The sequence below is a fragment of the Azospirillum himalayense genome (genome assembly GCF_042657465.1).
In the GTDB taxonomy this organism is placed as follows: Bacteria; Pseudomonadota; Alphaproteobacteria; order Azospirillales; family Azospirillaceae; genus Azospirillum; species Azospirillum himalayense.
The window spans coordinates 67104-179565 of record NZ_JBHSLC010000010.1 but is presented as its reverse complement, the minus strand read 5'-3'; the positions used below and the strand labels follow the sequence as shown (position 1 = coordinate 179565).

Below are 112462 nucleotides of genomic sequence, written 5' to 3'. Positions count from 1 at the left end.
GATTCCGTCCCACGAGTGGAAGGCCGTCGAATCGGGTCTGATCCAGCGCGCCACGCTGTTGAACGCGGTGCTGGCCGACATCTACGGGCCGCAGACCCTGACGCGCAGCGGGCGGCTGTCCCCGGCGGTGATCCACGCCGACCCCGGATTCCGCCGCGCCGTCCACGGCATCCCGGTGCCCAACGACATCCACCTGCATTTCTACGCGGCGGACCTCGCCCGCGCGCCGGACGGGCGCTGGTGGGTGCTGTCCGACCGCACCCAGGCGCCGAGCGGCAGCGGCTACGCGCTGGAGAACCGGGCGGTTCTGGCGAAGGTGCTGCCGGACAGCTTCCGCCACTGCCAGGTGGAACATCTCACGCCCTTCTTCGAGGCGTACAAGGAAACGCTGCTGTCGTTGAGCCCGCGCCGCGACCAGCCGCGGATTGTCCTGCTGACTCCCGGCCCCTACAACGAAACCTATTTCGAGCACGTCTATCTGGCCCGCTACCTCGGCATCACGCTGGTGGAGGGCGGCGACCTGACCGTGCGCGACCGACAGGTCTATCTGAAGACGCTGTCGGGGCTGGAGCCGGTGGACGTCATCCTGCGCCGCCTGGACGCCGATTTCGCCGACCCGCTGGAGCTGCGCGCCGACAGTTCGCTGGGCGTGGCCGGGCTGATCGAGGCGGTGCGCGCCGGCAACGTCGTCGTGGCCAATTCCCTCGGCTCCGGTTTCCTGGAGTCCATGGCGGTCAAGCCGTCGCTGCCCATGCTCTGCCGCCATCTGCTGGGCGAGGAGCTGAAGATGCCGGGCGTCGCCGTCTGGTGGTGCGGCAACGACGACGAGCGCGCCTACGTCATCGAGCATCTGGACGGGCTGGTGGTGAAGCCGGCCTTCCCGTCCCTGTCCTTCGAGCCGATCTTCGGCGCCGACCTGTCGTCGGCGGAGCGCGCCGCGCTGGTCGAGCGCATCAAGGCCCGCCCCTGGTGCTACGTCGCGCAGGAGCGGCTGGCCCTGTCCACGGCGCCGGTCTGGCAGGGCGGACGGCTCCAGCCGCGCCCGCTGGTGCTGCGCGTCTTCCTCTGCGCCCGCCCGGACGGCAGCTACACCGTCATGCCCGGCGGCCTGACCCGCGTGTCCACCGAATCCGGGAAGCTGGTCGTGTCCATGCAGCGGGGCGGCGGCAGCAAGGACACCTGGATCCTGTCCGGTCGCCGGGCCGAGGCCACACCGGCGACGCCGCGCCCGCAGCCGGCCCAGGAACCGCAGCCGGCTCCCAAGGCGGCCTCCGCCGACCTGCCCAGCCGGGTGGCCGACAGCCTCTACTGGCTGGGCCGCTACGCGGAACGGTCGGAGGGCACGGTGCGCCTGCTGCGTTCCACCCATTCCCGCCTCACCGACGGCAACGTGCCGGGTGCGTCGCTCCAGCTCCGCCCGCTGCTCCACCTGATGGCCTGGGAGGGCATGATCCCCTGGGACCTGACGCGCGTCACGGCACTCGGCGGCGGACGGGCGCTGCGGGCGGCGCTCTACTCGTCCGTCGTCGATCCCGACCATCCCAACAGCCTGCGCGCTCAGGTGCAGCGGGTGCACCGCACCGCCTATTCGGTGCGCGACCGCCTGTCGCTCGACATGTGGCGGGTGGTCACGATGCTGGAGCGGCAGAGCCAGCCGCCGACGCACAAGCTCGATGCCGCCGCCATGCTGCTGCGGCTGGACGACCTGATGACCAGCCTCGCCGCCATCGCCGGGTTGGAGCAGGAGAGCATGACGCGCGGCCAGGGCTGGCGCTTCCTCGACATCGGCCGGCGCATGGAGCGGGCGCTCCACATCATCTCGGTGATGCGCGGCATCCAGGTCCACGCGCTCGACCGCCAGGACGAGCCGGTGCAGGTGGCGATGCTGAGCGTGCTGCTGGAGTTGGGGGAGAGCGTGATGACCTACCGGTCCCGCTACCTGACCAGCGTGCGCCGCCGCCCGGTTCTTGAGTTGCTGCTGGCCGACGAGTCCAACCCGCGCGCCCTGGATTTCCAGCTGGCGGCGCTGGAACGGCATGTGGCGGCGCTGCCCAGCGGCTCGCAGGCGGTCCCCGGTGACACCGCGGCCTCGGCCCGGTCCATCCTCAAGGCCGCCCGCGCCTCGCTGCGCGCGCCGGACGCGCTGGATTCGGGCGCCGCGCTGCACACGCTGCTCGACTCGCTCGCGCTGTCGTTGCCCGAGATTTCCAACCTTCTGACCCACGCCTATTTCAGCCATGCCTTTGCCCGACCGGCCTGACCCTTCCCCGACGATGGCCGGCGCGGCCCCCGCTGACAATCCCTCCGGCGACGGATTCGGCGTGCGCTTCCGCGTGCGCCACACGACCCGCTACGACTATGCGGAGGACGTGTCGGTGTCGCACCATCTGCTGCACCTGACCGCCCGCCCACATCCGCGCCAGAGTGTCCACCACAGCGCGCTGACCATCCATCCGGCGCCGGCGGTGCAGTCGTCGCACACCGACTATTTCGGCAACACCGTCACCTACGTCGCGATGCAGGAGCCGCACCGGCAACTGGTCCTCACCGCGGAGAGCGAAGTGGAGGTCGGCCCGCCGCCGCCACTGGACGCCGCCTCGACTCCGTCCTGGGAAAGCGTCCGGGATTCACTGGGTGGCCTGAGCGGGCCCGAGGACGGGGCGGAGGTGGTCCAGTACCGCTTCGACAGCACGCTGGCAGCGGCCAGCCCGACGCTCCACGACTACGCCGCGCACTCCTTCACGCCCAGCCGCCCGGCGGCGGAGGCGGCGTTGGACCTGATGCGGCGCATCCACGACGACTTCACCTTCGATCCCGCCGCGACGACGATCGCCACCCCGCTGGCCGAGGTGATGCGGCACCGCCGAGGCGTCTGCCAGGACTTCGCCCACATCGTGGTGGGCTGCGTGCGTGCGATGGGGCTGCCGGCCCGCTACGTCTCCGGCTATCTGCGCACCCTCCCCCCGCCGGGCCGGCCGCGCCTGGTCGGCGCGGACGTCAGCCACGCCTGGGCCTCCGTCTGGTGCGGCGCCGAGGCCGGCTGGATCGACGTCTGCCCGACCAACGCGCGCCGCGCCGACCAGGACTTCATCACCATCGCCTGGGGCCGCGACTACGACGACGTCAGCCCCGCCCGCGGCGTCCTGATGGGGGCCGCCGGACACACGCTGTCCGTCAGCGTCGATGTCGAGCCGCTGGAGGAGAACGGGGCGCCCTGATGTCCTTTCAACCCTCTCCCCTCCGGGGAGAGGGTGGCCCGGAGGGCCGGTGAGGGGGATGCGCTTTTGCCGGACGCACCGCCACGCACATCCCCCTCACCCTAACCCTCTCCCCAGAGGGGAGAGGGGATTTGCAATGGACCCCAATGCCGACGATCACTCCGCCGGCTGCGGGTGCGCGCCCGTCGGCGGATGGCCGGTCGGGTGGCCGGCGGAGCCGTCCACCGCCGGAAAAGGCTTCTTCTTGGCGATGTAGCTGTAGACCGTCGGCACCACGAACAGCGTCAGGAAGGTGCCCAGCAGCATCCCGCCGACGATCACCGCGCCGATGGCCTGCCGGCTCTCCGCACCGGCCCCATGGGCGTTGGCGAGCGGCACGGCGCCCAGCACCATGGCGCCCGTGGTCATCAGGATCGGGCGCAGGCGCAGCACGGCGGCCTCCTCCACCGCCTTGCGGATGTCCACCCCCTCGCGCTGGAGCTGGTTGGCGAACTCCACGATCAGGATGCCGTGCTTGGTGATGAGGCCGACGAGCGTCACCAACCCGATCTGGCTGTAGACGTTCATCGTCGCACCCGTGAAATGCAGGGCGGCCAGCGCGCCGGTCATCGACAGCGGCACCGTCAGCATGATCACGAAGGGGTCGATGAAGCTTTCGAACTGCGCCGCCAGCACCAGATAGATGAAGGCCAGCGCCAGGATGAAGACGAAGTACAAGCCCGTCGCCGACTCCCGGAACTCGCGGCTCTGCCCCGCATAGTCGGTCTGGGCGGTGGCCGGCAGCACCCGATTCGCCGCATCCTGGAGATAGCCCAGCGCCTCGCCCAGCGAGGTGCCCGGCGCCAGCGTGGCGGTGATGGTGACGGAGCGCAGCTTGTTGAAGTGGTTCAGCTCCTTGGGCGCCACCCGCTCCTCGATGCGGACGAGGTTGGCGAGCGAGATCATCGCCCCGGTGCTGGTGGCGACGCCCGCCTCCGCCGCCATGGTCGGCGTGCCGCGGACGTAGATGGAGGCGATGTCGTCCGGGTTGCGGCGGTCGACGTCGCCGACCTGGACCACCACGTCGTACTGCTTGCCCTCCTTCTTGAAGCGGGTGACCTGCCGCCCGCCCAGCAGGGTTTCCAGCGTGCGGCCCACCGTTTCCACATCCACGCCGAGGTCGGCGGCCTTGTCGCGGTCGATGGTGATGCGCAGCTCCGGCTTGTTCAGCTTCAGGTCGGTGTCAAGGTTGGTCAGGCCGGGAAATTTCCGCGCCTCCGCCATCAGCCCGTCGACCATCTTCTGAAGCTCGTCGTAGGGCAGCGAGCTTTGGATGACAAAGTTGACCGGCTTGTCCACCGGGCTCTGACCCAGCGACGGCGGGTTGGTGACGAAGGCCAGGATGCCGGGGATGCCGAACATCTTGGGGAAGAGCTGGGCGGTGATCGCCTGCTGCTTCACGTCGCGCTCGTCCCAGTCGATCAGGCGGACGAAGGAGATGCCCTGGTTGACCACCGGGAAGCCGACCACGACGAAGAACTTCTCGACGATGGGGATCTGGCGGAACAGGTCCTCCATCCGCTTGGCGTAGCTTTCCGTGTAGTCGAGCGTCGAGCCCTCCGGCGCGATGGCGATGCCGACGATGGTGCCGCGGTCCTCGACCGGCGCCAGCTCCGACTTCAGCCCGGTGAACAGCGTGTAGCTGAGCCCCGCCACCACCGCGCCGACCAGCAGCACCAGCGGACGCGCCTTCAGCGACAGGCGGAGGATGGACCGGTAGCCGTTGGTCAGCCCGTTCAGCAGCCGCTCGATGGCGTTGTAGAGCGCGTTGTGCTTGGTCTGGTGCTTCAGCAGCTTGGAGCACATCATCGGCGACAGGGTCAGGGCGACGAAGCCCGACACGATCACCGCTCCCGCCAGCGTCAGCGCGAACTCGGAGAAGAGGCGGCCGGTGCGCCCGGTCATGAAGCCGATGGGCGCGTAGACCGCGGCCAGCGTGATGGTCATCGCGATGACCGCGAAGCCGATCTCCCGCGACCCCTGCAACGCCGCCTGGAAGGGCGGCACGCCTTCCTCGATGTGACGGTAGATGTTCTCCAGCATCACGATGGCGTCGTCCACGACGAGGCCGATGGCCAGCACCATGGACAGCAGCGTCAGCGTGTTGACCGAGAATCCGAAGGCGTACATCAGCGCGAAGCCGCCGATCAGCGACACCGGAATGGTCACCAGTGGCACCAGCGTGGCGCGGAAGCTGCGCAGGAACACGAAGATGACCAGCACGACCAGGACGATGGCCTCGAAGATCGTGCTGAACACCGCGTCGATCGACTTCGCGATGAAGACGGAGCTGTCGTAGCCGACATCCACCCCCATGCCGTCGGGCAGGGCGGCGCGGATCTTCGGCAGCGCCTCGTTCACCGCCTTGGACACGTCCAGCGGGTTGGCGGTGGACTGCTTCACCACGCCGATGGCGACGGCGCCGCGCCCGTTGAAGCGGGCGCTGACCCGTTCGTCCCGCGCGCCCAGCTCGGCCCGGCCAACGTCCTTCAGCCGGACCAGATAGCCGCCGTCGTCGCGCAGGATGATGCGGTCGAACTCCTCCGGCGTGCGCAGGTCGGTCTCGGAGACGACGGTGAACTCCCGCGCCTTGCTCTCGACGCGGCCCGCCGGGATCTCAACGTTCTGCTTGCGCAGCGCGTTCTCGACGTCTTGCGGGGTGACGCGGTAGGCGGCCATGCGCTGCGGGTCGAGCCACAGGCGCATGGCGAAGCGCCGCTCGCCGAAGATGCGCACCTGGGCGACGCCTGGAAGGTTCTGCAGCCGGTCCTTGACGTAGCGGTCGGCGAAGTCCGTTACGTCCAGTGGCGAATGGCGGTCGGAGGAGAAGGCCAGATAGATGATCGGCTGCGCGTCGGCCTCCACCTTCGCGATGACCGGCTCGTCGATCTCGTTGGGAAGCTGGGCGCGCACGCGGCCGACGCGGTCGCGCACGTCACTGGCCGCCGTGTCGACGTTGCGGTCCAGGCGGAAGCGCAGGGTGATCTGGCTCTTCTCCGCGCGGCTGATCGAGGACATCACGTCGATGCCCTCGATGCCCGACAGCGAATCCTCCAGGATCTGGGTGACCTGGCTTTCGATGATTTCCGCCGACGCGCCCTTGTAGGTGGTTTCCACCGTGACGACGGGCTCGTCGATCTTCGGGTATTCGCGCACCGACAGGCGCTGGTACGACACGATGCCGATCAACATGAGCGCGAGGCTCATGACCGTCGCCAGGACGGGCCGGCGGATGGAGATGTCGGAGAGGACCATCGGCTCAGCTCCCCGCCGGCTTGTTGTTGATGACGACCACCGGCGCGCCGTCGCGGATCTTCAACTGGCCGGCGGTGACCACCACGTCGCCGGGCTGCAGGCCCGCGGTGATCTCCACCTCGGCGTTGCGGCGCTCGCCCAGCGTGACCGTGGTCTGCACCGCCTTGCCCTCCACCACCTTGAAGACGAACTGCTTGTTGCCGAAGGCGCTGACCGCCTGCTCGGGCACCAGCACGGCGTTCGGGGTCTGGTCCAACGTCAGGGCCACCCGCGCGAACAGGCCGGGGCGCAGCGCGCCGTCGCTGTTGGGAACGCGGGCGCGGATCACCACGGCGCGGCCGTTCACGTCGACCAGCGGGTCGATGGCGTAGACCGTGCCGTCGAAGGTCCGCCCGCCGAAAGAATCCACGGCGACCTTCAGGGTCTGGCCGGTGCGGACGGTCGGCAGATACAGCTCCGGCACCCGGAAATCGAGCTTCAGGATCTCGATGGCCTCCAGGTTCACGATGTCCTTGCCCGCCGCCACCACGTCGCCCACCGAGACCTTGCGCAGGCCCAGCACGCCGTCGAAGGGCGCGGTCAGGGTCAGCTTCTCCAGCTGCGCCTTGGCGAGTTGCACCGCCGCCTCGTCGGACTGGAGCTTGGCGAGCGCCTGCTCGCGGTTGCGGGCGGGGCCGGTGCGCTGGCGGTACAGTTCCTCGGCGCGGGACAGCTCGGCGCGGGAGAAGGCGATGCTCGCCTGCGCCTGGGCCAGCGTGGCGCGGGCGATGGAATCGTCCAGCCGGATCAGCACCGCCCCTTTCTTCACCGCCTGCCCCTCCAGGAAGGCGATCTCGGAGACCTTGCCCGCCACCTCGGGCCGGATGACCACCGATTCGCTGGACAGCAGGGAGCCGACCGCGGTGACCTGACGCGACACGGTGCCGATCTTGACCGGCAGGGCCTCCACCGGCATCGGCGGCGCACCACCCGGCGGTCCGCCCGCCGCCGGGCCGGCGGATGAGGCACCGCCGGGGGACGGAACCTTCCCGGCGAGCAGCGTGTTGATGGTCCCGCCCTGCTTGACGAAGTACCAGTAGGCGCCGCCGCCGAGCGCGACCAGAACCAGAAGGGCGACGATGCGAAGCGTGTGGCGCATGGATACGGAACCCGCACAGGCCCGCCGGCCCGCCGGACGGGCGCGCGGGGCGTTTCGTGTCAACCGGGCCGCTGTGAGGGGCGGGCGGTAAACTGAACTATATCGTTCAGTTCAGTTCCGAAGTCGAGACGGTTGCAAGGGTTCAGGCGCGCGATGACGGCGGATCGGGTTGCACAACCCGGCCCTGCTCCATCTCCAACCGCTCTCCATCGGAAAGAATCACCGTCAAATCAGCGGGTTGGCCGGGACCAACCGCGGTGCAGCCACCGCGCGGACGGACCGGCCCGCCATCGAGGCAGAGGCCGGGCGCGCAGCAGGGCGCTTCGCCTGCCGGTAGAACCGCACGAATCCGATCGCCTTCGATGCGAAGATCGGCCAACAGGGCGCCGTCCGCACCGGGTGGCGGTGTGCCTTCGCCGAGGTCCGGGGAGTCGATGCGGGCGCGCTTCAGCCAGAACTTCCCGGACGCCAGCAACCGTGCGAGCAGGCAGGAGGAGGTGGACGCGCTCATTCCCCGATCCGATGCTGTGGCGGCAAGACGGTCGTTCAGCCGACGGCTCAGCCTGTCATGAAAGCGTAAAGGAAGTTTTGCTCCGGTTGGACTCTTGAAGACATTTGGGAAATCGGCGATGTGACAATCCTTGGTCCTCCGACCGTCGCCTCCCTAGGGGTGCCCGATGCTGATCGCCCAGTTGTCCGACCTTCATGTGACGGCTCCCGGCAGCGCCCCGACGACCGCATACGACACGAACGCCCGCCTCGCCGCCGCGGTGGCCCATCTCAACGCGCTGGTGCCGCGCCCCGACCTCGTCCTGATCACCGGCGACCTCGTCAACGGACCGAAGCCCGGCGAGTACGAGGCGCTGTCCGCCTTGCTGGAGCCGCTCGCCATTCCCGTCCGCGCTCTGCCGGGCAACCACGACGACCGCGACGGGCTGCGCCGGACCTTCGCCGCAACCGGCTGGATGCCCATGGAGGAGCCGTTCCTCCATTATGCCGTCGATGAGTTTCCGGTCCGCATTCTGATGCTCGACTCGGTCATCCCCGGTTCGGCGGTGGGCGGCCTGTGCGCCGACCGGCTGTCCTGGCTGGCGCAGCGTCTGGCCGAGCAGCCGGAACGGCCGACGGTGCTGGCGCTGCACCACCCACCCTTCGACACCGGGCTGGCCTTCCTCGACACGCTGCGCTGCCTGGAGGGGGCGGAGGAATTGGGATGGCTGGTGCGCAGCCGTACGAACGTCCGGGCCGTGCTGTGCGGCCATACCCACCGCCAGACCGCCGTCGCCTGGAACGGGGCGCACGGCTACGTCGCCCCATCGGTGGCCTATCAGATCGCGCTGGATCTGGCACCGGAACCGCCTTACCGCTGGACGGAGGAGCCGTCCGCGCTCGCTCTTCATCAATTCCGACCGGATGGCACGGTGGTGACGCATCTGAGCGTGATCGGCGATTATCCCGGCAGGGAGTTTTCCCGCAAGGCCAGGAATTCCTGAAAATTGGCGCAGCGCCCGGCGACCTGCGCAGTCATGTAGGCGGCGTTCAGCGCGCGCTTGGCCTCCAGGGCGGCGGCGAAGCGGCGGCGAAGCGCGGCGTCGGCGATCCGCAGCCCGTCGCCGGTCAGCCGGTCAAGGACATGGCGGTAGCAGAGGTCGGCCCGCGTGCCGCTGTCGGCGGAGCAGGTGATCGACCCCTCCCGTTGCCGGTATTCGTAGAGCGGCTCCAGCACCAGCGGCAGACGGCCCACCCGGTCGAGGACCTGGACGTTGAAGACCACGTCGTCGCAGAAGTCGACACCCTCCTCCCAGCCGGGGACAAGCTCGCGGCGGACCACGAAGAACATCGGGACGGAGGTTTCCAGGAAGCCCGCCGCGTCCAACGTGGCGGTCCCGGTACCGGGCGGGAACAGGGTGGAGAGCGGCGAGCCGTCGCCGTCGCGCACCACCGCCACATTGTCCGCCGCCACACCCTGCTGCGCTGCCAGCGGGGCCAGCCGCGCCAGCCGGTCCGGCTCGAACCGGTCGTCGGCGTCCAGCGGGGCGATCAGCGGCAGGCGCGCGCACCGCAGCCCGGCGTTGCGCGCCGCCGGGGCGCCGGACCCGACGCGGCCGGTCCCGGTGAAGGTCAGCCGCGAGTCGGCGATGCCGGCGGCCGCCAGAAGGGCGCGGTAGTCGGCGCCATCGTCGCTGACCACCACCGCTTCCCACTGGGAAAAGCTCTGCGCCAGAAGGCTGGACACGGCGCGGGCGATGGTCCCCTGCGCCCGGAAGGCCGGAATGATGACCGAGACGCCGCCCTCGCTGCCCCCTTCCACGCACCGCCCTCCGATTGTGCAGAGAGCAGTGTGCCTCTCCTTCCCGATGGTCGGCAAGCGGCGATCCGCACCGATGCGGCTAGCCTGAGCGCGACTATGACGGCGCCGGGGTGGGATTTGGCGTCGCGGCCCGTTGAACAAGGAACCGATACGGGCTATGTGGAGACACGAGTGGCGTGGTTCGGTCCCCATCCGACATCCCAGGCCCCCGCAAGCCAAAGCCCCCCGGTAGACACGCCGACCTCAGGGAGTTCAAAAACGATGGCGCAAGACGGATACACCCGCTTCGACGACGAACCCGAGCAGGAGCCGGACGAGAAGTCGAAGGAAAGCGCCCCGCCGCCGTTCGCTGCCGTGCAGTCGAACCTGTTCAAGGCGCGCACGGTGCTGATCTTCGGGCAGATCGACATGAAGCTGGCGCAGGCCGTCTCGGCCCAGCTGCTGGCTCTGGCCCACGAGAGCAACGACGACATCACGGTCGTGGTGAACTCCCCCGGCGGCCACGTCGAGGCGGGCGACACCATTCACGACATGATCCGCTTCGTGAAGCCGCGCGTGAAGATGCTGGGCACCGGCTGGGTCGCCAGCGCCGGCTGCCACATCTTCCTGGCCGCGAAGAAGGAAGACCGCTTCTGCCTGCCGAACACCCGCTTCCTGATCCACCAGCCGCTGGGCGGCACCGGTGGCCGGGCGACGGACATCGCCATCGAGGCGAAGGAAATCATCCGCATGCGTGAGCGCCTGAACCGCATCATCGCGCGCGAGACCGGCCAGCCGGTGGAGAAGGTGTCCAAGGACACCGACCGGAACTACTGGATGATGGCGGACGAGGCCCGCGAGTACGGCATCGTCAGCCACATCATCGACACCTTCGACGAGCTGAAGTAAGCGCTCCTCCGGAACGCACGAAGCCCCTCTCCAGCGAGAGGGGCTTTTTTTATGGCCGCGGCTTGGCTTGATCGCTCAAGCCCGTCAAATCAGCCGTTTACACGGTGATGTTCAGATTCTGCCCGCGCGTGGCCGTGACGTTGCCGCCGGACGAGGAGCCGTCCGAACCTCCCTGAAGCAGGGTGGCGATCGCCTGATCCTGCTGTTGTGCGGTCTGGTTCAGCGTCTTCACGCCGAAGTCCATCTGTCCCTGCGCCTGCCGCAAGCCGACCGCGGCACCCAGGGTGGAGGAGGAAATGTCGAGAGCCATCGGAGGATGCCTTCAAAGGAAACAGGCGGCCAAAGGAAACAGATGGCCGACGTCGTGGTCCGCGTCGTTCCGGTCAGATGACCACGTTGACGGAACCGGCCCCCGCCGAGGGAGCGGCCACCGCATGGGTCGTCATCGGTGTCGAGGCTATCACCGGCGAGGTGTGCGCGGAAGTCCCCTGTGACGGGCCGGAGCGGCCCCCGCCGGCCCCGGACTGGCCCGAGGCCCAGCGGTGCACGGGGGAACCATTGGCGGAGGTCCCGCTCTGGCCGGCGCCGTTCGGCTGGTCCTGCCCGTCCGAGCCGCCAACCAGAAGCTCAAGCGACGCCTTGCCGCTCTTCCGGTCCTTCTGCGCCTCACGGTACTGCCGCAGAGCCGCCTCGGTCGGTATCTGGTCGAGGGTCACCCCGTCTTCCGGGCTGCGGAACAGCAGCACCAGCCGCGACGCGTCGGCATCGTAGCGGTATGCGGTCTTCGTGTAGCGTCCCGAGAGGGGTTCGGACTGCCCGGTCACGGGGTCCTTTGCGGACGGAGTCCCGGTGTCGGCCCCGGTTTCAACAGCCTCGCTGTTGCGGGCCGTCATGAAGGCCAACGGCCTTGCAGCCGTTGCGGTGGCGAGGGCCACGTTCATGACATTACACCGATGTGTGGACAATCCAGATGATATATTGCAGCCGCACTCGTGCATTGTAAAGGGTTCGTTCACCTTTTTTCCGGCTAGTCCAAAGGACGAATTCCCACAGGCTGTTTGCGGCACCAAGGTTTCGCATTCCAGGACCATCAGGACCACCTCCCACCCTTTCTCACAGCCGTGACACTTGCGGAGGGGCGCCAGGGTGCTTAAGCCTGTATGTATGGCTACGATCGCGGAAGCGCTGGCGCTCGCCCTGGAGCACCATCTGGCCGGCCGGCTGGCCGAGGCCCAGCAGCTCTACCACCGCATCCTGGATGTGGACCCGGAGCAGCCGGACGCCCTGCATTTCCTTGGCGTCCTGGCCGGTCAGGTGGGGGAGCAGGCGCTTGGCCTGCAACTCATCGCCCGCGCCATCGCCCAGCGGCCCGAAGCGGCGGACATGCACGCCAACAGCGGCAACATCCGCCGCTCCTCGGGACAACCAAAGGCGGCGGTGGAGGATTACCGGCGTGCCGTCGCCCTCCAGCCCGATTTCGCGGAAGCCTGGACCGACATGGCGAACGCCCTGCGCAGCCAGGGCCGCTCTGCCGGAGCCATCACCGCCCTCGAACGCGCCGTCGCCTCCGCCCCCGCCCTTGCCATCGCGGTGGAACGCCTGGGCGCGCTGCGCCACGAGGAGGGGCGTCTCCTGGTCGAGCAGGGGCGCGGCACCGAATCCCTTCGTCCGCTGGCCCGGGCCGCGGAACTGCTCCCGCTGGACGCCGACGTCGCCTTTCTCTACGGCAACGCCCTGTTCGCCATGGGACTGCGGGAGGATTCCACCCTCGCCTACCGCAACGCCCTGGCCATCACGCCGGATTTTCCGTCCGCCGCCTTCAATCTGGGGGTCGCGCTGGGGGTTGTGGACCGGCTGACGGATTCCGCCCGCGCGCTGGAGCGGGCCGCTGGTCTGGACCCCCGCCACCTCGACGCCATCGACCGGCTGGTCGTCGCCCTCGCCCTTCTTGGCCGGGAAGGCGAGGCCGCCGTGTGGGGCGAACGCGCGCTGGACCTGAAGGACCGGACAGCCGTGGACACGGCGCCCGCCCTGCCCCCGCTCCCCGCCCGGCCACGTGGGGCCGCGGTGCGGCGGCACAACGTCATCGCCTTCAGCTTGTGGAGCGGCCAACCCGCCAGCACTCACGACCCGGCGGGGATTTTGCGGCAGACCGTGGCGCTCTATCCGGGTTGGACCTGCCGGGTTCATCACGACGGCACCCTCCCCGCCGACCGGTTAAGCGAACTGGCCGCGGCGGGGGCGGACCTCGTGGCGGTGGCCGCCGACGCGCCGACCGGCGGTCCCTATTGGCGCTTGGCCGCCGCCGACGATCCCACCGTGGCGCGCTTCCTCTGCCGGGATTGGGACGCGCTGCCGTCCGCCGACGGAAAGGCCGCCGTCGATGCCTGGGTCGCCTCCGGCCGGCCCTTCCACGTCCTGCGCGACGGGGTTCTGCACACGGAGGTGATGACGGGCGGTCACTGGGGCGGCGTCGCCGGGCTGCTGCCCGACCTGCTGCCGCTGGCCGAGCGCCACGCCGCCGCCGAGGCGGACCGGACGCAGGACCACCGTTTCCTGCGCCGCATCGTCTGGCCGATGATCCGCGACCGCGCCCTGATCCACGATCGCGCCCACCCTCGGCACGGCCTGCCCTTCCCCACGGTTTGATCGGCTACAGCACCTGCTTCGGCAGGGACAGCAGCTCCTTGCGGATCTGGCCCATGCTGGGGCGGTTGTCCGGCCCGAAGGCGATGGGCCGGCACAGATGCATGGCGGTCAACCCGACCCGTGCGGTCAGCAGCCCGTTGATCACCCCCTGCCCCATGCGGGTGGAGATGGCCGCGGCAATGGAGCCGCCCAGCGCCTCGACGGCGACGTGGTGGGCGCTTTCCGCCACCCCGGCGACGGCGAGGTTGGCAAGCATCCGCCGCAGCAGCCGCAGCGATCCGACATAGCCGGGCCGCGCGCCGTAGAGCGCCGCAATTTCCCGCACCAGCTTCAGGTTGCGCCACAGCACCACCGCGAGGTCGACGACCGCCGCCGGGCTGAGCGCCGTCGCCACCGCCGTGTCGCGGGACGCCCGCAGAACGGTCTGGTAGGCGCGTCGGTCCAGCGGCCCCATCACCTCGCGGTCGAGCAGGCGCAAAATCTCCGCGTCGTCGTGGGCGTCCGTCACATGGTCGCGCACCCGCTCCAGCGCGGGCGCAAGGTCGGCGCGCCCCTCGTAGAGGCGGGTCAGCGACCCGGCGAAGCGCTCCGCGTGGCCCGGCTCTCCGGCTTGCGTCACGATCTCCGTGGACAGGCGCCCGGCCTCGCCCCGCAGTTCCTCAATCTTGCGCAGGCGGCGCAGCGCGCGCAGTTCGCGCAGCAGCATCGCCAGCGCCGCCCCACCGGCCACCGTCACAGCGGTGGCCACCAGCACGCCCAGAGCGGCACTGGTGGCGAAGGCACGGTTGAACAGGTCCCAGGTGTCGAAGCCCAGCGCGATCAGCACCAGCGCCGCGACCGACCCGGCAAGCCAGCGGCCCAGCCGGCTTTTCGGGCGGTTCTCCACCAGCAGCGCGGGAAGGCGCTCCGCGGCCGAACCCGCCAGAGGGCCGGCGATGATCGCCTCCTCCTCCGCCGCGGGGACGGCGGCGGCGCGGGTGGGGTCCAGTTCCATCGGCGGGACCCAGTGGCGGTCGCGCGTGCGCTCGCTCATTCCAGATAATCCCCCAGCAGGAACTGCATGGCCTGATCCAGGCGGATGTGCGGCAGGCCGCGCGCCTCGCGGGCGAGGTCGGCGGGCGGCTGGAAGGCCATGAAGTTGTAGGGCCGCTCCTGCCCCGGCGGGAAGTCGGCGTCCTCGGGGATCTCGCCGGGGAACAGCACGGTCGGGCGGTCGCGGCCGAGCGGCACGCCGCGCACGCAGCGCAACTGCCGCCCCTCATGCTCGGTCACCACCGTCTCGGTCGATTTCAGGGCGGCGATGGCCATGGTCTCCACCTGCGCCCCTTCGAAGCGGATGCCGGCGCGGGCGTCGGACACCAGACGATCGAGCAGGTGGCGCAGGCTGTTGTGCTGGTGCGAGGCGACATGGTCGGCCTTGGTCGCGGCGAACAGCACGCGGTCGATCTTCCGGCCCAGCAGCCAGTCCAGCCAACTGCTGGACCCGTGGCGGAAGGGCTCCAGGCTCAGTTCGAGGGCGCGCTTCATGTCCGCCATGCCGGCGGGGCCGGAGTTCAGCGCGCCCAGCACGTCGATCAGGACGATCTGGCGGTCGAGCCGGGCGAAATGCTCGGCGAAGAAGCGGCGGACGACCTTGGACTTGTACGCCTCGTAGCGGTCCTCCATCAGCGCCCACAGGCTCCCGCGGGTGCGCGGCCGGTCACCCGGCAGCGGGCAGAAGGTCAGCAGCGGCGCGTTCGCCATGTCGCCCGGCTCGACGAAGCGCCCCGGCTGGATCAGGCTGAGCAGGTTGTCGGAACGGCGGCAGGCGTGCAGGTAATCGGTGAACAGCGCCGCACCGCGCCGCGCCTGCTCCTCCTCCGCCGGGGCCGCCGTGTCGATGGTGGCGAGCCAGCCGCGCCAGGACACCGACAGCTCGTCGCGCGGCGCCCGACCGGCCAGCTCCAGGGTCAGCGCGCTCCATTCCGCGAAGGACTGGTGGAGCAGCGGCAGGTCGAGCAGCCACTCGCCGGGATAGTCGACGATGTCAAGATTCAGCGTGGCGACCGGCTGCACCGTGCGCTTCAACACCGCATTCGGGCGGTAGCGCATCGACAGGCGGAGTTGGCTGATGCCCTGCGTTTCCTTGGGCCAACGGGGAATGGGCCCGGTCAGCTCGGCCAACCGCTGCTCCACCTCGAAACGGGGAACCTGGGCGTCGGGCTGGGGGCGCAGGCGCGACGCCTGGAAGCGCCCGGAGGACACCACGTCGAGGAAGGGAAGCCGCCCGGCCTTCAGCAGATTGTCGACCAGAGAGGTGACGAACACGGTCTTGCCGGCCCGCCGCAGCCCGGTGACGCCGAGACGGACATCCTGTTCGAGGATGCCGCCGGAAACGAGATCGCCGGCCCGCCCCAACAGGCGCGAGCCGGCGTCGTACAGGTCGTTGAAAATGGGCACGCGCACGGTCAGCCGGTCAGTGGATGGACGATCGACCCTCTATATGGGTGACCGCCCGCCCACGCCTATACCCTGACCGGTGCTTTAGGACGCCCCGAAGTCGAGGTTCCAGGCCTCGTAGCGCTCCGGATCGTTCTCCCAGTCCTCGCGCACCTTGACGAACAGCATCAGGTGGACGCGCTGCTCCAGCATCTCCTCCAGCTCGGTGCGGGCGGCCTGCCCCAGCGCCTTGATGCGGGAGCCCTGCTTGCCGAGCACGATGGCCTTCTGGCTGTCGCGCTGGACATAGACGACCTGGGAGATCTTGACCGACCCGTTCTCGAACTCCTCCCACTGCTCGGTCTCGACCGTCGCCGCGTAGGGGAGTTCCTGGTGAAGCTGCTGGAACAGCTTCTCGCGCGTGATCTCCGCCGCCAGGAGGCGCATCGGCATGTCGGAGATCTGGTCCTCCGGGTAGTGCCACGGGCCTTCCGGCATGCGGGCGGCCAGGAAGCCGCGCAGATGCTCGACCCCGTCGCCGGTCGAGGCGGACAGCATAAAGATGTCGGTGAAGATGCCTTCCTGGTTGAAGCTGTCGGCGAGGCCCAGCAGCTTCTCGCGCGGCACGAGGTCGATCTTGTTCAGGATCAGGATGGCCTTGCGCCCCTGCTCCTTCAGCCGGGCGATGATGCCCTGGGTGTCCTGGTCGATGCTGCGGCGCGAAACGTCGAACAGCAGGCCGACCAGATCGGCGTCCTCCGCCCCCTGCCAGGCCGCCGCCACCATGGCGCGGTCCAGACGGCGCTTCGGCTTGAAGATGCCGGGCGTGTCCACGAAGATGATCTGGCTGTCGCCGGCGATGGTGATGCCGAGCACGCGCGTGCGGGTCGTCTGCACCTTGGAGCTGACGATCGACACCTTGGAGCCGACCATCGCGTTCAGCAGGGTCGACTTGCCGGCGTTCGGCGCGCCGACCAGGGCGACGAATCCGCAGCGCGGGTTTTCGGGCACATAGGCAGCCACTTCGGCGCCCTCTTCGGCACCAGTGTCGGCACCCTCGTCCACGCTCTCGCTCACGCCCTCGTCCTTATCGTCGAAATCGTCGTCTTCAAACTTGTCGCGGCCGTCAGTCATCGACCTGCACTCCCAATTGGCGCAGCAAGGCGCTGGCCGCTTTCCGTTCGGCGACCCGCTTGGATGGGCCGGTGGCCGTCACCGGCTCCATGCCCTTCAGCCGGACCGCGATGCGGAACACCGGCTCGTGCGCCGGGCCGCTCTGCTCGATCATTTCATAGGTGGGAAGGGGCCGCCCGTTGCCCTGCGCCCATTCCTGCAACGCCGTCTTGGAATCCAGCGGCGGCGGCTCCGCGCGGTCGATCTGCCCGGCCCATGCGGTGCGGATGAAGTCCCGCGCCTTGTCCATGCCGCCGTCCAGATAGAGCGCCCCGATCACCGCCTCGCAGGCGTCCGCCAGAATGGTGTTGTTGCTGCGCCCGCCGCCCTGCGCCTCCGACGGCGACAGGCGCAGATAGCGTCCCAGCCGCAGCGCGTCGGCGACACGGCTCAGCGCCTCCCGCCGGACCAGCGAGACGTGCCGCTTGGCGAGCGCGCCCTCGCGTTCGTTGGGGAAGCGCTCCAGCAGCCATTCCGCAATGACGAGGCCGAGCACCCGGTCGCCCAGGAACTCCAGCCGCTCATAGGCCAGGCCCGGCCCCTGCTCGGGCCGTCCGCCGCGAACGTTGCGCTCCAGCCCCATCAGGCTGGGATGGGTGACCGCGTCGGCCAGCCGCTGCGGGTCGGCGAAGCGATGGCCGATGGCCGCGGCCAGCTCCGCAAGGTCGGCGGAATCGGCGCTCACGTCCGCGTCGGACGCCATGGGGGTCTCCCGTTCTTCAGGGCTCACAACAATAAATCTCCGCGCCCCGGTGCTGTGCGGGGCTCACTTCACGGCGTTGAACAGGCGGCTGAACCGCAGGTCCGCCGGCCAGCGCCACACCTCGAAGAAGCGCGTCCCGTCCTCCAGCGAGAAGAACAGGAATTCGGCGCGCCCGACCAGATTCTCCATCGGGACATACCCCACCTGCGACGGGACGCGGCTGTCCAGCGAGTTGTCGCGGTTGTCGCCCATCATGAACAGGTGGTTCGCCGGCACCTTGAAGGCCGGGGTGTTGTCGAGCGGACCGTTGTCCGACTCCTCGATGATGCGGTGGCTGCGCCCGCCCGGCAGGGTCTCCACATACTGGGCGATGCGGACCTCGCGGCCCAGCGCGTCGCGGGACACATAATCCTCGATCCGCTCGCGCTTCACCGACTGGCCGTTGATGTGCAGGATGCCGCCGGTCACCTGGACGGTGTCGCCCGGCAGTCCGATGACGCGCTTGATGTAGTCGGTCTTGTTGTCGCGTGGCAGCTTGAACACGGCCACGTCGCCACGCTCCGGCGCGTGGCCCATGATGCGGCCCTCGAACAGCGGCAGACCGAAGCCGACCGTGTACTTGCTGTATCCGTAGGAGAATTTGGACACGAACAGGTAGTCGCCGATCAGCAGCGTCGGGATCATCGACCCGGACGGGATGTTGAAGGGCTCGAAGGCGAAGGTCCGCACGCCGAAGGCGATGATGACCGCGTAGAAGACCGTCTTCACCGTCTCGGCAAAGCCGCCTGTCTCTTTGGTTTTGCCGGTCAAGGCGGTCTCTCTGTTCATGGTCATGCGGGGGGTGCCGTGGAGGTGGTGATGGAGGTATCGGCGGACGTGTCGGCCGGTTCGGCGCTGATGATGACGAAGGCCTCCGCCATCGGGTACTCGTCGGTCAGCGTCACGTGGATGCGCGCCCGCATGCCCGGCGGGGTGATCGCCTGCAGCCGCTCCAGCGCCCCGCCGGTCAGGCGCATGGTCGGCTGGCCGGAGGGCAGGTTCACCACCCCCATGTCACGCCAGAACACGCCGTCGCGGAATCCGGTGCCCAGCGCCTTGGAGCAGGCCTCCTTGGCCGCGAAGCGCTTGGCGTAGGTCGCGGCCCGCGCGCTGTGCTTGCCGGCGGCCCCGGCGCGGCGCTCGGACTTGGCGCGCTCCACGTCGGTGAAGATGCGGGCGATGAAACGGTCCCCGAAGCGGTCCAGCGACTGTTCGATCCGGCGGATGTCGATCAGGTCGTTCCCGATGCCGAGGATCATGAGGCGCTCCCCGCCGCCGCCCGGGCATCCTTCATCACGGCGCGCATGCGCTGGATCGTGTTGCCCAGCCCGACGAAGATCGCCTCGCCGATCAGGAAATGGCCGATGTTCAGCTCCACGATGGTCGGGATGGCGGCGACCGCCCCGACCGTCTCGTAAGTCAGCCCGTGGCCGGCGTGGCATTCCAGGCCGATGGACTCGGCGTGGGCCGCCGCCCGGACGATCCGCTCCAGCTCCGCCGCGCGTTCCGCCCCGGCGGGCGCGTCACAATAGGCGCCGGTGTGCAGTTCCACCACGGGCGCGCCCAAAGCCTTCGCCGCGTCGAGTTGCGCCGGCTCCGGGTCGATGAACAGCGAGACACGGATGCCCGCGGCGCCGAGCTCGCCGACGGTGCGCTTGAGGTTGTCCATCTGCCCGGCGACGTCCAGCCCACCTTCGGTGGTGACTTCGGTGCGCTTCTCCGGGACGAGGCAGCAGGCGTGCGGCTTGTGGCGCAGCGCGATGGCGAGCATCTCGTCCGTTGCCGCCATTTCCAGATTCAGCGGCAGCCGGATCTCCGCCATCAGCCGCTCGATGTCGGAATCGATGATGTGGCGGCGGTCTTCGCGCAGATGGGCGGTGATGCCGTCAGCCCCGGCCTCGGCGGCGAGCTTCGCCGCGCGCACGGGATCGGGATGACGCCCGCCCCGCGCGTTGCGGACGGTCGCCACATGGTCGATGTTCACGCCGAGGCGCAGAGGGCGGGGCATAGGCTCGAAACTCCGGTGTCGCGCCGGCCCCGCATCCTGCATCCGGCGGGCACCGGTTCTCCCTGCTATATAGCGGCGGCGTGGCGTCGCGTCACGCCGTCATTCGACGACGTGATGCGCGGCGATCCGCGCGGCGAGCGCCTTCAGCTCCTCGATGGGCGGGTCATGGCGCGGCCAGACCAGATCGGCGCCGTCGTTCTGATAGCGCGGGACCACATGCACGTGGATGTGCGGCACCGTCTGCCAACCCGCCGGCTTGTTCGTCTGGAGAAGCGTGATCCCCTCCGGCGAAAAGGCCGCCTGGACGGCGCGGGCGATCTTGTGGACGGTGCGGAACAGGGCAGCCGCCTCGTCCTCCGTCACGTCCAGGATGGTCGGGGCCGGGCGCTTCAGCGCCACCAGCACATGGCCGGGGTTGACCTGCCCGGCGTCCATGAAGGCGAAGGTTTCCTCATCCTCGTACACCACGGCGCAGGGCAGTTCCCCGGCGATCAGGCGGCTGAAGATGGTCGGGCTGGACATGCTTCCCTCGCTTCCGATGGGCGCTTCCGATAGGCACAACCGCGCGGGCGCCCTCACCGCCCGCGGGCGCGCTCCACCGCGTTGATGGCGGGGGTGGCGCGCAGGGCCGCCATGATGTTGGTCAGGTGCTTGGCGTCCTTCACGTCGATGTCGATCAGCAGCTCGAAGAAGTCGGTGTTGCGGCTGGTGATCTTCAGGTTCGTGATGTTGCCGCCGTTCTTGCCGATGACCGTGGACAGCGTGCCGAGCGAGCCCGGCTCGTTGTTGACCACCAGCGAGATCCGCCCGACATGCTCCTCCGGGCTGTCCGGACCGATGTCCCAGGCGACGTCGATCCAGCGCTCCGGCGACTCGTGGAAGCTCTCCAGCGTCTCGCAGTCGATGGTGTGGATCGTCACGCCCTTGCCGGTGGTCACGATGCCGACGATGCGGTCGCCCGGCAGCGGGTGGCAGCAGCGGGCGTAGTGGACCGCCATGCCGGGGATCAGGCCCCGGATCGGCAGCGGCGCGTTGTTGCCCTTCGCCTTCGGCTTGGGCTTGGGCACCGTGATGGCGTTCTTGTCGTCGCCTTCCTTCGGCGTCGCCACGTGCGGCTTGTGGCCGGGGAAGACGGCGTGGAAGACCTCGCGGCCCGAATGCAGACCCGACCCGACGCTGGCCAGCAGATCGTCGGCGCTCGGCTGCTGGAAGATCTTGATGACGCCTTCCAGCGCCTTTTCCGAGAACTCGTAGCCTTCCGACTTGAACTGGCGCTGCAGGATGGCGCGGCCCAGCTCGATGTACTGGGTGCGCTGCTGGGTGCGCAGGAACTTGCGGATGCGCGCCCGCGCCTTGCCGGTGACGACGAAGCGCTCCCAGCCCGGAACCGGGGTCTGGGCCTTGGACGTGATGATGTCGACCTGATCGCCGTTCTGCAGCTGCGTGCGCAGCGGCAGCATCCGCCCGTTGATCTTCGCGCCGACGCAATGGTCGCCGACCTCCGAATGGACGGCGTAGGCGAAGTCCACCGGAGTCGCCCCGCGCGGCAGCGCAATCAGGTCGCCCTTCGGCGTGAAGCAGAACACCTGGTCCTGGAACAGCTCCAGCTTGGTGTGCTCCAGGAACTCCTCGGGCTTCTGGGCATGCTCCAGGATGTCCAGAAGCTCGCGCAGCCAGCGGTATTCCCGCCCCTGCTGGGTGCGCGCATCACCCTGCTTGTAGGCCCAGTGGGCGGCGACGCCGAGTTCGCAGATCTCGTGCATGTCGCTGGTGCGGATCTGCACCTCGATGCGGTTGCGCTCCGGACCGATCACCCCGGTGTGGAGCGAGCGGTAGCCGTTGGGCTTGGGCGTCGAGATGTAGTCCTTGAAGCGCCCCGGAACGACCGGATAGTGGGCGTGGATGACGCCCAGCGCCTGATAGCATTCCGGCACCGTGTCCACCATGATCCGGAAGGCCATGATGTCCGACAGCTGCTCGAAGCTGACATTCTTGCGCTGCAGCTTGCGCCAGATCGAATAGGCGGTTTTCTCGCGCCCGGTGACGCCGGCGTTGGGCAGACCCTCCTCCGCCAGCGTGCCGCGGAGTTCCTGGATGATCCGCTGGACGCGGTTCTCACCCTCGGTGCGCAGGCGGGAGAGCTGGGCCAGGATGCTGTCGCGGGCGTCCGGGTTCAGCTCCGCGAAGGAGAGATCCTCCAGCTCGTCCTTGACCTGGTGCATGCCGATGCGCTCGGCGAGCGGCGCGTAGATCTCGATCGTTTCGCGGGCGATGCGCTTGCGCTTGTCCGGGTTCTTCAGATGGAACAGCGTGCGCATGTTGTGCAGCCGGTCGGCCAGCTTCACGAGAAGGACGCGGATGTCCTCCGACATGGCCAGCACCAGCTTGCGGAAATTCTCGGCCTGCTTGGCCTGTTCGCTGTGCAGTTCCAGGCGCGACAGCTTGGTCACGCCGTCGACCAGACGGGCGATCTCCTTGCCGAAGTGCTTCTCGATGTCCTCCAGCGTGGCGACCGTGTCTTCGACCGTGTCGTGCAGCAGCGCCGTCGCGATGGTCCCGGCGTCCAGCTTGAGCTGGGTGAGGATGCCGGCGACCTCCAGCGGGTGGAGGAAGTAGGGGTCGCCCGAGGCGCGGGTCTGGGAGCCGTGCGCCTTCATGGAGAAGACGTAGGCGCGGTTGAGCAACTCCTCGTCCGCCGAGGGGTCGTACGCCTTGACGCGTTCGACAAGCTCATATTGCCGGATCATGCCACCCGACCCGGCGCAGCGTGCGCCATGAAGTTTCGCAAATGTCTTGGTTCTTGGACGGAAAGGGGGGCCACCGCCCCCCAAGGCCGGTCGCTATCGGTCAGCGTCAGAGATCCCCGTCCGCATCGCGACCGACAACGTCGTCCTCGGTCTCGCCGAAGGCCGCCGCCGGGTCGCTCTCCATGTCGGACAGCAGGTCGTCGCCTTCGCCGACCTCCTCCGCCTCGCTCATCCCGTCCTCGTCCTCCAGCGACGTGTCGCCGCGGGCGGCCCAGTCGTGCTCCCCGGCCATCAGCTCGACGATCTCCTCTTCGGGCTCGTCCGGCTCGACATGCTTCTGGTGACCCTTGATCAGGGCGTTCTTCAGATGCTCCAGCATCACCGTCTCATCGGCGATCTCGCGCAGGGCAACGACGGGGTTCTTGTCGTTGTCGCGGTCGATCGACAGCGGGGCGCCGGACGCGATCTCGCGCGCGCGCTGGGCCGCCATCATGACCAGTTCAAACCGGTTCGGAACCTTGAGGACGCAATCTTCGACGGTAACGCGGGCCATACCAAACCAACTCCGGGATCTGCGAAGGCAACCGAATATATTGATGCGTTCGCGCCTGCGCAAGCGCTTCGAGCCTCGTCGGGTCCGCCCGCCGTACCCCGCTCGCAGCGCGCGCCTGCCCGCGCTCCCCCTTGCTCGCGCGAAGACGAACCCCTACGTTACTTATCTGGTGAATCGCAATTTCGCGTATGCCTGAGATATAATTCAATCCATCGTGGAAGGATTACGGAATTGGATCGAAATACGACTTTGCCGAAGGATGTTACCAAGCTCTTTTATAAGGAAGAGCGCCTGGCGATGTTCATCGACGGCGCCAATTTGTACGCAGCTGCCCGGTCCCTGGGCTTTGATATCGACTACAAGCGCCTGCGCGACGGCTTCGCCTCGGAAGGACGACTGGTGCGCGCCTTCTATTACACGGCGCTGGTGGAGGATCAGGAATATTCGCCGATCCGTCCGCTGGTCGATTGGCTGGATTACAACGGCTACACCATGGTGACCAAGCCGACCAAGGAGTTCACCGACGCCTCCGGCCGGCGCAAGATCAAGGGCAACATGGACATCGAGCTGGCCATCGACGTGATGGAAATGGCCGAGCGTGTGGACCACATCCTGCTGTTTTCCGGCGACGGCGATTTCCGCCGCCTGGTCGAAGCGGTGCAGCGCAAGGGCGTGCGGGTCAGCGTCATCAGCACCGTACGGTCACAGCCGCCGATGGTCGCCGACGAGCTGCGCCGTCAGGCCGACAACTTCATCGAGCTCCAGGACCTCGCCCCGAGCATCGCCCGCGTCCATCATCACCGCGAGCCGATGGGCAATCCGGGGGCGCCGGGAACTTCCGACATGCCCAGCCAGGGCGGCCCCTACGCCAACTTCTGATCCACGCCGCGTTCCGCGGGGCGCGTCTCGTCCGGTCAGCGCCCCGCGACGGTGGGCTTGAGGGCGTTGGCCGGCAGCTGGAACATCATCAGATAGGTCCGCTGGAGCGGGCTGCGGTTGTCGTCGGAAACGATGTAGACCAGCAGGTCGCCGTCCGGGCCGGGGCGCACCGCCAACCCTTCGAAATTGTCGGTCAGCAGCGGTGGTTCCAGCCGCGCCAACTCCACTCCATCCATCGTCGCGCCGCCGCGCAGCGAGTCCGCCGGCACATGGACGATGCGCGCCGCCCAGCCGCCCAGCAGGGACACCCGCCGTTCCAGCACCAGCATTCCGCCGTCCGGCAGGGGTGCCGCCGCCGTGGGGCGGAAGCGCGGAGCCGCGCGGTAGGTCAGCGGTTGCCAGTCGCCGCGCGTTTTCAGATCAGCGGGAGCGATCCAGGCGTGGCGTTCCCGGACGCCGTTGTCGTCCCCCTCCTCGATGGCCAGGATGCGGCCGTCGGCCAGAGCCGCCAGTGCCTCGACCCCGCCGTTCGCGGGGGCGTTTTCCAGACCGGGCGGCACCGGAAGCTTCCGCGGGGTTCCCTCGGGCCGGTCGACGCCGTCGTAGCGGAGGATGCGGTGGTTGCGCTCGAACGGCACCAGCCAGCCGCCGTCCGGCAGGCGGACGAGGTCTTCCGAGTCGTTGCGCCGGCCGCGGTAGTCCGGGCTCTTATCGAGGATCAGGGGACGGACATCGTAGTTTCCGGCACCCGCCAGACGCCCCTGGGCGTCGTAGGACAGCCGCCCCGCGACACTCCTGCCGTTGTCCGAAACGGCAACGAAACGGTCGCCCGAGTCGCTGACCCACAGGCCGGACAAGCCTGCCACGCCCGCCCCATCGGGCAAACGAAGGGCACCACGGAATCGCAGGGCGCCGACCTCCGGATGAGCCGGGCGGTCCGGGTCCAGCGCAACCGGAACGGAAGGCTCGACCGGCCCGCCATTGCCGGCCACCGCAGCGCAACCGCCGGCCACCGCCAGCAGGGCGCAGAGAGGAATCACCAGGGTTCTCAAACGCATGGCGGCACTCATGCCACGACGGGGCGACCAGGGAAACGCATTTTCCGGCTTGCCCCGCCTGCCCATGATTCCGACCTATTGTCCGCCGGGCTCATAAGCCCTGCCCCTCCGTCCGAACGTGAACGAACGAATTGGATATGCGCAGAGGGTTACTTCCTCAGAACCAATTCGGGAGTGGGTTTAAGCGCATAAATTGTTCTGTACCTAAGTAAAACAGTGCCCAGCCTCAGCCGAGAATTGCGTGATGCCCAATCCCCTCCGGTTCCAGCCGGTCGCCCTGCCTGCTGATCGCCCCGCAACCGGTTCGGGAGCGCCGGAGGACCCAATCGCGGAACGCATCCGCGAGCTTGAGGCCGAACTGCGCGAGCTTCAGCACCGGGCCAAGAACAGCCTTCAGCTCGTCATCAGCCTGCTGAAGCTGCAGACGGGCCGCATCCGCGACCCGGACGCCCGCGCCGCCTACGAGCAGACCCTCGTGCGCATCGAAGCGCTGGCCATCCTCTATCGCCAGCTCCACGAATCGGGCACCGGCACCCATGTGAATCTGGGACGCTACATCGAATCGCTCGCCGACGCGGTGAAGCACGGGACGCCCGGTGGCCTCGCCAACGTGCCCATCGAGGTGAAGAGCGATCCCATCCAGATCGGCCTGTACGAGGCCATGCCGCTGGGTCTGATCACCGCGGAGCTGATCACCAACAGCCTGCACCACGCTTTTCCGGAACAGGGCTGGATCCGCGTGTCGGTGACGCAGGAGAACAACGGGCGCGCCCGCCTGATCGTCGAGGACAACGGGCGCGCTCTGCCCGCCGGTTTCGACACGACGGCGGAGGACGGGCTGATGCTGGCCGAAGCCCTGGCCGCCCAGCTCGGCGACACGCTGAACACGGAAAGCGACGCCGCCGGCACCACCGCCAGCGTGTCCTTTCCCGTGTAACGACTCGGCCGGCATGAGAACTGAGCCGGCTTGATGACTCAGGCCGGCGCCCCGTGGCACTCATGCGGGGCGTCACCAAGGTCGTGGTCGTGATGGCCGTGGTCGTGATGCTCGTGGGGATGCTCGGGCGGCGGCGCCGTCTTGACGGTGCCCGCGAACCAGTCGCGGATCGCCTTCACCGGGTCGGTTTCCAACGTGGTCACCGGCTCGATGCCGCGGCGCTTCATGTGATTGATGAAGCCCTCGCCGGAGGAACCGGTGATGACCACCCGCACCTCATCGATGGGATGGGGGCGCCCGTCGCCGGCGAGGTGGAGCACCTCGTCTTCAGCCAGTTCAATCCGCTGGACTTCGACAGGGTCGCCGCCCGCCTCGGCCTCGAAGACCAGGAAACGGCGGGTGCGGCCGCCATGGGTGGCGATGCTGCGGTAATCCTGCGTGCCGACGGCGAACTTCATCCCACATCCCCCTCAAAGCTCAGCGGGAGCACCGTGGCACGGCGTGCCGCCGCGCACACTGAGGGAGGTCAATGCGCGTTAGAGGATTTCCGTTTCGTCGGAGCGGATGACGTCCGTCCATTTGCGCTCCAGGCGGCGCAGCGTGCGGTAGGTGACCTCGAAGTCCTGGCTGTCGCCGTCGGTGCGGATCAGACCGTCGGAATGGACGGACGCCATGTGGCGCAGCCTCTCGCACAGCTCCAGCCCCCGGGGCGACAGCTTCAGCCGGGCGGCGCGCTTGTCGCGCGGCGAGGCGGAGCGGTCCACATAGCCGCTGTCCACAAGCTGCTTCAGGTTGTAGGAGGCGTTGGAACCGAGGTAGTAGCCGCGCTCGATCAGGTCGCGCACGCTGATCTCTCCGTTGGAGATGTTCAGCAGCATCATGACCTGCACCGGGCTGATGTCGTCGATGCCGATGCGGGACAGCTCGATCCGCAGAACGTCGAGGAACCGGCGGTGCATCCGTTCGATGATCCGCGCCACCTCATGGTACATCTGGGTGGCGGAGACCTTGCGCTCAGCGTCGTTGCGCTCGGCGTCTTCGGTCGGCTGGGGCTGAACGAGCGTCGTCATGGGCCTCGGTTCTGCGTGGGGATCGGGGGAGCACGGCCTTCCTTGCCCGACGCACCGTAGGGACCTAACTGTTTAATTTATATTAACTGTGATGGCGGCACGAAGGCGCACCGCACCTTTCCCAAAGGTTGGCACGCCTTCCGCTAAGGACTGAATAAGGTCAGATCCAGCTGTCGTCGCCGCCGGAGTCACCGCCGCCGTCATCGAACGAGGAATCGTCGGTCTGATAGTCGACGTTCTGGAGGTTGTTGTCCTCCGGCGGGAGGCCCTGATCCGCGCCCTGGTCGGCGGAGTCGCCGTAATAACTGTTGATGACCGTCTCGCCCTGGCTGGCCGTCTGCCCCGCGGCGGCGGCGGCCTCGCCGAACGGCCCCGGCGAATGGCTGAGCATCGACGAGATGGCGCTGGCCGCCAGCATGCCGCCGGCGACGCCCGCCGCGGTCTGGGCAGCGCCGCTCAGGAACCCTCCGCCGCGCGGCGCGTAGCCCTGCGGGCCGAAGCCGGGCTGCGGGGCGTAGCCGGGCTGGGGCGGATAGGCGGGCTGGCCGTAGCCGGGCTGCCCGCCGGCTTGCGGAGCGGCGCCCCACGGGCTGCGCGGCGGGGGCATCGGCGCCGGCCGCTGTTCCGCCGGGCGGTTGCCCCCGCCGGCCCACGAGCTGCGCCCCAGCCCGAGTGCGTTGGACAGGAAGCTGCCGCCGGACGGCTGGGTCTGGGTCTGCTGGGCGCGGGACTGCGCCTCCCTCACCTGCCGCTCCAGATCCTCGATGCGCTGCTGGGCGGCGGTCAGCGCCTGCTGCTGGACCAGGACCGACTGCGCCATGTAGTAGGCGGCGGCGGGCTGGCCCTGAATCATCTGCTGGATGAAGCGTTCCGCCTCCGGATCGCGGGGCTGGTTCTCCACCTCGCGCAGGTGCGTGAACAGATCGGATAGGAGGGTGCGTTCCTCGGGCGTCATGATCGTCTCCTGTGCGCGCTCCGTGCGGGCGCGCCTTTCATGTGGCGCACCGCACCCCCGGTGCGCAAGGGTTCCGGACCCGGCGGAGACGCTACCCGGCCTTGCGCTCCGCCGCCTCCGCGGAGGACTCCGACACCAGGGCGGCGCGAACGGCGTCGTCCACCCGCTCCAGCCAGACGAAGCTCAGCCGCTCGCGCGCCGCCGCCGGAATGTCGTCAAAATCCTTGCGGTTGCGGGCGGGCAGCATCACCGTCTTCAGCCCGGCGCGCTGGGCGGCCACCACCTTCTCGCGGATGCCGCCGACCGGCAGCACCAGACCGCGCAGGCTGATCTCCCCGGTCATCGCCGTGTCGGAGCGGATGCAGCGCCCGGACAGAAGCGACACCAGCGCCGTGAAGATCGCCACCCCGGCGGACGGCCCGTCCTTCGGAATGGCCCCCGCCGGGACATGTATGTGGATGTCGAAGCGGTCCAGCCCCTCCGGGTCGAGGCCGAGGTCCTTCACCCGCGACTTGACGAGGCTGAGGGCGGCCTGGGCGCTCTCCTTCATCACCTCGCCCAGCTGGCCGGTCAGGATCAGCCGGCCCGAGCCGGAAAAGCGGCTGGCCTCGATGAACAGGATGTCGCCGCCGACCGGGGTCCAGGCGAGGCCGGTCGCCACGCCGGGCACGCTGGTGCGCATCGCCACGTCGTTCTCGAAGCGCGGCGGCCCGAGGATCGCCGTCAGGTCCGCCGGCTCGACCCGCATCCGCTCGACCTCACCCTCGGCGATGCGCACGGCGGCGTAGCGCCCGACCGCGCCGATCAGCCGTTCCAGTTGGCGGTTCCCGGCCTCCCGCGTGTGGTCGCGGATGATCGCCCGCAGCGTGTCGTCGGGGATCTCCAGCTGCTCCGCCGTCAGCCCGTTGGCGGCGAGCTGGCGGGCCAGCAGGTAGCGCTTGGCGATCTCCAGCTTCTCGTCCTCGGTGTAGCCGGACAGCTCGATCACCTCCATGCGGTCGCGCAGCGGGCCGGGGATGGTGTCCAGCATGTTGGCGGTGGCGATGAACATCACCTTCGACAGGTCGAAGGGCACGCCCAGGTAATGGTCGCGGAAGGTCGCGTTCTGCTCCGGGTCCAGCACCTCCAGCAGGGCGGCCGACGGATCGCCGTGGAACCCCTGCCCCAGCTTGTCCATCTCGTCCAGCATCAGCACGCAGTCGCGCGTCCCCGCCTTGCGGATCGCCTGGACGATGGTGCCGGGAAGCGCCCCGACATAGGTGCGGCGGTGGCCGCGGATCTCGCTCTCGTCATGGACGCCGCCCAGCGAGACGCGGGCAAAGGCCCGCCCGGTCGCCCGCGCGATGCTCTGGCCGAGCGAGGTCTTGCCCACCCCCGGAGGACCGACGAAGCACAGGATGGGGCTGCGCCCCTCCGGGTTCAGCTTGCGCACCGCCAGGAATTCCAGGATGCGGCGCTTGACCTTCTCCAGCCCGTAATGGTCCTCATCCAGGATGCGGCGCGCCTCGGCGATGTCGATGCGCGACTCCGACCGGCGATCCCACGGCATCTCGATCAGCCAGTCCAGGTAGCTGCGCACCATCGAATATTCCGCCGCGGCCTCCGGCATGCGCTCCAGCCGGCGCAGCTCCTTCTCGGCGTGCTCGCGGACGTCGGGCGGCATGCCGGCCTTGGCGATGGCGTCCTGAAGCTCTCCGATCTCGGCCTGACGCCCCTCGTCGGCCTCGCCCAACTCCTTCTGGATGGCGCGCAATTGCTCGCGCAGCAGATACTCGCGCTGGCGTTCGTCCATCGCCTCGCGGGTGCGCTCGCGAAGGTCACGCGACAGCCGCAGCACCTCGATCCGCCGGGCGAGCAGGCCGCCGACCTTGTCGAGTCGCTCCGGCAGGTCGAACGTTTCCAGCACCTCCTGCTTCTCGGCGGGCTTCAGGTCCATGTAGCTGGCGGTCATGTCGGCCAGCTCGCCGGGGCTTTCGATGGCCTGCACGGCGGCCAGAAGCTCCTGCGGGGCCTGGGGCAACAGTTGCAGCGCCTCCACCGCCTCGTTGCGCAGGTTCAGGAAGCGGGCCATGACCTCCGGCGTGGCGGTGTCGCTTTCCTCCACCATCTCCACGCGGGCGGCCATGAAGGGATGGCCGGGCACCCACTCGACGATGCGGAAGCGCTGCTGCCCCTGGCACACCAGATGGTGCGAGCCGTCGGGCGTGGTGACGTAGCGCAGGATGCTGGCGGTCGTGCCGACGCGGTGCATGTCGGCTCCGGTCGGGTCCTCCACCGCCTCGTCGCGCTGGAGCAGGATGCCGACCGGCCGTTCGGTGCGGGCCGCCTCCTGCGCCGCGGCGACCGAGCGCGCCCGCCCGACCGTCACCGGCAGCACCACCCCCGGAAACTGCACGAGGTTCCGGACGGGGATGACCGGGATCACATCCTCCGGCAGCTCGGAAGCGGGCGGCGAGGCTGGCGGCGTCTGGGGAGTCGGCGTCGCTTCGGCAGCGTGCTCATCAGTCATTGGACGTCCTTCATCCCATCTTGTCGAGCGTCAGCACGAGGCAGCCCGCCGACAGCTCGTGCCGTCCCATGCGGAAGGCCCCGGCGGGCAGCTCGATCCGCCGCTCGAAGCGGCCGTGGGGAATCTCAAGCCGGTGGATGATCCCGTCGCAACCCAGCGGCAGGGTCCGCTCCCCGGCAACCACCAGAACGCCGTCCTCGACGGCGACGTGAAGCTGCTCTGCGCCGACGCCGGGAAGGGCGACGACGATGGTCACCGCGTCCTCCGTCTCGTAGACGTCGATGGGCGGGGTCCAGCAGGCGCGGCGCGGGCCGGGCGGGGCCGGGCGGAAGAACTGGCGGTGCAGCCGCTCGGCACGGTCCAGCAGTTCGACGGCCTCCGACCACATGAAGGAAGCGGGATCACGGCGGGGCGGCATGGCGTCTCCTTGGAGGAATGGCTGTGATGGACGTCAGATGCCGGCGCCGGTATCCGCGGAAGCTTGGGCGCGGTCGCGCGGTTCGGAACCCTGCTCCTTCGCCCGCTCGTCCTCCTCCTGGAGTTCGCGGCAGGCCCGCTCCCAATGCTCGGCGCGGCGGCCTTCGGGGCGGCCCTCCTGCTCCCAGATCTCGTAAGCACGGTGGCGGATGCGGTGTTCATCCATCGCGGCGTTCCCCTCCTTCCCGCCCCGGCCACAGGCATGGCCCGTCCGGCCGCAAGAACCGGGGCTTTTTCGTCCCTTCAGCAACGGTGGGGAGTCGCAGGCGTTCCGCCGACCATGCGGACATCAGACGGAAGAAAGGGCCGATGGCCCCTTTCGGGGTCAGGGCTTCAGAGCCGGTCCGGCCCGTCCGTGGGATCGGGGCGGCCCGCCGCCTCGTCGTGGCCGCTGCGGTTGCTGAGGAAAACCAGGGCCATCAGCCCGATGGCGACGGCGCTGGTCAGCACGGCGCCGCCGACCAGGGCGAGCAGGCCCGGCAGGCTGAGGCCGAACAGGTCGAAGCCCGTCGCCGCCCAGGCGACGAACAGCGCCGCCAGGACGATGACGGGACAGGCGATCAGGAAGACTCGGAGCCAGGACATGCACGCTCTCCAGCCGGTGCCGGGACAGCCTCTACATGGCCGCCCGGCACGGCGGAGGAAAGCCCGCCGCCTGTTTCCGTCAACCGAACGGCGTCAGTGGGACAGCAGCAGCGGCACCGGGCAGGTGCGCAGGACATGGCGCGTCCCGCCGCCGCGGTGCAGGAAGGGGAAGCCGTAATGGCCGTGCGCGCCCATCACCAGCAGATCGGCCCCGGAATCGATGCTGCGGGCAAGAAGCGCGTCCATGGCGCCGATGTCGGTCACCGTGAAATGCGTCTGGTCGGCCGTCACGCCGTGCAGCGCCAGATGGTCGAGCAGGCCGATGCGCTGCGGCTCCGTCCCGGCCGGCGGGGCGGCCTGGGTCAGCACGGTGATGACGGTGACCTCGTCGGCGGCCTGGAGGAAGGGCATGGCGTCGGACAGGGCGCGGGCGGCCTCGCGCTCGGCGTTCCAGGCGACGGCGACGCGCTTGCCGATCACCGGGAAGGTGCCCGCGAAGGGCAGCACCAGCACAGGGCGGCCCGAATTCAGCACCACCTGCTCGTTCAACTCCTCCGGCGCCACGCCGTCGGCGGGGGCGCTGCGGTCGAACTGGCCGAGCACCGTCAGGTCGGCGAAGCGCGACCAGATGATGACCTCGCGGATGACGTGGTTGTGCTCGCCGTGGGTCAGGCCGTGCCACTGGCCCTGCAGGCCCGACGCCTGGAGCTTGTCGCGGAACATCGCCTCGCTGCGGGCGGCGGCCTGTTCCAGATGGTCGCTGGAGCGGCGGGCGATGACGCTGGTGGCGCTGCGGTCCGGCTGGGCGAACAGGCCGCGCAGGAAGGCGCCGCTGGTCTTGGCCAGCGCGATGGCCGCGTCGAGGCGGGTTTCCACCTGCGGTCCGGAATCGAGATGCACGAGGATGTGCTTGTAGGCCATGAAACTCCTCCCTTTGTCGTTGTCCGGGCCGTTGTTCTTGTTCGGGCGGGCGTGCCCGGGGGCGACGCACCGGCACCGATTGTTCCTCTTGCGGCGCCGCAACGCCAGCAGGAAAAAGCCTTCCGGAAGGATGGAACAGGCGTTTCCTCAGAAGCTCATGCGCAAGCGGGCGGTGAAGGCGTGGTTGTGGCCGTCCGCCCCCGACAGTTCACCGCGGTAGCCGACCGTGGCGCCGACCGCCTGCCAGAGCTGGGCCGACAGGCCGGCGCCGATCACCAGGGAGTTGCGGCCGTCGCCGCTCGGGCTCACGCTGTTGGCGGCCCCGCCGGGCAGGCGGACGGTGACGGTGCGCGCGTCCTCGGCGAACTGGTGCTCCCAGGCGATGCCCAGGCTGGGCTGAAGCACCGTCCGCCCGATCTCCACGACGGTGGAGGCTTCGGCCCCGACGCTGCTCTCCAGCGATTCGGCGCTCTGCCGCTCGACGCCGAGCGACAGCAGGCCGGCGCCGCTCTCCTGATAGCCGTCGATGCGCGTGTGGATGTAGCGCAGGCCGAGCCGCGGCCCCAGCGCCATCGGCCCGAGCTGCGCGGTGTAGCCCCCGGCGACCGACAGGGCGTAGGTCCGCCCGTCCGTGTCCGCCGAGGCGTTGGGGAACGGCGCGAAGCCGGTGGTGCGGTCGATGTCGCCGTAGCGGTCGAAGGAGACGCTGCCCGCCACCGCCAGTTGGAATCCCCGCGCCTCGGTCACCGCGTGCAGGCCGATGATGGTGCTGGTCATGTCCAGCGTGCCAGCCCCCTCGTCGAGCTTGGCGTGGCCGCGCGACCCGCCGACCGACAGCCCGACGCGCGACGCCGGCCCGACCGGCAGTTCGGCGCCGACGCCGCCCGACTGGGTGTTGAAGCGGAAGCCCTGCCGCTCCGCCGTGCCGCCGAGACGCCCCCAGGCGGCGTCGCCGATCAGGAACGCCTTCAGCTCCCCGTTGCCGAGCGGCGCCTCCACCCGCGTCGCGGAGGGGCCGGCGATGGAACCGAGCAGCGCGCGATGCCAGCTCCGCGTCGCCTCGAAGGCCAGCTCCGGCTGCATCGCCACCGTCTCCGCCGCGTCGTTCAGGGCGAGCAGAGCGCCCTGCATGTATTGCGCGATCAGCAAATGGGCGGCGCGGGTCGGGTGGATCTCGTCCCAATAGACGGTCTGGTCGGCCTGCGCCTCGGTCCCGCAGGCGCCGGTCGGCGCGTTGTCCGACAGGCAGGGCGTCATGGTGTTGGTGAAGCCGTAGGCCGTGGGGTTGGCCGCCACCGCGCGGTACAGCGCGTTGACGTCGGCCACCACGACGGTGACTCCCAGCCGCTTCTCCACGTCGGCCATCGCCTGGGAGAGCAGCGTGTTGTGGGAGGTGGTGACGGCGTTCAGCAGGGCGGCGCGGTCGGAATTGCGGGTGTCCGGCACCGTGCCGAGGTCCGGCAGGTTCGGCACCAGGAAGGTCTTTCCGCCGAGCGCCGCCAGACGCTCCACCGTGGTGACGATGTTGCCGACCGTCTGGGTGACGAGGCCCGCAGGGTCCGACCCGGCGGAGACTCGGTTGAAATAGTCGTTGCCGCCCGCCCAGACCGCGAACAGCCCGCCACCGGTCCCGCTGGGGCGGCTGAACAGGAACTGCCCGACCTGCCCCTGGATGCCGGGAACGCCGGTCTGCGACAGGGTGCCGGTCTCCGCACCGCCATAGGCGAAATTGGTCTTCTGGTCGGGCTGACTGCCGATCAGCGGTGCCAGCCGCTCGACCCAGACGGGGCCGTTGGAGAAACGCCCGTCGTAATAGGGCGGGCTCTGCGGAATGCCGCCGCGCGTCAGCTCATAGACCCGGCCGGTGTCGGACAGACTGTCGCCGAAGACGAACACCCGGTCGAACGGCACCGCCCCGGCGGGCGCCGACGCCAGCAACGCAGCTCCCGCTGCCATACGAATCGCCTTACCCGTCAACGCATCACCTCCCCCGCTGGACAGCCGGAAAACAGGGGCGGTGCGTCAAAGCGGGGGGCGGTACCGCCATTGCGTCGGGAAGAGAAGCCGCTTGGGCGGGTTCATCAGACCATGGGGGACCCGAGCATGGGTCCATCCATGGAGGAGGCAGGACCTCACCACTCGGCGGGTGGCGCCCACCGGCATTCCGGTGCCGGCGCCGCCCGCCCTTTTCTCATCTCAGCGGTTTCCCCAGGGAAGCATGCGGCTCAGTGTCCCGTCCTTCAGGACATATTGGTGGACCAGGGCCGCCGCCGCGTGCAGTCCGGCCAGCACGATGATGGCGGTGCCGAAAAGTTCGTGCAGCTTCTCCAGCGTGTCGCCAAAGGCATGGTTTTCCCCCACCAGCGTCGGCAGGGTGAACAGGCCGAAAAAGGCGACGGGATGGCCATGGGCCTGGGTCATCGTCACGCCGGCCAGCGGCACCGCGATCATCAGGGCGTAGAGCGCCAGATGCCCGGCCTTGGCGGCGAACAGGAGCAGCGGAGCGGTGTCAGCGGACATCGGCGGCGGCGGGCTGACGGCGCGCCAGACCATGCGCAGCGCCACCAGCGCCAGCACGAGCACGCCGAGCGAGCGGTGGAGGTCCATCAGGGCGGTCCGCTCCGGCCCGCGGGGCACCAGCCCGCGCCCCTGGGCGATGACGAAGGCCACCAGGATCAGCAGGGCGACGCTCCAGTGCAGGAACAGCATCACCCCGTCGTAGCGGGTCTTGACGGGGCGGGTCTTGACGGGCGGCCGGGCGGCGGCCTCGGAGTAAGCGTTGGACATCGGAAGTCCCCTCATCGGCAGAAACAGGCAAGTCCTGCCGATCCTGTCCGGGGGCGACTGAACCGAAGCTGAACGGCGGAACCCAGGACTGAGATGGGGGTGCCGCGTGGCTCCGCGCCGTGGTCGCACGGATGACCCGGCGGGACAGCCGGGTCACTCCGATCAGAGGAAACTCACTCGCAGCCGGACGTCGCCGAAGGGCATCACACCGCCGCTTCGGACTCCGGCGCCAGTTCGGACGCGGGCAACAGGCGACGCACGGTGAGGCACACGATGTCGCCGGTCTGCCCGCCCGGACCGACATGGGCCTCCACCGCGCGCAGCAGCAGTTCGGAGCGGTCGCGCGCCGACAGGCCGCGCCCCTGGTGCAGGACGGCGGCCAGACGCTCCTCGCCGAACGGCTCGCGCTGGGCGTTCACCGCGCGCAGCACGCCCTCGGTGCACAGGAACAGCGTGTCCTCCTGCTCCAGCCGGGTCACCGCCTCGCCGTAGGGGATGCCCTTGCGCACGCCCAGCGCCGGGCCGCCGGCGTCGGCCAGGGTCAGGACGCTGCCGTCCGCCCGGATGCGGCAGGGCGCGCGGTTGCCGGCGCTGGAATGGCTGAGCATCCCGGTCTCGCGGTCGTAGAGGGCGACGAAAGCGGTGGCGAAGCCGTCGAACGGACTCTGCCCGCACAGCCGGTCGTTGGCCGCCGCCAGGATGGCCGCGGGAGTCATGCCGGGCCGGGCCGCCGCCTCGCGGATCGCGCCGCGCACCAGCAGCATCAGGAAGGCCGCCGGCACGCCCCAGCCGGACACGCCGGCCACCACCAGCAGGCAATGACGCTCGTCCAGCTCGATCACGTCGTAGAAGTCGCCGCTGACCGCCGGGCCGGGGACCAGCAGGCCGAAGAACTGGCTGTCCCGCCCGGCGGGAAGCTGCTGCGGCAGCAGGTTCGCCTGCACGTCGCGGGCGGCGCGCTGCTCCTCCTCGATCAGATGTTCGGCGGCGGCCAGCTTCTCCGTGCGGGTCTCCAGCTCGGCCGTGCGCATCAGAAGCTGGGCGTCCAACGTCTCCTCGCGGTAGGACGCCTCCAGCGCCATGCTGCGGAAGACGCGGGCGAGGCGGCCCATCTCGTCGTTGCGCTCCATCGCCTCGTTCAGGGTAAAGGGGTTGAAGCGCCCGGCCTCCACCGCGGCGACGGCCTCGCCCAGCCGCTCGATCGGGGCCATCTGGCTGCGCGCGAAGCGGACGGCGCCGTAGACGCCCGCCGCCAGGACGAGCAGACCGACCAGCACGCCGATCTTCACATGGCGGCCGACCACCGAGGACAGGTCCTCCACCGGCAGGCGAACCACCGCGATCCCCGCTCCCTGCCCGGCCGCCCCCTGCCCGACCGCTGCCGGCACCGGGGCGAAGGCGGTCAGCCGGTCGCCCTCACGCAGAAGGCCGGTCTCGCCGGCCGCCGCCGCGGCCTTCGCCGCCTCGACCGCCCGCTCCGACAGCGGTCCGGCGCTGGGGCCGGTGGCATGCACGGCGAGACGGCCGTCGCGCTCCAGCAGCCACGCGCCCTCCACCGTGCCGCCGGCCAGCAGGGAGGCCATCACGCCGTCCACTCCGGCCTTCCGGGCGATGTCGCCCAGCCGGCGCACGTCGGCACCGACCTGGACGATGCGCGGCTTGTCGACGCCGGCCACACCGGCGAACTTCATCAGCTTGCCGCCTTCGGTGGCGGCGTCGGTCACCACCTTTTCCGGCGCGCGGTTCAGCAGGCCGTAATAGGGCGCCTGGCGCGGCTGCGCCCGGGAGTCGGGGCCGAAGGTGATGTCGGGACCCGGAATGTTGTGCAGATAGGCGCGGCCCCGGTTGTCGGTGACCCAGATCTCGTCCGGCCCGCCGCCGTCCGCGACGGCCTTCAGCCGGTCGGTCACCGCCTTGACCGGCGCCTTGCCCGCCTCCATCACCGCCACGAGGTGGGCGGCGAGCGTCGCCTCCGACAGCAGCCGGTCGCCCAGCAGCGCCTCCACGTCGCGCGGAACCTCGCGCGCCAGCGTGGCGCTGCGGGCCAGCAGGGTCGCCGCGCCGCGGCCGTCCGCTTCCACCCGCGTCTGGATCGCCGAATGGGTCGTCCAGGCCAGCAGAATCGTAACCAGCGCCACCGCCAGCGTCACCAGCCCGGAGATCAGGAGGACCAAACGCCCTTGAAAGGTCATGGAGGGGACCCGCCTTCTGTAGCCAACCGACCGCCGCGGGCGCTCCGCCGTCCCCGGACAAGCCTGGGATTTGGGAAAATTGCCCGACCGCGCCCGTCGGTTCTACCCAGCCGGGCAGCGTGAGTCCAGGAGAGGCGGACGCCGGCCTTGTAACCTTCAGTACCAGTAGCCGCCGATCCGGTAGCGCGGGCGCCGCACCGCCGCCGGCATGGCGAGGTGCGGCCGGGTGTGCAGAGGGTGGGCATCGAGCCCCGGCAGGACCGGCGGCGGGGTACGCAGCGCCATCAGGCGGCGCACCCGCTCCTCGGTGTCCGGGTGGGTGCGCAGCAGGGACGGGATGTTCTGCGCCCGGCGGCGGCCGGGAAAGCGCAGCCCCTCCCACGGGTCGTGCTGAAGCCGCTCGATCCGGGCGAGCGCAGAGGCGACGCCCTCCGGGTCACCGGTCAGGTGGGCGGCATCGAGATCGGCGTCGAACTCCCGAGTGCGCGACAGGGCGAGTTGCAGAAGGACGCCGATCCAGGGTGCGGCGATAAGCAGCAGCACCAGCAGCCAGGGAACCGCCTCCTGCCGCATCATCAGCAGAGGCAGGTTGAGAATCAGCAGGGCCATGCCGAAGACCGACATCAGCCGGGTCAGGCTGGTCACCGTGTCGGCGAGCCCCATCACGGTCAGGTCGTTGTTGCGCACGTGGCTGACCTCGTGGGCCAGCACGCCGGCCAGCTCGCGCAGGCTGAGCGCGCGCAGCAGCCCGTCGGTGACCGCGATGGCCGAGCGGCGGCGGCTGCCCACGGCGAAGGCGTTCAACGCCGGGCTGGCGACGTACCACAGCTCCGGCACCGCGGGCAGCTCCGCCCGCCGGGCGATGGCGGCCAGCGCGTCGAACAGGACCGGGGCCTCCGCGTAAGTCAGGCGGCGGGCACCGAACATGCCGAGCACCATGCGCGGCGACAGGCGCGGGCTGAACAGCAGGCTGATCGCTCCGCCGAGCAGCGCCCACAGCACCCCCTCCACCCCCGCCAGGATCATCCCGCACAGCGCCAACAACATCACCATGCCGCCGAGCAGAAGGAGGGACTGCAACACGTTCGCGATCTTGTGGCGCCGCCGCAGGTCGGCGGCCGCCTGATCCGTGGGCATGAAGGACCGGTGCGTGTGCGGCATGACGGGGGCTTCCTCCCTGACCATCTCCCTTTGGAACCGTTCGACCGGACCCAAGTCCGGCCCGCCTCATATTGGCGCGCGCCGCCCCGTCGTCATCCCGGCCGCAAGCACAGGCGCCGTGCGCCGAACGAAAGGCCAACCCTCTTGATTTGCGGGGGAGCGTCGAACACATACACGTCGAACGTGCTCACCCATCAGCCGCTGACCCCCGCTTTCCAATCACGGTCATCGCCATGAGCAATCCTTACGAGATTCTGGGCGTATCCCCCACCGCTTCGGACGACGAAATCCGCAAGGCCTACCGTAAGCTGGCCAAGAAGCATCATCCCGACCTAAACCCCGGCAAGGCGGAGGCCGAGCAGCGCTTCAAGGACATCAGCGCCGCCTACAGCCTGCTGTCGGATGCCGACAAGCGTGCCCGCTTCGACCGCGGGGAGATCGACGACTCCGGTCAGGAACGGCCGCAGCGCCAATATTACCGCGACTTCGCCGAAGGCCCGGCGGGCGCCCGTTACGCCCACGCCGAAGGATTCGCGTCGGACGATCTGGAACACATCTTCTCCGACCTGTTCGGCGGTCGCGGCTTCGCCCGCGGCGGCGCCATGCCGATGAAGGGCGGCAACCTCAGCATGGCGCTGACAGTCGATTTCCTGGCGGCGGCCAAGGGCGGCAAGCGTCGCGTCACCATGCCGGACGGGAAGACGCTGGACATCGACCTGCCCGCCGGGCTGGAGGATGGCGGCACCATCCGCCTGAAGGGCCAGGGCCTGCCCGGCAGCAACGGCGGTCCGCCCGGCGACGCGCTGGTGACCGTCAAGGTCACCCCCCACCCCTGGTTCCGGCGCGACGGCGACGACATCCAGCTCGACCTGCCGGTGACTCTGGCCGAGGCGGTGCTGGGCGGCAAGGTCCGCGTCCCGACCATCGACGGGCCGGTGATGCTGACCGTTCCGAAGGGGGCGAACAACGGCACGCGCCTGCGGTTGAAAGGCAAGGGACTGCCCGGAGCGAACGGCGCGCGCGGCGACCAGTATGTGACCCTGCGCATCGCCCTGCCCGACGCGCCCGACCCGGCGCTGGAGGCGTTCGTCCGGGATTGGAGGACCGACCACAACCCGAGACGGGACATGGAGGCCGCGTGAGATGGACCGGAACGGCATGGACCAGGGCGGCGGGGCATGGCGGACCGAGGAGGTGCTGGCCACCTGCCGGCGCGTCTCCTCCGCCCAGCTGACGGTGTGGGTGGAGCGGCATTGGCTGCGGCCGCGGCACGAGGGGACCGGTTTCGTCTTCAGCGCGGCCGACGTGGCCCGGCTGGAGATGATCTGCGATCTGCGGGAGGATCTGGCGCTCGACGACGAGGCGATGCCGGTCGTGCTGTCGCTGCTCGACACCGTCTACGGCCTACGGCGTCGCCTGCGCGTGTTGGCCGAAGCCATCGGCGATCTGCCGCCGGAGGCCCGCTATCTCCTGCAGGACGAACTGCGGAAGCGGGAGGAAAAGGAGGGGTAGGTCAGCTCCGGACGCCGAAGGCCCGTCCGCTCAGCGCGATGTCCTGGTTGAAGCCTTCCGCGACCCGGTCGTTGCCGCCGGACTGCATGCACAGCGTCACGTTGATGGCGCTGAGGATGGCGTGGTCGATCTGCTCCGGCTTGGCGTTGTGGCGTTTGATGGCTTGAAGCGCGCGGGTCACGGATTGGGCCATGGAGCAGGTTCCGTTCGTTCTGGCAGGCTGCCCGGGTTGATCGGCGGGTTGGTTGATGGCGTCATCATGCCGTCCCTTCGCTCGTCCCGCTGTGCGCCGGGCCACACCCAGCCGCACGGACCGCCTTTCGCAATGGCGAAAGTCCTAAAGCGCAAATTCTTAATCAGGTGTAAACGTCCGGCCGAGCCCAAAAGGCATAACCCTTTATGCCTTTCCTGGAAGCTCCATCAAACCAAGAGCATAGCTCAAGCCATTGGTTTGGTATTACCACTCATTAATGTCAAATGCGACATTTTGCCCGGCGCCGCTGGCCACCCGCCGGGGGTGCATCACCCCTCAGAGCTCCCCGTCCTCCGCCAGGAGTCGGCGATGGATGGCGGTGGCGGCGATCGCGGCCTGCCCCATGGCGACCGAGATCTGGTTCAGCCCCTCCACGATGTCGCCCGCGGCGTAGAGCCCTTCGATTCCGGTCTGCTGATGCCCATCGGTGACCAGCCGCCCGTCCGGGCCGATGCGCACGCCCAGCCCCTTCACCGGCTCGATGCGCGGGTGGCAGCCCAGGGCGGAATACAGCGTGTCGAAGATCAGCCGCTCGCCGGCTGCCGTGGTCAGGGCGGCGATCCGCCCGCCCTCGGTGTGGATTTCCACCACCGGGTCCTCGACGGCGCGCAGCCCGGCCTCGGCCATGCGGCGCTCCTCCGCCTCCTCCAGATTCATCGGTTCGCCCAGCGTCAGGACGGTGATGTCGCGGGAATAGGTGCGCAGGAACAGCGCCTCCCCCAAAGCCCCGGTGCCGTGGCCGATGACGCCGATGCGGTGGCCGGTCACCTCGAACCCGTCACAGATCGGGCAATGGCGGACCAGCCCCCGCTGCACCGCCTGATACAGGTTGGGCAGTTGCGGCTCGCGGTCGATCACGCCGGTCGCGGCCAGCACGGTGCGGGCCCGGAACAGCCGCCCGTCCTCCGTCCGCACGCGGTATCCATCGTCGCCCCGCTCCACCTCCGTCACCGTTCCCGGCACGATCCGGGCGCCGTAGCGCTCCGCCTGCGCGCGCATGCGGGCCAACAGCTCGTCGCCGGTCACCCCGTCCGGAAAGCCCGCATGGTTGTGGGACAGCGGAATCCAGGAGGCCCGGCTGGCCCCGGAATCCACGACCAGGAAGCGGCGGCGGTAGCGCGCCAGATAGATCGCCGCGGTCAGACCCGCAGGGCCGCAACCGACGATCAGGGTGTCCAGACGCTGTTCCTCGGTTGCGGCGGCCATTGCTCGGGCGTTCCAGCGGTCGTTGACGACGTTGGGGAACAGGCTGCGCCTTCCCAGGTTCCGCAGCGGGGCGCTGCACCGCCGAAGCGTCCATTCGCCGCGCCGGCCTCGGCTTGACCGGGTTGAATTGCCATACGCACTGTACGGCCATACCGTGTCCTGCCGGGAGCCGCCGTCGTGCCCCAGCCGCCATCCAGACCATCGGAACCGTCACCGGCCAACGCAACGCCATGCGATCAGGAGATCCTTGACGTGGAGCCGATGCTCCGCAACTTCGGTGGCCCTGGCCCCACCGTCACCATGCTCTACGCCCTGTTCCTGGAAAACGCCGACGAGTTGTCGCGCGTTCTGAAAGAGCGACTGGCGCTCGGCGACCTGGATGGTGTCCGGCTGGCCGCCCATTCGGCGGCCGGCGCCGCCCGCACCGCCGGGGCCGGGCGGGTCGCCCACCTCTTCGGCTCGGTGGAGGAGGCGGCTCTGCACGGCGACGCCGCGGTGGTGCGGCGGGACGCAGCGGCCCTCGACCGCGCTCTGGCCGACGTGAAAATTTTGATCGCACGCATTTGAGTTTCTTTCGCGCTGATATATCATGCGGGCGTAACCCTTAGGGGTACCCACAGGACGAAGCGCGAGGGTGGCCGTGTCGTTCAATTCGTGCGCGGTGCTGGTCGTCGAGGACGAGGTGGTGACCCGCAGCGTCTCGGTGCGGCTGCTGAAGCAGTTGGGCGTCGGCACGGTGATCGAGGCCGCCGACGGGGCGGAGGCGCTGGCCCGCTGCAACCGGGTCGATTTCGACGCGATCTTCTGCGACGTGGACATGGTGCCGATGGGCGGTCTGGCCTTTCTGGAGGCCTTGGACGGGCGGGCGCCGGTCATCATGCTGACCAAGCACGACCGGTCCGACGTCGTCCTGTCGGCTCTGCGCTCCGGCGCCACCGGCTATCTGGTGAAGCCGCTGACCCCGCTCGGCCTGCGCGAGAAGCTGGAAAAAGCGCTGACCGCGAAAGGGTAGAACCTTGACCGCGACATTATACTTTTCGTAACCACGGCGGAATTATTCTGTACACGGTGCATTGCTGCACCCTTGTGCGGATTGCCGGGAGATTCCGCATGCCCATGAACGTTCTGGAAGTGGCGATCTACGCCATGGTGCTCACCGCGTCGCAGCCACGCCCTTATGAGTGCGTCGCGGTGCAGCCGGAGGGGGTGAACTGCACGAACGGCCTCGCCGTGGCGTCCGAGACGCCGAACGGAGTCATGGCCTTCAACACCGGCGTGCAGGTCATCAAGGACAATCAGGGCCGCGTGCGGCTGAGCAACGGGATCACCACCCATTTCGATTCCTCGGCCTGGGTGGCCTTCAAGAACCCCGGCGGACAGACCCTGGTCAGCGTGCGCAAGACCGGTCCGTTCCGCTTCAAATTCTCCAACAGCTTCCAGTGCGAGATGATCGGCCAGAAGCAGGACATGGCGCGCTGCTACAAGCCCTGAGGCCCGATCACCCCACCAAGCCCCGCCCGTGCGGCGCGTCGAGATCCAGCGCCGGCCCCTTCGGCACGACGCCGGTCGGGTTGATCATGGTGTGGCTGGCGTAATAGTGCCGCTTGATGTGGTGGAAATCGACCGTCTCCGCCACACCGGGCACCTGATAGAGGTCGCGCAGATAGCCGGACAGGTTCGGATAGTCGGCAATGCGGCGCAGGTTGCACTTGAAGTGGCCGACATAGACGGCGTCGAAGCGCACCAGCGTGGTGAACAGGCGCCAGTCGGCCTCGGTCTGCCGGTTCCCCAGCAGGTAGCGCCGCCCGGCCAGCCGCTCGTCCAGTTCGTCGAGCGCCGCGAAGAGGGCGTCGAACGCCTGCTCGTACTTCTCCTGGCTGGTCGCGAAGCCGGCCTTGTAGACGCCGTTGTTCACGCGGTCGTAGACGAAGGCGTTGAGCCGGTCGATCTCCTCCGCCAGCTCCGCCGGGTAGAAGTCCAGCGAGGCGTCGCCGAAGGCGTCGAATTCCCGGTTCAGCATGCGGACGATCTCCGCCGATTCGTTGCTGACGATGGTCCCGGTTTTCCTGTCCCACAGCACCGGGACGGTGACGCGCCCCGAATAGGTGGGATCGGCCTTGGTGTAGACCTCGTGCAGGCGGGTGGAGCCGGTGATCGGATCGGGTTCGGGGAAGGTCCAGCCCTCCTCCCGCATCAGGGGATCGACCACGGTGACGCCGATGGCGTCCTCCAGCCCCTTCAGCTTGCGCAGGATCAGCGTGCGGTGCGCCCAGGGGCAGGCCAGCGACACGAACAGGTGATAGCGCCCGGCCTCCGGCTGGAACGGGGTCGAGCCATCGGCCCGCACCCAGTTGCGGAACTGGGTTTCCGGACGGACGAAGGCGCCGCCGCTGTTCTTGGTGTCGTACCACTGGTCGTGCCAGCGGCCGTCGATCAACAGGCCCATGCCCTGAACTCCCCTCTGTCCGGTGCCGCCTCTCCCGCCCGGACGGCGGGAGAGGCGCACTCCACCCTCAACCGTGCAGCTTCTTGGCGATCTCCGCGACGTGCCGGCCCTGGTAGCGGGCGCCGTCCAGTTCGACCGCGCTCGGCTGGCGGGAGCCGTCGCCGCCCGCGATGGTGCTGGCGCCGTAGGGGCTGTTGCCCATCACCTCGTCCACGCCCATCTGGCCTTGGAAGCTGTAGGGCAGGCCGACGATCACCATGCCGAGGTGCAAAAGCACGGTGTGGGTGGTGAGGATCGTGCTCTCCTGCCCGCCGTGCTGGGTGGCGGAGGAGGAGAAGGCGGCGCCCACCTTGCCGACCAGCGCGCCCTTCGCCCACAGACCGCCCGTCTGGTCGAGGAAATTCTTCATCTGTCCCGGCATGTTGCCGTAGCGCGTCGGCACGCCCAGGATGATGGCGTCGTAGTTGGCAAGCTCGTTCGGGTCGGCGATGGGAATGTTCGGCTCTTCCTTGAAGTGCGCCTTCTGCCGCACCTCTTCGGGGACCAGCTCCGGCACGCGCTTCACCGTCACCTCGGTGCCCGGAACCGAGCGGGCGCCCTCGGCCATCGCCTGCGCCATGGTGGAGATGTGGCCGTAGCTGCTGTAGTAGAGCACCAGAACCTTCGCCATGTCTCGTCTCCCCTCTGTCGTTGCGGCCGCGCTGGAGGCTGCGGCGTCCCAAAGAGATAGCGCGTTGCCGCGCTCCAGCAAATCCAGGGCGCTGGAACTTCATTGTTCCCGGGTGTAGAACAATGACATGGATCGCCTCGACGACATGATGGCCTTTATCAAGGTCGTGGACACCAAGAGCTTCACCACCGCGGCGGAGCGGCTGAACCTGTCCAAGTCCGTGGTTTCCCGCCGCATCGCGGAGCTGGAGAACCGGCTGGGCGCGCGGCTGCTGAACCGCACCACGCGCAAGCTCAGCCTGACCGAGGTCGGGCAGGCCTATTACGAGCGCTGCACCCGCATCATCGCCGATCTGGAGGAGGCGGAGCAGGCCGTCGCCGACCTGCACGCCGCCCCGCGCGGGCGGTTGAAGGTCAACGCGCCGGTGTCCTTCGGGCTGCTGCATCTGGCCAAGGCGGTCGCCGAGTTCCTCGAACGCTACCCGTCCATCGAAATCGAGATGGATCTGAACGACCGCTACGTGGACCTGATCGACGAGGGTTACGATCTGGCGGTGCGCATCGGGCGGCTGCGCGACAGCTCGCTGATCGCCAAGCGTCTGGCCCCCAACCGGCAGGTGGTCTGCGCCAGCCCGGCCTATCTGGAGAAGCACGGGATACCTCAGACGCCGGATGAGCTGTCCAACCACAACTGCCTGATCTACACCAACATCCCGACCGCCGAGCAGTGGCAGTTCCGTGTCGGCGACGCCATGCGGTCGGTCCGCGTGTCGGGGTCGCTGCGCACCAACAACGGCGACCTGCTGCGCGAATCCGCCATCGCCGGCGTCGGCATCATCGTGCTGCCCACCTTCCTGTGCGGGGAGGCTCTGTCCAAGGGGCAGCTCCAATGCCTGCTGCTGGACTATTACATGGCGGAATCGAACGTCTTCGCGGTCTACCCGCAGAACCGGCACCTGTCGCCGAAGGTCCGTGTCTTCGTCGATTTCCTGGCTGAACGCTTCGGCCCGCGCCCCTATTGGGACTGCGCCCTGCTCAGCCTGCAGCCCTTCCGGGCGGAGGCGTGACGCACACCCCCGTCCCGAAAAGCCGTTTTCGTCAGGCCGCCGGCTTCTCCACTATAAAGAGAAGACCCGGCACGCCGACACCCTTCTCCCGGCGGGGGGAGCAGGGCTCCATCAGGAGCACCGTCAGGCCCGCCGCCGCCGCCATCTCCCGCAGATAGGCTTCGCTGTGGGCGTAGCGCCGCGACGGGCCGAGCGCGTAGCCAGCGCCCGCCGCATCCTCCAGACGTTCGACCGTCGCGGCGAAGCGGCCCGCCGGACGCAGGGCCTTGGCGGCTCCCGCGAACAGCGCAGTCAGGTGGCCGAGATAGACCAGCACGTCGGCGGCGACCAGCAGGTCCCAGGCGCCGGGTACCGCCTCCACCGCCGCGACCACGTCGCCGACCGACAACTCATCATAGAGAGCGCGGGCGCGGGCCTTCTCGACCATGCGCGGGGCGAGATCGACTCCGGCGAGATGCGCAGCCAATGGGCGGAACGCCACGCCCGCCAGCCCGGTGCCGCAACCGAGGTCCAGCACCCGCAACCCAGACGCCCCATGTTCGGATGCCGGCCCCAGCCGGTCGACCGCCTCGCGGAGCAGGGCCGGCGCGGAATAGCCAAGCTTGCCCACCAGATCCTGGTCGAAGCGGTCGGCGTAACGATCGAACAGAGCGCGCACATAGGCCGCCGACAGGTCCTCCCCCGCACCGCCTTCCAGCGCCGCGATCAGCGCCGCGCAGCCGAGTCGGCCGTCCGAGTCGAGTCCTTCGGCACGGCGCAGAGCGGTCAACGCCTTCACCGGCTCTTGCAGGGCGATCCAGGCCCGCCCGACGGCGGCGTGCAGGTCGGCGTCCTCCGGATCCCGGCGGGACAAGGGCTGCAGCAGTTCCACCGCGCCCAGCGCGTCGCCGGCCTCGACCAGCAGGGCCGCCAGTTCCAGAGCCGTTTCGCGGTCGCCGGGGCGCAGGGCCACGGCCTCGCGGTACTCCTCCAGCGCGGCGTCCCGCCGGCCCGCCGCCGCCAGGGCGCGGGCGAGCCCGAGCCGGGCCGTGGCGGAATCCGGCCGTTCCGCCGTCAACACCTGTCCGGTGGTCACGGCCTCCTCGAACCGGCCTGCGGCGCGCAGTGCCTCGGCCAGGGCGATCCGCCACGGCCACACGGCGGGGTCGAGCGCCACCGCCCGCCCGCAGGCGGCCAGCGCTCCGGCGGCCTCGCCCGCGTCCCGCGTGCTGTCGGCCAGGGCGCCCCAGGCCTCGCCCGACCCCGGGTCGGCGGCGCAGGCGAGCCGGAAGGCACGCGCCGCCCCCGCCGCGTCGGCGGCGTAGAGTCGGTCATAGCCAGTCTGGAACAAAATGCCCGGAACGTCTCCGGGTTGGACGAGGGGGATTGCCCCCTCCCGGTCGGCTTGAGCCGTCGAATCGCGATCCACGATCACTTCGCTATGGGAGATGCGCTGTCGCCGCCCCCGCTCCGGGAGACTCCGGAAAGCGGATGAAGACACGAACTCCTGCACCAGCTTGTGCCCGCGCGCAAGAGGCATCCGAAGGAGGTCGTTCGGCAGCGAATCGAGCGGCACACCGTCGCATTAGGCCGATTGGATGGTTTTGTACGCCTTTCGCACAATCCACCTCTTTCGGTATTTCAAAGCGCTTCGGAATCAGTGCCTTGATAGCTAAGACCAAGGCCCGGAGTGGGTTTTTTCCGCCGCCTTGTGACATCGTTCGATCGAAAGGCGTGGTATTACCGGGCAGCAAATAGATTGACGCTGTATAAAATTTTTGGAAGTGTGGCTTCGGCGCCCGATGGTGGGCGCTGAACTTTCGGGTAGGAGGCGGTCACCGTAAGCGACTCGGTGACCGGTAATGGCGGCCCCGCGCGGGGGGCCAAAACGAAGCCGGATGAACCCGGCAACGAAGAGGGGACCGAGGATATGCAGGATCGAACACAGCGCGTGCGACGCACGTATGGCGGCTGGATCGCTCTTGCACTGGGCTTAGCCGCCTCTCCCGTCCTCCTCGCCAAGCCCGCCGCCGCCCAGGACAGCAGCTGCGTCTCCCACGCCGTCGAGGCCGAGCGGAAGTTCAACATCCCCTCCGGCCTGCTCGTGGCCATCGCCCTGGTGGAAAGCGGCCAGGACGGCGCTCCGACCCCCTTCGCGATGAGCGTGGAAGGCCGTCCCGTCTACGCCCGCAACGCCAACGACGCCGCCCGGCATCTGCGCGACAAGCGCGGCCAGCTTCGGCAGAACGTCTATGTCGGCTGCATGCAGATCTCGCTGGGCACCCACCGCGGCGAATTCCAGCCGGTGGAGCGGATCGTCGACCCCCGCGAGAACGTCAACTATGCCGGCCGTCTGCTGCTTCGCCTCCATGGTGAGCAGGGAAGCTGGAAGACCGCCGTCGCCCGCTACAACGGCGGCTCCACCCGTCAGGCCCAGAACTACGTCTGCAAGATCTGGCAGCACCTGAACGAACTGGACCCGAAGAGCGCCAAGCTGCTGGAATCCGCCCGCTGCGGCGACTCTGAGCCCGCCAGCATCGCGCCGAGCACCCGCCGCACCTTCCGCAACGCCCAGCAGGTCGCCTCTCTGGACTGATCCCAGCTTCGCGGGGGATGGCGCGGAACGCCCCGATGGGCTAAATCCCTGCCCCATGAACTACCGTCACATTTTCCACGCCGGCAACCCCGCCGATGTGATGAAGCACGCCGTTCTGGCGCTGATCATCGATCATTTGCGCGCCAAGCCGGCGCCCTTCTGCGTGCTCGACGCCCACGCCGGCATCGGGCGCTACGACCTGGACTCCGAACCGGCGCGCAAGACGCTGGAGTTCCAGGACGGAATCGGACGGCTGTTCGGCCAGCCGGCGCCGCACCCGGCGCTGCGGCCCTATCTCGACGCGGTGAACGCGCTGAACCCGGACGGGCGGCTGCGCTGGTACCCCGGATCGCCGCGGCTGGCGCGGGCGCTGCTGCGCGATCAGGACCGTCTGCTCCTCAATGAACTGCATCCCGACGACTGGCAGATCCTGAAGGCGGAGTTCGCCGGGGACCGTCAGGTCTCGACCTTCAAGACCGACGCCTATCAGGCGCTGAAGGCCCATCTGCCGCCGCGGGAGAAGCGGGGCCTTGTCCTGATCGACCCGCCCTTCGAGCAGCCGGACGAGTTCGCCCGCATGGCCGAGGGGCTGAAGGCGGCGCACCGGCGTTGGTCCACCGGCATTTACGCCCTGTGGTACCCGATCAAGGAGCGTGCCGCCGTCTGGCGCTTCCAGGAGGCGGTGGAGAACACCGGCATCCGCAAGATCCTGAGGGTCGAGCTGACCTGGCACCCGGAGGACACGCACCTGCGGCTGAACGGGTCCGGTCTGCTGATCGTCAACCCGCCCTGGACACTGGACGACACGCTGCGCGACCTGCTGCCGGCGCTGCACGCCGCTCTGCCCTCCACCGGCGGCGGCTGCACCGTCGACTGGCTGGTTCCGGAGGGGTAAAACCGCCCGTTTCAACCGGAAAGCGGCAACCGGTCACAGAGGTTGCCGTTGCAACGGCCCCGCCACTCGCCATAGGCTGAACGGGATTACTCCGTTCCGGCAAGGCCACGATGTCCCGTTCCAACGATTTCGCCAGCAGCTTCATCAAGGCTCACGCCGATGCCGGGCTGGAGCGCGTCTCGATCGCCCACATCCTTCAGACCATCCAGAAGGACCCGGCCTTTCTGTTCAGCGAGGAGTTGCGCCGCGGCGGTGGCCAGTGCCCCATGCACGCCGCCCCCAACGCCGACGACGCGGACAAGGTGACGGTCAACACGCTGCTGGCCTATCTGTTCGAACGGCTGCGCGACCATGTGGCGTCCAAGCTGCCGCTGGACGAGCGCGGGCAGGTGATGCTGCCGATTCCGCCGCGCTCCCCCCACGGCATAAACCCGGCCGACCGCGCGGCAATGGCTGCGGCCCCACTCGACGTGATGGCCTCGGTCCTGCGCGACGCCACCTGCCATCTGCTCGATGGCCTCATCACCGGCTGGGCCGCCGACCTGCTGTCGGAGGAGGAGCATTACCGCGCCCAGGGCACGGGCGAGATCTCCGCCGCCGCCGCCGCCACCTTCATCCTGCGCACGACGCTGGAGGATTCGCCGCTCTACCAGCGCGCCGGCTACGACATGCTGTCGATCACAAAGACCGGCAGCCACACCGCCATCCACATCTGCTGGGCCATGGTGGAGGCCGCCCCCTTGCTGCTCCCGGACAAGGATGCGGCGGCCTACGACGACCTCGTCCACCGCAGCCTGAAGCAGGTGGTGCCGCTGTCGATGGCCAGCCTGGGCATGCTGGTCCATTACATGGAGGCCTCGGGGATCGAGCCGCATGACGGCCTCGCCATCCATCTGCTGCCCAAGGACCAGACCGCCTTCGTCCTCGACGAGGCCGGGCTGATCTGCCTGAACCCGGAGCCGATCACCCGCTTCGCCAAGCCCGAGGAGCGGCACTACACCGGCTGCCCGGCCTTCTACACGCCCGGCTTCATCAAACTGTATCTCGACATCGTGGCCAGCATCGCCATGGACTACGGCGTCTACGACCGGCTTCGCGACCGCTGACCGTCCTCATTCACGAGATTGACGCCCCATCATGGCCCGCTCAAACGACTTCGCCCTGACCTATCTCGCCGCGCATGAGGAGGCCGGGATGACCCGGATCAACCTCGCGCCGATCCTGCACCGCATCACCGAGGACCCGAACTACCTCTTCGCCGAGGAGCTTCAGCGCCTCGCCGGCCATTGCCCGGCCCATGCGGACACCCGCAAGGAGGATTACGAGAAGGTCGCGATCAACACGCTGCTGGCCTTCCTCTACAACGACCTGCGCGACCACATCACCAACCGCATGCCGCTCGACGCCGACGGCCATCTGCTGCTGTACAACCCGCCGGACTCGCCGCACGGGCTGGACGTCGCCGACGCCGCCGGGCTGGACGCGGCGCCGGCGGAGACGCTGATCGGCTTCCTGCGCGACAGCGTGTGCCATCTGCTCGACGCCATCATCAAGGACTGGGCGATCAAGGTCACGCTGGAGGAGGAGCGCTGCCGGGCGGAGGGCACCATCACCCCGCTCGCCGCGGCCGGCTTCGTTCTCGCCAACACGCTGGAGGCCTCGGTGCTGCACGCGCCGTCCGGCTACGACATGCTGTCGATCACCAAGACGGGCAGCCACACGGCGCTCCACGTCTGCTGGAACCTGTGCGAGTCGGCGCCGATGCTGAAGCCCGGGCTGACCCTGGCCGAGTACGATGACCTGTCGCGCCGCAGCCTGAAGCAGGTGCTGCCGCTCGCCATGGGCAGCCTGGGCATGCTGTGCCAGTTCATGGGGGCCGGCCACATCGAGGCCGACGACCATCAGGCCATCCACCCCCTGCCCCGCCACCAGACCGCCTTCGTCTATGACGCGGAGGCGCCGGGCGGCATGATCGTCCTGAACGCCGACCTGATCGAGCCGACCGCACAGGCGGGCGAGCGCCACTACACCGGTTGCCCGGCCTTCTACGCCAACGGACTGATCAACCTTTACATGGAGATCGTGCTGTCGCTGGCCGCGCGGTACGACATCTACGGGCGGGTCCTGCGGGCCGGATGAGCAATGCGCCGCACAGCCCGGCGGTGCGGCGGCCTTGACGCCACGCGAAGTGTGCCTATCTTGGCGGCCTTGTCGATTTGGAGACTGCTTGCGTGGCCACCACCAGGAAGATGTTGCGCCGTTACACGACCACCGCGCTGGCCGACGGAATCAAGCGCGCGCGCGGGCGCATGATCTCCCCGCTGCAACGGGCGCTCGGGCATATCGAAAGCGTGTTCATCGACCACGCCTGCTTCCGGCTGGTCTATTCGAACACCCACCGCATCTCCCCCAACATGTACCGGGCGAGCCAGCCCTCGCCCTCGCACATCCGCGAGGCGGCGCGGCACGGCGTCAAGACCATCCTGAACCTGCGCGGCGGCCGCGACTGCGCCTCCTACATCCTGGAGGCCGAGGCCTGCCGGGCGGCCGGGCTGACGTTGGTGGACTTCCCCGTCAATTCCCGCGACATGCCGAAGAAGGACACGCTGCTGAAGGCCCGCGACCTGTTCGCGACCATGCAGTACCCGGCGCTGCTGCACTGCAAGTCGGGGGCGGACCGCGCCGGCTTCATGTCGGCGCTCTACCTCTTCATCCACGAGGGGGTGCCGCTGGAGCAGGCAACCAAGCAGCTTCACTGGAGGTACGGTCACTTCAAACAGGCGAAGACCGGCATCCTCGATTATTTCTTCGAGCTGTACGCCGCCTACAACGAGAAGCGCCCGATCGCCTTCTGGGACTGGGTGGAGCGTGTCTACGACCCGGTGGAGGCCAAGGCCAGCTTCCGCTCCCGCGAGTGGGCCGACACGGTGGTCGACCGGGTTCTCGGGCGGGAGTGAGCGCGGCGCGTCACTTCGCCCCGACGAAGTGGCAATAGGGGAAGTTCAGGAAGTCGAAGCGGCGCACGCGGATCGGTTCGTGCCGGTTCAGCCAGTCGAGCACCGCGTAATGGGCCATCTGGTCCAACATCCAATAGACCTCCGCCCCCGCCAGGAAATGCCCGATGTAGGAGCCGAGCAGCGACAGGAAGCGGTCGCCGCCCGGCGTGTTGCTGTAGACGTTGAAGCAGACGGTGATTTCCCGCGACGGTCCGCGGCGGCGGCCGTCGACGAGGAACCCGACGTCGTGGCCCGCCATCTCCGCCCGCAAGGCCCGCAGGTCCAGGGCGATCCGTGCGTCGGTGTCGATCACCATCAACGGGCGGTCCAGCCGGCGCAGCCACTGCAAGGCGCGGAGGAAGCGGGCGGAGGCGTAATAGGTGACGCGCTTGATGTCGGTCCATCCCGCCATGTCCGGCCGGTCCAGCGAGAATCCGATGTTCAGCCGTCCGTCCAAGCGCCAACGCGCCATGGCCTGTTCCGTCTCCGGCGACGGCGCCACCACATGGACGGTGACCGTGGCGCCGGGCATCCGCTCCGCCAGCGACTCCAGAAGCGCCGGGGCGAAACGGCGGAAATAGACGTCGTCGCAGCAGAAGAAGACCGCTGGTTCCCCGGCCGGTCCCGGCGCCGGCTCGATGCGGCATTCCAGGGGGGCCATGCGGTCCAGCACCGCTTCGAGCGGCGGGAGAGCGCGGAAGAAGGCGTCATCGGCGCGCAGCATGGTCCACAGGCCCAGCTCATGCTCCCGCGCGACCTCCGCCGCGGTGAAGCGCCGGCGGAAGCGCCGGCTCAGCCAGGAGGCGAGGACGAGCCGGTCCCGGCGATAGACGTGGAAGCCGATGACGGACGCCGCGACCGTGTCTTTGGGATGGCGCCGCAGGCGGACCCAGGCGGCCCGCGCCCCGTCGCGCAGCATCGCGTCGGATGCCAGCCCCACCTGCACCAGCGTCGCCACCGCGGCGACGTGCAGCCAGTCGGCCTCGTCGTCGTCCGGACGGACGGCGACGGCCCGGCGCAGGGCGCCGATGGCTTCCTCCACCAGCGACCGGTCGACCGCGAAGGGCTTGCCGTCCTGCACCCCCATCGCCCCGCTGCGCTCCAGCAGCAGGCGCCCCAGCAGCCGGTTGGCCCGATGATTTTGGTCCCCGCGGTCCAGGGCGGCGCGCGCCATCGTCTCCGCCGCCGCTGAATCGCCGACCGCCACCAGAGCCTCCGCCGCCGCCGCGCGGGCATCGGCGTCCGCCAAGGGGCGGCACGCCGCCGTGCACCGCCGCTCGGCCTCGTCCAGGCGTGCCCCCCACTGGTCGCGCAGCGCCTTCCGGTTGCCTGCCGCCGCAGCATGGCCGGGCTCAAGCGTCAGGGTCCGCCGGTAACTCCGCTCCGCGCCGGCCGCCTTCTCCTGCTGCCTCAACCCGTTGCCGAGGTTGAACCAGGAAGCCGCGTGCGCCGGGTCGAGGGCCAGCGCCCGATGCAGGCAGGCGATCGCCTCCGCCCCCTGCCCGGCCAGGCGCAGGGCGGCGGCAAGGTTGCTGTAGCCGGCGACGCCGCCGGGCTCCAGCCGCAGGATGGTTCGGAAATGGCCGACCGCCTCGGCCGGGCGCCCGGTCTGCACCAGAAGCATCGCCAGCATCTGCAGCGCACCACGATTCGCCGGCTCGCGTTCCAGCACGACGCGGTAGAGCGGCTCCGCCTCCGCATGGTTGCCGGATTTGTGCAGGCGGATCGCGTCGTCGAGGGCTGGTTCCATGAGGCGGGACCATAGTCCGGATCGGCCCTGCTGCCAATCGCCGGCAGCGGACGCCGATCGGTGAGATCCGGGCGAAGGCGCCGGGGCGCGCCCGAACGCCCCGCTCATCAGTGCATCGATGGATTCTCAACCTATTACTGTGCGGTATGATACAATCCGGTTCAGAGATGCCCGCAACCGGTGACTCAGGGGTGGCCTGCAAAATGCCTCGGTACGTTCGGATCGGATACATCTCCTCGATCGACCGTCCCGCCAAAACCCAGTTCTCTCAACGGCCCCGAGAAGTGAACACGCGCGCTCCGGCGCCATCCGGACCGCAAGGGACCATCCACGTCGGAGGACCCCACCGAATCGGTTGCCTGCTGCCGGCGATCCGAAACAGGGTTGTGTTCAAACACCGGCCGATTCGATGACCCCCAATCCGGCGACCCCGCAGCATCCGACAGACTGGATGCGTCCGCAACGGGTCCGAGGCTGGCTCGTCCTGCTCGTCATGGCGGTTGCGGTGCCGCTGGTCCTCTTCTCGGTGTTGCTCCTCATCCGCAACGTCGACGCGCAGGCCCGGCAAACGGAACAGCTCGTCCTCGACCGGACGCGCCTGTTGGCGGAGGACGTGGAGCGCGAGGTAGGCCGCCTGATCGCCGCCGCCGAAGTGCTGTCCACGGCGGAAAGCCTGACGACGAACGACATGGCCGCCTTCCACCGGCAGGCCACCAACGTGCGCGACCGTCTGGGCACCAACGTGGTGCTCCGTGATCTGGACGGCCGGCAGCTCGTCAACAGCCGCATGCCGTGGGGCGCCGATCTGCCGAACCACACCCCGCTCGAAGCCGACCAGCGGGTGATCGGCACGGGCGGGCCACAGGTCACCGGCCTCTTCGTCGGCGACCTGTCCCAGGCGCCGCTGCTGGCGGCGATCGCCCCGGTGATCCGCGACGGCCAGATCCGCTATCTGCTGAGCCTGACCATCTCCCAGGAACGCCTTCAGGCCATCGTGTCGCCGGAACGCATCCCGGCGGGCTGGCGTGCCGGGGTGATCGACCAGCACGGCATCGTCATCGCCCGGTCGCACCAGACCGAGCAGTTCGTCGGCAAGCGGCTTCCCGCCTCGCTGTGGACCGGGATGCAGCAAACGCCGGACGGCTTCCATCGCGCCGTCAATCTGGAGGGCGTGGAGGCGATCCAGGCCTACAGCCGGTCCCGGACCTTCGGCTGGGTGGTCGCGATGAGCGTCCCCACGGCCCTGGTGGCGACCCCGGCGCGCCACGCCCTCCTTCTCTTTACCGGCGGCGGCCTCGTCCTTCTGCTGATCGGGGTTGTGGCGGCGATCCTGCTCGGGCGGCGCCTCACGCGCTCCGTCTCGCAACTGGCCGATGCGGCAAAAGCCCTGGGAGCAGGACGCCCCGTGCCGCCGCCCGGCGGTGGCGTGGCGGAGATCGAGGCGGTGGGCCGCGCCATCCGCAGCGCGGCGGACCTCATCCGACGGCGCGAGGCGGCGCTGGCGGAAAGCGAAGCCCGCCACCGGGCCATCGTGCAGACCGCGGTGGACGCCATGCTGGTCATCGACGAGACTGGCACGATCCAGAGCTTCAACCCGGCGGCGGAGCGCATCTTCGGCTACGAGGCCGGTGAAGCGATCGGCCGGAACATTCGGCTCCTGATGCCGGAGCCGTACCAGTCGGCGCATGACGGCTACCTGGAGGCCTACCGGAAAACGGGCGACAAGAAGATCATCGGCATCGGCCGCGAGGTGGAGGGGCGGAGCAAGGACGGTTCGACCTTTCCCATCGAACTGGCGGTCACCGAATGGACGGCCGGGGAACGCCGCCACTTCACCGGGATCGTCCGCAACATCACCGAACGCCGCCGCGCCGAGAACGCCCTACGCGTCTCCAAGGCCGAGGCCGACCGCGCCAACGTCGCGAAGTCCAAGTTCCTCGCCGCCGCGAGCCACGACCTGCGGCAGCCGGTCCAGGCGATGATGCTGTTCCAGTCCGCTCTGCAGGAACGCCTGGCCGGGCACCCCACCGCCCCTCTTCTCGACTCCATGGGGCTGGTCATGGACGGGCTGCGCATGCTGCTCGACAGCCTGCTCGACGTGTCCAAGCTGGATGCCGGGCTGATCGTGCCCCAGCTGCAGGATCTGCCGATCGGCCCGATGATCGAACAGCTGGGCGTCGAGTACCATCCCCAGGCGGAGGCCAAAGGGCTGCGGCTGCGTGTGGTTCCCTGCACGCTGACGATCCGCAGCGACCCGGCCCTGTTGATGCGCATCCTGCGCAACCTCGTGGAAAACGCGCTGCGCTACACCGAACGCGGCGGCCTGCTGATCGGCTGCCGTCGCCGGGGGGACCGCCTGCGCATCGAGGTGATGGACACCGGCATCGGCATCCCATCCGACAAGCACGAGGAGGTTTTCGAGGAGTTCTTCCAGGTCGGCAATCAGGAGCGGGACCGCAGCAGGGGATTGGGGCTCGGCCTGGCGGTGGTGCGCCGCCTCGCCCGTCTGCTCGGCCACACGCTTCACCTGCGTTCGAAGCTGGGGACCGGGTCGGCCTTTTGCGTCGACGTGCCGTTGATCGCCCGTCAGGCCACCCGTCCCGCACCGGTGAGCGCCCGGTTGGCGACCAGCGACGGGCGGGGCATGATCCTGGTGATCGACGACGAGCCGCTGATCCGCCACGGCCTGCAGGCGATGCTGGAGGGCTGGGGGTATCGGGTGCTGACCGCCGGCTCCATCGAGGACGCAGTCCGACACGTCGAGAGCGGGGAATGGCCGAGCGCCATCCTGGCCGATTACCGCCTGCGCGATGGGAAAACCGGGCTGGACGCCATCCGGGCGGTGTGCGAACGGCTGAGGACGCCGGTGCCGGCGACGATCATCACCGGCGACACCGCCCCGGAGCGGCTGGCGGAAGCCCGCGCGGGCGGCCACACCCTGCTTCACAAACCCATTGCCGCCCACGAGCTGCGCAACGCCGTGGTGGAGATGATGCCCGCGGCGGATTGAGCCCGGTTCGGGTCTGCCGGATCAGGGCGCCAGCAGGGCGGCCTCGCCGTCCTCGCCGAACTGGAGCTTGCACAGGCGGGCGTAGGTGCCGTTCTGTGCGATCAGATTGTCGTGGGTGCCCTGCTCCAGGATGCGCCCGCCCTCCATCACGACGATCCGGTCGGCGTTGCGCACGGTGGCCAGCCGGTGGGCGATGACCAGCGTCGTGCGTCCCTGGGTCAGCCGCTCCAACGCGCCCTGCACCAGCCGCTCGGACTCGCTGTCCAGCGCGCTCGTCGCCTCGTCCAGCAGCAGGATCGGCGCGTCCTTCAGAAAGGCGCGGGCGAGCGCGAGGCGCTGCCGCTCGCCGCCCGACAGCTTCACGCCGCGGTCGCCGATCACCGTGTCGTAGCCCTCCGGCAGCCGGGCGACGAAGTCGTGCGCGGCGGCGGCCTTCGCGGCGGCCACGATGTCGTCGAAGGGGGCGTCCAGCCGCCCGAAGGCGATGTTCGCGCGCACCGTGTCGTTGAACAGGACCGTGTCCTGGCTGACCAGCGAGATGACCCCGCGCAGGCTCTTCAGCGTCACCGCCCGCACGTCCTGCCCGTCGATCAGCACCTGCCCGCCGGTCGCGTCGTAGAGGCGCGGGATGAGGTTGAACACGGTGGACTTGCCCGCCCCGCTGCGCCCGACCAGGGCCACCGTGGCCCCCGCCGGAACGTCCAGGTCGATGCCCTTCAGCGTCTCCGCCCCCTCCTCGTAGGCGAAGCGGACATCGCGCAGGGACACGGCGGCGCGCTCCACCGCCAGGGGCTTGGCGCCGGGCTGCTCGGTGATGGTCGGCTTCTCGTCCACCAGCTCGAAGATGCGCTGGGCGGCGGCCAAACCTTCCTGAAGCACGGCGTTCAACGTGCCGATGGCGCGCACCGGCTGCGCCGCCATCAGGAGCGCGCCGACGAAGCCGGAAAAGGCGCCGACCGAGCCCTCGCCCATCGCCATGCGGTAGCCGGCGAAGGCGATCACCCCGGCCACGGCGGCACCGCCCAGCACCTCCATCATGGGATCGATGCGCGAGCGGGCGCGGGTCGCCTTCATGGTCAGGGCGAAATTGTCCTCGAAGGCGCGGGCGGCGCGGGCGCGCTCGTAATCCTCCAGCGAGTAGGTCTTGACCATGCGGGCGCCGGCCAGGCTTTCCGTCAGCAGGGCGGTCATGTCGCCCATCTGGGCCTGGGTGTCACGCGACACGCGGCGCAGCCGCTTGCCGATGTTCACGATGGGAATGGCGGCGATCGGGTAGATCAGGAAGACGATCAGCGACAGGACCCAGTCGAGGTAGAACATCGACCCGACCAGCGCGATCACCGTCAGGATGTCGCGCACCAGCCCGGTCAGGGTCCGCGACAGGGCGTTGCGGATCAGGTCGACGTCGCTGATGAAGCGGGAGGTCAGCGTGCCGGTGGGGGCCGCATGAAGCTGCGCGGTGTCGGACTTCAGCAGATGATCGAACATCGACAGACGCACGTCGGTGATGATCCGCTGCACGATGTCGGTGGTCACCACCGTCTGGGCGTACATGGACAGCGCCTTGACCGCCGTGATCACGACGATCAGGGCGGGGATGACCAGCAGCATCCCCCGATCCTGCTCGGAAAACATCGAATAGGCCTGATCGATCAGCAGCGGATAGGCGCCGGTCGCCGCCGCCACCACCGCCATCAGCAGGAAGGACAGCATCAGCTTGCCGGTGTAGGGGCGCACCCATTCCCGCAGCATGCGGCCGACCAGCCGCTCGGTCGCCGCGTCGAGGCGCAGCCGTTCTCCGCTCTTCTTGCTCACGTGCACGTCTTCCTGTAGCGCAATCGCGATGGCTTAGCCGATGGCGCCGGTGCTTGTCCATCAAGCCCTGTTCGCCGCGGCCTTTCCGCTGGGCCTTGTCCGCCAGACCGGAACCGATCAAGCTTCCTTGACCGGCCGGATGGCACGATACCGGCCGGCACGCGCTCCACCCCGTGCAAAGGAGGCGCCATGGCGGCGGACGGCGGAAACGGACAGGGTCCCGGGAATGGATATGGCCGGCAGCACCACCGGCCGCGCATCGGCCTGGCGCTGGGCGCCGGGGTGGCCCGCGGCTGGGCGCACATCGGCGTTCTGCGGGCGCTGGCGCGCTACGGGATCGAGGCGGACATCGTTTGCGGCAGCTCGGTGGGGGCGTTGGTCGGCGGACTCCATCTCGCCGGCAAGCTCGACGCGCTGGAGGAATGGACGCGCAGCCTGACCCGGATGAAGATCGTCGGCTATCTGGACCTGCGGCTGCGCCAGGGCGGCGGCCTGATCGGCGGGGACCGGCTGGTGGCCGAGATGCGCCATCATCTGGGCGACGTCCTGATCGAGGAGCTTCCCAACCCCTTCGCCGCCATCGCCACCGATCTGGTCACCGGCCACGAAGTGTGGATGCGCAGCGGACCGCTGGTGGACGCCCTGCGCGCCTCCTTCTCGCTGCCCGGGGTCTTCCCGCCGGTGCAGTTCGAAGGGCGCTGGATGGTCGACGGCGCGCTGGTCAACCCAGTGCCGGTGTCAGCCTGCCGGGCCCTGGGCGCCCAGATGGTGATCGCCGTGAATCTGGCCGCCGACATCATCGGCAAGTCGCGGCGCCCCGGCGCCGCCGTGCCGACCGCGGCGGGGTTCGACCTCCTGAAGCTGATCGACGAGGAGCAAGGGCCGGATGGCGAGTCCAAACCCCGCGCCGGCTTCCGCGTGCCCATCGGCGCCTTGAGCCGCCGCATCTTCCGACGCGACTACGAGGGGCCGAGCCTGTTCGGCGTCATGGTGTCCTCGCTCGGCATCGTCACCGACCGCATCGCGCGGTCCCGTCTGGCAGGCGAGCCGCCGGACGTGCACATCACGCCGCGGCTGGGTCACATCGGCCTGTCGGAGTTCGACCGGGCGGAGGACTGCATCCGCGAGGGGGAAGCGGCGGTCGAGCGCGTCCTCCCCGACCTGCAGGACGCCCTGCGGGTATTCGGTTACGCGCCGCCGGTCTGAGCCCCCAGGTCTGAGCGAAATCAGGCGGTCAGGTCGACCGCCGCGCCGCGCCGGTCCTTCTCGCCGGACAACTGGCGCTTCAGCTCCTCGGCGATCTGCTTCTCGACCGCGGCGCGCTTCTCCGCCGGCATGGACGCGAGGGACTCCTCGTCCAGCTTCATGCGGGCGAGAATCTGGTCCCGGATGCGTTGGGCCGGTGACTTCCGCGCCTCCTTGAGGAAAGCGTCGGCGGCGCTGACTCCGCTCGCCTCCTTCTCCGGTTCGGTCTTCTCGTTCTGGGCCGTGAACTTGGCGACGACGCGGGAGACGTTGCTGATATAGCTGGAGATTTGCATGACGGTTTCTCGTGACCGATGGGCTGGAGATCCGACAAGCAAGTTTTGTGCAACCTTAAATATGCTTGGCAATCAACCGCATAAGTGGGATCTCTGATGGCGTGGATGTGCCGGGCGGCAAAAATGACCGGCTCATGATCTGCCGGCTTCCGGTTCCGGCCCCTTCCGCCGAGACGACGCATGGACCCCATCACCACCGACCGCCTGATCCTGAGGCCCTTCCGGGAGGGGGACGCGCCCGACCTGCTCGCCTACCTGCGTCACCCCCGGGCAAGCTGCTTCCTCTCGCTCAAGCTGGACGATCTCGACGCGGCGGCCGCGGAGGTGGAAACCCGAAGCCGAAGCGACGAGCACATCGCCGTGTGCCTGCGCAGCACCGGCCGGGTCATCGGTGACGTGTTCCAAGTGCCCGAACCGCCGGACACCCACACGGTCGGCTGGAACTTCAACGCCGAGTATGCCGGGGCGGGATACGCCGCGGAGGCCGCGCGGGCCCTCTTTGACCATCTGTTCGCAGTGAAGCAGGCCCGGCGCCTCTATGCCTATGTCGAGGAGACCAACGTCGCGTCGCAGCGCCTGTGCGAAAGGCTCGGCATGAGGAAGGAAGGGCTGTTCGTGGAGTTCATATCCTTCACAACGGATGGCGACGGACATCCCATCTTCGAGAACACGATGCAGTACGCCATCCTGCGCAAGGAATGGCGAGCCTGAAAAAACGAAAGCGCGCCGCGCCCGGTCGGCGCGACGCGCTTGTCGTCATCGGCAACGGATCGTACCCGCTGCGTCCGGTCAGCGATCCAGAGCCGTGCCCAGCGCGGCACCGCCCAGGCCACCGATGATGGCGCCACGCTTGCCGTCCACCGCGTAGCCGCCGGCGGCGCCAGCCGTGCCGCCAACCACGCCGCCGGTCGAACAGGCCGCGAGCGTCAACAGCGCAATGGCGGTCCCGATCAGGCGCAAACGAGACATGTCCAAACCCTCCTTGTGGTGCTTCTCGCACCTATAAACAGGCGAGAAGACGATTTGCTTCCACGAAACCGCGATTCCGTCGGGAAACCACCCTTGGATGAGGACGAAAGAGGAATATCAGGCCCATTTGGGCCATCGTTCAGAACAGAACGCGGGTTCCGACTCGCAGCATCGTGCTGTCGGACGGGTCTCCGCTGTAGGTCATGGTGCCCAGGTCGGCGGTGACGCTGAGCTTCGGCGACATGCGAAACCGCAGGCCCGTGGACCAAGCCTCCTGAGGGGCCTCGGCGCCGACTTGGCTGTGGGCCACCCGCCCCATGACCGTCCAGCCCCGCAACGGCGTGCCCTGCTCCAGATAGAGGCCGGCGTTGAGCGTCCGCCGCGCCGCGCCGTCATCCGGCAACTGCTCGCGATAGCCGGCGCCGACCGTCACGCCGGGCAGCGTCACCTGCCCGCCAACCACCCAGGACCGGCGGGGCGTGCCGCGGTCCTTGGCAACAGCGGCCTTGCCCGCCCCCGCGGTGATGCGCAGCCGGGCCTTGCCCAGCCGGCCGTCGTGCCGCACCACGCCTTCCACCACATGCCGGGCGAGCGGATCGGCCGCGCCCAGCTCGGTGCGGACGGGGGTATAGCCGAGGCCGATGTTGAAGCCGTGCAGGCGCGGCGAATAATAGGTCGCCCGCGCGTCCGGTCCGCCGAAGGCGCCGTCGTTCATGAAGACCGGGTCGGAGAACCATTGGTCGCGCACCGGCGTGGTCACCACCATCCGGCGCGACGCGCTTTCCGTCTGGCCGACCTCCAAGGCACCCCAGCCGCCGAGGTCGATGGCCTTCTTGTCGAACCGGATCGGCGTGGCACCGCCGCCCGCCGCCGTGCGGTCCAGATCGGGCAAGGATCCCGCCGTCGCCGCGGCGGAGGACAGGACAAGGATCAGGGTTGCGAGGGGCAGGGATACGAAGGGTGGTGTCGGAATACGCCGTGTACGAAACATGAAATGCCCCTCGCCCGTTGCGTTAACCCGGAAGGATTGTAGCCCGCTGCAATGCTGCATTGCGGGAGACATTTCTGTATTATTTTAGGAACATTGGGAAATTTTGGCCGCTGCGTTGCACTCGCGCCCAAGAATTGCCAAAATCGGATGACCGCAAAGGCGGCATCACTCCCTTTCCGGCGCGAGGACTATGGAGACGGCGAGCACCATCATCCTGATCGGGTCGTCGCTGCTGATCGTCAGCATCCTGACCAGCTATCTGGCGCTGCGGATCGGCACGCCACTGCTGCTGATCTTTCTGGGCGTTGGACTGTTCGCCGGGGTCGACGGCGTCGGAGGCATCAGCTTCAACGACGCGGACAGCGCCTTCCTGATCGGCTCCATCGCCCTCGCCGTGATCCTCTTCGAAAGCGGCCTGGACACCAAGCTGTCCAGCTACCGCGCCGCCGCATGGCCGGCGCTCAGCCTCGCCACCTTCGGGGTCGCCATCACCTCCGGAGTCATCGGCGTCGCCGCGCATTTTCTGCTGGGCCTGCCCTGGATCGAATCCTTCCTGGTCGGCGCCGCGGTCAGTTCCACCGACGCGGCGGCGGTGTTCTTCCTGTTGCGGGTCGGCGGGATCACCATCCGCGACCGCGTGCGCTCGACGCTGGAGATCGAGTCCGGCAGCAACGACCCGACTGCCATCCTCCTGACGGCCATGCTGGTGGAGGCGGCGCTGCACGGCTGGGGAACGCCGCTGGAGCTGGCCGGCTTCCTGGTCAAGCAGATCGCCGGCGGAGCGGTGCTAGGCATCCTGGGCGGGGCCGGGCTGGCCGCCTTCATCAACAAGGCCCGCCTCGACCCCGGCCTGAACCCGGTGGTCACCCTGGCCTTCGCCCTGTTCCTGTTCGCCGGCACGAACGAACTGGGGGGCAGCGGTTTTCTGGCCGTCTACGCCGCCGGCCTCGTCGCGGGCAATGTGAAGCTGCGCGGGGCGCTGGGCCTGCGGCAGTTTCACTCCGGCCTGACCTGGCTCAGCCAGATCGTCATGTTCGTCATGCTGGGGCTGTTCGCCACCCCGCACGACTTCGGGTCGATCGCCCTGCCCGCCCTGGCCCTGGCGGTCCTTTTGATCCTGCTGGCGCGCCCGCTGGCGGTGTGGCTGTGCCTGCTGCCCTTCCGCTTCTCGGCCAACGAGAAGACCTTCATGGCCTGGGTCGGGCTGCGCGGCGCGGTGTCGATGCTGCTGGCGCTGGTGCCGATCCTGGGCGGATTGCCGGGCGGTCAGGTGATCTTCAACACGGCCTTCCTGGTGGTGATCGTGTCGCTGGCGGTGCAGGGCTGGACCATCGGCCCGATGGCGCGCTGGCTGAAGCTGATCGTCCCGCCGCGGCGCGGCCCGGTCGAGCGGTTCGAGCTGGAGCTGCCCGGCGGGGCCGACCAGGAGATGGTCGCCTACACCGTCCATCCCAAAAGCCCTGCCGCCCGCGGCCAGCGCACGCCGCGCTTCGCCCGCCCGTCCCTGGTCATCCGCGACGGGCGCGTGGTGCCGCTGCACAAGGCACGGACGCTCCAGGCCGGGGACATGGTCTATCTGTTCACCCCGCCCAGCCAGCTGCCGCTGATCGACAAGCTGTTCGCCGAGAGCCGGCCGCTGGATCAGGACGACCGCGCCTTCTACGGCGATCTGGCGTTGAACCCCGACGCGACGGTGGAGCAGATCGCCGAGATGTACGGCCTGCCCCTGTCGCTGGCCAACGCCCAGCGGTCCCTGCGCGACCTGCTGCGCAACGAGTTCGGCGGCGCCTGCGAGCTGGGCGACCGGATGCGCATGGGCGGCGTGGAGCTGATCGTCCGCGACATGCAGGACGGGCAGATCACCTCGGTCGGCCTCGCGCTGGAGCCGTCGGCGATGGACAAGCCCCGCGTGCCGCTGTTCCAGGGACCGGAACGGCTCTGGCAGACGATCCTGTCCTGGTGGTCGAAACGCTCCTTCCGCCGCTGGCAGCGCCGGGAAACCCGCCGCGAACGCCTGCCCGCCCGCGCCCTGGAGGCACCCGCCCTGGCCGGAAACAAGCCGGAACGGCTGGAGGGGTGACCCCCTTCCGGCCCTCCCACCGAAGGTTCAGGCCATCGCGGGCTGTTGAGCGCGGATCATCGCCGCGAAGGCGTCCGGCGCCGCGGGGCGGCCGAACAGATAGCCCTGAAGCAGGTCGCAGCCGACGGACACCAGGAAATCCCGCTGCTCCTCCGTCTCGACTCCTTCGGCGACGGTGACAAGGCCGAGGCCGTGCGCCATGCCGACCGCGGCGCGGACCAGCGCCCCGTTCTTCAAATTGTCCGGAATGTCTTCCATGAAGGCGCGGTCGATCTTCAGCTTCGACACCGGAAGCTGCTGCACGTAGCTGAGCGACGAATAACCCGAGCCGAAATCGTCGATGGCCACCTGGACGTCGATGGCCTCCAACTCCGTCAGGGTCTGCACGGCGGCCTTGAGGTCGCGCACGGCAGCCTGCTCGGTGATCTCCAACCCCAGACGGCCACGCAGTTCCGGGTGGCGGCCCAGCAGCTCCTCGAGACGGGCGCTGAGGTTGCCGCGCAGGAACTGCGGACCGGAGATGTTGATGAAGACCTGGTTGGGCAGGGTTCCCGCCGGCTCCCACACCGCCATCTGCTCGACGACGGCGGTGAGCACCCAGTCGGTGATGGGGACGATCAGGCCGCTTTCCTCGGCGACCGGAATGAACTCGCCGGGGGAGACCGGACCCAGCGTGTGCTGGTTCCAGCGCAGCAACGCCTCCGCCCCCACGATCCGGCCGGAACGCGCCTCCACGATGGGTTGGTAGGCCACGTGCAGTTCGTTCCGCTCGATCGCGTGGGCGAGATGCATGGTCAGGAACATCCGCCGGGTCGCCGCCGCGGCCATTTCCGGGGTGTAGAAGCAGACGGCGTTGCCGCCGTTGTGCTGGGCGGCCTGAAGCGCCAGCTTGGCCTTGGCGTTCAGTTCCTCCAGCGTGCGGATGTCGACGTCCTGCACCGCGGCGCCGATGGACAGCCGCAACCGCACCCAATGCCGGTCAGCGTAGATGGAGGCGGTCAGCCGGTCGTGCAGCAGATCGGCCAGGGTCTCCGCCTGCTCCGCGCTCTCCACGCGGGACAGGGCGGCAAACTCGTCGGCAGCGATGCGGCAGACATAGGTCTGCTGCGGCAGCACCTCCGTCACCCGGCTGACCATCGCCTTCAGAGCGGCGTCGCCGACATGGAAGCCGAACGCCTCGTTGATGTCGCTGAACTGGTCGACGTCGAGCGCGTAGAGCGCGAACAGGCCCCCTTCCTGGCCGGGGAATGGCGCGGACAGCACGGCCTCGCACTCTTCCAGGAAGGCGGTGCGGGTCAGAACGCCGGTCAGAGGGTCGTGCCGGGCAAGGTAGGTCGCCCGCTGCTCCGCCGCCAGCCGCTCGGAGATGTCGCGGATGATGCCGACGAACACGACGTCGCGCGCCAGCCGCGCCTGGCCGACGCTGAGATGGATCGGGAACACCGCACCGTCCTTGCGCCGGCCCAGCGCGTCGCGCCCGATGCCGATGATCTTGGCGCGCTCCGTCTCCAGATAGCTGCCGATGTACTTGTCGTGATCGCGGGAGAAGGGCGGCGGCATCAGAACGGACACGTTCCGCCCGATCAGTTCCTCCTCATCGTAGCCGAACAGATCACGGCAGGACCGGTTGACCGTGCGGATGATGCCGTTGCGGTCGGCCACCACCACGCCGTCCACCGCCGCATCGAGCAGCGTGGTCACGAAGGGGTCGCGGCGCAGGACGAAATCGGCGATGCGGGCCGGGTCGGTCACATCCTGGAGCAGCCCGAGGAAACCGTTGTCCCCGTCACCGGTGCGGTGGGGAAGGACACAGCCGGTCAGCACGCCGCGACCGCCGTCCGCGCGCTCGACCTCGCAATCCACCGGAGCGGCCTCCCCGGTCTGGCCGGCACGGTCCAGCGCCTGCACGACGGCGCGCGCCAGCGGATGGTCGACTTCGGCCAGGGAACGCCCGGCCAAGGCGGCGGGCGACATCTGCAAAACGGCGGCGAAACTGGGGTTGGCGAACAGGCAGCGCTGCCCGGCGTCGGCATAGACCAGCGCGAAGGATGCCTGATGCATGAGGCTTTCGGCCAGAGACGCCAGGAACGCCGATGTGGTCGGCATTGCCGGTGCGGACGGGCTGTCAGGCCCCTGATGCTCTGCCGGAGACACGTTGGACAAAACCGTACCCGCCCACCAAAGCGCCCCCGAGGCTGGACGTCAAGCCCATCACCCGAGGGTGCACAGAAACCGAGTTGTCATTATGACGGCTTGCGGGCCGATTTCCAACAAATTGCGGCGAAATCACAACATCTGCTGCATCCGCAATTCCCCTTACCACAACCACAGGCAGGAGAACGCCGCTCCGTCTCATCCGATGGAGCGGCGCCAACGGCCGGAACCAATCCGCCGGATTATACGCCTTTCGATATACACAACGACGGGATGGAAGGCAACAAGCCCCCTTTACGCCGCTGCGGCGAGTTCCCGCACCCTCTGGGACAGCTTCTGGAAGGCCCGCTCCTCGATCTGGCGGATGCGTTCGCGGCTGACGCCGTAGACGGCGGCCAGATCCTCCAGCGTCTTCGGCGACGGGCTGAGGCGGCGGGCGGTCAGGATGTCGCGCTCGCGGTCCTTCAGCACCGCCATCGCGTCGCGCAGCATGGCGCTGCGGTGCATCGCCTCGTCGCGCTCCAGCAGGCTGTCCTCGGCGTTCGGGCGCTCGTCGGGCAGGAAGTCCTGCATCTCGGCGGTCCCCTCCCCGGCGGAAAGCGGCGCGTTCAGCGAGGCGACCGGTTGGACGAAGCGACGGTTCACCGCCACCACGTCGCTTTCCGGCACGTCGAGTTCCTGGGCGATGCGCGACACGCTTTCCGGCTTGAGATCGCCGTTGCCGACCTCGCCCAGCTTGCGCTTCAGGCGGGACAGGCCGAAAAAGAGCTTCTTCTGGGCGCCCGTGGTGCCCAGCTTCACGAGGCTCCAGGAACGCAGGATGTACTCCTGGATGGACGCCTTGATCCACCACATCGCGTAGGTGGACAGGCGGAAGCCGCGGTCCGGCTCGAACTTGCGGACGGCGGTCATCAGGCCGATGTTGCCCTCGCCGACCAGATCGGTCATCGGCAAGCCATAGCCGCGGAAACCGGTGGCGATCTTGACGACCAGACGGAGGTGGCTGGTCACCAGCTTGCGGGCCGCTTCCATGTCGCCATGCTGGCGCCACGCGGTGGCCAACACATACTCCTCCTCCGCGCCCAGAACGGGGAAGCGGTGGACCTGCTCGATGTAGCGGGACAGCGACTCGCCGGGAAACGGCGTGGCCAGTGCCAATGCGGTGCTCATGTCACATCCTCTTGAAAGCGATATGACCCAATCCGCCGGTCCCCGTGATGGGCGACCGGCGCCCTCTCAGTGAAGGCAAGTCCAGTTTACGCGCACGGAACGCCAAGTCAACGCCGTGCGAACGCGCGTGCCGGGTGCTCTGACGGGGACGCATGGCGCCCCCCGCTCATAAGCGGGGCGTAAACCAGCCCGGCTTTACTCAGGTCGTGGTGCTGATCGGCGGCTGATGGCTTCCGGCCCGCAGGTGTATGGCTTCCTTGCGGTTGCATCGGGACGGGGCTTGCCTCACCCTGCCCTCTCCGACCTGCCGCCTCTCCCACGGATGTCCCCATGATCCGCTCCGCGCTCGCTACCGCCCTGTCCACAAGCCTGCTCGTGGGCGCGCTGGCCTTCTCCGCACCCGCGGTGGCGGAGGTTCCGGCCTTCGGGTTGCCGGTCGAATGCCGGGTCGGGGAAACCTGCTTCGTCCAGAATTACGTCGACGAGGACTCGGGTCCCGGCTGGCGCGACCATGCCTGCGGGCGGCTGAGCTACGACGGCCATGACGGAACGGATTTCCGCCTGCCCGACTACACGGCGATGGACAAGGGCGTCGCCGTGCTGGCCGCCGCCGCGGGCACCGTCCTGCGGGTGCGCGACGGCATGGAGGACGTGAACGTCAACGTCATCGGGCGCGACACGGTGATGAAGGTCGGGGGCGGCAACGCCGTCATCATCGATCATGGCGACGGCTGGCAGACGGCCTACCTGCACATGAAGCGCGGCAGTGTCGCGGTCACTCCCGGCCAGCGGGTGGAGGCCGGGCAACGGCTGGGCGAGGTCGGGCTGTCGGGACTGACCGAGTTCCCCCATCTGCATTTCGGCGTGCGCCACAACGGCGCGGTCGTCGACCCCTTTGTCGGCCAGCAGCCCTTCACCGCCTGCGGCCAAGCCATGACGCCGCTGTGGAACGCCGCCACGGCCAAGGCGCTGTCCTACCGTCCGACCGCCGGTCTCAGCGCCGGCTTCGCCACCAGCCGCGTTCCGGAGGCCGAGCCGGCCCGGCACGGCGAGTTCGCCGGGGAAGTTCTGACGCCGGACTCCCCCCTCCTGGTGCTGTGGTCCGACATCATGGGCGTCCGTGACGGCGACACCCAGCAAATCCGCATCCTCGACGGCGATGGCCGCACCCTGTTCGACAACAGCAAGGGCATCACCGGGGACAAGGCCGTCTGGTTCTCCTATCAGGGGCTGAAGCGCCCGGCGGCCGGATGGCCCAAGGGCCCCTACAAGGGCATCGTGACGCTGGCCCGCGACGGCAAGACGGTGGTCACGCTGGAGCGCCGGCTGGACGTTCGCTGAGCCGGTGCCATCTCTTTACTGGGCCGATCCCGTCTTCATGCGATCGGGAACGCCCTGAGTCAGCAGCGTGGTCAACCAGCGGAAGTTCGGCGCGCTTTCGGCCTGGAGCGCGCTCTGCACCACCTGCATGGCTTCCTCGGCGTTGGGCGCCTGCATGTCGGGCGTGTGGCCTTCGGCGGCTTGGCCGGCGGACGGCGCATCCGTCCCGTTCTGTGCGAAGACGCTGACGGCGCCGACGCCCAGCCGGTGGGCGATCGCCGAGCCTCCTGTGACCGGCCCCGCTGGGGAGGCGGCCATCGGGCCGGCGCCGCCGTCCTCGCCACCGACGCCGTTCAACTGCTCCAGCATCGCGGCGAACTGGCCGGCGAGTTCCCCCGCCTGCCGGGGCGCGCCCGTGCCTTTGCGCTCCAGAAGCTCTTCAGCCCGGATGCGCATCAACTGCGAAGCATCGGCGTTGGCCGGTATCGACATGGCGCGTGGACCCTGCGGCGTTCGGCTACCGGATCAGGGCAAGCAAGGGACGGGCCATCATCGGGAGCGGCGGCCAGCCGGGCGGTTCGGCTGCCTCGCCGCCCGCGTACCCGGCAAAAATTTCCGCCCCACCCGGCAAGAATGGCCCGCCATCCGGCAAGAATGATCCCGCTGAGCCCTTGCCGCCGGTCAGTCCCGGAAGTTCAGATACTGCAGGGGCTGCTCGATCTTCAGGCCGCGCACCAGGGCGATGGCGTCCTGGAGGTCGTCGCGCTTCTTGCCGGTGACGCGCAGTTCGTCGCCCTGGATGGAGACCTGGACCTTCATCTTGGCGTCCTTGATCGCCTTGACGATGGTCTTGCCGAGGTCCTGGGCGATGCCCTGCTTGACGGTCACGACCTGGCGCAGCGCGTCGCCCGCCGCCCGCTCCGGCGGCTTGGAGTAGTCCAGGGCGCCGGCGTCCAGCTTCCGGCGGGTGACATAGACCCGCAGCAATTCCTGCATCTGCTCCAGCTTGGGACCGTCATCGGCCAGCAGGGTGATGTCGTTCTCGGTGCGCTCCACGGTGCAGCGCGAGCCCTTGAAGTCGAAACGGGTCTCGATCTCGCGGCGCATGCCGTTCAGCGCGTTGTCGATTTCGTGGATGTCGGTCTTGGACACGATGTCGAAGGACGGCATGGGACTCTCTTTGCTCAGGCGAACGGAATCGCGGAACCGTAGACGAGCCCGCCCCCTGCCTTCAAGGGGCCTTCACGGAAGCTGTGACGGAAAGCGGCCCGCAGGCGCCATCAGCCCGTCGAGATTCTCAGGTTGGCTGGCCGGGGTGCTGGAACTCGATCCCCGGATTGCCGCCCGGCCCGCCGTTGCCGGGCGCGTTCTCATAGGGCTTGTCCGGCATCTTCGGCTGCGGCTGGGCGTAGAAGCGCGGTTCACGGTCGTCCCAGGACCGCTCGAAGGGCAGCCGCATCATCGGATTGGTGCCGTTGCGCTGGGCCTCGCGCTGGGCTTCCTGCAACTGCTCCGCCATGCGGCGGTCCCAGGGCAGCCGATAGAGATTTGGTGCCTGCTCCCAGAGAAGGGTGAGATAGATGGCTTCATTCTCCACCAGCGTGGCGCTCAGCACCTTCGCCTCGCGCACGTTGGCCCCCATCCATTCCAGCGTGACCGGCTTCGCCCGGCCCAGCAGCGCCGCCGGCGCCGCGTAGGCCGCCGGCAGCAGCAGGGCGAACAGCAGCAGGATCACCACGCGCGCCATCCGGCTGCGCGTCCAGCGCAGGGCCGACAGGACGAGCAACAGGGTGACGACGGCGACGAATCCGAAGATGACGGTCAGGCTTTCCATGGCGCACTCTCGATCCGACGGGTCAATTCTTGGCCGAGCGCAGCGGTTTGAACACGGCGTTCAGGGACCCCGGCACCAGTTCGCCCCGCTCCGTCAGGTTGAAGCGGAAGGCGGTGATCTCCTGCCCTTCGTGGTCCAGCCGGACGCGCGTGGCGGCGACGGTGGCGGCCCCCGATTCATGCTCCGCCTTGACGCGGGCGACCACCCGGACCCAGATGGGAAACACATTCTCCAGGTTGCGGAACATATGAACGTTGACCGTGTACTCTCCCGGAGGAATGCCGCGCGAATAGGAGGTTTCGAAATTGATCTCCGTGGGATCAGCGTAGGCGCCCAGATCGTCGCGCAGCAGGTTGAAGATCAGCCCCGACTTGTTCGAGTAGCCGACCGGCACGTCTCCCGGCGCCTGCACCCACAAATCGACGTCGCTGCGCAGCTTGTCATCCCAGCGCGCCTCGATGATGACGTTTCCCGGCGGCTCCATGCCCGCAGCGGCGGACGAGGAGGACTCGTTCTGCTGGTTGGCCTCGGTCTTCTTCGCCTCGTTGATGAAGGGGACCGCCAGCACCGCGCAGGCGACAAAACCGCAGAGCAGCAGCGTCAACAGGTCCCGCGCGACGAGCACACCGGTTTGGTCCTCGCCCAGGAAATCGTTCATGATGTGGCCTCACCGCCCAAAGCGCCGTAGGGGGCGGCCTGCGGCGCGGCAAAGTCCGGCGTCCCCGTCCGCGGAGCCAGTCGCGAGCGGGCGTGAGCCTCGTCCATGATCAGCGCGCACAGCGAGGCCGTCGCCCCGCGCAGAAGCTGCAGGTTGCAGGTTGTCCAGAGGCAAAGCGCGCCGCCCAGCATCGTGGCGTAGATCGCCACGCCCAGCCCGCTCGCCAGCGTGGTCACCATGGCGCCGGCCGACGCGGCGTTGCCGACCATGTCCGGCGTGATGTTCGCGGCGAACAGGCTGAAGCCCCAGGCCGTGCCGATCAGGCCGAGCATGCCCAGCGCGTTGGCGATGTGCTGAAGATGCGATATCCGGGAGAACAGGCGGATTTCCAGGGCACGCTCACTCTCGACCTTCATCAGCCGCCCGCCGCCGAGCTTGGCCTTGTCCAATTCGCCGCCGATCTTCCACACCCGATAGGCCGACATCACCAGGCCGACCAGGAAGACGATCCCGATGATCGCGGTCGCCACCGCGATGTGCCCGGTCAAGACCCGGTCCAGCCACCCCTGCGCATAGAGGACGAAAACAAACGCCGATATCGTCAAATTGAAGGCAACGAATTTCGCCTTGAGGAGCCACTGTTCTTCCATGGTTTTGACCCTGTGACGGTTGCGTGTGTCTCCGGATCGTCATGTTCAGGCGGCAATGGCGCATAACGGCGGCGCCTCGGAAAGCCGGGCGGCGATGGCGGGATCAGGAGAGTGGAGGGCAATCCGGGACGGCACGCGCGGGCAGTCCCGGCGCGGTCGGCTTGGGCGCTGGTGGCGGGACGGCTCCGTGTCGGCCATCGGTTCATCGGCGCACCTTCGCCGGAATTGCGCGACGACGGAGCCATTCAGGAGTCATCCGTCACATCATGAACCCCGGCCCCAGCCAAGAGTTCCCGATGTCCGGCGACGGCCATGCCGGAGCGACGCGCGATGCGGCGGGGAAAAGTGCCGTGGTGGGAGAGAGGAAGGAGCGACCCGGGGCGTTTTGTCCCGGCAATCGTCCTTCCGGAAATGGCCCTTTACGCCACGCCCTTTTCCTTCAGGAAGGGGCCATACTTCTTGTCGGTACCCTGGATGTGCTTGATCAGCCAGTTCTTCAGGAAGTTCATCACCTCCATGCTCAGCGTGGCGGTGGCGCCGGCATGGTACTTGCGCTGCACCTCCAGCACCTGATTGGCCAGCGCGTCATGCTCCGCCTTGTGGGCGTCGCGGTCCGGATAGCCGAGGCGGGCGAAATGCTCCTCCTCATGGGTGAAGTGCGACTTGGTGTAGGCGACGAGGCTGTCGAGGATGCCGCCCAGCGCCTCCTTGCTGCGCCCCGCCTGGACGGCGTCGAACAGCTCGTTGACCAGGGCGACCAGTTGCTTGTGCTCCTCGTCGAACTGCGCGATCCCGACGCTCAGCTTCTCGTTCCACACCATCAGCGGCATTTCGTTCCGTCCCTTCGCGCTGGACCACACCTCACCGGCCGGGGATAACCCCAGCGCGCGAAAGGGTAACGTCTTCCGCATGGCGCTTCAACGGTCGGCGAACCGATCCTGGGAGCCATAGCCGGGAACCAATCCTGCAGGCGCCTGTTCGACAGACGTTTCCAGCAAAAAGGAACGTATCATGAACACGAAGCGCAGCGACGAGCGTGAGAGCCGCCCCCAGCCCCATCACGGAGACGCACCGAATCCGGGGGACAATCCGAAAACCGCGGACACCGGGGGTGCCGACCACTCGAACCGCGAGAAGGACCCGGACGATTGGACGACGGGGGACGAGCCGATGACCGGCGCGCAGGCCTCCTACCTGAAGACGCTCAGCGAGGAGGCCGGCGAAGGCTTCGACGGGGACCTGACGAAGGCCGAAGCCTCCAAACGCATCGACGCCCTGCAGGACAAGACCGGCCGCGGCGCCTGACGGGCGACGCCGCGGCCTTTTGCCCTCAGGCCATCTCCTCCGCGAAGTGGCAGGCGACCAGCCGCTCGTCCACCGGACGCAGCGCCGGCACCTCGGTCGCGCAGCGCTCCGTGGCGTGCGGGCAGCGCTTGTGGAAGGGGCAGCCCGGCGGCGGGTTCAGCGGCGAGGGCAGCTCGCCCTTCGGGATCACCCGCTCCGCCCGTAGCGCCGGGTTCACCCGCGGCGTGGCGGCCATCAGGATGCGGGTGTAGGGGTGGCGCGGCCGGCTGTAGACCACGTCCTTCGGCCCGTGCTCCACCGGACGGCCCAGATACATCACCATGACCGCGTCGGCGATGTGCCGGACCACGCTGAGGTCGTGGGAGATGAACAGGTAGGCGAGGTTCAACTCCTCCTGAAGATCCATCATCAGGTTGAGCACCTGCGCCTGGATCGACACGTCGAGCGCGGACACCGGCTCGTCCGCCACGACCACCCGCGGGTTCAGCATCAGCGCGCGCGCGATGGCGATGCGCTGGCGCTGACCACCCGAGAACATATGCGGGTAGCGGTCCACCTGATCGGGGCGCAGCCCGACCTTCGCCATCATGGCCACGGCCCGCTCCCGCCGCTCCTGCTTGCCCATCGGGGTGTTGATGACCAGCGGCTCCGACAGGATCGAGCCCACGGTCTTGCGCGGGTTCAGCGATCCGTAGGGATTCTGGAACACCATCTGGACGGTGCGCCGCAGTTCCTTCATCTCCGACGCGGTCCGCCCGACCACGTCGCGCCCGTCGTAGAGAAGCTGGCCCGAGGACGGCGGCTCGATCATTGTGACGGAGCGCGCCAGCGTCGACTTGCCGCAACCGGATTCACCGACCACCGCCAGCGTCTTTCCGGCTTCGAGCTGGAAGGACACGCCGTCCAGCGCCTTGACGGTGGCCGCCGGCTTGAAGGCGCCGCGCTTCACCGCATAGTGCTTGCGCAGATGGATGGCCTCAAGAACCACCGGGCCGGTGGCCGGCATGACGTCGGTGAGGATGTCGGTCATCACAGAACCTCCCCGGCGCCGACCGGAGCGTCGGCCAGCGGATAGAAACAGCGCGCCTTGCCAGCGTCCACGTCGAACAGGGCCGGCCGCTCGATGCGGCAGCGGTCGGTGGCGAAGCGGCAGCGCGGGTTGAACAGGCAGCCCTGCGGCCGGTCGCCGATGCCCGGCACGACACCGGGAATCGTCGGCAGCCGCCGCTTGCCCAGCGCCCGCTCCGGCAGCGCATCGAGCAGAGCGCCGGTGTAGGGGTGGCGCGGCGCCTTGAACAGGGCGTCCACCGGGCGCGTCTCGGCGACCTGCCCGGCGTACATGACGACCACCCGCTGCGCCGTCTCCGCCACCACGCCCATGTCGTGGGTGATGAGGATCAGCGCCATGCCCCGCTCCTTCTGAAGACGGACCAGCAGGTCGAGGATCTGCTTCTGGATGGTCACGTCGAGCGCCGTCGTCGGCTCGTCCGCGACCAGCAGGCGCGGGTTGCAGGCGATGGCGATGGCGATCATCACGCGCTGGTTCATGCCGCCGGAGAGCTGATGCGGGAAGGCCGACAGGCGGCTTTCCGGGGCCGGGATGCCGACCTGCTCCAGCAGTTCGATGGCGCGGTTGCGCAGCGCCTTGCCGGACAGCCCCTCATGCACCTTCAGCGTCTCCATGATCTGGAAACCGACGGTGAAGCAGGGATTCAGGCTGGTCATCGGTTCCTGGAAGACCATGGCCACGTCCTTGCCGGTGATCTTCCGGCGCTGCGACGGGCTCATCGCCATGAGGTCCTTGCCGCCGAACTGCATTCGGTCGGCGACCACCGTGCCGTTGGAGCCGAGCAGGCCCATCACGGCGAGCGAGGTCACGGACTTGCCGGACCCGGACTCGCCGACGATGCCCACCACCTCGCCCTCGTCCACGGTGAGGTCGATCCCGTCCACGGCGCGGAAGGTGCCGGCGCGCGTGGTGAACTCGACGGACAGGTTCTTGATATCGAGAAGAGGCATGGCAGCCCAGGAATAGAAGGGTTCAGCGTTTCAGCTTGGGGTCGAGCGCGTCGCGCAGCCCGTCGCCCAGCAGGTTGAAGGCCAGCACCGTCACCAGGATGGCCACGCCGGGCCAGGTGACGACCCAGGGGGCGCGCTGGAGGAACTGGAGGGACGAGGCCAGCATGGTGCCCCACTCCGGCGTCGGCGGCTGCGCGCCGAGGCCGAGGAAGCCCAGCGCCGCGGCGTCCAGGATCGCCGTGGAGAAGCCGAGCGTCGCCTGGACGATCAGCGGCGCCACGCAGTTCGGCAGGATCACCACCAGCATCAGCCGCAGCGGCCCGGCCCCCGCCACCCGGGAGGCGATCACGTAGTCCTTGTTCGTCTCCGCCATCACGGCGGCGCGGGTCAGCCGGGCGTAGTGCGGGATGACCACGATGGACACGGCCAGCATGGCGTTGACCAGCCCCGGCCCGAGGATCGCCGCCACCACCACGGCCAGCAGCAGGCTGGGCAGCGACAGCAGGATGTCCATGAAGCGCATGACCAGCGCGTCGGTGATGCCGCCGAAGAAGCCGGCGATCATGCCCAGCGCCAGCCCGACCGCCAGCGACAGCGTGACGACGATCAGGCCGATCATCATCGACAGCCGCGCCCCGAAGATCAGGCGGGACAGCATGTCGCGCCCGATGTCGTCGGTGCCGAGGAGGAAGGCCCAGCGCCCGCCCTCCTGCCAGACCGGCGGCACCAGGATGGCGTCGCGGTACTGGATGTTGGGATCGTGCGGCGCCACCAGCTCGGCGAACAGCGCCACCACGGCGATCAGCAGGATCACGGCGAGGCCGGCCATGGCCCCCTTGTTCTGCCGGAAATGGTACCAGAACTCGATCAGCGGATGAGGCGGCTGGGAAACCGGTGGAGAAGCGGCCGGAAGAGTCTCCGGAACGCCCGTCGTCGTAGGAGTCGTCATGGCTCACCTCACCGCGAATGGCGGATGCGGGGGTTCAGGACGCCGTACAGAACGTCCACCAGCAGGTTCACGGTCATCACCGTCGTCGCGATCAGCAGCACCCCGCCCTGGAGCGCCGGATAGTCGCGGCGGTTGATGCTCTCGATCAGCCACTTGCCCACGCCGGGCCAGGAGAAGATGGTTTCGGTCAGGATCGCGCCGCCCAGCAGCGTGCCCACCTGAAGACCGATCACGGTGACCACGGGGATCAGCGCGTTGCGCAGGGCGTGCAGGCCGATCACCCGCTTGCCCGCCAGACCCTTGGCCTTCGCGGTGCGGATGTAGTCCTCGCCCAGCACCTCCAGCATGGCGGAGCGCGTCATGCGCGCCACGACGGCCAGCGGAACGGTGCCGAGAACGATCATCGGCAGGATGAGGTGGTGCAGCGCCGACCAGAAGGCGCCGTATTCGCCGGCCATCAGCGTGTCGATCAGCATGAAGCCGGTCACCGGCTCCACGTAATAGAGCAGGTCGAGCCGCCCGGACACCGGCGTCCAGCCCAGCCCCACCGAGAAGAACAGGATCAGCAGCAGGCCCCACCAGAAAATCGGCATGGAATAGCCGGTCAGGCTGATGCCCATCACGCCATGGTCGAAGATCGAGCCGCGCCGCACCGCCGCGATGATTCCCGCGGGCAGGCCGACCACCGTGGCGAACAGCATGGCGAGTGCGGCCAGTTCCAGAGTCGCCGGGAACAGCGTCACGAATTCGCTGAACACCGAATTGCGCGTCACCAGCGACACGCCGAGGTCGCCCTGGAGGACGCCGCCGATGTAGTCGAGGAACTGATGCCACAGGGGCCGGTCCAGCCCCAGCTCGTGCCGCAGTTCGAGAAGCCGTTCGGGCGGGATACCGCGCTCACCGACGCGCACCTCGATGGGGTCGCCGGGGACAAGGCGGATCAGAAGGAAGGTCAGGAAGGTGACGCCGAGAAAGGTCGGAATCACCAGGCTCACCCGCGTCAGGATGAAGCGTAGCATCGGATCGTCACCGGGGGCTCGAAACGAAAGCAAGGGGGCCGCGGCCCCCTTTTTTACCTCTGCATCCGCAAAGGGAAGCCGGGGGTTTAATGCCCCGGCGACCGCTTTGTAAAGCCGCTTGCTACGCTGAGTTTATTGTTTCAAATCGACGCCGTAGAAGCGATGGATGCCGAACGGGTCCATCTTGTAATCGACCACATTCTTGCTCAGCGCCATGTGCACGACCGAATGCGCGACGGTCAGCCACGGGGCCTCTTCCTTGAAGATGACCTGCGCCTGCTCGTACAGCTTGGTGCGGGCGGCGATGTCGGTGGTGCGCTTGGCCTGGACGACGAGGTCGTCGAACTCCTTGTAGCACCACTTGGCGATGTTCGACCCGCCCGGACGCGCGGCCTCGCAGCCGAGCAGCACGTGCAGGAAGTTGTCGGGATCGCCGTTGTCGCCGGTCCAGCCCAGCATGCCCATCTGGTGCTCGCCGGCCTGGAGGCGCTTGCGGTACTCACCCCACTCGTACTGCACGACCTTGGCCTTGATGCCGACCTTGGCGAGGTCCGCCTGCATCATCTCGGCCATACGCTTGGCGTTGGGATTGTACGGGCGCTGCACCGGCATGGCCCACAGGTCGGTCTCGAAGCCGTCCGGGAAGCCGGCCTCGGCCAGCAGCTTCTTGGCGCGCTCCGGATCGTACGGGTAGTCCTCGATCTCCGTGTTGTACGACCACATGGTCGGCGGGATCGGGTTCTTCGCCGGGACGCCAGCGCCCTGGTACACCGCGTCGACCACGGCTTTCTTGTCGATGGCCATGTTCAGCGCGCGGCGGACGCGCACGTCGTCGAAGGGCTTCTTGGTGACGTTGAAGGCCAGATAGCCGACGTTCAGGCCTTCCTGCTCCATCAGGGTAATGGCGCTGTCCTTCTTCATCGCCTCCAGATCGGCCGGGTTCGGGTACGGCACGATGTGGCACTCGCCGGCCTTCAGCTTGGCGTAGCGGACGGCGGCGTCGGGCGTGATGGCGAAGACGAGGTTGTCGAGCTGCGCCTTGCCGCCCCAGTACGGCTCGAACGCCTTGTAGCGGATGACCGCGTCCTTCTGGTAGGCGACGAACTGGAACGGGCCGGTGCCGATCGGCGCCTGATCGATCTTGTCGATCTGGTTCTTCTTCTGCAGGGTCTCGGCGTATTCGGCGGACTGGATGGGCGCGAAGGGCATCGCCAGATTGGCGATGAAGGGCGCCTCGACCTTGTTCAGCGTGAACTTGACCGTGTAGTCGTCGACCTTCTCGATCGACTTCAGCAGGTCCGGCATCGCCATGTCGTTGAAGTAGTCATAGGCGCCGCCGGACACCTTGTGGAAGGGATGATCCTTTTTCCACTGGCGGTTGAACGACCACAGAACGTCGTCCGCGTTGGCGTCGCGGGTCGGCTTGAAGTCGTTGTTGCTGTGCCACTTCACACCCTTGCGCAGGTGGAACGTGTAGGTCAGCCCGTCCTCCGACACCTCCCACTTCTCGGCGAGGCCGGGGACCACCTTGGTGCCGCCGTACTCGAACTGCACGAGGTTGTTGTACACGGGCAGCGAGACGTCGAAGCTCGTTCCGGTCGTGTTGACCATCGGGTTGAAGTTTTCGGGGCTGCCCTCGGAGCAATAGACGAGGGTCTTGGCGGCCTGGGCCGGCGCAGCAAGCGCCAAGGTGGCGGCAACGCCGAGCCCGGCACCCAGCAGGATGCGCTTCATTCCTAACAACCTCCCGTGTTCGGTCGAATGGCCGCCCGTTCTTTTCGGCGGCCGGTGATGCGGGTTCATTTGGCGCGTGGCCGAATCGTCTGTCAACACGCAACCAAGCGGCATCCCGCAAGCTCCACGGGAGGTTTCAGGCCAAGCGGAATTTCAATCGCGGCCCGATCTCCGTGAAGCCCTCGCGCTGGTAGAAACGCAAGGAATCCGGCCACTCCGCGGCGGACGGCGCCCCCACCTCGACCCGCGTCCAGCGATGGGCGCGGCCATGGTCGAGAACGGCCCGGATCAGCAGACGCCCCACCCCGGCGGAGCGCGACTCAGGCGTCACGTACAATTCCCGGATCGTCCCGAACCGGCCCAACGTGGAGATGCAGGCCCCCTCCGACAAGGTCGCGACGCCGAGCGGGCGCCCCGCCCCGTCCTCGGCCAGGAACACCGTGCAGGACGGGCCGTCGCCGCTCAGCAGGGATTCGGCGACGGCGAGCATGACGGCCCGCGGCGTGTCGTTCTGCCCGGCGGAGAGTTCGGAGAGCAGCGCCGCCACGAGGCCGGTGACCGCGCCCGCGTCGGCAAGCCCGGCCTTTCGTATACGAACGTCACCCATCGCCGCCCCCTCCCCCATCCTTTTCTTGTGGTCAGCAAGCCTCCGCTTCGATGGTCAGGCTGTCCAGGAGAAAGCTGCCATCCTCCAGGATGTCGAAGTGACGGCGCACCTCGTCGGAGGCGAGGTTCTGGAGGGCGCGGATGGCCTGGGCGCGCAGGTCGGGGGTGGAGGTGCGGGCGGTCCAGACGGCGAACTCCATGCGCAGGCGGCGCGGCGTCAGGCCGGTCACCGCGAAGCCGGCACGGGACAGGGCGGCCATCCATTCCGCGGCGCTGTAGTTGCGGACGTGCGAGGTGTCGCGCAGCAGCTCCACGGCCTGGAGGTGGGTGTCCAGCAGCGGGTGACCCGGCGACACGATGTCGACGAAGACCGCCCGCCCGCCCGGGGCCAGCACCCGCCGCGCCTCGCGCAGGCCGGCCTCGGCGTTCAGCCAGTGATGGGCGCTGAAGCGGCTCAGCACCACGTCGAAATGGCCGTCCGCGAAGGGCAGGCGTTCGGCCGGGGCCTGGGTGGTGGTGATGTTGGTCAGCCCGCGCTCCGCCGCGTTGCGGGCTACCACCTCCAGCATTTGGGCGGTGACGTCCACCGCCACCACCTCGGCGGCGTGCGGCGCGGCGCGGTAGGCGACGTGGCCGCCGCCGCAGCCGAGATCCAGCGCGCGGGCGGCGTTCCTGCCCCGCAGCGCGTCCTCGATCTGGTCCAGGTCGGCGCCCGAGGCGTGAACGGCGCTGGTCACATAGGCGTCGGCGCGCTGGCCGTACTGCGCGGCGACGACGCCGTGGTGGCTGTTGGTCATGGTGGCGATTCCGTTCGTGTTTGTTGGGGCGTGTCCGTTGTGATGACCCAGCATCGGCCGTTCGGCAAACTGGTACAAGGCAAGCGCTTATCCTGGTATAAGCGCTGCCACCATGAGTTCCGACGACGATGCCCGGCACCGGCTGGGCGCCTTTCTGCGCGCCCACCGGGAGCGGCTGACCCCGGCGGAGGCCGGCATCCCGCAGACCGGCTCCTCCCGCCGCCGAACGCCCGGCCTGCGGCGGGAGGAGGCCGCCCAGCTCTGCGGCCTCAGCCCGACTTGGTACACTTGGCTGGAACAGGGGCGCGAGGTCTCCGTCTCGCCGCAGGCGCTGGCGCGCATCGCCGGGGCGCTGCGGCTGACCGCGGCGGAGCGCGCCTATCTGTTTGAACTGTCGCGCAAGCGCGATCCCGACGCCGACGCGGCGTTCGGACCCGACCGCCCCCCCGCCCCGCTGCTGGCGGCGCTGGAGGTTGTGGCGGCGCCGGCCTACCTGATCGACCGCGTCTGGACGGCGGTCGGCTGGAACGCCACTGCGGAGCATCTCTTCTCCGGCTGGCTGGGCGGGGAGGAGCGGAACCTGCTGCGCTATGTCTTCCTTGATCCCACCGCGCGGAGCTTCATCGCCGACTGGGAGGACCGCGCCCGCCGGCTGCTCGCCGAGTTCCGCGCCGACACCGCCCGTCGCGCCGGGGACGCGGAGGTGACCGCCCTGGTCGACGGCCTGCGCGCGGCCTCGCCCCGCTTCGCCCGGCTGTGGGAGGACCAGGGCGTTCTGGAGCGGGAGGGCGGCACCCGCGGCTTCACCCATCCCCAGGACGGGACGCTGGTCTACGAACAAGTGACGTTGTGCCCTGCCGGACGATCCGACTACAAGCTGGTGATGCTGCTGGGGCCGCAGGCTCCGTAAGACGCCCACCGACACGCTCCGGACGCCCCATGGACCACCAGCCGCGCAACGCCGTCTTCATAGCCTACAGCCTGTATCTGCTCTCCTCGGCCTTCTTCGCTTCCAACGTGGTGATCGGGCGGGCCGCGGCGGCCATCGTGCCGCCGGTCGGGCTGGCCTTCTGGCGCTGGGTGCTGGCCTTCCTGATGATCCTGCCGCTGGCCCTGCCCGGCCTGATCCAGCACCGCCACGTTCTGCGCGCCTCGTGGAAGCGCTTTCTTCTGCTGGGCGCGCTGGCCCAGGGCGTGTGCGGCGCCGTCGTCTATATGGGGCTGGAGCGCACCAGCGCGACCAACGCCGCGCTGATCTACGCCACCAGCCCGGTCATCATCCTGATGATCGCCGCCCTGTGGCTGCGCGAGAAGGTGACGCCGCGGCAGGCGGCGGGAATCGCCGTCGCGATGGCCGGCGTGCTGGTAATCCTGACCCGCGGCGACGCGCAGGCGCTGCTCCATCTGTCTTTCAACGCCGGCGACCTGCTGATCCTGGTGGGGTCGGCGACCTGGGCGGTCTACACGGTGCTGCTGCGCCAGACCCGCAGTTCGCTGCCGGTGGTGACGGTGTTCGCGGCGAACGCGCTGGCCGGTGTCGTCGTGCTCGCCCCCTTCTACGCGTGGGAGACGCTGGCCCTGCGCCCCGTCCCGCTGAGCCTGGATGCCGCCGTCCGCATCGCCGGGGTGGCGCTGTTCGCCTCGGTGCTGGCCTTCCTGACCTACCAGAAGACGATCAACCTGATGGGACCGGCGCGGGCCGGAACCTCGCTCTACGTCATGCCGCTGTGGGCGGCGGTAGCCGCCTGGGCGCTGTTGGGGGAACAGCTCCAGATGTTCCATCTGCTGGGCGTCCTGCTGGTCCTGCCGGGGGTGGCGCTGGCGACCCTGCCGCCGCGCGCCGCCCCCGCCAAGCCCGCCCCCGCCAAACCCGTCAGCGGATCATCGGAAGCGTGAGCCCCTGCTCCTTCGCGCAGTCCTTCGCGATGTCGTAGCCGGCGTCGGCGTGGCGCATCACGCCGGTGCCCGGATCGTTGGTCAGCACCCGCTCCAGCCGCTTGGCCGCGGCGTCCGTCCCGTCGGCGACGATGACCATGCCGGAATGCTGGCTGAAGCCCATGCCGACGCCGCCGCCATGGTGCAGCGACACCCAGGTCGCCCCCGAGGCGCAGTTCAGCAGCGCGTTCAGCAGCGGCCAGTCGGACACCGCGTCGGAGCCGTCGATCATCCCCTCCGTCTCGCGGTTCGGGCTGGCGACCGAGCCGCTGTCCAGATGGTCGCGCCCGATGACGATGGGGGCCTTCAGCTCGCCCTTCGCCACCATCTCGTTGAAGGCGAGGCCGAGCCGCGCCCGGTCGCCCAGACCCAACCAGCAGATGCGCGCCGGCAGGCCCTGGAAGCGAATGCGCTCGCGCGCCATGTCCAGCCAGTTGTGCAGGTGCGGGTTGTCGGGGATCAGTTCCTTCACCTTGGCGTCGGTGCGGTAGATGTCCTCCGGATCGCCGGACAGGGCGGCCCAGCGGAAGGGGCCGATGCCGCGGCAGAACAGCGGCCGGATGTAGGCCGGGACGAAGCCGGGGAAGGCGAAGGCGTCGGCCACCCCCTCGTCCTTGGCGACCTGCCGGATGTTGTTGCCGTAGTCCAGCGTCGGCACGCCCATGGCGTGGAAGTCCAGCATTGCACGGACATGGGTCGCCATCGACGCCTTGGCCGCTGCGACCACCGCCGCCGGGTCGGTGCGGCGCTTCGTCTCGGCCTCCTCCATCGTCCAGCCGGTGGGCAGATAGCCGTTCAGCGGGTCGTGGGCGCTGGTCTGGTCGGTCACCGCGTCGGGCCGGAAGCGCGGGTCGGTCTTGGCGCGGCGCACCAGTTCCGGGAACACCTCCGCGGCGTTGCCGAGCAGCCCGACCGACACCGCCGTGCCGGCGGCCTGGGCCTCCCACAGGATCGCCATCGCCTCGTCGAGGCTGGTGGCCGAGCGGTCGAGATACTTGGTCTCCAGCCGCCGTTCGATGCTGCGGGCGGAGCATTCCACGGCCAGCATGGACGCCCCGGCCATGGTCGCGGCCAGCGGCTGCGCGCCGCCCATGCCGCCCAGCCCGCCGGTCAGAATCCAGCGGCCCTTCAGGTCGCCGCCGTAATGCCGCCGCCCGACCTCGACGAAGGTCTCGTAGGTGCCCTGCACGATGCCCTGGCTGCCGATGTAGATCCAGGACCCAGCGGTCATCTGGCCGTACATCATCAGGCCCTTGGCATCCAGCTCCCGGAAATGGTCCCAGGTCGCCCAGTGCGGCACGAGGTTGGAGTTGGCGATCAGCACGCGCGGCGCGTCCGCGTGGGTGCGGAAGACGCCGACCGGCTTGCCCGACTGGACCAGCAGCGTCTCGTCCTCGTTCAGGGCCTTCAGCGACGCCACGATGGCGTCGAAGCAGTCCCAGTTCCGCGCCGCCCGACCGATGCCGCCATAGACCACCAGCTCGTCCGGGTTCTCCGCGACGTCGGGGTCGAGGTTGTTCATCAGCATGCGCAGCGGCGCCTCGGTCAGCCAGGACTTGGCGGACAGCTCCGTGCCATGCGGCGCTCGGATGACGCGGCGGTTGGCCGGCGGCTTGGTGTCGGACATGTGACTCGTCCCTCTCGAATTTTGCTTGATGCGTTTGTTGTTTTCAGACGGGAACAGGGCCGCCGCATCTGCTTTCCCCTCTCCCCTCTGGGGAGAGGGTTAGGGTGAGGGGGGTGCGCTTGTGCCGGACGTACCGCCATGCACATCCCCCTCACCGGCCCTCCGGGCCACCCTCTCCCCAGAGGGGAGAGGGCTATAGGCCGGCTCAGTTCCGTCCGCGTTGCCCCGATGATATCTTACGCTTGGAGCGATTTCACCAGCCGCCCGTTCCGCACCACCGCCGCGCAGGGGTTGGCCCCCAGCCAGTAGCACAGCTCCGCCGGGTCGCCGACGTCCCACACCGCCAGATCGGCGGCCTTGCCGGGCTCCAGCGTGCCATGGGTGGCGGCCATGCCCAGCGCCTGGGCGGCGTTGCGGGTGACTCCGGCCAGCGCCTCCTGCGGGGTCATGCGGAACAGGGTGCAGGCCATGTTCAGCATCAGCAGGAGCGACACGGCGGGCGAGGTGCCGGGATTGCAATCGGTGGACACCGCCATCGGCACGCCATGGCGCCGGAACAGCTCGATGGGCGGCAGCTTTGTCTCGCGCAGCATGTAGAAGGCGCCGGGCAGCAGCACGGCGACCGTCCCCGCCGCGGCCATCGCCCGCACGCCCTCCTCGCCGGTGTGCTCCACATGGTCGGCGGACAGCGCGTTGTAGCGGGCGGCCAGCGTCGCCCCGCCGCCGTCCGAGAGCTGGTCGGCGTGCAGTTTCACCGGGAGGCCGAGCCGCCGCGCGGTGTCGAACACGCGGGCCGTCTGCTCCGGCGAGAAGGCGATCCGCTCGCAGAAGGCATCCACCGCGTCCAGAAGCCCCTCCGCCGCCAGGGTGGGCAGAATGTCCTCGCAGACCAGCGCGATGTAGTCGTCCGCCCGCCCGGCGAACTCCGGAGGCAACGCGTGGGCGGCCAGCCCGGTCGTCCGCACCGTGACGGGGAGGCGCTCGCCCAGCGCCCGCGCCGCCCGCAGCATCCGCCGCTCCGTGGCGAGGTCGAGACCGTAGCCGGACTTCACCTCCACCACCGTCACGCCCTCGGCCAGCAGCCGTTGCAGGCGGGCGGCGGCGCTGGCGATCAGGCTCTCCTCGTCGGCAGCACGGGTCGCGGCGACGGTCGAGGCAATGCCGCCCCCGGCGCGCGCGATCTCCTCGTAGGTCGCGCCCTCCAGCCGCATCTCGAACTCGCGGGCGCGGTTGCCGCCGAAGACCAGATGGGTGTGACAGTCGATCAGCCCCGGCGTGACCCAGCGCCCGCCCAGGTCATGCTCCTCGGCGGCGCGACCCGCGGGGCGGTCCTTGGCGGCGCCGATCCAGGCGATCCGCCCGTCCTTCACGGCGATCACCGCATCCCGCAGGACGCCCCCCGGAGCCATGGTGGCCGCATGACCGTTGAACCACAGGCTGTCCCACTCCATCATCCCCTCCCCGGCTTCGCGCCGCTGTCCGTCCCACCTTACATCGCCATGCCCGACACCGACACCACCCCAGCCCCGCGTTCCGCGCATCCGGTCCTGCTCTGCGCCGATGACTACGGCCTGTCGCCGGGCGTCAACGAGGCCATCCGCGACCTCATCGCCGCCGGGCGCCTGACCGCGACCTCGGCCATGACGCTCTGCCCCTATTGGGCGGAGGGCGCCGCGCCGCTGAAGGAGCTGGCCGGCGAGGCCGACGTCGGACTGCATTTCACCCTGACCGACCAACCGCCGCTGGGTTCCCTGCCCAAGCTGGCGCCGGATGGGACATTGCCGCCGCTGGGGCGGTTGATGAAACTGGCCTACACCGGCGGCCTCGATCCCAAGGAAATCCGGGAGGAGCTGTCCCGCCAGCTCGACGCCTTCGCCGCGGCCTGGGGCGGTCCGCCCGCCTACATCGACGGCCACCAGCACGTCCACCAGCTTCCCACCGTGCGCGACGCGGTCGCCGACGCATTGGCCGCCCTGCCCGGCGCCTATGTCCGCCTGTGCGGGGAGCCGGTGGCCGCCGTCCTGCGGCGCGGCGTGGCGGTGCCGAAGACGTTGCTGATCGGCGGCCTCGGTGGCGGGCTGGCGCGGTTGGCGCGGGCGCGCGGTATACCCGCCAACGACCGTTTCGCCGGGGTCTACGACTTCTCCGGACGCCAACCCTTCCCGGAGCTGATGGCGCGCTTTCTCGACCGTCCCACCGGGCGGCTGCTGGTGATGGTCCATCCCGGCATCCCCGACGAGGCCCTGCGCCGCGCCGACCCGCTGGTGGACCAGCGCAAGGTGGAGCACGACTATCTGAAGAGCCCGGCCTTCGCCGCCCTGCTCGCCGAGAAGAACATTCGGCTCGCCCGCTTCGCCGGGTTCCCGGCGCCCTGACCCCGCCCCGTCCTCCCTTGGCGGCATAGTCCCGCCGGTCATTCTTGACCGTCGCGATTGTTCACACCTACCATGGTTACGACACGGTTGGATCGAGGGGGCTCTTCACATCGGGGAGACGAACAACAACATCCCCTCGACAAGAAATGACCCACAAAAGGGGATGCGGGACATGCAGAACAACGGGACGTCGTCCGGGCCACTGGGCGGCCAGGGTTCCAGCGGCTGGGTCGATTTCTGGAACCGCCCCAACGCCATCTACGCGAATCAACGCAACCTGGAAGCGCATTTCGCCTGCCTGCAGAACGACCTCGACGCCCATCTTCCGGAGGGGGGGACCGTCCTGGATTTCGGCTGCGGCGATGCGCTCGCGGCGGAGGCGATGGCGAAGCGCTGCCGGAACGTCTGGCTGTACGACGCCGCCCCCGCGGTGCGGCAACGCCTGCGCGAGCGGCTGTCCGGCCATCCGGGTATCCGGGTCCTCGACGATGATGACCTTTCGGTCCTGCCGACCGGCAGCGTCGATCTGGTGCTGGCCGTTTCCGTGCTGCAATACATCCCGCGCGACGAGTTGGAGAGCGTCCTTCACCAATGGCGTCACTTGATCGGCACCCGCGGGCGTATCCTGATCGCCGACGTGGTGGAGCCCGACACGCCGATGCTGCGCGACATCGCCAGCCAGCTCAGTATGGCGCGCCGGAATGGCTTCCTGATGGCGGCGCTGATGGGGCTGGGGCGCATGGCCCTGTCCGACTACCGCCGCATCCGGCGCGAGGCCGGCTTTTCCACCTACACGCCGGCGGAGTTGCAGGCCCGGCTGTCGGCTGCCGGACTGAAAGGCGATCGTCTGGCGAAGAACATCGGCCCGACGCCGCACCGCCACTCCTTCGTCGCCCGCCCTGAGGGCGAGCCGACCGGCGCTCAGCCGGCGGGCGATCCGGCCTTGAAGGTCCAGTAGCGGTTCGCGCCGAAGCTCCACAGCATCACCAGCGCCGTGGCGGTGAGCTGGGCCGGCAGGTAATGCAGGCCCAGCCGCTGCGCCAGGGCCCACATGATGGCGCTGTTCACGCACAGCCCCACCGCCGCGACGGCCACGAACTTCGTGGCGGTGGGCAGATGATCCTGCTCGCTGCGGAAGACATGGCCGTAGTTCAGCAGGTAGCTGATGACGCCGCCGACGAGGAAACCCGCCGACGAGGCCAGGACCGGCGGGGCCGCCGTCAACTCCGACAGGGCGATCAGCACGCCGTAATGGCCGACCGCCGCGGCGCAGCCGACCACCGCGAAGAGCAGGAACTGCACCAGCGGTGCGTGCGCCGCCCGGTCCCCGGTGAATCTTCCCCCGGTCAATCCTCGTTCTCGACCCATTCCCTCTGCCGCAGCTTGTAGCGCTGGATCTTGCCCGTCTCCGTCCGCGGCAACTGCTCCAGGAACTCCACCGCGCGGGGGTACTTGTAGGGGGCAATCCGGTCCTTGACGTAGCATTGCAGCCGTTCCGCCAGATCGTCGCTGGGCCGCACGCCGTCACGGGTGACGATGAAGGCCTTGGGGATGGAGCCGCGCAGCGGATCGGGCGCCGCGATGACCGCGCATTCCTCCACCGCCTCGTGGCCGAGCAGGACGTCCTCCACCTCCAGGCCGGAAATCTTGTAACCGGCGGAGACGATCAGGTCGTCGGTCCGCGCGTGATACCAGAAATAGCCGTCCTCATCCATGCGGAAGGCGTCGCCGGTCAGGTTCCAGCCGCCCTGCACGTAATTCTCCTGGCGCGGATCGTCCAGATAGATGCAGCCGGTCGGGCCGCGCACGGCCAGCCGCCCGATCTGGCCGGGCGGCAGCGGGGTCAGGCTGTCGTCGACCACGCGTGCCTCATAGCCCGGAACCACCATCCCGGTGGCGCCGGGCCGGACGGCGCCGGGTGGCGAATGCAGGACGGCGTTCAGCATCTCCGTGGTGCCGAAGCTGTCGAGAATCTCCATCCCCGTCACCGCCTGCCAGCCCTCCAGCGTGGTGGCGGGCAGCGGCTCCCCCGCCGAGACGCAGGCGCGCAGCGTGCGCAGCCCCTCGGCCAGGGCCGGGTCCTCCTCGATCCGCGCGGTCATGGCGCGGTAGACGGTCGGCACGGTGAACATCACCGTCGCCTTGTGCCGGGCCGTCACCTCCAGCAGCCGTTCCGGAGTGGCGCGGTCCAGCAGCACGACCGATGCCCCCACCCGCAGCGGGAACAGCAGCATCCCACCCTGCCCATAGGCGAAGGCAAGCGATGGTGTCCCGCAGAACACGTCATCGCCGCTGGTTTTCAGCAACGATTGCGGCGACAGGTCGGCCACCGCCAGCAGATCACGGTGGAAATGCGCGGTCGCCTTGGGCTTGCCGGTGGTGCCGGAGGTGAAGGCGATCAAGGCCACATCGTCGGCGGCGGTGTCCACCGCGACGAAGCCGGCTTTGGTCTCCTCCAGCCACCCTTCGAGGTCGCCACCGTTGAAGGTCACGACGGGCATCCCTCCGCCCATCAATTCCGCCGCCCCGTTGAGATCCTTGGCGAAGCGCGCGTCGCACAGCGCCAGCGAGACGGCGGCGCGCTCGATGATGCTTTCCAGTTCCGTCGCGCGCAGCAGAGGCATGGTCGGCACCACCACCGCGCCGGCCTTCAGCACCGCCAGCCAGCAGGCGGCCAGCATCGGCGTGTTGGTCCCGCGCACCAGAACCCGGTTGCCGGGAACGATCCCGAACCGCTCGGCCAGCAGGCGCGCGATGCGGTCCACTGTGTCGCGGAAGCGGCCATAGCTCCATACGTTGCCGTTTCCGATGACGCAGGGACGCTCATCCCAGCCGCGCTCCCGCCAGACGTCCAGCAGGGCCGCGGCGGCGTTCAGACGCTCAGGATAGGCGAGTTCGGGCCGGTCGTAGGAAAAGTCGGGCATCTGCTCCGGCGGCGGCAACCGGTCGCGCGTGAAACTGTCGATATGACCGGACCGAATCATGCCCTCACGCCTCCGCCACGCACCGTTTTCTTGAGTTTCCCCAACAACCCCATCAACTGGACCACATCGCCATGGGGCATCCCCTCCGTCAACTCGGCCAGCCAGCGGCGTTGCGCCGCCGCGACAGCCTGGGCCAGGGCGCTGCCTTCGGGGGTGATCCGGACAAACTGCATGCGCCGGTCGTTCGAAGCCGCGGCCCGCCTGACCAGCCCATCCGTGGCCAGCCGTTCTACAATGCCGGTGACGTTGCCGTTGGTGACCATCATGCGCTTCGACAGTTCACCCATGGTCAATCCTTCAGGCTGGCGGTCGAGCAGGCACAGCAGATCGAAACGCGGCTGGGTGGTGTTGAACTCGTCGCGCAAACGGCTGCGCAGCCGGGCGCCGATCAAAACGGCGCACGCCGAAAGACGCAACCAGAGGCGCATCTCCGGGGAGGCGGCAAGGTCAGCCGCAGCCTCCACATCGACCGACACGTCCCCCTGCGCCTCGGCCGATGTCTCGGCCGCTGCGGTGGCGGGTCCCTTCACGGTCTGTCTCCACTCCCGATGGGAGGCATCCGCCGCAGCGCCGCCTCTTCTTCGTTCGAAGGCTTACTGTAGTTGGACGCTCGGCCTTTGAGCCATGCAAGGAAGGAATGCTTGGTGCACAAGCAATAATCATCTGCGCAGAGATCGGGCGTTCTTGCCCAAAGCGCGGCAGGGGCTATTCGGTGCTCAGATACAGGTCGATCTCCGCCTGCTCCATGACGTGGGCGGTGCCGTGGATGATGCCGTTGGCGACTTGGATGATTCGATGGATCATCGCGACCGAGGTCTGGCAGTCCATCCGCAGCTTGTCGGCCGCCCCATCCTGGATGTCGATGGACACGCGCTCCAGCGTGTGGCGGACCACCTGATGCGCCTGGGCGATAGTGTCCTCGAACGGTCGCTTGAACTTGGCCGGGACGTGGCCATACGCCTCGATGGCGAGATCCTTGTCCGAGAAGCCGCTGTCGCGGAAATGCTCCGGGTAGCTCTTGGGTTGCCAGATCAGGCATTCCTCCAGCATGTCCGGCATGTCCGGGATCATCTCAATCAGCATCACGATCTCGTTGAAGTGATTGAGATAATCGGTGGCGAGCAAGGTCTTGTCGGAAATGTTGGTGCCAACCACGCGCTGTCGCCAAGCGTGGAAATCTGCCAATTCGTCCGGCGCAATGCCTTCGGTCACCGACGGGTCGGAATCGGGCGGATCAGAGTCCGATGGGGCGAAGTCTGGTTCGGTCATTCGCGACTCTGGCATGCGCGGCCCTGGCATACGCGGTTCGACAGGAACGGGTCTGGCGAGGCGGTGCCGGGCAGCTTTCGAGCTGTTCCACCACCGGTGCGCGACGCCGGGGACAGTCAGTAATATCGCACTCATCCTGGCGCAAGCCCACCGGCGCGCTTTTTTTGGATGCTACGCAAAAAAAACGCCGCCGGCGCGTCCCCGCTGGGACAGGCGCTGCGGCGGCAGTGACTGGCGGTTCAGGGAGGAATCACACCATTGGCAATCCCAACAACCACTCCAGCCGATTGTTCCAGCGCCTTCGCATGTGCCGCGCACCGAAGGGCGGGCAGAGACCGGAAGGACCCGGCGCCCAAGCGGACGAAGTATGACATCGCCCGACCGGTTACCGGATTTAATCCGATCAAGCTATCCCGAATAACCCTTTCGTCGTCTCTCCCGATACGGCGCGAACTGCGCCATATGAACTTAACTTTGTAAGGGATCGGACGGGAACATTCGGCAAAGTCCGGGAAACGCGGCAGGCAAGCCAGCGCCCCTCGGCGGTCCGCACTGGCTGGAGGTACGGGGAAAACGTCATGGATCAGAACACCCGCCACCTGATGGAACATCTGCCTTATCTGCGACGCTACGCGCGGGCCTTGACGGGAACGTCGACGCAGGGGGATGCCCTGGTGACGCGCACATTGGAATGGTACCTGGACGGGCCGGGCGGGTCGGCGGCGGTGGACCCGTCGCGCGGTTCGCTCTACCGCTATCTGAACCAGTTGCAGGACAGTTCCGGCGCCCGGGCCGGCGCGCCCGGCGCCCATCCCGTCGAGGCGGCGCTGCACAGCCTGGACGAGATGGACCGGCGCCTCTACCTGCTGGTCAACTTGGAGGATCTGCCGGTCGCCGACGCCGCCACGGTGCTGGGCATCGCCCCGGAAGACGCGGTGGAGCGGTTGAATTTCGCGCGCGAGCGGGTGCGGTCGAAGCTGACGGCGACGATCCTGATCGTCGAGGACGACGCCATCATCGCCTTCGATCTGGCGGAGACGGTGCGCGGCATGGGCCACACCGTCTGCGGCAACGCCGCCACCATGGACGAGGCGCTGACCCTGGCCTCCCGCCATGCGCCGACGCTGGCGCTGATGGACATCCGCCTGGCCGAGGGCGACAACGGGATCGAGGTGGCGCGGGAGCTTCGCCGCCAGCGCTTCCTGCCGGTGATCTTCGTCACCGCCTTCCCCAACGAGCTGGCCAAGCAGGGGCTGGAGCATCTGGGCCCGGTGATCCCCAAGCCCTTCACCCGCGAGCAGATCGAACAGGCGATCACCCGCGCCGTCTTCACTCCCCACCCCGAAGAAGCCTCGCTCGCCATGAAGCACTGAGGTTCCCGCGGAGGTGTGGAGAGGGCCAGTCGGCCCTATTTGAAGACCATCCTACTTGAAGACGACGGTGCGCCCGCCGTTCAGCAGGACGCGGTGTTCGACGTGGTAACGGACCGCCCGAGCCAGCACGATGTTCTCGATGTCGCGCCCGATGGCCACCAGGTCGTCGGGCGTCATCGTGTGGTCGACGCGCTCCGCCTCCTGCTCGATGATCGGGCCCTCGTCCAGGTTCGAGGTGACGTAGTGGGCGGTGGCGCCGATCAGTTTCACGCCGCGGGCGTGCGCCTGATGGTACGGCTTGGCGCCCTTGAAGCTGGGCAGGAAGGAGTGGTGGATGTTGATGACCCGCCCGGCCATCCGCTCGCACAGGGCCGGGGACAGCACCTGCATGTAGCGGGCGAGCACGACCAGATCGATCTTCTCCTGCTCCGCGATCTCCAGCAGACGGGCCTCCTGCTGGGCCTTGCTGTCGTTGTTCACCGGCAGGTGATGGAAGGGAATGTTGTGCCACGCCGCGAGCTGGTAGAAGTCGCGGTGGTTGGACACGATGGCCGGGATTTCGATCGGCAGGTAGCCGGTGCGGTAACGGTACAGCAGGTCGTTCAGGCAGTGCCCGAACTTCGACACCATGATCAGCACCCGCTGGCGCCGCCCGGCGTCGTGCAGCTTCCAGGTCATGCCGAAGCGCTCGGCCACCTGTTCGGCGAAGGCCGCCTGAAGCTCGGCCTGCGACGGCCCCGACGGCTCGGCCGAAAAGTGGATGCGCAGGAAGAACAGATTGGTCCCGCGGTCGCCGAACTGCGCGCTGTCGATGATGTTGCACGACCGCTCGGCCAGGAAGCCCGACACGGCGTAGACGATGCCCACGGCATCGGGGCACGAGACGGTGAGGATGTATTCAGAAGCGGTGCCGGACATGCGCGCCTACCGTTGCGACCTGGAATCGAGGGCGGATTCCCTAGCACGATCGTCCGCGGGATGCATCGTGCAATGTGGGAATACCGGAACGCCCTTCCGGCAGCATTTGGTAAGGATTCCCATGCGACGATGAGCCGTTTCGGCATTGGGCCGACCGCAGGGGCGAGCTAGCGGAGGCGAACCATGGGCATGGGCGGCAAGATCATCGGCGAATACGCCAAGGGCAAGGTTGATAAGCTGCTGACGCCGGAGGCGGCGGAAAGCACCTCGCGGCACCGGATCATGCACTTCCTGGAGAACATGGAGGCGGCGGTTCTGGAGGCGAACTGCGAAGTGATGGGGCGCGAGTTGCCCAACCTCGACCAGACCTCCTTCCTGCGCATGGCCGTCCGGGTGGCGGAGCTGCGTGCCGACTATCTGCGCGCCGGGTTGAAGGTGGCGGATCACCGGCACCCCAACGCCGCCGCCATCGAGGAGCTGGCCCGCGTCCGCCGCGCCTACGAGGAGATGCAGGCGGTCTTCGAAGCGGCGGAACGGGTGATCGAGCGGGGGTACGTGAAGCTGGGATGAGGAGCCCCCTCCCCAGCGTCACGGCCCGGTCAATTCCAGGACATCAGGCGTCCATGCCGGGGTGGCGGTAGACCATCGGTCCCGGCCCGCCCTCCTCGCCGTTCTTCTCCGGAAGCTGGGGCTGCGGCAGGGCGTAGAATTTGGGCTTGTCGGGGTCCAGCGTCTTCTCGAAGGGCAAGGTCATGGCCATGCCGGACCGGTTCCTCTCCGCCTCGCGCATCGCCTGCTGGAGCTGTTCGGCCAGCTTCTGGTCCCAGGCCAGCTTGTAGTAGCGCGGCTCGGCCCCGCCCTCCAGCTGGAGCCACAGGTAGATCCCCTGCCCCTCCTTGATCTGGGCGCCCAGGATGGTGGCCTGGGCGGCGGCGCTCTGCGCCCACTCCATGCGGACCGGCTTCGGCTTGCTCAGCAGATCGGCCATGCCGGCATAGGCGACGGGCATGAAGCCGATGGAGACGGCGACCGCCGACACCTTCACCCACAGCCGGCGCGGCGCCCAGATGGCGATGGTGGCGAGCGTGGCGGCCAGCGCGACCGCGGCGACCTGGAAGTCGAGCAGTTGGGTCATGATTTCCTCCCGCTGCGCAGGGGCTTGTAGAGGCTGTGCACGCTGTCGCCGACCAGGTCTCCGGACTCCGTCAGCTTGAAGCGGAAGACGGTCAGTTCCTGCCCCTCCCGGTCGAGCTGGACGGTGGTGGCGAGAAGCTGGCGCGCGTTGTCGCCGTCCGGCCGCTTGGCGCTGACCACCACGGTGACCGGCACCGGAAAGACCGTCGCCTTGTTCCGGTAGAGATGCAGGTTCACCGCGTACTCGCCGGGCGGAATGCCGCGGCTGTAGCTGGCCTCGTAGTTCAGCTTCGTCGGGTCGGCGTTGCGGCCGAGGTCGTCGCGCAGCAGGTTGAAGATCACGCCGGACTTGTTGGAATAGCCGACCGGCACGTCGCCCGGCGCCTCCACCCACAGGTCGACGTCGGCGTCCAGCTCGTCGGGCCAGCGGGCCTCGACCATCACGTTGCCCGGTGCGGCGACACCCGCCGTGTCGGCCTGCTTGGCCTCCGGCCGGATGTGGGGAAGCAGCAGGATGACCACCGCCACGAAACCGCAGAGCGCCAGGGTGATGACGTCGCGGAAGACGGTGCCGGCGTCGTCCTCCTCGAACTGGTCAAGGGCCTGCATGGCGTTCCCCCACGGCGACGATCTCGGTGATAAGGTTCACCGTGGCGCCGGACAACAGGCCGATGTTGATGTTCAGCCAGATGTTCAGGACGCCGCCGACCAGCGTGGTGTAGAGCGCGACCGCCATGCCCTCGATCAGCTTCGACACCATCGGGCCGATGGCGGCGACATCGCCGGCCTTCTCCGGGTCGACGCCTGACAGGGCCATGATGAAGCCGATGACCGTGCCGATCAGACCGAGGATCACCAGGGTCGAGGAGATCTGCCGCACCGTGCCGATGCGCGCCGACAGCTTGAATTTCAGGGAGGATGCGGCGATCGACCGCGCCCCGGAATCCCGTCCTCGGACCTCCGCCAGATAGCGCGCGGCGCGCGACGGGACGGAGGGATCGAACTCCTTGGCGCGGTTCAGTTCGCGGCTGGCGCGCAGGATGCGCTGCGCCGACAGCCCCAGCCCGGTCAGGAAGACCAGGAAGATCAGCAGGCAGAGATGCGTGCTGTCGGTGGCGATGATGGGGTCGATCAGCCCCTCCGCCCAGGCGGCGGCGAGAAGGGTGAAGCCCGCAGCGTTGACGACCGCGAAGCGCAGAAGCAGCAGGTAGCGTTGCGACACCAGCGACAGGCCGGCGGTCAGTTGGCCGCCGCGGCGGCGGCGCACGGTGGGCACGAGGGAATGAACGGGGACGTTCTGGGCGTCATCGGCCATGGCGTCCGAAACAGCGTCCGACATCGGGCAGCCCTCCATCCAGGGAGCAGGGAGCGTTCGGACTGGCACTCCGCAACCGGCGTGCCAGCGGTTCATCGTCGGTCTCGCCCAATCCCGCAGCCTGCCGCTCCGGCCCGTTCATGTGCTTGGCCGGATGGGATAAATCGCCCCTGTGACAAACAGGCTACCCCGGAAGTCTGCCCGCCGCCCCTGCACTCTCCATTGCTTTGGATCAACGGGTTCCACGATTTTGCGCGGCGCGATGATTAAATTCTGTTCAAAGCCCAGGTCGCGACCTTCTCACTGCTCATGAAATAAGCAAAGTTATGTTGCGGCGCAACATGACCATTGTGCATCGCCACAGGCGCTGAAACGCGCGCGAATACAGAAAACCCCTTCCCCGTCATTGCGGAAAAGGGGTTCTTGAACGGAATCGTTCGTATTCGTTCAATCAAACGTCGCGGTAATGCTCCAGTTCACGCCGCAGATCGGTGACCTCGCGCTGCAGCGCAACCACCCGGCCGACATCGGGAGCCGTGCGGCGCTCTTCCTTTTCGAGTTCGTCTTCGACCTCGCGCTGCTCCTGCCGGATGATGTTGAACAAGGCTTTCCTCAACATCGCCACCTCCCGAGCTTATTTCTAAAATTTTAGCGCTTTCGGCCATCATCATCAAGGAATTCTCGGAAGGAGTCGAATCTTCATAGGGTGGCGACGCCCTCCATGACGGCGTGGCCGCGACAATTGGCGGAGCTAACCCGGCCGGCCTTGACAACCCTTTTGCGCGTCCCCATTGGTTAACGCTCACACCTTGGGCTCAACCTCAGGCCTGTTCGGGCCGGACGCCGCCTTTCCGATCGCGCTCAGGACTTTTGGTTTCGGCGGCCCCAACTCCTTGCGGAATCAGGGGCGAATGGAACGCAGACGTCTTCTCCAGCTGGCGCTGACCGTCCCCCTCGCCGGGGCCGGCGCCTTGCTGTTCCCGCACGCCGCGGGCGCCCAGACCAAGTCCCGCCCGGCGCCGCGCCCGCGCATGGTGGTGCTCGACCCCGGCCACGGCGGTATCGATCCCGGCGCCATCGGCGCCCGCGGCACCCAGGAAAAAGAGATCACCCTGCACATCGCGCAGGAGGTGGGACGCCTGCTGTCCCGGCAGCACCGGTTGGGGGTGACGCTGACCCGCGACGGCGACCGTTTCTTGGCGCTGGGCGAGCGGGTGGACGCCGCGCGCGCGGCGCGGGCCGACCTGTTCGTCTCCATCCACGCCGACAGCGCCCCCAACCGCGAGGCGCGCGGCCTGTCCGCCTACACCCTGTCCGAAAAAAGCTCCGACTCCTTCGCCGCGGCGCTGGCCCGCAAGGAGAACGCGGTGGACCGGCTGGGCGGCGTCGACGTGAAGGACGCCAAGAAGGCCGTTAAGGAGATCCTGCTCGACCTGACGGCGCGCCACACCAAGCACGCGGCGCTGGTGGCCCGCCACGCGATCGTGAAGGGGGCGGGGAAGGATATGCTGCTGCTGGACAACCCGATGCGCTCGGCCAACTTCGCGGTGCTCAAGGCGCCGGACATTCCGTCCGTTCTGCTGGAAACCGGCTTCCTGTCGAATCCGAAGGACGAGGCGATCCTGCGCGACCCCAAGGCGCGGCAGAAGATCGCCCGCGTTCTCGCGCGCGAAATCGCCGGGCTGGTGACGCGCCCCCCCTTCGCCTAGCCCGGATTCCTTCGCGCTCGCAGCGAGTGAAACATTCGTGCATCACCCCCAGGACAAAACCACGATGAAGCCTGACACCCCCAAGATTCCCCATTGCCAACGCACCTGCGGCATGACTTTTTCCGCCCGCCCGTTCTTTCGGCGGGCCGGGGATCGGAGGCAGAGCGTGTCGGGGTTTGGCCGCCTTTGGGCGCTGGTCGGGATGGTCGCTGTCGCGGGTCTTGCGTCTGGCTGCGCGCCCGTCGTGCTGGGCGCCGCCGGGGGGACCGCCGTCGTCGCGGCCAGCGAGCACCGGGGCCTGTCCGGCTTCGCCTCGGACACCGAGATCAAGGCCCGCATCAACCATCTGTGGTTCCAGCATTCGCTGGACATGCACAGCCGCATCGGCCTGACCGTCGATCAGGGCCGCGTGCTGCTGACCGGCCGCGCCGCCGACGCCCAGATGCGCCTCGACGCCGTGCGCCTGTGCTGGCAGGTGGAGGGCGTCAAGGAAGTCATCAACGAGATCCAGGTGGACACCGACTCGGGCATCATGGACAGCGCCCGCGACACCTGGATCACCACGCAGCTTCGCACCAAGCTGACCTTCGATTCGCAAATTCATAGCCAGAATTTCAGCATCGATACCGTCAACGGCGTCGTCTATCTCATGGGTCTGGCCACCCACCAGGGCGAGCTTGACCGCGTGATCGAGCACGCCCGCACGCTGCCGAACGTCCAGCGTGTCGTCAACTACGCCCGCGTCCTCTAGCGCACCAGGGTCTCCGCACCGCCATGGCCATCCTGCCCGCCCTCGCCCGCCGTCTTGCCGCCTCCGCCGCCATGAGCCTGCTCGTGGCGCTGGCGGCGTTCACCGTGGCGGCGGGGGGCGCCGGCACCCCGGCGATGGCGCAGCAGCCGCAGCCCGACCAGGGACCGGCCAACCGCCTGTTCGTCCAGGCGATGCAGATGATCCGGCAGGCCGACAACACCTACGACATCGCCGAGGAGAGCCGCTTCCTGAAGGAGGCGGACCGGCTGCTGAACGAAATCGTCGTCAAGTATCCGGACAGCGCGCTGGCCGTCCAGCTCGTCACCAACCAGTTCGTCGGCGACTTCGACTTCTTCGAGTTCCGTTCACGCATCCGTTCGCTGGTCTGCAACGAGCCGATGACCTCGCTGTGCTTCCTGCACCGGGTGGCGGAGATGCTGCCCCCGGTGGAGACGCCGATCGCCGCCGCCCGCTGGGACTGGCTGTCGCTGGCCGTCGCCTACAACACCATCGGCGACACCGCACGGGCCAAGGAGATCATCGCGCCTTTCGTCAGTGCGGTGCGCCGCGGCGCTGCGTCCGACGGGGCCGGCCAGGATCTGTTCGTCGCCCGCGCGCTCGCCCTGATGGGGCAGAATCAGCTCGCGCTCGACATCACCCGGCAGATCCCGGAATGCTCGACCCGCATCTACAACCTCGCCGACATCGCCAAGGCGGCGGCGTGGCGCGGCGACATGGCGCTGGCCGGCCAGCTCGCCGAGGAGGCCAAGGCCTACGCCACCGCCCGCAACTGCAGCTGGGAATTGGGTCTGGTCGCCCAGACGCTGCTGCGCGCCGGCAAGGAAGGGGCGGCCCGCACCCTGTTCCTGAATACGGTGGAAACGCAGTTCTCCAAGTTCCGCGAGACCAAGACCGACTGCTGCCCGCCAGAGCTGGCCGTCGCCGCGGCGGAGCTGGGCGACACGAATCTGGCGCTGGGCCTGCTGCGCACCGTGCAGGACGAGAATCCCTGGACGATCCCGGCGGTCCTCGGCCGCATCGCCCGCCGCTCCGACGCGTCGGTGGCGTTGTCCTACGCCGAGCAGGTGCAGGACCTCGACATCCGCGGCGAGGCCCTGGCCGAACTGATCGAGGCGGCGCTGAAGCGCGGCGACCCGACCAGCGCCAACGAGCTGATGAAGCGGCTGACCCGTCTGGTGGACGACTCCGCCGGGCGCCGCCCCGGCCTGCTCGCCCAGAAGGCCAAGGCGGAGAAGGTGATGTACGGCGACGACCGCTGGCGCAAGAGCTTCCAGGGGTCGCTCAACGCCGCGGACCGGGCGAGCAACTTCGTCCGCCGCGACATCGGCGCCCCGCTGCTCGCCGCCTTGGTGCGGATCGAGACCGGCCTGCCGATGCTCGACTGAGGCCGGGTGGCAGCCCCGTCAGGGCCGCGCCGCCAGAACCACCAGCCCGGCCACCGGCTCGCCGCTCTCATGGCGCAGGGTGTCCTGGGCGAGGCGCCGGACGGACAGGCCCGCCGTGGTCAGGCAATCCCGCACATGGCCCTCCGTGTGAGCGTAGCGGCCGTGCGGGCTGACACGCCAGGGCGCCCCGCCCTCCTCCAGCCGCTCCACCGTGAAGGCCAGCCGGCCTCCCGGACGCAACGCCGCGGCGGCCCGCGCCAGCACTTCGCCCAACGCGCCGAAGTAGCACAGCACGTCGGCGGCCACGATCAGCTCGAAGGCCACCGGGTGGCCTGCCAGGAAGGCGCCGAGTTCCGCCTCCTCCAGCGCGTCGTACAGGCCACGGGCGGCGGCGCGCTCCAGCATGCCGGGGGAAAGGTCCACCCCGACCAGCCGCCGGGCCGGGCCGCGCAGGAAGGGGCCGCACAGGCCTGTGCCGCAACCGGCGTCCAGCACGTTCAGCGTCCCATCCGGCACGATCCCGGCTTCGGCCAGCGCGTCCGCGAGCAAGGTCGGCGCACGGTAGCCCAGTTCGCCGAGCAGCTTGTCGTCGAACTCCCCCGCGAACAGGTCGAACACTTGCCGGACATAGGCGTCGGACGCCCGTTCCCCGGCGTCCAGTCCGGCGATGGCGGCGCCGATATGGCGGGCCACCGGATGGTCGGGATGGTCGCGAAGCCACCGCCGCGCGAGGCATGCCGCCTCCTCGTGCCGCCCCGCCTCGTGAAGCAGGTAGAGGGCGCCGGACAGGTTGTCGTGCGCCTCGTCCCAGTCGGGCCGCAGGGCCAGCGCCCGGCGGTAGGCCATGGCGGATTCGGTCAGCCGGTCGCCGTCGCGCAGCAGATTGGCGAAGTTGTTGAAGGCTTCCGCATAGGCTGGTTCCTCGACCAGCGCCCGGCGAAAATGCCGCTCGGCCGGCGCCGCGTCGCCCGCCGCCTTCAGGGCCGAGGCCAGATTGTAGTGGACCAGCGGGTGATCGAGACCGCAGGCCAGCGCCTCGCGGTAGGCGGCCACCGCCTCCTCCGCGCGGCCCAGGGCGCGCAGCACGTTGCCGAGGTTGTTGTGTGCCTCCGCGAAGCGCGGGTTCAGCGCCAGCGTGCGGCGGTAGGCGGCCTCCGCCTCCGCGGCCAGCCCGCCCGAGGCCAAGGCGTTGGCCTCCGTATAGAGGCGCATGGCCTTAACGGCCAGACCGCCCAGCCCTCCCGCGCCACGGGCGAGCAGGCCCGAACGCGGCGACGGGGAACGGGGCGGATCGCTCGGCTCGGACACGGAACGGCTCCTGAAGAGGGCGAGGGCTAACAGCATCTTTACCGGGAACCGGTGAACATGGCACTCCCTTCCGGCAACAGACCGGCGGAAGGCCTCGCGGCCCGGGGCCGGATCGGGCAGACGGAAAAGGCGACCCCCATGAACCAGCCCACCGACCAGGCTTCGCCGACGACGCCCGATGAGGTCGCCGCCCGGCTCGGCCGCGCCGTCGCCCACCATCGGGCGGGCCGGCTGGCCGATGCGGAACGGGACTACCGCGCCGTCCTGGTGGCCGACCCGCGGCACCCCGACGCGCTGCACCTGCTGGGCGTGCTGGCGCTCCAGGCCGGGCATCCCGGCCCCGCCGTCGAGTTGATCGAAGAGGCCATCCGGCAGGCCGGCGGCGTCGCCGACTACCACGACAATCTGGGAAGCGCGCTCGCCGCGCTGGACCGTCATGCCGAGGCGGCGGAGGCGCACCGCATGGCCGCCGCGCTGAACCCGCTGTCCGCCCGGCCGCGCCACAATCTCGGCAACGCCTTCCAGGCCCAGGCGCTGCCGGGACTGGCGGCGCTGGCTTTCACCACGGCGGTGGAGCTTGAGCCGGGCTATGCCAAGGCTTGGTTCAATCTGGGCAACGCGCTCCGCGCCCAGAACCGCCGTGCCGACTCCTTGCACGCTTTCGCCCGCGCCGCGGCGCTGGCCCCTGCGATGGTCGAGGCCCACACCAACCTCAGCGACGCGCTGAGCGCCGCCGGACGGATGGACGAAGCGCTGGCCCAAGCCCGCACCGCGCTGCGGCTGCGGCCCGACGATCCGAAGGCCCACCACACGCTCGGCACCGCCCTGCAACGCAAGGGCGCCTATGAGGGTGCTGAAATCGCCTACCGCGAGGCGCTGAAGCGCGCGCCTGACAACCCGATGATGCTGAGCGACCTGGGCAGCGTTCTTCTGAAGCTGGGGCGCCCCGCCCAGGCCGAGCAGTGCTTCCGCAAGGTGCTCAGCCGGAACCCGCACGCCGTCGAGGCCATCCACAACCTTGGCAACGCGCTGCGGGCGCAGGGGCAGTTCACGAAGGCGGAAGCCTGCTATGAGGAGGCGCTGGCCCACGACCCCCAGCTTGCCAGCGCCAGCGACAACCTCGCCGTCATCGCCCTTTTGCACGGACGGCTGGAGCGGGGGTGGGAAGGCTATGAACGGCGCTTCGCCGCCGGCCGGGTTCTGCCCGACCGGCGGATCGATGCGCCGCGGTGGCGGGGCGAGGGGTTGCGCCGGCGCCGTCTGCTGATCTGGCGGGAGCAGGGTATGGGCGACGAGATCCTGTTCGCCTCCTGCTATGGCGATGTGATCGCCTGGGGCGGCGGGCCGGTGACCATCGAGACCGACCTGCGGCTCGTCAGCCTGTTCGCCCGATCCTTCCCGCGCGCGACGGTGCGTGCGGAGACGCTGGACGCCGAAGGGCGGGAGACGGTGGTTCCCCCGGATATCGACCTCCAGGTGCCGGCGGGCAGCCTGCCCAGCCTGTTGCGGGGAACTCTGGACTCCTTCGACCAGTTTGCTCCCTGGCTGAAGCCCGATCCAGCCCGCACCGCCTTGTGGCGGGAGCGGCTGGACGCGCTGGAGCCGGGCCTGAAGATCGGTGTTGCGTGGCGCAGCCACCTGGCCACGCCCGAGCACAAGGGCGCCTACACCACGCTCGACCAGTGGGGGCCGCTGCTCACCCTCCCCGGAGTGGTGTTCGTCAACCTGCAGTATGGGGATTGCGCGGCGGAGATCGCAGCGGCGGAGGCGCGGTTCGGCGTGACCATCCACCGCTGGGACGATCCGGACCTGAAGGACGATGTCGAGGCCGCGGCGGCGCTGACCGCCAATCTGGATCTCGTCATCACCCCGGCAACGGCGGCGGGAGAACTGGCCGGCGCCCTCGGCGTGCCGGTGTGGCGCTTCGGACACCGCGACTGGACGCAACTCGGCACCGGGGTTCGCCCCTGGTTCCCATCGATGCGCCTGTTCCAACCGCGCCCCGGCGAATCCTTCGACGATGTGCTGGCCGGCATGGCACGCCGCCTTGCCGCGATGCGGCCCGCTCCTGCCCCCCAACGCGCGGCCGCTCCGCCTCCACCACCAGCGCCGCCCGCCGATCCGGACAGGTTGCTGAACGACGCCATCGCCCTGCACCGGTCCGGGCGGCTGACCGACGCCATGGCGGTCTACCGCGCCGTCCTCGATCTGGCGCCGCGGCACAGCGACGCGCTCCATCTGCTCGGCCTGATTCAGCATCAGGCCGGCCATCACGCGGAGGCGGAGGAGCACATCACGGCGGCGCTGCGGATCGATCCGGATTTCCCCACGGCCTGGAATCATCTGGGCCTCGTCCGGCAGGCGTTGGACCGCCCGGACCAAGCCCACGCCTGTTTCCGCCGCGCCATCGCACTGCGCCCGGACTTCCCCGAGGCGATGACCCACATGGGGCTGAGCCTGAATCAGCCGGACCGGCTGGACGAGGCCAAGCGCTGGCACCGCCGGTCGATCCGGCTCGCCCCGGCCAACCCGGCCGCTCACACCAATCTCGGCTACGTCTGCGAGGTGGAGGGACGGTTCGAGGCCGCCGCGGCCCATTACCGGCGCGCGCTGACCCTGCGACCGGATTCCGCCGACACCCTGAACAATCTGGGCACCCTCGCCAAGATGGCGGACCGGCCGGCCCTCTGCCGGCACTTCCTCGACCGCGCCCTGCGGGTGGCCCCGGGGCTGGCGCTCGCCGCCTGGAACGTCGGACTGCTGGCCCTGGCGGACGGCGATCTTGCCACCGGCTGGGCCGGTTACGGTCGCCGCTTCTCCGCCCGCCAGCTTCAACGGGCGCGCCGCATCGCGTTGCCGGTCTGGACCGGCGAGCCTCTGCGCGGGCGCCGCCTGCTGGTCTGGCCGGAGCAGGGGCTGGGCGACGAGATCCTGTTCGCCTCCGTCTTCGGGAACCTGAAGGACAGCGGCGGACCGGTGGTTCTCGAATGCGACCCGCGTCTGGTGTCCCTCTATGCCCGCGCTTTCCCATGGGCATGCGTGCGGGCGGAGTCCGTCACCACCGATGGCAGGGAACGCCTGGACCCGCCGGACTGCGACCTGCAGATCGCCGCCGGCTCCCTGCCCGCCCTGTGGCGCGACCGGCTGGAGCGCTTTCCCTCGCGCCCGTCCTTCCTGTCTCCCGACCCGGAGCGGGCCGCCCTCTGGCGGGAGCGTGTGGACGCGCTCGGTCCAGGCCTGAAGGTGGGCATCAGCTGGCGCAGCCAGATCGTCACGGCGCATCGCGAGGGCGCCTACACCCGCATCACCGACTGGCTGCCGCTGCTCGACGTGCCGGGCGTCCGCATCGTCAACCTGCAATACGGGGACTGCACCGCCGAACTGGCGTCCATCGAGCCGGACGGCGTGCGGCGCGTCCATCGCTGGGACGATCTGGACCTGAAGAACGATCTGGAGGGGGTGGCCGCCCTGATGGCGGCGCTCGACCTTGTCATCCTGCCCGCCACCGCCGCCGGGGAGCTGGCGGGCGCGCTGGGCGTGCCGGTCTGGCGGCTGGGCAGCCGGGACTGGACCTGGATGGGCGGTGGGGTACGGCCCTGGTTCCCCACCCAAAGGCTGATCGCCCCACACCCAGGCGAGACCTCCGCCGACATGGTCCGTCGGGTTGCCCGGATGCTGATCCGGATGGCTCCAAATCCTATCTCCAACGAGGTATGACGACGCAAAAAATCTCCGCCTTCCGGTCTAACCCCGCAACGAACGGCAAAAGGTAGGCCTATGCGGCGTATTGTCCTACTCCCCATCGTAAGGGGCGGTCACACCCCGTCTTTGGAGTACTAGGACAAAAGTTTGGGGTTGTTTGGCAGCACGGATGGGTGAACACTACGGTTTCCGGCCTGCCGGACTTGGCAGGAGCCGGTTCGATCTGACGGAGAGCAGCCCATGCACACTGATGCTCGCCTATCTTCCCTGCAGGAAAAGCACCTGCGTCTCGACCGCGCCATCCTCGACGAGGAGAAGCGTTCGTGGCCTGACGAAAGTGCCATCAAGCGGATGAAGCTTGAGAAGCTCCACCTCAAGGAAGAAATTGATCGTTTGGCCAGAACCAGTCACAGGGTGAATTAACACCCTTCCGGATCGATCCGATTCATAAAGTCGGGGGCGACGTACGGTTCGCTCCCGGCTTTCTTTATCAGCTGTTTGCTTTGTCAGCTGTTTGCGATGCCGGACTCAGCCGCGGCACGAAGCGCGGCCAAACGGCGCGCGATGGCCGGCAAGGCTGCGGCTGCCGGCTCTCCCGTTGGTGCGGGGATCAACGCCATGCTGGGGAACCAGGGTCGGACGCCCGTGCCCAGCGCCGTCCAGTCCCCCTGCGGGCCGAACCGCCAGACCGGCACACCCAGCGCGCCCGCCAACTCCCCCACCGAACTCGCCGGAGTGACGATGAGGTCGAGGGCCGTCATCAGAGCCGCAACGCCGTCGAGATCGTCCTTGAGGTCCAGATCGCCCCAGCGGTGAATGCTCACCCCGAAGCGGCGCTCCGCCTCGGCGATCTCGGCGGCGCAATCGCCGTATTGCAGGGTGCAGAAGACCACGCCGGGCAGGGCAAACACCGGCCCCCACCTGTCCAGCGGCGCGTAGGCTCCGCGGCGTTCCGCGGTCATCAGCCCGCTGCGCCACGCTATTCCCACCTTCAGACCGGGGCCGAGCGCATCCACCCGCTCCCGCCAGAGGGCGGCCCGCTCCGGGTCGGCGGTCAGGAAGGACGGGCGCGATGGAAAGCGCTCGAAGCGGGGCCGTAGCCGGCGCGGCAAGGATCCCATGGCGACGTGGCGGTCAATTCCGGCGCAGGGCGCTGCCGGGTCCGCCGGGGCCGGGCGCCAATCCGCCTGGGGAAAAGACCGCGCGAACAGCGGCACCAGCCGCCGGTCGCACTCCACCACCACCGCGGCGGCCTGCGCGATCACGTCGTCCAGGCAGCCGGCAAACAGGATCTCGTCACCGATACCCTGCTCCGCCCAGACCAGCAGGCGCAGGCCGGCGAGGTCCTCTCCCTCCCAGGCTGGCACAGGGACGGCACGGGCGGCACCGGACAGCTCACGGGCACGGAAGCGGGCGTCATAGCCGGACCAACCCGATTCCAGCCTGCCGCGGGCCAGATCCAGGAGCCCAAGGTTGAAAGCCGCCGCCGGGTGCCCCGGTTCCACCGCCAGGGCACGGCGGCACCAGCGTTCCGCCGCTGCGGTCTCGCCCCGATCGCGCAGCAGCCGCCCCAGATTGGCCAGCGCATCCCCTTGCGTCGGCACCAGGGCCAGCGCGCGGCCCAGAGCCCGTCGTGCCTCGTCCAGCCGCCCCGCCCGGCGCAGCACCACCCCCAGATTCAGCCAGCCGTCCTCGCGGTCCGGGACCAGGAGCAAAGCGTGGCGATGACGCCCCTCGGCCGCCTCCAACGCGCCGAGCCGGGTCAGCACGGCACCCCAGTTGTCGTGTGCCTCCGCCAGTGCCGGGTCGGCCAAGGTCGCCCGCCGATGGGCCTCGGCGGCGGCGGTCAGCTCGTGCGCCGCCTCCAGCGCGTTGCCGAGATTCGTCAAAGCCGCCGCGCCAGCCGGCTGCAGAGCAAGCGCCAGCCGGAACCGGCGCACCGCCTCCGGCGCGTGTCCGAGGGCCAGCAGCACGGTCCCGAGGCTCGCTTGTGCGGCGCTGTATGCGGGCAGCGCGTCGAGGGCGCGGGTGATGCGCGCCGCTCCCGCGGTGGAATGGCCGGTTTGATGCGCCAACAACCCCGACAGGTGGAGGGCGACCGGATGATCCGCCTGGATCTTCAGCACACGCTCGTACAGGGGCGCCGCCTCGGCCAGCCGACCGTCCCGGTGACAAGCGGCAGCGGTCTCCAACAGCGTGTCCGGATCGTCCGGAACTCCCTGAGGCAAGGCTCCGGGCGGTGGTTCGTCATCCGTGGGCATGAGCCGGCGCAGCGTGGTCGCCATCCGGCCCATGACGCCGTCCAAACCTTCGCCGGGGCATGGCTGGAACAGGCGCATCGACGGGAACCAGGGGCGAACCCCGGTGCCGAGTTGCGTCCAGTCGCGGTGCCCGATCCGCCACACCGGCACGCCGAGGGCGCCGGCCAGTTCGCCCGTGGAGACGGCGGGGGTGATGACGAGATCCAGATTGGCGGTCAGCGCCGCCGCGCCTTCGAAATCGTCCTTCAGGTCAAGATCGTTCCAGCGGTGGATGGTCACGCCGAACCGCGCCTCCGCCGCCGCGATCTCCGCCGCGCAGTCCCCATACTGCAGGTTGACGAACACCACCCCCGGCAGGGCAAACAGCGGCGCGAAAGCGTCCAGCGTGACGTAGGCGGCGCGGCGCTCCCCATCCATGACCTGGCTGCGCCACGCGATACCGACCGTCAACCCCGATCCCAGAGCGGCCAGCCGGTCGCGCCAGCGGCCGAGGCGTCCGGGATCGGGGATCAGCCAGGGCTGGGCCGGGAACCGCTTCCAGTCGGACCGCAGCAGCCGCGGCAGGGACGCGGCGGCCACCTGCACGTCCACGTCGCGCGGCTCCACGGTCGGTGGGCGCACCGTCGCGCCGGGGAGGGAGCGCGCGAAGAGCGACACCAGACGGCGGTCGCATTCCACCACCAGATGCCCGGCGCGGCGCAGCAGATCGGGATAGCAGGAGGCGAAGAGAATCTCGTCGCCCACCCCTTGCTCCCGCCAGACCAGAAGGCGGGCGGAAGCGATGTTCTCGCCACGCCAAGGTCGTGCTGCGAAATGGCGTTTCTGGTCGCGGAACTGGGGGGTGTCGAACCGCCACTCATGCCCCGCCCATCCGGAGCGAAGCTCCCCCCGCTCCAGCAGCAGAAGCGACAGATTGTAATGAGCGGTCGGCAGCGCCGGATTGATCCGGATGGCTTGGCGGTAGGCGGCGATGGCCTCCGCCGGGCGCTGCCGCCGCGCCCAATGCATGGCGAAGTTCGCCTGCGCCTCCGCCATTTCCGGCGCGCGGTCGATGGCCCGCCGGTGGCAGGCAAACGCCTCGTCGACGCGGCCGAGCCGGTCGAGCGCAGTGCCATGGTGGCTCCAGGCGGCGGCGTCGTCCGGTGCGCTTGCGGTGGCATGGCGCAGCAGCCGATCCGCCTCCACCGGCCGATCGGCGCGCAGACGGAGAGCGCCGAGACTCACCAGCGCATCGGCGTCCGACGGCGCCAGGGCCAGAGCCCGTCGGTGACTCCGCTCCGCTCCCTCACGGTCCTCGCGCTCGGCGAGTAGGTGTCCCAGATGGGCGTGCGCCACAGCGAGCAGCGGGCGAATCCGCAGGGCGCGCCGCGCGCAGGTCTCGGCTTCGCCCCCATCCCCCCACCCGCGCAGGAGGGCGGTACGATTGAGCCAATGCTCCGCCGCGTCCGGACGGAGCAGAACGGCGTTGCGTTGCGCCACCAGCGCGGAATCCTGCCGTCCTAGCGCCTGACAGGCGTCGGCCAGGGCCGCGTGCGCGGCGGCGTTGCCGGGATCGGCCTTCACGGCAAGGGTCAGCACCGCCGCGGCGTCCCCGGCATCACCTTGGCGAAGCCGCAGAATCCCCAGCAGGTGAAGGACGACGGGATGCTCCGGCACAGCGTCCAGTGCCGCCCGGCAATGGTCTTCCGCCCCCTGCAACGCTCCGGTGCGGTAGCGGGAGATGGCCTCGGTGACCAACGGCTCGACATCCGCAGGTGCCGCAAGTGCCGCGGAGGGGCGGCTCACCATGCCCTCGACCGGCCGCAAGAGAGCGGTCAGGGTTCGGGCGATGCGCGCCATGACGGTCTCCAGCGTCTCGCCGGGGCGCGGCTGGAAGAGGCGCATCGTCGGATACCAGGGACGAACCCCGGCGCCCAGCTGGGTCCAGTCGCGAGCGCCGATGCGCCAAGCCGGCACGCCCAGAGCCCCGGCCAGTTCGCCGGTGGAGACGGCGGGTGCGATGACCAGATCCAGATTGGCGGTCAGGGCCGCCGCTCCCTCGAAATCATCCTTGAGATTCAGATCGTCCCAGCGGTGGATGGTCACGCCGAACCGCGCCTCCGCCGCCGCGATCTCCGCCGCACAGTCGCCATATTGAAGATTGACGAGAACCACCCCGGGAATCGTGAACAGGGGGGCGAACGCCTCCAGGGTGATGTAGGCGGCCTTTCGTTCGGTCGTCATCAGCTGGCTGCGCCAAGCGATTCCGACTCTCAGGCCAGTCCCCAGGGCGGCCAGCCGCTCCCACCACACGGCGAGGCGCTCCGGGTCGGCAAGCAGCCAGGGGCCGGCCGGAAAGCTTGCCAGATCCCGGCGCAGAAAGCGCGGCAGAGCGCCTGCGGCGATGTGGGCGTCGCAATCGGCCGGGGCCGGCGCCTCCGTCCCTTCGGCGGCGGTGGTTTCCGCCCGGACGGTGGCCCAGGGAAAGGAGCGGGCGAACAGGCTGACCAGCCGATGGTCGCACTCCAGGATAACATGACCGATCCGCCCCGCCGCTACGCGATCCGCCAGGGCGGGATAGCAGGAGGCGAACATGATCTCGTCCCCCACCCCCTGCTCGCGCCAGACCAGAAGGCGAGGCACGGTCGCTCCGTCATCCCGCCATAGCGGCGCCGCTATGGCGCGCTCCGGGTACTCCTTGGCTTTGAACCGGTCCTGGTAGGCCTCCCAGCCTTCCCGCAGGTTGCCCGTCGCGAGGCCGACCAGAGCGAAATTCAGCCGTGCGGCGGGCAGGGCCGGGTCGATGCGCAGGGCGCGGCGCAGGGTTCGCTCCGCTTCCGGCACGCGCATCGATTGCCATTGCAGCATGCCGAGGTTGGCATAAGCCTCCGCGTGCGCGGCGTCGATGGACAGGGCGCGCCGATGCGCGGTCTCCGCCTCCTGGTTCCGTCCCAGCACATTCAGGGCAAGTCCCAATGTGGTCAGCGCGACGGCGCTCTGCGGCGCCAGACGCACCGCGCGCCGGTGCAGGCGCAGCGCGCCCTGCCAATCGTCCCAATCCTTGAGAACATTGCCGAGGTTGGTGTAGCTGTCGGGATAGTCCGGCTGGACGATCAGCGCGCGCCGGTACAACGCGGCGGCGGCTTCGGCCCGGCGCCCCGCGCGGCGGGAATTGCCCAGATTGTTCAGCGCCTTGCCGTAGTCCGGCTGAATGGTCAGTGAACGCTCGAAGGCGCGCACGGCCTCCTCAGGCCGTTCCACCCCGTCGAGGCCGGTGCCCAGGTTGTTGAAGGCCACCGCATCGGTGGGACGCAACGCGATGCATGTCCGCAGCGCCGTCACCGCGGCGGTGTGGTCACCCAGGTCCAGCAAGGCCACGCCGAGATTGTTCCACCCCCCCGCCAGCAGCGGGTCCTGGGACAGAGCGTCACGGTAGCGGGGCACCGCCTCCGTCAGCCGCCCCTCCCCCTGCAGCGCGCTGCCAAGGAGGAAGAGCAGGCGGGCGTCCCGCCCGCTGTCGGCCTCCACCGCCGGAGCCAGAACCGCCGCAGCCTCGGTGAAGTTACCCCGCCCGTTCAGAAGCGCTCCCAGATCGCGCGCCACCTCACGGTCGGTCGGATCATCGGTCAAGGCGCGGCGCAGGCACAATTCCGCATCGGGATGGCCCAAGGCGTGCAGCACGAGCGCCAGGCTGCGCCACGCCTCCGTATGGTCCGGCCGCGCCTGGACGACCCGGTAGAAGGCCAGGGCAGCCTCGTCGAGACGGCCGAGGCGCCGATAGAGAACCGCCAGATCGAAGCGGGTCGCCGTGCGTCCGGGATCGGCGCGCAACGCCTCCTCATAAGCCGCCACGGCGTCGCCGATCCGCTCCTGTGTCTGGAAAAGGAGACCGAGATTGCCGAACGCCTCGGCATAGCCGTCCTGAAGCGCTATGGCACGGCGGTAGGCGCGGGCAGCACTGTCCGGATGGCCCCGGTCGGCAAGGACGTTGCCCAGACTGTTGTAGGCCGGGGCGAAGGACGGATCGGTCGCCAGGGTCACCCGAAAGCACGCCGCCGCCTGCTCGGACTGACCGGCCTGATAGGCGGCGATGCCCGACAGGTGACGGGCATCGGCATGGGCCGGATCGGCGGACAGGATGCTGCGGTAGAGTCGCCGCGCCTCCTCCAGATTGCCCGCCCGGTGCCGGGCGATGGCGTCGGTCAGAAGCGCGTCCGCGGATTGGCCGCCCCAACCCCCAACAGCCGCGTCGATCACGGCGCCGGATCGGCCGCCGGGCTTTCCGCCGCCCCATCCGAGGCATTGGACGAGGCATCACCGCCCTTGAACATCTTCCGGCAGATTTTCAGCGCACGGTAATAATTGCGGGCCTCCACCAGCCGTTCGATCTCATCGAGATCATCGCGGCAATCGGGGCGTGCATCGCGCGTCTCGCTCAGTATCGAAGCGAAGCGCTGCAGGTTGAGCACCGCGTCTTCTGGAAAAATATAGATAAGCTGGATGACGAAGTAGAGCTTCTTCTCGATGCAATCGATCTGCTCCTCCTTCAACACCTCACGTCCGCGGAGGAAGTTGGCGGTGTTGTATAGGAAGAATGAGCCGGGACGGTCACCGGCCCCGATGACCGCACCGTTGATGATGACCTTTTCATTGGGGCGGAGAACGAACTTCAGAGGCATGAAACGGACCCGGTCCTTGTCTCGGCGGCGCGCGGAAGCGGAAAGCGCCTGCCGGGAAGCGCCGCACAAAATGAAACGGGCGGCGGCTCGCGCCGCCGCCCGCCGGGCGTAATCCTACCCGAACTCTCAGACTTAGAACAGACGCAGGATCGACTGCTGCGACTGGTTGGCCAGCGAGAGGGCGATGGTGCCGAGCTGCTGACGGGTCTGCAGCATCAGCAGGTTCGCGCCTTCCTCGTTCTGGTCGGCCAGCGTCAGCTTGCTCGCGCCTTCCGTCAGCACGTCGCTGAACTCCTTGGTGAAGTTCTCACGGGTCGTGATGACGTTCAGGTTGGTCGACAGCGTCTGCGAAGACGACCGCAGGGTCTGCTTCGCATAGTCGATGCTGGCGACCGCCTTGTCGATGTCGGCGCGGTCGGTCCAGTCGTTCTGCGCGTAGTCCAGACGCAGGCCCTGGCCGCTGGTGGTCAGGTTCTGGGCCTGCACCGTGATCGCGTTGGTGTTGCGCTCGTTGAGCTGCACCGTCAGATCGTTCGAGGTGTTGGCGTCGGTCACCTGCACCGAGACCAGGTTGGCCGCCGAGTTGGCCGCCGCCGCCTGCTTGATGCTCTTCTGGTCGACGTTGAAGCGCACCGTGCCGGTGTCGAACGCGTAGGCGTTCTCGCCTTCCGCCAGCTTGCCCTCGCCGCGATTGGCCATGCCGTCGCGGGTCACCGTGGCGCCGCTCAGGTTGCTGACCTGGATCTGGATGTCGACCTTCTTCTCGATGGTCGAGATGCCGTTGCCGTTGTTGGCGGCCTGCTCCAGCAGGTTGCGGTCCACCGTGAAGGACACGATGGTGCCCGACGCGAAGCTCTCGGAGATGCGCTTGGTCAGGGCGTTTTCGGACGTCGCCTTGACGGTCATCTCGCGGGCGGCGTTGCTCGTCGTCGCGCCCGACAGCGTGATCGTGCCGGTCGCGTTGGTCGTGACGGTCTGGACGTCCTTGCCGCTGAGGCGGCCGTTGGCGCCCAGCGCGTTGTTGATCGACGCCTTCAGCTGGTTGGCGATGTTGACGCGGGCGGTCTGGCCCGTCGC

104 protein-coding genes (1 of these 104 running past the window's edge) are annotated in these 112462 nt (G+C 68.8%); 35 read left to right on the top strand and 69 right to left on the bottom strand.

Going from position 1 to position 112462, the window contains the following annotated elements; translation table 11 throughout:
- On the top strand, window positions 1-2260 hold the 3' portion of the coding sequence (locus tag ACFPMG_RS08105; RefSeq protein ID WP_376994666.1) for a circularly permuted type 2 ATP-grasp protein. The gene continues 335 nt to the left of window position 1, outside the view; the window shows 2260 of its 2595 coding nt (coding positions 336-2595); its start codon lies beyond the left edge, outside the window; its stop codon occupies window positions 2258-2260.
- 61 nt (window positions 2261-2321) lie between these two features.
- Window positions 2322-3218 carry a transglutaminase family protein gene (locus ACFPMG_RS08100; protein ID WP_376994665.1) on the top strand — a complete coding sequence of 299 codons (897 nt, stop codon included), beginning with the start codon at window positions 2322-2324 and terminating at the stop codon, window positions 3216-3218.
- Window positions 3219-3374: 156 nt separating this feature from the next.
- Here ACFPMG_RS08100 and ACFPMG_RS08095 read toward each other — a convergent pair whose 3' ends face one another.
- From ACFPMG_RS08095 to ACFPMG_RS08085, 3 genes are all read right to left on the bottom strand, one after another.
- On the bottom strand, window positions 3375-6512 hold the full coding sequence (locus ACFPMG_RS08095; protein WP_376994664.1) for an efflux RND transporter permease subunit: 3138 nt from the start codon (window positions 6510-6512) through the stop codon (window positions 3375-3377).
- A gap of 4 nt (window positions 6513-6516) precedes the next feature.
- Entirely contained in the window at window positions 6517-7650 is a 1134-nt protein-coding gene (locus ACFPMG_RS08090; protein ID WP_376994663.1) for an efflux RND transporter periplasmic adaptor subunit, read from the bottom strand.
- Between the two features lie 142 nt (window positions 7651-7792).
- On the bottom strand, window positions 7793-8161 hold the full coding sequence (locus tag ACFPMG_RS08085) for a hypothetical protein (RefSeq protein WP_376994662.1): 369 nt from the start codon (window positions 8159-8161) through the stop codon (window positions 7793-7795).
- A 166-nt stretch (window positions 8162-8327) separates the two neighbouring features.
- On the opposite strand from ACFPMG_RS08085, the gene ACFPMG_RS08080 reads away from it, so the two are divergent.
- Window positions 8328-9143: a phosphodiesterase gene (locus ACFPMG_RS08080; RefSeq protein WP_376994661.1), complete on the top strand. Its 816-nt coding sequence runs from the start codon at window positions 8328-8330 to the stop codon at window positions 9141-9143.
- Here the strand turns inward: ACFPMG_RS08080 and ACFPMG_RS08075 are convergent.
- On the bottom strand, window positions 9101-9961 hold the full coding sequence (locus ACFPMG_RS08075) for a glycosyltransferase family 2 protein (RefSeq protein ID WP_376994660.1): 861 nt from the start codon (window positions 9959-9961) through the stop codon (window positions 9101-9103). The genes ACFPMG_RS08080 and ACFPMG_RS08075 overlap by 43 nt on opposite strands.
- A 261-nt stretch (window positions 9962-10222) precedes the next feature.
- Here ACFPMG_RS08075 and ACFPMG_RS08070 point away from each other — a divergent pair, with 261 nt between their 5' ends.
- Window positions 10223-10849 (top strand): ATP-dependent Clp protease proteolytic subunit, encoded by a 627-nt coding sequence (locus ACFPMG_RS08070; protein WP_376994659.1) that lies wholly within the window; start codon window positions 10223-10225, stop codon window positions 10847-10849.
- A gap of 97 nt (window positions 10850-10946) precedes the next feature.
- Here ACFPMG_RS08070 and ACFPMG_RS08065 read toward each other — a convergent pair whose 3' ends face one another.
- Window positions 10947-11159: a hypothetical protein gene (locus ACFPMG_RS08065; RefSeq protein WP_376994658.1), complete on the bottom strand. Its 213-nt coding sequence runs from the start codon at window positions 11157-11159 to the stop codon at window positions 10947-10949.
- A gap of 73 nt (window positions 11160-11232) precedes the next feature.
- A complete protein-coding gene (locus tag ACFPMG_RS08060) occupies window positions 11233-11790 on the bottom strand; it encodes a hypothetical protein (RefSeq protein WP_376994657.1) in 558 nt (185 codons plus the stop codon).
- 223 nt (window positions 11791-12013) lie between these two features.
- Here ACFPMG_RS08060 and ACFPMG_RS08055 point away from each other — a divergent pair, with 223 nt between their 5' ends.
- Entirely contained in the window at window positions 12014-13498 is a 1485-nt protein-coding gene (locus tag ACFPMG_RS08055) for a tetratricopeptide repeat protein (RefSeq protein WP_376994656.1), read from the top strand.
- Between the two features lie 4 nt (window positions 13499-13502).
- Here the strand turns inward: ACFPMG_RS08055 and ACFPMG_RS08050 are convergent, their stop codons facing one another.
- The 10 genes from ACFPMG_RS08050 to rpoZ all read right to left on the bottom strand — a co-directional run bounded on the left by ACFPMG_RS08050 (window position 13503) and on the right by rpoZ (window position 23139).
- Complete coding sequence (locus tag ACFPMG_RS08050; protein WP_376994655.1) at window positions 13503-14531, bottom strand: YcjF family protein; 1029 nt, start codon at window positions 14529-14531, stop codon at window positions 13503-13505.
- Window positions 14528-15943: a YcjX family GTP-binding protein gene (locus ACFPMG_RS08045; RefSeq protein WP_376994654.1), complete on the bottom strand. Its 1416-nt coding sequence runs from the start codon at window positions 15941-15943 to the stop codon at window positions 14528-14530. The genes ACFPMG_RS08050 and ACFPMG_RS08045 overlap by 4 nt, the downstream gene beginning before the upstream one ends.
- A 78-nt stretch (window positions 15944-16021) precedes the next feature.
- On the bottom strand, window positions 16022-17050 hold the full coding sequence (gene era, locus ACFPMG_RS08040) for a GTPase Era (RefSeq protein WP_376994653.1): 1029 nt from the start codon (window positions 17048-17050) through the stop codon (window positions 16022-16024).
- Window positions 17043-17792 (bottom strand): ribonuclease III, encoded by a 750-nt coding sequence (rnc, locus tag ACFPMG_RS08035; protein WP_376994652.1) that lies wholly within the window; start codon window positions 17790-17792, stop codon window positions 17043-17045. Before rnc ends, era begins: the two co-directional genes overlap by 8 nt.
- Window positions 17793-17855: 63 nt before the next feature.
- Window positions 17856-18626, bottom strand: a complete 771-nt coding sequence (gene lepB / locus ACFPMG_RS08030; protein WP_376994651.1) for a signal peptidase I — start codon at window positions 18624-18626, stop codon at window positions 17856-17858.
- Window positions 18623-19090, bottom strand: a complete 468-nt coding sequence (acpS, locus tag ACFPMG_RS08025) for a holo-ACP synthase (RefSeq protein WP_376994650.1) — start codon at window positions 19088-19090, stop codon at window positions 18623-18625. The genes lepB and acpS overlap by 4 nt, the downstream gene beginning before the upstream one ends.
- Complete coding sequence (locus tag ACFPMG_RS08020) at window positions 19087-19839, bottom strand: pyridoxine 5'-phosphate synthase (RefSeq protein ID WP_376994649.1); 753 nt, start codon at window positions 19837-19839, stop codon at window positions 19087-19089. Before ACFPMG_RS08020 ends, acpS begins: the two co-directional genes overlap by 4 nt.
- A gap of 99 nt (window positions 19840-19938) precedes the next feature.
- Window positions 19939-20361, bottom strand: coding sequence for an HIT family protein (locus ACFPMG_RS08015; RefSeq protein WP_376994648.1), 423 nt, complete (start codon window positions 20359-20361; stop codon window positions 19939-19941).
- Window positions 20362-20414: 53 nt separating this feature from the next.
- Complete coding sequence (locus tag ACFPMG_RS08010) at window positions 20415-22586, bottom strand: RelA/SpoT family protein (protein WP_376994647.1); 2172 nt, start codon at window positions 22584-22586, stop codon at window positions 20415-20417.
- A gap of 106 nt (window positions 22587-22692) precedes the next feature.
- Window positions 22693-23139 carry a DNA-directed RNA polymerase subunit omega gene (gene rpoZ, locus ACFPMG_RS08005; protein ID WP_035679203.1) on the bottom strand — a complete coding sequence of 149 codons (447 nt, stop codon included), beginning with the start codon at window positions 23137-23139 and terminating at the stop codon, window positions 22693-22695.
- Window positions 23140-23436: 297 nt separating this feature from the next.
- Between rpoZ and ACFPMG_RS08000 the strand changes: the two genes are divergently transcribed.
- Window positions 23437-24018 carry a LabA-like NYN domain-containing protein gene (locus tag ACFPMG_RS08000; protein WP_376994646.1) on the top strand — a complete coding sequence of 194 codons (582 nt, stop codon included), beginning with the start codon at window positions 23437-23439 and terminating at the stop codon, window positions 24016-24018.
- A 35-nt stretch (window positions 24019-24053) separates the two neighbouring features.
- Here the strand turns inward: ACFPMG_RS08000 and ACFPMG_RS07995 are convergent, their stop codons facing one another.
- On the bottom strand, window positions 24054-25076 hold the full coding sequence (locus ACFPMG_RS07995; protein WP_376994645.1) for an esterase-like activity of phytase family protein: 1023 nt from the start codon (window positions 25074-25076) through the stop codon (window positions 24054-24056).
- 244 nt (window positions 25077-25320) lie between these two features.
- On the opposite strand from ACFPMG_RS07995, the gene ACFPMG_RS07990 reads away from it, so the two are divergent.
- Complete coding sequence (locus tag ACFPMG_RS07990; RefSeq protein WP_137116284.1) at window positions 25321-26013, top strand: sensor histidine kinase; 693 nt, start codon at window positions 25321-25323, stop codon at window positions 26011-26013.
- Window positions 26014-26051: 38 nt separating this feature from the next.
- On the opposite strand, the gene ACFPMG_RS07985 is transcribed toward ACFPMG_RS07990, so the two are convergent.
- The 12 genes from ACFPMG_RS07985 to ACFPMG_RS07930 form a co-directional block, all read right to left on the bottom strand.
- Window positions 26052-26471, bottom strand: a complete 420-nt coding sequence (locus ACFPMG_RS07985; RefSeq protein ID WP_376994644.1) for a NifB/NifX family molybdenum-iron cluster-binding protein — start codon at window positions 26469-26471, stop codon at window positions 26052-26054.
- 78 nt (window positions 26472-26549) lie between these two features.
- On the bottom strand, window positions 26550-27083 hold the full coding sequence (locus ACFPMG_RS07980) for a MarR family transcriptional regulator (RefSeq protein ID WP_376994643.1): 534 nt from the start codon (window positions 27081-27083) through the stop codon (window positions 26550-26552).
- Between the two features lie 160 nt (window positions 27084-27243).
- A complete protein-coding gene (locus tag ACFPMG_RS07975) occupies window positions 27244-28038 on the bottom strand; it encodes a DUF2076 domain-containing protein (protein ID WP_376994642.1) in 795 nt (264 codons plus the stop codon).
- A 91-nt stretch (window positions 28039-28129) separates the two neighbouring features.
- Window positions 28130-30547, bottom strand: a complete 2418-nt coding sequence (gene lon / locus ACFPMG_RS07970) for an endopeptidase La (RefSeq protein WP_376994641.1) — start codon at window positions 30545-30547, stop codon at window positions 28130-28132.
- 10 nt (window positions 30548-30557) lie between these two features.
- Window positions 30558-30965: an Hsp20/alpha crystallin family protein gene (locus ACFPMG_RS07965; RefSeq protein WP_376994640.1), complete on the bottom strand. Its 408-nt coding sequence runs from the start codon at window positions 30963-30965 to the stop codon at window positions 30558-30560.
- A gap of 33 nt (window positions 30966-30998) precedes the next feature.
- The gene (locus tag ACFPMG_RS07960) at window positions 30999-31190 is read right to left on the bottom strand and encodes a DUF2934 domain-containing protein (RefSeq protein WP_376994639.1); all 192 of its coding nucleotides are present in this window, start codon (window positions 31188-31190) and stop codon (window positions 30999-31001) included.
- 167 nt (window positions 31191-31357) lie between these two features.
- On the bottom strand, window positions 31358-31609 hold the full coding sequence (locus ACFPMG_RS07955) for a hypothetical protein (RefSeq protein ID WP_040134164.1): 252 nt from the start codon (window positions 31607-31609) through the stop codon (window positions 31358-31360).
- A gap of 93 nt (window positions 31610-31702) precedes the next feature.
- The gene (locus ACFPMG_RS07950) at window positions 31703-32530 is read right to left on the bottom strand and encodes a universal stress protein (RefSeq protein WP_014198723.1); all 828 of its coding nucleotides are present in this window, start codon (window positions 32528-32530) and stop codon (window positions 31703-31705) included.
- Window positions 32531-32677: 147 nt separating this feature from the next.
- The gene (locus ACFPMG_RS07945) at window positions 32678-34486 is read right to left on the bottom strand and encodes an autotransporter domain-containing protein (protein WP_376994638.1); all 1809 of its coding nucleotides are present in this window, start codon (window positions 34484-34486) and stop codon (window positions 32678-32680) included.
- A gap of 240 nt (window positions 34487-34726) precedes the next feature.
- Window positions 34727-35317, bottom strand: a complete 591-nt coding sequence (locus tag ACFPMG_RS07940; protein WP_376994637.1) for a cytochrome b — start codon at window positions 35315-35317, stop codon at window positions 34727-34729.
- 203 nt (window positions 35318-35520) lie between these two features.
- Window positions 35521-37509, bottom strand: a complete 1989-nt coding sequence (locus tag ACFPMG_RS07935; RefSeq protein WP_376994636.1) for a PP2C family protein-serine/threonine phosphatase — start codon at window positions 37507-37509, stop codon at window positions 35521-35523.
- A 156-nt stretch (window positions 37510-37665) separates the two neighbouring features.
- Entirely contained in the window at window positions 37666-38670 is a 1005-nt protein-coding gene (locus tag ACFPMG_RS07930; RefSeq protein ID WP_376994635.1) for a zinc metalloprotease HtpX, read from the bottom strand.
- A 233-nt stretch (window positions 38671-38903) separates the two neighbouring features.
- Here ACFPMG_RS07930 and ACFPMG_RS07925 point away from each other — a divergent pair, with 233 nt between their 5' ends.
- Complete coding sequence (locus ACFPMG_RS07925; RefSeq protein WP_376994634.1) at window positions 38904-39812, top strand: DnaJ C-terminal domain-containing protein; 909 nt, start codon at window positions 38904-38906, stop codon at window positions 39810-39812.
- A gap of 1 nt (window position 39813) precedes the next feature.
- Complete coding sequence (locus ACFPMG_RS07920) at window positions 39814-40182, top strand: chaperone modulator CbpM (protein WP_014198715.1); 369 nt, start codon at window positions 39814-39816, stop codon at window positions 40180-40182.
- A 1-nt stretch (window position 40183) separates the two neighbouring features.
- Here ACFPMG_RS07920 and ACFPMG_RS07915 read toward each other — a convergent pair whose 3' ends face one another.
- Complete coding sequence (locus tag ACFPMG_RS07915; RefSeq protein ID WP_014198714.1) at window positions 40184-40375, bottom strand: hypothetical protein; 192 nt, start codon at window positions 40373-40375, stop codon at window positions 40184-40186.
- A gap of 336 nt (window positions 40376-40711) precedes the next feature.
- On the bottom strand, window positions 40712-41641 hold the full coding sequence (locus ACFPMG_RS07910; RefSeq protein ID WP_376994633.1) for an NAD(P)/FAD-dependent oxidoreductase: 930 nt from the start codon (window positions 41639-41641) through the stop codon (window positions 40712-40714).
- A gap of 261 nt (window positions 41642-41902) precedes the next feature.
- On the opposite strand from ACFPMG_RS07910, the gene ACFPMG_RS07905 reads away from it, so the two are divergent.
- The 3 genes from ACFPMG_RS07905 to ACFPMG_RS07895 all read left to right on the top strand — a co-directional run bounded on the left by ACFPMG_RS07905 (window position 41903) and on the right by ACFPMG_RS07895 (window position 43132).
- A complete protein-coding gene (locus tag ACFPMG_RS07905) occupies window positions 41903-42208 on the top strand; it encodes an Hpt domain-containing protein (RefSeq protein WP_376994805.1) in 306 nt (101 codons plus the stop codon).
- A gap of 73 nt (window positions 42209-42281) precedes the next feature.
- A complete protein-coding gene (locus tag ACFPMG_RS07900; RefSeq protein WP_376994632.1) occupies window positions 42282-42653 on the top strand; it encodes a response regulator in 372 nt (123 codons plus the stop codon).
- 98 nt (window positions 42654-42751) lie between these two features.
- Complete coding sequence (locus ACFPMG_RS07895; RefSeq protein WP_035679162.1) at window positions 42752-43132, top strand: hypothetical protein; 381 nt, start codon at window positions 42752-42754, stop codon at window positions 43130-43132.
- A 7-nt stretch (window positions 43133-43139) separates the two neighbouring features.
- Here the strand turns inward: ACFPMG_RS07895 and ACFPMG_RS07890 are convergent, their stop codons facing one another.
- Together ACFPMG_RS07890 and wrbA are read right to left on the bottom strand one after the other, a co-directional pair.
- Entirely contained in the window at window positions 43140-44087 is a 948-nt protein-coding gene (locus tag ACFPMG_RS07890; RefSeq protein WP_376994631.1) for a glutathione S-transferase family protein, read from the bottom strand.
- 67 nt (window positions 44088-44154) lie between these two features.
- The gene (gene wrbA / locus ACFPMG_RS07885; RefSeq protein ID WP_376994630.1) at window positions 44155-44757 is read right to left on the bottom strand and encodes an NAD(P)H:quinone oxidoreductase; all 603 of its coding nucleotides are present in this window, start codon (window positions 44755-44757) and stop codon (window positions 44155-44157) included.
- A 127-nt stretch (window positions 44758-44884) separates the two neighbouring features.
- Between wrbA and ACFPMG_RS07880 the strand changes: the two genes are divergently transcribed.
- Window positions 44885-45823, top strand: a complete 939-nt coding sequence (locus ACFPMG_RS07880; protein WP_035679155.1) for a LysR family transcriptional regulator — start codon at window positions 44885-44887, stop codon at window positions 45821-45823.
- A gap of 31 nt (window positions 45824-45854) precedes the next feature.
- Here ACFPMG_RS07880 and ACFPMG_RS07875 read toward each other — a convergent pair whose 3' ends face one another.
- Window positions 45855-47231: a tetratricopeptide repeat protein gene (locus tag ACFPMG_RS07875; RefSeq protein ID WP_376994629.1), complete on the bottom strand. Its 1377-nt coding sequence runs from the start codon at window positions 47229-47231 to the stop codon at window positions 45855-45857.
- Window positions 47232-47753: 522 nt separating this feature from the next.
- Between ACFPMG_RS07875 and ACFPMG_RS07870 the strand changes: the two genes are divergently transcribed.
- The 5 genes from ACFPMG_RS07870 to ACFPMG_RS07850 all read left to right on the top strand — a co-directional run bounded on the left by ACFPMG_RS07870 (window position 47754) and on the right by ACFPMG_RS07850 (window position 52250).
- On the top strand, window positions 47754-48398 hold the full coding sequence (locus ACFPMG_RS07870; protein ID WP_376994628.1) for a transglycosylase SLT domain-containing protein: 645 nt from the start codon (window positions 47754-47756) through the stop codon (window positions 48396-48398).
- Between the two features lie 55 nt (window positions 48399-48453).
- Complete coding sequence (locus ACFPMG_RS07865) at window positions 48454-49293, top strand: 23S rRNA (adenine(2030)-N(6))-methyltransferase RlmJ (protein WP_376994627.1); 840 nt, start codon at window positions 48454-48456, stop codon at window positions 49291-49293.
- A 110-nt stretch (window positions 49294-49403) separates the two neighbouring features.
- On the top strand, window positions 49404-50399 hold the full coding sequence (locus tag ACFPMG_RS07860) for a hypothetical protein (protein WP_376994626.1): 996 nt from the start codon (window positions 49404-49406) through the stop codon (window positions 50397-50399).
- Window positions 50400-50430: 31 nt separating this feature from the next.
- A complete protein-coding gene (locus ACFPMG_RS07855; RefSeq protein WP_376994625.1) occupies window positions 50431-51432 on the top strand; it encodes a hypothetical protein in 1002 nt (333 codons plus the stop codon).
- A 92-nt stretch (window positions 51433-51524) separates the two neighbouring features.
- Window positions 51525-52250, top strand: coding sequence for a protein tyrosine phosphatase family protein (locus ACFPMG_RS07850; RefSeq protein ID WP_376994624.1), 726 nt, complete (start codon window positions 51525-51527; stop codon window positions 52248-52250).
- Window positions 52251-52260: 10 nt separating this feature from the next.
- Here ACFPMG_RS07850 and ACFPMG_RS07845 read toward each other — a convergent pair whose 3' ends face one another.
- A complete protein-coding gene (locus ACFPMG_RS07845) occupies window positions 52261-54039 on the bottom strand; it encodes a tetratricopeptide repeat protein (RefSeq protein WP_376994623.1) in 1779 nt (592 codons plus the stop codon).
- A 451-nt stretch (window positions 54040-54490) separates the two neighbouring features.
- Here ACFPMG_RS07845 and ACFPMG_RS07840 point away from each other — a divergent pair, with 451 nt between their 5' ends.
- Window positions 54491-57049 carry a hybrid sensor histidine kinase/response regulator gene (locus tag ACFPMG_RS07840; RefSeq protein WP_376994622.1) on the top strand — a complete coding sequence of 853 codons (2559 nt, stop codon included), beginning with the start codon at window positions 54491-54493 and terminating at the stop codon, window positions 57047-57049.
- Window positions 57050-57070: 21 nt separating this feature from the next.
- On the opposite strand, the gene ACFPMG_RS07835 is transcribed toward ACFPMG_RS07840, so the two are convergent.
- The gene (locus ACFPMG_RS07835) at window positions 57071-58864 is read right to left on the bottom strand and encodes an ABC transporter ATP-binding protein (protein ID WP_376994621.1); all 1794 of its coding nucleotides are present in this window, start codon (window positions 58862-58864) and stop codon (window positions 57071-57073) included.
- Window positions 58865-59053: 189 nt separating this feature from the next.
- Between ACFPMG_RS07835 and ACFPMG_RS07830 the strand changes: the two genes are divergently transcribed.
- Window positions 59054-60070 carry a patatin-like phospholipase family protein gene (locus tag ACFPMG_RS07830; protein ID WP_376994620.1) on the top strand — a complete coding sequence of 339 codons (1017 nt, stop codon included), beginning with the start codon at window positions 59054-59056 and terminating at the stop codon, window positions 60068-60070.
- 20 nt (window positions 60071-60090) lie between these two features.
- Here the strand turns inward: ACFPMG_RS07830 and ACFPMG_RS07825 are convergent, their stop codons facing one another.
- Window positions 60091-60405, bottom strand: a complete 315-nt coding sequence (locus ACFPMG_RS07825) for a hypothetical protein (protein ID WP_376994619.1) — start codon at window positions 60403-60405, stop codon at window positions 60091-60093.
- Window positions 60406-60585: 180 nt separating this feature from the next.
- Between ACFPMG_RS07825 and ACFPMG_RS07820 the strand changes: the two genes are divergently transcribed.
- Window positions 60586-61116 (top strand): GNAT family N-acetyltransferase, encoded by a 531-nt coding sequence (locus tag ACFPMG_RS07820; RefSeq protein ID WP_376994618.1) that lies wholly within the window; start codon window positions 60586-60588, stop codon window positions 61114-61116.
- A gap of 78 nt (window positions 61117-61194) precedes the next feature.
- Here ACFPMG_RS07820 and ACFPMG_RS07815 read toward each other — a convergent pair whose 3' ends face one another.
- Both ACFPMG_RS07815 and ACFPMG_RS07810 read right to left on the bottom strand, forming a co-directional pair.
- Complete coding sequence (locus tag ACFPMG_RS07815) at window positions 61195-61374, bottom strand: hypothetical protein (protein ID WP_014198692.1); 180 nt, start codon at window positions 61372-61374, stop codon at window positions 61195-61197.
- A 139-nt stretch (window positions 61375-61513) separates the two neighbouring features.
- Complete coding sequence (locus tag ACFPMG_RS07810; protein WP_376994617.1) at window positions 61514-62266, bottom strand: porin; 753 nt, start codon at window positions 62264-62266, stop codon at window positions 61514-61516.
- A gap of 289 nt (window positions 62267-62555) precedes the next feature.
- On the opposite strand from ACFPMG_RS07810, the gene ACFPMG_RS07805 reads away from it, so the two are divergent.
- On the top strand, window positions 62556-64445 hold the full coding sequence (locus tag ACFPMG_RS07805; RefSeq protein WP_376994616.1) for a potassium/proton antiporter: 1890 nt from the start codon (window positions 62556-62558) through the stop codon (window positions 64443-64445).
- 27 nt (window positions 64446-64472) lie between these two features.
- Here ACFPMG_RS07805 and ACFPMG_RS07800 read toward each other — a convergent pair whose 3' ends face one another.
- A complete protein-coding gene (locus ACFPMG_RS07800; protein WP_376994615.1) occupies window positions 64473-66506 on the bottom strand; it encodes a putative bifunctional diguanylate cyclase/phosphodiesterase in 2034 nt (677 codons plus the stop codon).
- Between the two features lie 387 nt (window positions 66507-66893).
- Window positions 66894-67769 (bottom strand): RNA polymerase sigma factor RpoH, encoded by an 876-nt coding sequence (rpoH, locus tag ACFPMG_RS07795; RefSeq protein ID WP_376994614.1) that lies wholly within the window; start codon window positions 67767-67769, stop codon window positions 66894-66896.
- Window positions 67770-68099: 330 nt separating this feature from the next.
- On the opposite strand from rpoH, the gene ACFPMG_RS07790 reads away from it, so the two are divergent.
- The gene (locus ACFPMG_RS07790) at window positions 68100-69110 is read left to right on the top strand and encodes a M23 family metallopeptidase (protein WP_376994613.1); all 1011 of its coding nucleotides are present in this window, start codon (window positions 68100-68102) and stop codon (window positions 69108-69110) included.
- Between the two features lie 15 nt (window positions 69111-69125).
- Here the strand turns inward: ACFPMG_RS07790 and ACFPMG_RS07785 are convergent, their stop codons facing one another.
- The 6 genes from ACFPMG_RS07785 to ACFPMG_RS07760 all read right to left on the bottom strand — a co-directional run bounded on the left by ACFPMG_RS07785 (window position 69126) and on the right by ACFPMG_RS07760 (window position 73061).
- Entirely contained in the window at window positions 69126-69581 is a 456-nt protein-coding gene (locus tag ACFPMG_RS07785) for a hypothetical protein (protein WP_376994612.1), read from the bottom strand.
- A 189-nt stretch (window positions 69582-69770) separates the two neighbouring features.
- Window positions 69771-70259, bottom strand: coding sequence for a YajQ family cyclic di-GMP-binding protein (locus ACFPMG_RS07780; RefSeq protein ID WP_145672163.1), 489 nt, complete (start codon window positions 70257-70259; stop codon window positions 69771-69773).
- A gap of 127 nt (window positions 70260-70386) precedes the next feature.
- Complete coding sequence (locus ACFPMG_RS07775; protein WP_014198683.1) at window positions 70387-70923, bottom strand: hypothetical protein; 537 nt, start codon at window positions 70921-70923, stop codon at window positions 70387-70389.
- Window positions 70924-70945: 22 nt separating this feature from the next.
- Window positions 70946-71581, bottom strand: a complete 636-nt coding sequence (locus ACFPMG_RS07770; RefSeq protein ID WP_183178719.1) for a hypothetical protein — start codon at window positions 71579-71581, stop codon at window positions 70946-70948.
- Window positions 71578-72129 (bottom strand): hypothetical protein, encoded by a 552-nt coding sequence (locus ACFPMG_RS07765; RefSeq protein ID WP_376994610.1) that lies wholly within the window; start codon window positions 72127-72129, stop codon window positions 71578-71580. The genes ACFPMG_RS07770 and ACFPMG_RS07765 overlap by 4 nt, the downstream gene beginning before the upstream one ends.
- Window positions 72130-72650: 521 nt before the next feature.
- Window positions 72651-73061 carry a bacteriohemerythrin gene (locus ACFPMG_RS07760; RefSeq protein WP_145623438.1) on the bottom strand — a complete coding sequence of 137 codons (411 nt, stop codon included), beginning with the start codon at window positions 73059-73061 and terminating at the stop codon, window positions 72651-72653.
- 181 nt (window positions 73062-73242) lie between these two features.
- Here ACFPMG_RS07760 and ACFPMG_RS07755 point away from each other — a divergent pair, with 181 nt between their 5' ends.
- Window positions 73243-73536 carry a DUF3072 domain-containing protein gene (locus ACFPMG_RS07755; RefSeq protein WP_376994609.1) on the top strand — a complete coding sequence of 98 codons (294 nt, stop codon included), beginning with the start codon at window positions 73243-73245 and terminating at the stop codon, window positions 73534-73536.
- 25 nt (window positions 73537-73561) lie between these two features.
- Here ACFPMG_RS07755 and ACFPMG_RS07750 read toward each other — a convergent pair whose 3' ends face one another.
- From ACFPMG_RS07750 to ACFPMG_RS07720, 7 genes are all read right to left on the bottom strand, one after another.
- On the bottom strand, window positions 73562-74566 hold the full coding sequence (locus ACFPMG_RS07750; protein WP_079284970.1) for a peptide ABC transporter ATP-binding protein: 1005 nt from the start codon (window positions 74564-74566) through the stop codon (window positions 73562-73564).
- A complete protein-coding gene (locus ACFPMG_RS07745) occupies window positions 74566-75555 on the bottom strand; it encodes an ABC transporter ATP-binding protein (protein ID WP_376994608.1) in 990 nt (329 codons plus the stop codon). The genes ACFPMG_RS07750 and ACFPMG_RS07745 overlap by 1 nt, the downstream gene beginning before the upstream one ends.
- A gap of 22 nt (window positions 75556-75577) precedes the next feature.
- Window positions 75578-76504, bottom strand: a complete 927-nt coding sequence (locus ACFPMG_RS07740) for an ABC transporter permease subunit (protein WP_376994607.1) — start codon at window positions 76502-76504, stop codon at window positions 75578-75580.
- 8 nt (window positions 76505-76512) lie between these two features.
- A complete protein-coding gene (locus ACFPMG_RS07735) occupies window positions 76513-77523 on the bottom strand; it encodes an ABC transporter permease subunit (RefSeq protein WP_014198674.1) in 1011 nt (336 codons plus the stop codon).
- 132 nt (window positions 77524-77655) lie between these two features.
- Window positions 77656-79257 carry an ABC transporter substrate-binding protein gene (locus tag ACFPMG_RS07730; RefSeq protein ID WP_376994606.1) on the bottom strand — a complete coding sequence of 534 codons (1602 nt, stop codon included), beginning with the start codon at window positions 79255-79257 and terminating at the stop codon, window positions 77656-77658.
- Between the two features lie 136 nt (window positions 79258-79393).
- Entirely contained in the window at window positions 79394-79864 is a 471-nt protein-coding gene (locus tag ACFPMG_RS07725) for a GNAT family N-acetyltransferase (RefSeq protein ID WP_376994605.1), read from the bottom strand.
- A 31-nt stretch (window positions 79865-79895) separates the two neighbouring features.
- The gene (locus ACFPMG_RS07720; RefSeq protein WP_376994604.1) at window positions 79896-80660 is read right to left on the bottom strand and encodes a class I SAM-dependent methyltransferase; all 765 of its coding nucleotides are present in this window, start codon (window positions 80658-80660) and stop codon (window positions 79896-79898) included.
- A gap of 112 nt (window positions 80661-80772) precedes the next feature.
- On the opposite strand from ACFPMG_RS07720, the gene ACFPMG_RS07715 reads away from it, so the two are divergent.
- Both ACFPMG_RS07715 and ACFPMG_RS07710 read left to right on the top strand, forming a co-directional pair.
- The gene (locus ACFPMG_RS07715) at window positions 80773-81570 is read left to right on the top strand and encodes a helix-turn-helix transcriptional regulator (protein WP_376994603.1); all 798 of its coding nucleotides are present in this window, start codon (window positions 80773-80775) and stop codon (window positions 81568-81570) included.
- 29 nt (window positions 81571-81599) lie between these two features.
- On the top strand, window positions 81600-82556 hold the full coding sequence (locus ACFPMG_RS07710; protein ID WP_376994602.1) for a DMT family transporter: 957 nt from the start codon (window positions 81600-81602) through the stop codon (window positions 82554-82556).
- Here ACFPMG_RS07710 and hutU read toward each other — a convergent pair.
- The gene (gene hutU, locus ACFPMG_RS07705; protein ID WP_376994601.1) at window positions 82534-84222 is read right to left on the bottom strand and encodes a urocanate hydratase; all 1689 of its coding nucleotides are present in this window, start codon (window positions 84220-84222) and stop codon (window positions 82534-82536) included. The two genes, ACFPMG_RS07710 and hutU, sit on opposite strands and share 23 nt — an antisense overlap.
- A gap of 236 nt (window positions 84223-84458) precedes the next feature.
- Window positions 84459-85673, bottom strand: a complete 1215-nt coding sequence (gene hutI / locus ACFPMG_RS07700; protein ID WP_376994600.1) for an imidazolonepropionase — start codon at window positions 85671-85673, stop codon at window positions 84459-84461.
- Between hutI and ACFPMG_RS07695 the strand changes: the two genes are divergently transcribed.
- Complete coding sequence (locus ACFPMG_RS07695; protein ID WP_376994599.1) at window positions 85641-86597, top strand: ChbG/HpnK family deacetylase; 957 nt, start codon at window positions 85641-85643, stop codon at window positions 86595-86597. The two genes, hutI and ACFPMG_RS07695, sit on opposite strands and share 33 nt — an antisense overlap.
- A gap of 172 nt (window positions 86598-86769) precedes the next feature.
- Window positions 86770-87555: a class I SAM-dependent methyltransferase gene (locus ACFPMG_RS07690; protein ID WP_376994598.1), complete on the top strand. Its 786-nt coding sequence runs from the start codon at window positions 86770-86772 to the stop codon at window positions 87553-87555.
- On the opposite strand, the gene ACFPMG_RS07685 is transcribed toward ACFPMG_RS07690, so the two are convergent.
- From ACFPMG_RS07685 to ACFPMG_RS07670, 4 genes are all read right to left on the bottom strand, one after another.
- Complete coding sequence (locus tag ACFPMG_RS07685) at window positions 87519-87947, bottom strand: GtrA family protein (RefSeq protein ID WP_376994597.1); 429 nt, start codon at window positions 87945-87947, stop codon at window positions 87519-87521. The genes ACFPMG_RS07690 and ACFPMG_RS07685 overlap by 37 nt on opposite strands.
- A complete protein-coding gene (locus tag ACFPMG_RS07680; protein ID WP_376994596.1) occupies window positions 87944-89581 on the bottom strand; it encodes an AMP-binding protein in 1638 nt (545 codons plus the stop codon). The genes ACFPMG_RS07685 and ACFPMG_RS07680 overlap by 4 nt, the downstream gene beginning before the upstream one ends.
- Window positions 89578-90111, bottom strand: a complete 534-nt coding sequence (locus ACFPMG_RS07675; protein WP_376994595.1) for a MarR family winged helix-turn-helix transcriptional regulator — start codon at window positions 90109-90111, stop codon at window positions 89578-89580. Before ACFPMG_RS07675 ends, ACFPMG_RS07680 begins: the two co-directional genes overlap by 4 nt.
- A gap of 175 nt (window positions 90112-90286) precedes the next feature.
- Window positions 90287-90850 (bottom strand): hypothetical protein, encoded by a 564-nt coding sequence (locus tag ACFPMG_RS07670; protein ID WP_376994594.1) that lies wholly within the window; start codon window positions 90848-90850, stop codon window positions 90287-90289.
- A gap of 578 nt (window positions 90851-91428) precedes the next feature.
- Here ACFPMG_RS07670 and ACFPMG_RS07665 point away from each other — a divergent pair.
- Entirely contained in the window at window positions 91429-92223 is a 795-nt protein-coding gene (locus ACFPMG_RS07665) for a response regulator (protein ID WP_376994593.1), read from the top strand.
- A gap of 51 nt (window positions 92224-92274) precedes the next feature.
- On the opposite strand, the gene purU is transcribed toward ACFPMG_RS07665, so the two are convergent.
- Window positions 92275-93141 carry a formyltetrahydrofolate deformylase gene (gene purU, locus ACFPMG_RS07660; protein ID WP_376994592.1) on the bottom strand — a complete coding sequence of 289 codons (867 nt, stop codon included), beginning with the start codon at window positions 93139-93141 and terminating at the stop codon, window positions 92275-92277.
- Between the two features lie 183 nt (window positions 93142-93324).
- On the opposite strand from purU, the gene ACFPMG_RS07655 reads away from it, so the two are divergent.
- Window positions 93325-93711, top strand: a complete 387-nt coding sequence (locus ACFPMG_RS07655; protein ID WP_051658221.1) for a hypothetical protein — start codon at window positions 93325-93327, stop codon at window positions 93709-93711.
- A gap of 43 nt (window positions 93712-93754) precedes the next feature.
- Here the strand turns inward: ACFPMG_RS07655 and ACFPMG_RS07650 are convergent, their stop codons facing one another.
- The 4 genes from ACFPMG_RS07650 to ACFPMG_RS07635 all read right to left on the bottom strand — a co-directional run bounded on the left by ACFPMG_RS07650 (window position 93755) and on the right by ACFPMG_RS07635 (window position 96194).
- The gene (locus ACFPMG_RS07650) at window positions 93755-94276 is read right to left on the bottom strand and encodes a hypothetical protein (RefSeq protein WP_376994591.1); all 522 of its coding nucleotides are present in this window, start codon (window positions 94274-94276) and stop codon (window positions 93755-93757) included.
- Window positions 94273-94884, bottom strand: a complete 612-nt coding sequence (locus ACFPMG_RS07645; RefSeq protein ID WP_376994590.1) for a hypothetical protein — start codon at window positions 94882-94884, stop codon at window positions 94273-94275. Before ACFPMG_RS07645 ends, ACFPMG_RS07650 begins: the two co-directional genes overlap by 4 nt.
- A complete protein-coding gene (locus ACFPMG_RS07640) occupies window positions 94871-95614 on the bottom strand; it encodes a MotA/TolQ/ExbB proton channel family protein (RefSeq protein ID WP_376994589.1) in 744 nt (247 codons plus the stop codon). Before ACFPMG_RS07640 ends, ACFPMG_RS07645 begins: the two co-directional genes overlap by 14 nt.
- Before the next feature lie 427 nt (window positions 95615-96041).
- Window positions 96042-96194, bottom strand: coding sequence for a hypothetical protein (locus ACFPMG_RS07635; protein WP_158282581.1), 153 nt, complete (start codon window positions 96192-96194; stop codon window positions 96042-96044).
- Between the two features lie 307 nt (window positions 96195-96501).
- Here ACFPMG_RS07635 and ACFPMG_RS07630 point away from each other — a divergent pair, with 307 nt between their 5' ends.
- From ACFPMG_RS07630 to ACFPMG_RS07620, 3 genes are all read left to right on the top strand, one after another.
- Complete coding sequence (locus tag ACFPMG_RS07630) at window positions 96502-97299, top strand: N-acetylmuramoyl-L-alanine amidase family protein (protein WP_376994588.1); 798 nt, start codon at window positions 96502-96504, stop codon at window positions 97297-97299.
- Window positions 97300-97465: 166 nt separating this feature from the next.
- Window positions 97466-98050: a BON domain-containing protein gene (locus tag ACFPMG_RS07625; protein ID WP_376994587.1), complete on the top strand. Its 585-nt coding sequence runs from the start codon at window positions 97466-97468 to the stop codon at window positions 98048-98050.
- Window positions 98051-98073: 23 nt separating this feature from the next.
- Complete coding sequence (locus ACFPMG_RS07620) at window positions 98074-99456, top strand: hypothetical protein (RefSeq protein ID WP_376994586.1); 1383 nt, start codon at window positions 98074-98076, stop codon at window positions 99454-99456.
- An 18-nt stretch (window positions 99457-99474) separates the two neighbouring features.
- Here ACFPMG_RS07620 and ACFPMG_RS07615 read toward each other — a convergent pair whose 3' ends face one another.
- Window positions 99475-100764, bottom strand: coding sequence for a tetratricopeptide repeat protein (locus tag ACFPMG_RS07615; protein WP_376994585.1), 1290 nt, complete (start codon window positions 100762-100764; stop codon window positions 99475-99477).
- A 138-nt stretch (window positions 100765-100902) separates the two neighbouring features.
- On the opposite strand from ACFPMG_RS07615, the gene ACFPMG_RS07610 reads away from it, so the two are divergent.
- A complete protein-coding gene (locus ACFPMG_RS07610) occupies window positions 100903-104481 on the top strand; it encodes a tetratricopeptide repeat protein (protein WP_376994584.1) in 3579 nt (1192 codons plus the stop codon).
- A 225-nt stretch (window positions 104482-104706) separates the two neighbouring features.
- Window positions 104707-104889: a YdcH family protein gene (locus ACFPMG_RS07605; protein ID WP_014198642.1), complete on the top strand. Its 183-nt coding sequence runs from the start codon at window positions 104707-104709 to the stop codon at window positions 104887-104889.
- An 83-nt stretch (window positions 104890-104972) separates the two neighbouring features.
- Here ACFPMG_RS07605 and ACFPMG_RS07600 read toward each other — a convergent pair whose 3' ends face one another.
- The 3 genes from ACFPMG_RS07600 to ACFPMG_RS07590 all read right to left on the bottom strand — a co-directional run.
- The gene (locus tag ACFPMG_RS07600; RefSeq protein WP_376994582.1) at window positions 104973-110963 is read right to left on the bottom strand and encodes a tetratricopeptide repeat protein; all 5991 of its coding nucleotides are present in this window, start codon (window positions 110961-110963) and stop codon (window positions 104973-104975) included.
- Window positions 110960-111385 carry a flagellar biosynthesis repressor FlbT gene (locus ACFPMG_RS07595; protein WP_376994581.1) on the bottom strand — a complete coding sequence of 142 codons (426 nt, stop codon included), beginning with the start codon at window positions 111383-111385 and terminating at the stop codon, window positions 110960-110962. Before ACFPMG_RS07595 ends, ACFPMG_RS07600 begins: the two co-directional genes overlap by 4 nt.
- Window positions 111386-111517: 132 nt before the next feature.
- Window positions 111518-112462 (bottom strand): flagellin (locus ACFPMG_RS07590; protein WP_376994580.1); only part of this gene is annotated, 945 nt, incomplete at its 5' end.

Bases quoted from the DNA above. Each gene is read 5' to 3' on its own strand.
- ACFPMG_RS08095 (WP_376994664.1), bottom strand. From the start codon at position 6,512: ATGGTCCTCTCCGACATCTCCATCCGCCGGCCCGTCCTGGCGACGGTC.
- ACFPMG_RS08090 (WP_376994663.1), bottom strand. From the start codon at position 7,650: ATGCGCCACACGCTTCGCATCGTCGCCCTTCTGGTTCTGGTCGCGCTC.
- ACFPMG_RS08085 (WP_376994662.1), bottom strand. From the start codon at position 8,161: ATGAGCGCGTCCACCTCCTCCTGCCTGCTCGCACGGTTGCTGGCGTCC.
- ACFPMG_RS08080 (WP_376994661.1), top strand. From the start codon at position 8,328: ATGCTGATCGCCCAGTTGTCCGACCTTCATGTGACGGCTCCCGGCAGC.
- ACFPMG_RS08070 (WP_376994659.1), top strand. From the start codon at position 10,223: ATGGCGCAAGACGGATACACCCGCTTCGACGACGAACCCGAGCAGGAG.
- ACFPMG_RS08065 (WP_376994658.1), bottom strand. From the start codon at position 11,159: ATGGCTCTCGACATTTCCTCCTCCACCCTGGGTGCCGCGGTCGGCTTG.
- ACFPMG_RS08060 (WP_376994657.1), bottom strand. From the start codon at position 11,790: ATGAACGTGGCCCTCGCCACCGCAACGGCTGCAAGGCCGTTGGCCTTC.
- ACFPMG_RS08055 (WP_376994656.1), top strand. From the start codon at position 12,014: ATGGCTACGATCGCGGAAGCGCTGGCGCTCGCCCTGGAGCACCATCTG.
- ACFPMG_RS08050 (WP_376994655.1), bottom strand. From the start codon at position 14,531: ATGAGCGAGCGCACGCGCGACCGCCACTGGGTCCCGCCGATGGAACTG.
- era (WP_376994653.1), bottom strand. From the start codon at position 17,050: ATGACTGACGGCCGCGACAAGTTTGAAGACGACGATTTCGACGATAAG.
- rnc (WP_376994652.1), bottom strand. From the start codon at position 17,792: ATGGCGTCCGACGCGGACGTGAGCGCCGATTCCGCCGACCTTGCGGAG.
- lepB (WP_376994651.1), bottom strand. From the start codon at position 18,626: ATGACCATGAACAGAGAGACCGCCTTGACCGGCAAAACCAAAGAGACA.
- acpS (WP_376994650.1), bottom strand. From the start codon at position 19,090: ATGATCCTCGGCATCGGGAACGACCTGATCGACATCCGCCGGATCGAA.
- ACFPMG_RS08020 (WP_376994649.1), bottom strand. From the start codon at position 19,839: ATGCCCCGCCCTCTGCGCCTCGGCGTGAACATCGACCATGTGGCGACC.
- ACFPMG_RS08015 (WP_376994648.1), bottom strand. From the start codon at position 20,361: ATGTCCAGCCCGACCATCTTCAGCCGCCTGATCGCCGGGGAACTGCCC.
- ACFPMG_RS08010 (WP_376994647.1), bottom strand. From the start codon at position 22,586: ATGATCCGGCAATATGAGCTTGTCGAACGCGTCAAGGCGTACGACCCC.
- rpoZ (WP_035679203.1), bottom strand. From the start codon at position 23,139: ATGGCCCGCGTTACCGTCGAAGATTGCGTCCTCAAGGTTCCGAACCGG.
- ACFPMG_RS08000 (WP_376994646.1), top strand. From the start codon at position 23,437: ATGTTCATCGACGGCGCCAATTTGTACGCAGCTGCCCGGTCCCTGGGC.
- ACFPMG_RS07995 (WP_376994645.1), bottom strand. From the start codon at position 25,076: ATGCGTTTGAGAACCCTGGTGATTCCTCTCTGCGCCCTGCTGGCGGTG.
- ACFPMG_RS07990 (WP_137116284.1), top strand. From the start codon at position 25,321: ATGCCCAATCCCCTCCGGTTCCAGCCGGTCGCCCTGCCTGCTGATCGC.
- ACFPMG_RS07985 (WP_376994644.1), bottom strand. From the start codon at position 26,471: ATGAAGTTCGCCGTCGGCACGCAGGATTACCGCAGCATCGCCACCCAT.
- ACFPMG_RS07980 (WP_376994643.1), bottom strand. From the start codon at position 27,083: ATGACGACGCTCGTTCAGCCCCAGCCGACCGAAGACGCCGAGCGCAAC.
- ACFPMG_RS07975 (WP_376994642.1), bottom strand. From the start codon at position 28,038: ATGACGCCCGAGGAACGCACCCTCCTATCCGATCTGTTCACGCACCTG.
- lon (WP_376994641.1), bottom strand. From the start codon at position 30,547: ATGACTGATGAGCACGCTGCCGAAGCGACGCCGACTCCCCAGACGCCG.
- ACFPMG_RS07965 (WP_376994640.1), bottom strand. From the start codon at position 30,965: ATGCCGCCCCGCCGTGATCCCGCTTCCTTCATGTGGTCGGAGGCCGTC.
- ACFPMG_RS07960 (WP_376994639.1), bottom strand. From the start codon at position 31,190: ATGGATGAACACCGCATCCGCCACCGTGCTTACGAGATCTGGGAGCAG.
- ACFPMG_RS07955 (WP_040134164.1), bottom strand. From the start codon at position 31,609: ATGTCCTGGCTCCGAGTCTTCCTGATCGCCTGTCCCGTCATCGTCCTG.
- ACFPMG_RS07950 (WP_014198723.1), bottom strand. From the start codon at position 32,530: ATGGCCTACAAGCACATCCTCGTGCATCTCGATTCCGGACCGCAGGTG.
- ACFPMG_RS07945 (WP_376994638.1), bottom strand. From the start codon at position 34,486: ATGGCAGCGGGAGCTGCGTTGCTGGCGTCGGCGCCCGCCGGGGCGGTG.
- ACFPMG_RS07940 (WP_376994637.1), bottom strand. From the start codon at position 35,317: ATGTCCAACGCTTACTCCGAGGCCGCCGCCCGGCCGCCCGTCAAGACC.
- ACFPMG_RS07935 (WP_376994636.1), bottom strand. From the start codon at position 37,509: ATGACCTTTCAAGGGCGTTTGGTCCTCCTGATCTCCGGGCTGGTGACG.
- ACFPMG_RS07930 (WP_376994635.1), bottom strand. From the start codon at position 38,670: ATGCCGCACACGCACCGGTCCTTCATGCCCACGGATCAGGCGGCCGCC.
- ACFPMG_RS07925 (WP_376994634.1), top strand. From the start codon at position 38,904: ATGAGCAATCCTTACGAGATTCTGGGCGTATCCCCCACCGCTTCGGAC.
- ACFPMG_RS07920 (WP_014198715.1), top strand. From the start codon at position 39,814: ATGGACCGGAACGGCATGGACCAGGGCGGCGGGGCATGGCGGACCGAG.
- ACFPMG_RS07915 (WP_014198714.1), bottom strand. From the start codon at position 40,375: ATGGCCCAATCCGTGACCCGCGCGCTTCAAGCCATCAAACGCCACAAC.
- ACFPMG_RS07910 (WP_376994633.1), bottom strand. From the start codon at position 41,641: ATGGCCGCCGCAACCGAGGAACAGCGTCTGGACACCCTGATCGTCGGT.
- ACFPMG_RS07905 (WP_376994805.1), top strand. From the start codon at position 41,903: ATGCTCCGCAACTTCGGTGGCCCTGGCCCCACCGTCACCATGCTCTAC.
- ACFPMG_RS07895 (WP_035679162.1), top strand. From the start codon at position 42,752: ATGCCCATGAACGTTCTGGAAGTGGCGATCTACGCCATGGTGCTCACC.
- ACFPMG_RS07890 (WP_376994631.1), bottom strand. From the start codon at position 44,087: ATGGGCCTGTTGATCGACGGCCGCTGGCACGACCAGTGGTACGACACC.
- wrbA (WP_376994630.1), bottom strand. From the start codon at position 44,757: ATGGCGAAGGTTCTGGTGCTCTACTACAGCAGCTACGGCCACATCTCC.
- ACFPMG_RS07880 (WP_035679155.1), top strand. From the start codon at position 44,885: ATGGATCGCCTCGACGACATGATGGCCTTTATCAAGGTCGTGGACACC.
- ACFPMG_RS07865 (WP_376994627.1), top strand. From the start codon at position 48,454: ATGAACTACCGTCACATTTTCCACGCCGGCAACCCCGCCGATGTGATG.
- ACFPMG_RS07860 (WP_376994626.1), top strand. From the start codon at position 49,404: ATGTCCCGTTCCAACGATTTCGCCAGCAGCTTCATCAAGGCTCACGCC.
- ACFPMG_RS07855 (WP_376994625.1), top strand. From the start codon at position 50,431: ATGGCCCGCTCAAACGACTTCGCCCTGACCTATCTCGCCGCGCATGAG.
- ACFPMG_RS07845 (WP_376994623.1), bottom strand. From the start codon at position 54,039: ATGGAACCAGCCCTCGACGACGCGATCCGCCTGCACAAATCCGGCAAC.
- ACFPMG_RS07840 (WP_376994622.1), top strand. From the start codon at position 54,491: ATGCGTCCGCAACGGGTCCGAGGCTGGCTCGTCCTGCTCGTCATGGCG.
- ACFPMG_RS07830 (WP_376994620.1), top strand. From the start codon at position 59,054: ATGGCGGCGGACGGCGGAAACGGACAGGGTCCCGGGAATGGATATGGC.
- ACFPMG_RS07825 (WP_376994619.1), bottom strand. From the start codon at position 60,405: ATGCAAATCTCCAGCTATATCAGCAACGTCTCCCGCGTCGTCGCCAAG.
- ACFPMG_RS07820 (WP_376994618.1), top strand. From the start codon at position 60,586: ATGGACCCCATCACCACCGACCGCCTGATCCTGAGGCCCTTCCGGGAG.
- ACFPMG_RS07815 (WP_014198692.1), bottom strand. From the start codon at position 61,374: ATGTCTCGTTTGCGCCTGATCGGGACCGCCATTGCGCTGTTGACGCTC.
- ACFPMG_RS07805 (WP_376994616.1), top strand. From the start codon at position 62,556: ATGGAGACGGCGAGCACCATCATCCTGATCGGGTCGTCGCTGCTGATC.
- ACFPMG_RS07800 (WP_376994615.1), bottom strand. From the start codon at position 66,506: ATGCATCAGGCATCCTTCGCGCTGGTCTATGCCGACGCCGGGCAGCGC.
- rpoH (WP_376994614.1), bottom strand. From the start codon at position 67,769: ATGAGCACCGCATTGGCACTGGCCACGCCGTTTCCCGGCGAGTCGCTG.
- ACFPMG_RS07790 (WP_376994613.1), top strand. From the start codon at position 68,100: ATGATCCGCTCCGCGCTCGCTACCGCCCTGTCCACAAGCCTGCTCGTG.
- ACFPMG_RS07785 (WP_376994612.1), bottom strand. From the start codon at position 69,581: ATGTCGATACCGGCCAACGCCGATGCTTCGCAGTTGATGCGCATCCGG.
- ACFPMG_RS07780 (WP_145672163.1), bottom strand. From the start codon at position 70,259: ATGCCGTCCTTCGACATCGTGTCCAAGACCGACATCCACGAAATCGAC.
- ACFPMG_RS07775 (WP_014198683.1), bottom strand. From the start codon at position 70,923: ATGGAAAGCCTGACCGTCATCTTCGGATTCGTCGCCGTCGTCACCCTG.
- ACFPMG_RS07770 (WP_183178719.1), bottom strand. From the start codon at position 71,581: ATGAACGATTTCCTGGGCGAGGACCAAACCGGTGTGCTCGTCGCGCGG.
- ACFPMG_RS07760 (WP_145623438.1), bottom strand. From the start codon at position 73,061: ATGCCGCTGATGGTGTGGAACGAGAAGCTGAGCGTCGGGATCGCGCAG.
- ACFPMG_RS07755 (WP_376994609.1), top strand. From the start codon at position 73,243: ATGAACACGAAGCGCAGCGACGAGCGTGAGAGCCGCCCCCAGCCCCAT.
- ACFPMG_RS07750 (WP_079284970.1), bottom strand. From the start codon at position 74,566: ATGACCGACATCCTCACCGACGTCATGCCGGCCACCGGCCCGGTGGTT.
- ACFPMG_RS07745 (WP_376994608.1), bottom strand. From the start codon at position 75,555: ATGCCTCTTCTCGATATCAAGAACCTGTCCGTCGAGTTCACCACGCGC.
- ACFPMG_RS07740 (WP_376994607.1), bottom strand. From the start codon at position 76,504: ATGACGACTCCTACGACGACGGGCGTTCCGGAGACTCTTCCGGCCGCT.
- ACFPMG_RS07735 (WP_014198674.1), bottom strand. From the start codon at position 77,523: ATGCTACGCTTCATCCTGACGCGGGTGAGCCTGGTGATTCCGACCTTT.
- ACFPMG_RS07730 (WP_376994606.1), bottom strand. From the start codon at position 79,257: ATGAAGCGCATCCTGCTGGGTGCCGGGCTCGGCGTTGCCGCCACCTTG.
- ACFPMG_RS07725 (WP_376994605.1), bottom strand. From the start codon at position 79,864: ATGGGTGACGTTCGTATACGAAAGGCCGGGCTTGCCGACGCGGGCGCG.
- ACFPMG_RS07720 (WP_376994604.1), bottom strand. From the start codon at position 80,660: ATGACCAACAGCCACCACGGCGTCGTCGCCGCGCAGTACGGCCAGCGC.
- ACFPMG_RS07715 (WP_376994603.1), top strand. From the start codon at position 80,773: ATGAGTTCCGACGACGATGCCCGGCACCGGCTGGGCGCCTTTCTGCGC.
- ACFPMG_RS07710 (WP_376994602.1), top strand. From the start codon at position 81,600: ATGGACCACCAGCCGCGCAACGCCGTCTTCATAGCCTACAGCCTGTAT.
- hutU (WP_376994601.1), bottom strand. From the start codon at position 84,222: ATGTCCGACACCAAGCCGCCGGCCAACCGCCGCGTCATCCGAGCGCCG.
- ACFPMG_RS07695 (WP_376994599.1), top strand. From the start codon at position 85,641: ATGACCGTTGAACCACAGGCTGTCCCACTCCATCATCCCCTCCCCGGC.
- hutI (WP_376994600.1), bottom strand. From the start codon at position 85,673: ATGGAGTGGGACAGCCTGTGGTTCAACGGTCATGCGGCCACCATGGCT.
- ACFPMG_RS07690 (WP_376994598.1), top strand. From the start codon at position 86,770: ATGCAGAACAACGGGACGTCGTCCGGGCCACTGGGCGGCCAGGGTTCC.
- ACFPMG_RS07680 (WP_376994596.1), bottom strand. From the start codon at position 89,581: ATGATTCGGTCCGGTCATATCGACAGTTTCACGCGCGACCGGTTGCCG.
- ACFPMG_RS07670 (WP_376994594.1), bottom strand. From the start codon at position 90,850: ATGACCGAACCAGACTTCGCCCCATCGGACTCTGATCCGCCCGATTCC.
- ACFPMG_RS07665 (WP_376994593.1), top strand. From the start codon at position 91,429: ATGGATCAGAACACCCGCCACCTGATGGAACATCTGCCTTATCTGCGA.
- purU (WP_376994592.1), bottom strand. From the start codon at position 93,141: ATGTCCGGCACCGCTTCTGAATACATCCTCACCGTCTCGTGCCCCGAT.
- ACFPMG_RS07655 (WP_051658221.1), top strand. From the start codon at position 93,325: ATGGGCATGGGCGGCAAGATCATCGGCGAATACGCCAAGGGCAAGGTT.
- ACFPMG_RS07650 (WP_376994591.1), bottom strand. From the start codon at position 94,276: ATGACCCAACTGCTCGACTTCCAGGTCGCCGCGGTCGCGCTGGCCGCC.
- ACFPMG_RS07645 (WP_376994590.1), bottom strand. From the start codon at position 94,884: ATGCAGGCCCTTGACCAGTTCGAGGAGGACGACGCCGGCACCGTCTTC.
- ACFPMG_RS07640 (WP_376994589.1), bottom strand. From the start codon at position 95,614: ATGTCGGACGCTGTTTCGGACGCCATGGCCGATGACGCCCAGAACGTC.
- ACFPMG_RS07630 (WP_376994588.1), top strand. From the start codon at position 96,502: ATGGAACGCAGACGTCTTCTCCAGCTGGCGCTGACCGTCCCCCTCGCC.
- ACFPMG_RS07620 (WP_376994586.1), top strand. From the start codon at position 98,074: ATGGCCATCCTGCCCGCCCTCGCCCGCCGTCTTGCCGCCTCCGCCGCC.
- ACFPMG_RS07610 (WP_376994584.1), top strand. From the start codon at position 100,903: ATGAACCAGCCCACCGACCAGGCTTCGCCGACGACGCCCGATGAGGTC.
- ACFPMG_RS07605 (WP_014198642.1), top strand. From the start codon at position 104,707: ATGCACACTGATGCTCGCCTATCTTCCCTGCAGGAAAAGCACCTGCGT.
- ACFPMG_RS07595 (WP_376994581.1), bottom strand. From the start codon at position 111,385: ATGCCTCTGAAGTTCGTTCTCCGCCCCAATGAAAAGGTCATCATCAAC.